Genomic DNA, 115,343 nt, shown 5'->3' on the forward strand with positions numbered 1-115,343 from the left:
AGGTGTTGAGAAAACATTGGCCGAAGACATTCATTATTGGCAGGAGTGTGAAGCCATCATTGAACAACTTTATGCTGAACTTGAGCGACGTCTGAAAAAGGTGAAACCAGATTTATTGATTGCTCGTCAGGGAGTCAAACTCAAGTTTAATGATTTTCAGCAAACCACTCAGGAACATGTCTGGCCCCAGTTGAATAAAGCCGATTTAATCGCTATCGCGAAGCAAACTTGGGAAGAGCGCAGGGGAGAGCGAGGCGTAAGGCTAGTGGGGCTGCATGTCACGTTACTGGACCCGCAGTTGGAGCGCCAACTGGTTCTGGGAATATAAAAAAACCCTCTCAATGAAAGGGTTTTGATCTACACGTATTTGGCTTACTTAGCTGGAATTGCTTTTAGCAACTCAGTCAGCAGGATCCAGTACTGGCCTACGCTTGCGATATGAACTTGTTCATCCGGGGAGTGTGGACCCGTAATGGTCGGCCCAATAGAAACCATATCCATCTCAGGATAAGGTTTTTTGAACAGCCCACATTCCAGACCGGCATGGATAACCATGATGTTTGGCGTTTTGTTGAACAGCTTCTGGTAAGTTTCACGTACCAGCCCCATCACCGGGGAGTCAGCGTCGGGCTGCCAGCCTGGGTAGCTGCCTTTAGCAACACTTTGTGCACCAGCCAACTGACCCAATGCCTCGAGCATGCCGACCACATAGTCTTTGCCGCTATCAATCAGGGAGCGAATCAGGCAAATAATTTCTGCGCTTTCATCAGTCATTGAAACCACACCCACGTTCAGTGAGGTTTCCACTACACCTTTAACCGCGTCTGAATTACGGATAACACCGTTTGGCATGGCATTGAGCAAGTTAATGAAAGCATCACGGCTTTTTGCTGTTAGCGCAGCTTTGTCGGTGGTGGTTGCTTCAACCAGGACAGTGGTGTTTTTCTCAACTGCACCCAATTCATTTTGCAGAATTGACAGGAACTTAGCTGCGAGATCTTTGAACTGTGCTGCTTTGTCGGCAGGGACTGCGACAATTGCAGAGCCTTCACGCGGAATAGCGTTACGCAGCGTTCCACCGTTCAAATCAATCAAACGAGCGTCCAGTTCAGCCGCATGTGCAAACAGGAAACGCGCCAGCAATTTGTTGGCATTGCCCAGACCCAGGTGAATTTCAGCACCTGAGTGACCGCCTTTCAGGCCTTTGATGGTCAGCTTGTAGGTTTCGTAACCCGCAGGAACTGCTTCGCGTTGCAGCGGCAGCGTGGAGATAAAATCAATCCCGCCCGCGCAACCCATATAGATCTCACCTTCTTCTTCAGAATCGGTGTTGATCAGAATATCAGCTTGCAACCAGCCCGCTTGCAGGCCAAATGCGCCATCCATACCGGCTTCTTCGGTCATGGTCAGCAGAACTTCTAATGGGCCATGAGCGACAGTCTCATCAGCCAGCACCGCGAGTGCAGATGCCATACCGATGCCGTTATCGGCACCTAATGTCGTACCGCGTGCTTTAACCCATTCACCATCAATATAGGGCTGAATCGGGTCTTTGGTGAAATCATGGACAGTGTCGTTGTTTTTCTGCGGCACCATATCAAGGTGAGCTTGCAGGACGACCGCTTTACGGTTTTCCATACCCGCTGTTGCAGGTTTACGGATCAGGATATTGCCAACCTGGTCGCGCTCAACATGCAGGCCTTTTTCTTTTGCCCAGGACAGAATATGTTCCGCGAGTTGCTCTTCATGATAAGAAGGGTGCGGAATAGAACAGATTTTGGCAAAAATATCCCACAGTGGTTGCGGAGATAATTGAGACAATTCAGACACGATAAGTCTCCTTGACATCGACTCTGCTGACATTTTTTATTCGTGCAGAGCGGGATTGAACTTAATGAAATACAACACAAGTAAGCATTGTGCGCTGGCTTGAGAATACCACTATAACTGAGGTTGTGACGACCTAAAGCACGTAAAAACCAGAAGGACAGGCCTGCAGCACTGGTTTTTAGTGCGCCAGATCTCTATAATCTCGCGCAACCAAAACCCCTTTGAACATTTTTAAGCCGTTAATAACTGGCTGGGATAATTTCACATGAGCGAAAAATACATCGTCACCTGGGACATGTTGCAGATTCACGCACGTAAGCTTGCAAGCCGTCTGCTTCCTGCTGAACAGTGGAAAGGCATTATTGCTGTTAGCCGTGGCGGCCTGGTTCCTGGCGCATTGCTGGCACGTGAACTGGGGATTCGTCATGTTGATACCGTTTGTATCTCCAGCTATGACCACGACAACCAGCGTGAGCTGACCGTCCTGAAACGTGCTGAAGGTGATGGTGAAGGCTTCATCGTGATTGATGACCTGGTAGACACCGGCGGCACCGCGGTGGCTATCCGTGAAATGTATCCAAAAGCGCATTTCGTGACTATCTTCGCCAAGCCTGCTGGCCAGCCTTTGGTTGACGATTATGTTATCGATATCCCGCAGGATACCTGGATTGAACAGCCGTGGGATATGGGCGTGGCATTTATCCCGCCTTTAGCCGGCCGTTAATAGCCTGAGAATTTGCACTGATTTACGCCCGGCATTGCCGGGCGTTTGTGTTATTTAGCCACCGACAGAGTACAATAGCCCCATTCCTGACGTTTGTATGGAGGCAGAAACGATGTCGCAGGCCAATCTTAGCGAAACGCTATTTAAACCCCGATTTAAGCATCCCGAGACGTCGACTTTAGTTCGTCGCGCTCATCATCAAACTGCCCCTGTTATCCAGTCTGCGCTGGACGGCGCAACAGTGCCTCACTGGTATCGCATGATTAACCGCCTACTTTGGGTCTGGCGTGGCGTCGATGCGCGTGAAATTCTTGAAGTGCAGGCCAGAATTGCAGCCAACTCGGGTGAGCGAACCAATGATGATTTGTATGATACGGTGATCGGCTATCGCGGCGGCAACTGGATCTATGAATGGTCGAAGCAGGCCATGATGTGGCAACAGCGTGCCAATCAGGAAACGGATAAAGTAAAAAGCGGCAAATACTGGTTACAGGCTGCCAATCTTTATAGCATCGCGGCGTACCCACATCTGAAAGGCGATATGCTCGCGGAACAGGCTCAAGTTCTGGCAAATCGCGCATACGAAGAAGCGGCTCCGCGGCTTTCTGGTGGTTTACGTGAGCTGGAGTTTACCATTCCTGGTGGTGGGGCGATTACTGGCTTCCTCCATGTTCCAAAAGAAGGGCAAGGGCCATTCCCGACGGTACTCATTTGTGGTGGCCTGGACGCATTACAAAGCGACTATTACACCTTGTTTGAGAAATATTTTGCGCCTCAGGGTATAGCGATGCTGACCATCGATATGCCATCGGTCGGGTTTTCATCAAAATGGAAATTGACTCAGGACTCTAGCCTTTTACACCAGCATGTTCTCAAAGCGTTGCCGAACATTCCCTGGGTTGATCACACTCGTGTCGCGGCGTTTGGTTTCCGCTTTGGCGCGAATGTTGCGGTGCGATTAGGTTATATCGAAGCGCCTCGCCTGAAGGCGGTTGCGTGTTTAGGTCCCGTTGTTCATAGCTTATTGAGCGATGCATCACGCCAGGCACAGGTACCAGAGATGTATATTGATGTGCTGGCAAGCCGATTGGGAATGAATGATGCGTCTGACAGCGCATTGCGCGTGGAATTGAACCGCTATTCGCTTAAAACTCAGGGGCTATTAGGGCGTCATTGCCCAACGCCAATGTTATCCGGTTACTGGGAAAACGATCCGTTCAGTCCAGAGATTGATTCGCGATTAATCACTTCGTCATCATCGGATGGTAAGTTATTGGCGATCCCGTTTAATCCGGTGTATCGCAACTTTGACAAAGCGTTGAAAGAAATTACCAGTTGGATCAAGCAGAGATTACGTTAATGATTTGCTAAATTTCATTGGTTTGGTAAAACAGTTGCTTCACAACAGGAGATCGCAATGACGTTACCGAGTGGACACCCGAAAAGTAGATTGATTAAAAAATTCGCCTCGCTTGGCCCATATATCAGGGAAGAGCAATGTGAAGATAACCGTTTCTTCTTCGATTGCCTGGCTGTGTGCGTCAATGTGAAGCCTGCACCAGAGAAACGTGAGTTCTGGGGCTGGTGGATGGAATTAGAAGCGCAGGAAAAGCAATTTACCTACACCTACCACTTTGGTCTTTTCGATAAAGAAGGTAAGTGGACCCAGACGGCAGCAAAAGACAAAGAAGTGGATGAAAGACTTGAGCAAACACTGCGTGGTTTCCACGAACGTTTACGAGAGTTACTCAGCACGCTAGGTCTTAATTTGGTGCCAGCGGAAAATTTTGCAGAAAAGCCGGTTAAGCTTTCTGCATAAACAAAAAAAAGCCCTTCTCTAATGAGAAGGGCTTTTTATTTGCAGACTAGAACTGATAAACCATGCCTAATGCGACGATATCATCGCTGCTAATACCCAGCGGGTTATTATCATCCAGTTGGTTGATTTTATAATCAACGAAAGCAGACATGTTTTTATTGAAGTAGTAGGTTGCGCCTACATCAATGTATTTAACTAAATCAGCATCGCCAATTCCTTCGATTTCTTTGCCTTTCTGCTGCACGTAACCCAATGATGGGCGCAGACCAAAATCAAATTGATATTGAATCACAGCTTCAAAACTTTGCGTTTTATTTGCAAAACCGCCTGAAATTGGCGTCATATTACGTGTTTCAGAATACATTGATGCGACGTAAATATTATTCGCATCATATTTTACACCAGTGGCCCAGGAATCAGCTTTATTGCCTTGACCACGTGCCATAGCCTGTTGTGCGTCAGTACGGTCTGACGTGGTATATGCGCCGCCTAGTTGGAAATCACTGCCGCCAAAATCATAAGTCAGAGCGGTGCCGAAACCATCACCGTTCTGTTTAGAAACGTCACGGTTTTCGTTTTTGCCCTGATATTGCAGAGTCATGTTCAGGCCATCTACCGCACCAAAGAAATCAGTGCTGCGGAACGTTGCCAGGCCTGATGCCCGCTTAGTCATAAAGTTATCTGTTCTGGCTGAAGAGTCTCCGCCAAATTCAGGGAACATATCAGTCCAGGCTTCCACGTCGTACAACGCACCAAGGCTACGACCATAATCAAATGAACCGAAATTAGCATATTTCACACCGGCAAAAGCATAACGAGTTTTCGTGGTGGAACTACCTTCGTCTTTATTTCCTGAAAATTCAGCTTCCCATTGACCATAACCAGTTAATTGGTCATTAATCTGAGTTTCACCTTTAAAGCCGAAGCGAACATAGGTCTGGTCGCCATCCTTAGTGTTGTCATCGCTTAAATAATGCATCGCTTTGACTTTTCCATAGACATTAAGTTTGTTGCCATCTTTATTATATATTTCCGCAGCCTGAGAAGATGCTGATGCAACAATGCCTAATACCATTAATGCCAGAGTGGTCTTTTTCATTTTTCATCCCAATAGTGTTTACGCGCTAAATTTAATCGGGAAATATCCCGTTAAAAAACGCAGAGAGTTTTATCGTTTTGAGATGAAAGATTTATGACAGAGTAAGATAAAGTTTAAATAAAAGTAATAAATTTTAATTGTCATAAATATGTCAAATTTTGCCGCTACGTTACTCAGACCTTTACGCAAACTTCGCTGTTTTCCTTGCCGGGACTGTTGGCAAGCCGCATGAGTCCTGTTACAACGTCATCTGACATTTTACTCGTCATGCTTCAAGCTACAGGGTCGTTGGCTGCATTCTTTCACCCCAGTCACTTACTTTAGTAAGCTCCAGGGGATTCAATCTCTTGCCGCCTACCTGTAACTCGAAGTATTTAGAGTATAATTTTTCCAATTTCGTTTAAACGGCAGAGAATCATGAGTGACAGCCAGACGCTGGTGGTTAAACTAGGCACTAGCGTATTAACCGGTGGCTCACGCCGCCTGAATCGGGCTCATATCGTTGAGCTGGTGCGTCAGTGCGCACAACTCCATGCCTCAGGGCATCGTATTGTTATTGTCACCTCCGGGGCGATTGCCGCGGGGCGCGAGCATTTGGGATACCCCGAACTCCCCGCAACCATCGCCTCTAAGCAACTGCTTGCGGCGGTAGGACAAAGCAGGCTGATTCAACTTTGGGAACAGCTGTTTTCTATCTACGGCATTCATGTTGGGCAAATGCTCCTGACACGTGCTGATATGGAAGATCGCGAACGCTTCCTGAACGCTCGTGACACCCTTCGTGCGCTGCTAGATAACAATATTGTGCCGATAATCAACGAAAACGACGCTGTCGCAACAGCAGAAATAAAAGTCGGTGATAACGATAACCTTTCCGCGCTGGCCGCGATCCTGGCGGGCGCTGATAAACTATTGTTGTTGACGGATCAACAAGGTCTGTTTACTGCTGACCCGCGCAATAATCCATCTGCTGAATTAATCAAAGAAGTCCACGGTATTGATGACGCATTGCGTGCCATCGCTGGCGACAGTGTTTCCGGCCTCGGAACTGGTGGAATGGGTACGAAACTGCAAGCGGCGGATGTTGCTTGCCGTGCGGGTATCGATGTTGTGATTGCAGCAGGCAGTAAACCCGGTGTTATTGGTGATGTGATGGCTGGGATTTCTGTCGGAACCCGTTTCCATGCGCAGCAATCACCGCTTGAGAACCGTAAGCGTTGGATTTTTGGTGCGCCTCCTGCGGGTGAAATTACCGTTGATGACGGAGCTCTGGCCGCGATTCTTGAGCGAGGTAGTTCTTTACTGCCAAAAGGCATCAAGAGTGTAAAAGGCAACTTCTCACGTGGGGAAGTTATCCGTATTCGCAGCCTGGAAGGGCGCGATATTGCCCACGGTGTATGCCGCTATAATAGCGATGCTTTGCGTCGTATTGCGGGTCACCACTCTCAACAAATCGATGAAATCCTGGGTTATGAATATGGCCCGGTTGCCGTTCATCGTGATGACATGATTGTTAACTAAGGAGCTGGCAATGCTGGAACAAATGGGCAAAGCAGCCAAAGCCGCCTCTTATCAGATGGCACTGCTCTCGAGCCGCGAAAAAAACCGTGCGCTGGAAAAAATCGCAGATTATTTGGAAGAACAAGCACAAAGCATTTTAACTGCCAATGAGCAGGATTTGGTGGAAGCAAAAGCGAGCGGCTTAAGCGAAGCAATGCTTGATCGCCTGCAACTGACACCGGCGCGTTTAAAAAGCATTGCTGATGATGTTCGCCAGGTATGCAATTTAGCTGACCCTGTAGGCCAGGTTATTGATGGCGGTCTACTGGATAGCGGCTTGCGCCTCGAGCGTCGTCGCGTGCCTTTAGGCGTGGTTGGCGTGATTTATGAAGCTCGCCCTAATGTGACTGTTGATGTTGCCTCTTTGTGCCTGAAAACAGGTAATGCGGCGATCCTACGTGGTGGGAAGGAAACGTGGCGCACAAATGCCGCGACGGTAAAAGTGATTCAGCAAGCGCTGACGGAATGTGGATTACCCGCAGCTGCGGTGCAGGCAATTGAAAGCCCGGATCGTGCTTTGGTGAACGAATTGCTGCGTATGGATAAGTACATCGATATGCTGATTCCACGCGGTGGGGCGGGTCTGCATAAACTCTGCCGCGAGCAATCCACTATTCCTGTTATCACCGGTGGAATAGGCGTTTGCCATATTTTTGTTGATGAAAGCGCTGAATTTACACCAGCACTCAATATCATCGTTAATGCGAAAACACAACGCCCGAGCACCTGTAATACGGTTGAAACGTTGTTGGTACATCAGGGCATTGCCGGGGCGTTCTTGCCGGTATTAAGTCAGCAAATGGCAAAATCCGGTGTCACACTACATGTGGATGAAAAATCTTTGCCTGTTTTGCAAAATGGCCCGGCAGAAGTGGTTCCGGTGAAAGCAGAAAATTATGACGACGAATGGTTGTCGTTGCAGCTGAATGTGAAAGTCGTTGCAGATATAGATGGCGCGATTGAACATATTCGCGAGCATGGCACACAGCATTCCGATGCGATCCTGACGCGTACGTTAAGCCATGCAAATCGTTTTGTGAATGAAGTTGATTCTTCAGCAGTGTATGTGAACGCTTCAACTCGTTTCACCGATGGTGGCCAGTTTGGACTGGGTGCGGAAGTGGCAGTGAGTACACAGAAACTTCATGCTCGTGGCCCGATGGGACTTGAGGCTTTGACGACATACAAATGGATCGGCTTCGGCGACGATACTATCCGCGTTTAATCTATATAAAGGTAATACATCTAAATCTGGAAATTATAAGATGATGTATTACCTCTTTTGATTTCAGTCATCACTTCTACTCACTATTCCTCTTGAAGTTATGGTGTTTTTTTAAAACATGCCCCTCTATTAACATTCTATTTTTTCCAGTTAATTAAATTGCTATATCAAATAATTGGTTGTTTATATTTTCGAGATTGTGGAAAAAGATGTTTTGTTATTCGCGGGGGTTATGTTTTTATTTTGGCTGGTTGTGTTTGGTTATTAGTCTGTTTCCGTACTTAATTAAGAAAATAATTGAACGAATTGCTTTAGGAACATAATAATCCTCCTGGCTAATACAATTACACGTATTAGTGTTAACTGCTTACTGCATTGACTATTGATGGACCAACATAAGATTAAGTCCCTTGGGAGGGATGACAAATGCATTCTTGGAAAAAGAAACTCGTTGTATCTCAACTAGCAGTGGCCTGCACTTTGGCAATTGCCTCTCAGGCAAGTGCTGCAAGTAATGATGTCTCCGGTACGACATACAATACTTTCGTTCACTACAATGATTCTACTTATACCGATGGTGTTTACTTTCGGGGATATGCCGGCTGGAATAACTATGATACTGATAGCTTCTATAATGGTGATATTTATCCGGTAATCACTAACTCTACCGTAAATGGTGTTATTTCCACGTACTACCTGGATGATGGTATTTCTACCAACACCAATGATAATAGCCTGACAATCAAAAACAGTACCATTCACGGCATGATAACTTCTGAATGTATGACCACGGACTGTGCCGATGGTCGTACAGCGGATTATAACTATGACCGACTAGCATTGACCGTTGATAATTCAACAATTGATGACAATTACGAATATTACACCTACAACGGCACGTATAATGACGCAGCAGATACTCATGTTGTAGATGTATACGATATGGGTACGGCGATCACTCTGAATCAGGAAGTTGATCTTGCTATTCAGAATAACTCACATGTCGCGGGTATTACGCTGACTCAGGGTTATGAGTGGGAAGATATTGACAACAATACTGTTAGCACTGGCGTAAACAGTGGTGAGGTGTTCAATAACACAATTACTGTCGCTGATTCTACCGTGACTTCCGGTTCCTGGACGGATGAAGGTTCATCTGGGTGGTTTGGAAACACTGGCAATGCAAGTGATTATAGTAACACTCCTACTGCTGATGATGTTGCGATCGCAGCTATTGCGAGCCCGTATGCTGACAATGCCATGCAGACAACCGTAAACCTCAGCAATTCTACGCTGATGGGTGACGTGGTTTTCTCAAGCAACTTTGACGAAAACTTTTTCCCGAATGGCGCAGACTCATATCGTGATACCGATAACGATGTTGATACTAATGGTTGGGATGGCACCGACCGTATGGATGTGACCCTGAATAACGGTAGCAAATGGGTTGGCGCAGCCATATCTGTACATCAGGTTGATACTGATGGCGATGGTGTAATCGACTCATATGCCGCTGGCACTGATGCAACTGCAACACTAATCGATATCGCAGCTAATAGCCTATGGCCATCATCAACTTACGGTATCGATAACGCTGATACTGCATATGATGAAGGTCACGTTGCTGGTAACGAAGTTTATCAGAGCGGCCTGTTCAACGTAACGCTGAACGGCGGTTCAGAATGGGATACTACCAAAGCATCTCTGATTGATACGCTGAATATTAACAGCGGTTCTCTGGTAAATGTGGCTGATTCCTCTTTGGTTTCTGACTCGATTACTCTGACCGGCGATTCTGCTCTGAAAATCGGGGAAGATGGCCATGTTGCAACTGACTCTTTGACTATCGACAACAGTACCGTATCTCTGGCTAATGATGTTTCTGCTGGCTGGAATGTGAGTGATGCTGCTTTGTATGCAAACACCATCACTGTAACCAACGATGGTCTGTTTGATGTGAATACCGATCAGTCAAGCTCAAGCTCATTCCGTACTGATGTACTGAACGTGACCAGCACTACTGATGCTTCCGGTAATATCCACGCGGGTACTTTCGACATTCACAGCAACCGTTATGTGCTGGATGCTGACTTGAGCAATGACCGTACTAATGACACTTCTCAGTCTAACTACGGCTACGGTGTTATTGCCATGAATTCTGATGGTCACTTGACCATTAACGGCAATGGCGACGCTTATGATGTTGATCAGTCAGAAGCAGGTCAGAACGAAGTCGATAATGTTGGTGACAACGTTGCTGCCGCAACCGGTAACTATAAAGTCCGTGTTGACAACGCAACTGGTAAGGGCTCAGTCGGTGACTATAACGGTAACGAGCTGATCTATGTGAACGACAAGAACAGCACTGCGACCTTCTCTGCGGCCAACAAAGCAGACCTGGGTGCTTACACCTATCAAGCTGAGCAGAACGGTAACAGCGTTGTTCTGAAGCAGGATCGATTGACTGACTACGCCAACATGGCGTTAAGTATCCCTTCTGCAAATACTAACATCTGGAACCTGGAGCAAGATGCTCTGGCAACACGCCTGGCAAATGGTCGCCATACGTCAACAGCTGATGCTGGCGGTGCATGGGTCACTTACATCGGTGGTAGTTTCTCCGGCGATACTAACGTCTTGAACTATGACCAGGATGTTAATGGCATCATGGTTGGCCTGGATACTGTGGTTGAAGGTAACAGTGCTAAGTGGACTGTTGGTGCTGCGGCCGGCTTTGCTAAAGGTGATATCAGTGATAACAGCGGCCAGGTTGATCAGGACAGCCAGTCTGCCCGTATCTATTCCTCTGCTCGCTTCCAGAACAACATCTTCCTTGATTCAACATTGAGCTATAGCCATTACAGCAATGATTTATCGGCTACCATGAGCAACGGTGCTGCGGTTAGCGGAGATGCTTCTTCTGATGCCTGGGGCTTTGGTATGAAGCTGGGCTACGATCTGCAACTTGATCAGCACGGCTATGTGACTCCATATGCTTCTATCTCTGGCCTATTCCAGGATGGAGACAACTACCAACTTAGCAATGATATGAAAGTAGGTAGCCAGTCTTACGATAGCATGCGTTATGAGTTAGGTATGGATGCTGGTTATACCTTCGACTATGGTGATCAGGCTCTGACTCCGTACTTCAAACTGGCTTATGTCTATGACGATTCAAACAGCAATAGTGCTGATGTGAATGGTGATAGCATAGACAATGGAGTTGAAGGTTCTGCCGTTCGTGTAGGATTGGGTACTCAGTTTAGCTTCACCAAAAACTTCGCTGCTTATGCTGACACTAACTACCTGGGTGGTGGTGATGTTGATCAAGACTGGTCTGCGAATGTGGGTGTGAAGTACACCTGGTAATAATATAGAAATAGCTTAGTTCAGAGATATAATTTCTTGCGCCTCATTAATATTATATCTAATCCGAGTTAAATGTTTATAATAAATGCCTGTCTCTAATAGTGACAGGCATTTTATTAACGCCCCCAAGATAAAGGAATATCTATTATGTATACAAAACCATTGACCCAGCTCGAAAGTATTCGCAGCAGGTTGGTGGGGGTTGGCAAGAAGTTTACCGTGCCAGCGGACAGTGAATTTAGTATGCTCAATGAAAAAGGCGAGGCATTAATATTGTTTTTTAGTGAAGGGAGTATTCTATTACACAGAGAAAAAAATGATGTTTTGATGGAGCTTGTTTCTTCACCAACATTAATCGGCCTGGCGAATGTATTTCATAAGTCTCATATTGAATATCGCATAACAACTCAAACCGATTGTCAGGGCTTTTCTCTTCCAGTAAGTCAGGCTTTTGAGGTCATAGAAAAAAATAAATTATGGCAACAGGCATGTCACTGGACAACATATCTTTTACGCAGTTTTGAGCAGCGTGATGCTAACTTCGTTGGAGCCACTACTTATTCACAAATTCGGGCCACTTTACTTTTGATGGACTCATGGAGTCCCGATCTTCGAGCCCGTACAGGCGTGATTAATTTTATACAAAAAAGAACAAAAATATCACGCTCAGTCATTGCTGAAATATTATCCGCGCTACGTAAAGGAAACTATATTGAGATGGAAAAAGGCAAACTGAAATCAGTGAGTCATTTGCCAAGTAGTTATTAAAAAAGCAGGTCGACTTATCGACCTGCTTTTTTATTAAGATGCTGGACTTACTTGTGGTATGAAACCGCTTAATTCTGAAACTAAATCATTCACACCGTCACTCATATTCACAAAACGAGTTAATGGTGAGCGAGTGACAACGACAAAAACACCCACATTACTTTCTGGAACCATCGCCATATAGGTGATAAAACCGCCTCCGCCGCCAGTTTTCTGCACAATACCTGGGCGACCCTTTTTAGGTGCCATATACACCCAACCCAGCCCTAAAGCATCTGCTTTTCCAGGTACATCCATACCAATAACTTTAGTCAATTGCGCACGTTGATAAATAAGAGTCTGCATTCTGTCGGCTTGGGTATTGCGACGGTGGAAGTCAGAAGTCAGGAATTGTTGCATCCAACGCATCATATCGTCTGGTGTGGAATAAACTCCGCCGCTACCAATGGCTGCGAGAGTGTTATCACAAGGGCTGGCTCCTTTTTCCGCCACCATCAAGCGTTTGCACTGATCGGGCGAGGGCGTGAATGTGGTGTCCTTCATGCCGAGGGGACGGGTGATCTGTTCTTCGAATAAAGCGGGATAAGGCTTTCCAGCTGCACGTGCCAACGCATCCGCAAGCAAATCAAAAGCTAAATTTGAATAAGAGGCTATAGTCCCTGGAGCACTTTTTAAACTCGCAGTGGCAAGCCAATTCCAACGTTGATCACGCGTGGGCCAGGTAAACACAGTGCGATGAGCGGCACCGCCGGGCTGTTCGCGAGGTAAAGCACTGGTATGCGTTGCCAAATTCACCAGAGTGATAGGTTTACCGTTGTATGTGGGCACTATGGCGCCTGCGGGAGCGTATTTGCTTAACGGATCATTCAGTTGAACTTTGCCCTGATCTAACATCTTGACCAACATTTCGCTGGTCATTAGCTTGCTCAGGGAAGCAATGCGGATAACCGAGTCCAGTTGCGGGCGAACGTTATTGCCAGGCCTGGTTTCACCGAAGCTTCTGAAAACGCGCTGATTACCATCAATCACCACCATCGCCATGCCAGTCGCACCGGTGCCGTAATAAATATGATTGGCATAACGGTCTGTAATATCTGAAGCAAAAACAGGATCGGGTGAAGTTTGCGCAAAGCTCAAAATTGGCAGCGCGGCAATAACGAGCGCAGCTAAGCGCGGGAGACGAATTTTCAACGCAGGTAACCCATTAGACGAAGTGGAGCGATATTGATTGATCGTATTTATACTACTCTACAGCGCTGCGCAAACGTGGAAAATGAGGAATGTGATGAGAAAAAACGTAACGTGGCATTTCAGCGAGTTTTTTGTGCGTTAATTCGCCAGCGCTGCCAACAAAGTAAAAGATAAAATCAGACATTTTTAGGTTCTTTTATGAGCGACAAACAGCTTATAACTCGTATAACTGACGGAATAGGACGAAATTCGCAAAAAAACTGACAACATCTATACATGGCTTGATTAGAAAATGCGTATCATCAGAGCCACTATAATGACCGTGCTGCAACTATTACCGCCGGGTGGCGTCTTAGTCATGGCAATCGCTGTACCGCTAATGATTCAGTTCCTTATGCGATACACACTAATCACGCATACAGAAGTTGATAATGTCTAGCAAACAGTTTTTCCGAAAAGATCTCCTTCACCCCCGCTATTGGCTGACCTGGTTTGGTCTGGCTATTTTGTGGCTTTGGGTACAACTACCCTATCCCGTATTACTGAAAATGGGTGACGTAATTGGCCGGGCGTCAATGCGTTTCCTTAAACGCCGGGTTTCCATTGCCCGCCAGAACCTCAAACTTTGCTTCCCACACTACAGCGACGAGCAAATTGATAAACTCGTAAAGCAAAATTTCTCGTCACTTGGGATGGGGTTGATTGAAACGGGTATGGCCTGGTTCTGGTCTGATGCGCGGGTTCGCAAATGGTTTGATGTCAGCGGGCTTGAGCATATCACCGCCGCTTGCGACAAAGGGAAAGGCGTGCTGGCTATCGGCGTGCATTTTATGTCGCTGGAACTAGGGGGCCGTGTGATGGGTCTTTGCCGTCCAATGATGGCGATGTATCGCCCGCATAACAATAAAGCGATGGAATATGTTCAAACCCGTGGGCGTTCGCGTTCCAATAAAGCCATGATCGACAGACGCAACTTAAAAGGCATGGTGAAGGCGCTGAAATCCGGTGAAGCGGTGTGGTTTGCACCCGATCAGGATTACGGCCCGAAAGGCAGTTCATTTGCACCCTTCTTCGCCGTACCGCAGGCTGCAACGACCAACGGGACTTACACCATTGCCCGTCTGGCAAAGCCCGCACTTCTCACGATTGTGCTATACCGCAAATCTGATGGCTCAGGCTATCAGCTGGTTATTGGGGCGGAAATGGACGATTACCCGCTTGATGATGAACAAGCTGCCGCTGAGTACATGAACCGCAAAATTGAACACGAAATCATGCGTGCACCTGAACAGTACCTGTGGTTGCATCGTCGTTTCAAAACCCGACCACCTGGTGCACCTAAACTTTATACCGTTTAATGCTCAAATCGGGTTGTGCTACGCTCTTTCCTTCTGAGACGAAGAGAGCGAAATCATGGCAGCCCTACGTGTACTAATGGTTATTGATATGCAGAATGGGGTGTTTGATGCCCCTCGTCATAATCGGGAAATGTGTACGAAACGCATTAACCAGCTGATCGACGCCGCCGATAAAGTCATTTTTATCCAGCATACTGAACAAGGGCTGGAGCAAGGGACTGCGGCATTTGCTTTGTTGCCCGAACTTCATCAACCTGTTGATGCGCTTTATGTCACTAAAACTGCATGTGATGCGTTTTATCGCACAGACCTTGAAGATGTTCTCACCCGTCATCAAATAAACGAATTTGTGGTGTGTGGTTGTGCAACGGATTATTGCGTTGACGCTACTATTAAAAACGGAGCCAGCCGTGGTTATGCTATGACTGTCGCTCTTGATGCCCATACCACAGCAAATCGTCCGGCGGCTCTTGCCGAGGTGTTGATCGAGCATTACAACGATGTCTGGCGCAACTTTACGATTCCGGGAAACACTCTGCGAGTAAAAACCACCGCGGATATCCTCACCGATTGGTAACGCCTCCCTTTGCCTGACATCTCTTGATACAACATTAAGCGAGCCATATTGCGTCCGGGTGGTCATAACAATAAGAGTTTGTTTTCAGGAGTGTTGTAGATGTTTAAATCGTTTTTCCCTCGTCCGGCAGCCTTTTTTCTGTCGGCTTTTATTTGGGCGATGATCGCCGTTGTTTTCTGGCAAGCTGGCGGAGGCAATTGGCTTCAACGTTTGGCTGGCGCCTCAAATGAGGATCCGATTAGTGCTGCGCGTTTTTGGTCATTAAAATCGCTGGTTTTCTACGGTTTCTATGCTGTTAGCGTGGGCTTGTTTTATCTATTTTGGTCTGTTTATTCCCCGCACCGTTGGCAGCGCTGGTCGATACTTGGTTCAGCACTCATTGTATTCGTCACCTGGTTTTTAGTGGAAGTGAGCGTTGCCATTAACGCCTGGTATGCGCCATTTTACGATCTGATTCAGCAGGCGCTCAGCGCTCCTCATAAAGTCACCATCAGCCAGTTTTACAGTGAGCTAGGTATTTTTCTCGGCATTGCGTTAATTTCAGTGACCGTTGCCGTGTTAAATAACTTCTTTATTAGCCACTATATTTTCCGCTGGCGTACGGCAATGAACGAATATTATATGGAGCATTGGCAACGCCTTCGACATATTGAAGGTGCTGCGCAGCGTGTGCAGGAAGACACCATGCGCTTTGCTTCTACGCTCGAAGATATGGGTGTCAGCTTATTGCAGTCGATCATGACCTTGATAGCCTTTCTTCCTGTGCTTGTCGCCCTTTCTCCGCACGTGCCAGAACTGCCGCTTGTAGGGCATTTACCGTATGGGCTGGTGATTGCGGCGATTGTCTGGTCTGTGATGGGAACCGGCTTGTTGGCGGTTGTGGGGATTAAATTACCGGGATTGCAGTTTAATAATCAGCGTGTTGAAGCTGCTTATCGTAAAGAGCTGGTTTATGGCGAAGACGATCCATCGCGCGCAGCGCCTCCGACGATTAAAGCTCTCTTTAATGCGGTGAGACAGAATTATTTCCGCCTTTATTTCCATTACACCTACTTTAATATTGCCCGTATTCTCTATCTGCAAGTCGATAATATTTTCGGGCTCATTTTGCTGTTCCCGTCTATTGTGGCCGGAACGATTACCCTCGGTCTAATGACGCAAATAACCAATGTGTTCGACCGCGTGCGCAGTGCATTCCAGTATCTAATTAACTCGTGGACTACGCTGGTGGAACTGATGTCCATCTACAAGCGTCTGCGCAGTTTCGAGCGCACTTTGCAGGATATACCTGTCGAAGAAGCGGGTGAGATAGTCTAAAAGAAAACGGGCGGATAAATTCCGCCCGTTTGATTTAATGCCCTGCAGATGGTGCGCTCGGTGCGCCCGAACGAACAAACGGCGGCCGGGCAAACCAAATCACGATAATCAGCGCCATAAACCCCCAACCTAAAATCCAGAAGTAGTCGATGGTCGACATCATGTAGGCCTGCTGCTCAATGGTTTTATCGATAAACGCCATGTGTTGCTGCGTTGCACCACCCATTTTATCCAGATAATCCACCGCTGCCGGATTGTAGTTGGAGACGCTCTCAGTAAGGTTCGCATGGTGGAAGACTTCACGGCGCGACCAAATCCAGGTCGTCAATGACGAAGCGAAAGAACCACCCAGCACGCGGAAGAACGTTGCAAGGCCTGAACCTTCCGCGACTTCTGCACCGTTCAGATTCGACAGCACAATGGTGGTAATCGGCATAAAGAAGAACGCCACGCCAATCCCCATAAACAGCTGCACTTCGGCGATGGTGCGGAAATCCACGTCGGTATTAAACTGCGCACGAATCAGGCACGAAGCCCCCATGGTCAGGAATGACAGCGAGGCCAGAATACGCAGATCAAACTTGGTTGCGTAACGCCCGATGATCGGCGTCATGATAAGCGGCAGTACGCCCATTGGCGCGGCAGCAAGACCAGCCCAAATCGCTGTGTAACCCATCTGCGTTTGTAACCACTGCGGCAAAATAATGTTGATGGCGAAGAACGCCGCATAGCCCAATGTCAGTGAAAGCGTACCGATAGCAAAGTTCCGATCTTTGAACAGGCGCAGGTTCACAATCGGGTGGCGCTCGCCCAGCTCCCACATAACAAACGACACCAGCGAAATTGCCGAAATCACCGACATAATGATGATGTGCGTCGAGGCGAACCAGTCCAGATCGTTGCCTTTATCCAGCACCACCTGCAACAGCCCCACGCCAAGAACCAATAGCGCGATACCGATATAGTCGATTGGCGCGTGAGTCGTGGTTTCTTCGCGAGCACGCATCTGCGTCCAGACCACAATCGAAGCAAATATCCCAATCGGTACGTTGATATAGAAAATCCATGGCCACGAGTAGTTATCGGTAATCCAGCCACCGGTAATCGGGCCGACAATAGGCGCAACGACCGTCACCATCGACAGCAACGCCAGCGCCATACTGCGTTTGCTGGAAGGGAAGATCACCAGCAATAACGTCTGGCACATTGGAAACATCGGCCCGGCGAAGAAACCTTGCAGAGCACGAAAGAAAATCAGCTCGGTCATACTGTGGGCAAAGCCACACAGGAACGAGGTGAGGGTGAACATCACCACCGAGCCGATAAACAGCTTCAGTTGCCCGAAGCGACGGGTAAACCAGCCGGTGAGCGGCAGAGCGATGGCGTTACATACCGCAAACGAGGTGATGACCCATGTGCCTTGATCCGCACTCACGCCGAGATTACCGGCGATAGTGGGCAGCGCCACGTTTGCGATGGTGGAGTCCAGCACCTGCATAAATGTTGCCAGCGATAGCGCGAGCACCGCCAGCCACATATTGGGAGGCGTAAATGCAGCCTTATCTTGCATAACGTCTCTCTTAATGGGCGCTTGACGCTACCGCATTACTGTTGTCATGAAGGATTTTCGTCACCAGTTTGTCAGCCGCTTCCAGCGAATCTTGATAGACATCTGTGGTGAAGCGAGGCGTGCTAACCGTTTGCTGTGGCAGCAAATGACCCTCTTCATTATTGCGAATATCTACGCGGACATTCATCGACAAACCCACACGCAGCGGGTGCTTCTGCATATCATGTGGATCTAGCGTGATACGCACCGGTAAACGCTGAACAATCTTGATCCAGTTGCCGCTGGCATTCTGAGCTGGCAGCAGGGAAAACGCGCTGCCGGTACCAATGCCCAGGCTCTCAATGGTGCCGTGATATTCCACGTCATCGCCGTACAAATCGGCATTGAGCGTGACTTTTTGCCCCAGACGCATCGTGTTCATCTGACTTTCTTTGAAGTTGGCGTCCACCCAAACTTCATTAAGCGGCACGATGGCCAGCAGCGTTGTGCCTGAAGTGACGCGCATACCCAGTTGCACCGCGCGTTTAGCGACGTAACCGCTAACAGGAGCCACAATCGTGGTACGTGCATTATCAAGGTAACGCTGGCGAAGCGTTGCAACGGCGGTTTTGATTTCGGGGTGGGTATCAATCACGGTATCGTCGACCATCGCAAGGTTGGTCCGCAATGCCTGTTGCGCGGCAGCTAAATCACTTTGTGCGCTGGTAACTGCATCGCGGTAATGCGAAAGATCTTCTGCAGCAATTGCGCCCGTTGAGAAAATTTTCTGACGACGCGCATAGTCATTTTGAGCTGTTTGCAGGGCCACCTGTTTCGCGGCAACTTGCGCCCGGTAGTTATCCGCGGTGCTGTATAAACCACGAACCTGCCGTACAGTATTTGCCAGACTGGCTTCCGCTTGTTGCAGCGCTATTTTGGTATCGCTGGGATCAAGCAAAACGAGCGGTTGGCCTTTCTCAACGTAATCCCCTTCGTCAGCTGTCACTTGCGTCACCGTGCCGTTAATTTGCGGGGTGAGCATGACCTGATTTCCGTTTACATAGGCATCGTCTGTCGACTCGTAGTAACGCGCATATAACAGATACCAGGCCAGACAACCCGCGGCTGCCAGCACTAAAATCAGGATAAAAATAATAAAATTACGTTTGCGCTTACTGGAACGCTCAACGTGCACTTCTGGATTGGTTTCCATCTTTTGGCCTTTATACGGTGTTATCGATGTGGCGCAGTAATGTCATCCGGCAGCATTTTTGTAATCAATGCGACCAGTTGCTGGGATTCATCCTGCGTCAGGCGTGCGGTGAGGTCACTGATGATTGAGGCAAGCGCTTCATTTTGAAAACGGTCGCAGATCAGCTGGCCTTTATCGGTTAGAGCCAGAATCACCTGGCGCTTATCCTGTGGATTTGGGTGACGGACAATCAGTTCGCGCTTGACCATACGCTCAATCATGCGGCTCATTGCGCCCGCATCCATCACCAGGTTTTTGCTGATAATAACGGGGCTGGTTACGCCTTTATAGATACTAATCAGCACCTTAAATTGTGCCGCAGTAATATCCATGCCCGAGAAATACTGGCTGATAAGCTGATCTTTAAATTGATTTGCGAGATGAATGAGTAACCCGAGGTGGAATTTGTTGTCGATTTTATCGTCGCTTAAATTCAGATTATTGCTCATGAATTAGTTGCCTGGTCAGTAATTACATTTGAAATTACTGACCAGGCAACTAATTGTCAAGTTTGTGTCAAGATAAGCGCACATTTTGTCAGTGCCAGGAGGTTCATTAACTATAAGCCAAACTCTGATAAACGCCTGGCCGCATAACTGTTATTGTTTCGTCTGACTCGATAAAAACAATCAAAATGGAACGATATGAGTATGTTAAACAGGCAACATGGTCTTTTTGCTTTAAGCTTTGGCGCGCTTTTTGTGCTGGCGGGTTGTACCACTAAAACGGCGCCTTCCGTTTCGGAAACCACTAAACCGGTTGATGTCGAAACGGTGGTAAAGCAAAAAATCCCTGCCAGCGTAAAAGACAGAAATAGCTGGGCTAAAGATTTGGCAACCACGTTTAAGAGCCAGGATATCGCCCCAAGCGAAGAGAATATCTGCTCTGTGCTGGCGGTGGCGCAGCAGGAGTCTAATCTCGTGGCTGACCCGGCAGTCCCCAATTTGAGTAAAATTGCCTGGAAGGAAATTGATCGCCGTGCTGAAAAAATGCTTATCCCGGCGTTTCTGGTTCACACCGCGTTACTCATCAAATCACCCAACGGCAAGAGCTACAGCGAACGACTGGATAACGTTAAAACCGAGGGGCAACTGAGCGCGATTTTTGATGATTTCATCGATATGGTGCCGATGGGGCAAAAACTGTTTGGTAATCTCAATCCGGTTCATACCGGTGGTCCTATGCAAGTCAGCATCGCTTTTGCTGAACAGCACACCAGCGGCTACCCGTGGAAAATGGAAGGAACCGTGCGCCAGGATGTGTTTACTCGTCGCGGCGGGTTGTGGTTCGGCACTTACCATCTGCTGAACTACCCGGCGAATTACACCCAAACGCTATACCGCTTTGCAGATTTCAATGCAGGATGGTACGCCAGTCGCAATGCGGCGTTCCAGAATGCGGTCAGCAAGGCAACCGGTGTAAAACTGGCGTTAGATGGCGATTTAATTTTGTATAACACCGACAAAGCGGGCAGCACTGAGCTGGCGGTCAGGAAGCTGGCAAGCAAGCTTGATATGAGCGAAAGCCAAATTCACCGGGCTTTGCAAAAAGGCGACAGCATAGACTTTGAAAAAACGGATTTATATCAGCAGGTTTATGCGATAGCAGAAAAGAAAGCTGGTAAGAAATTGCCGCGAGAAATGTTGCCGGGGATTACGCTGGAAAGTCCGAAAATCACCCGTAATCTGACGACGGCATGGTTTGCAAAGCGGGTCGATGAACGACGGGCAGCGTGTATGAAACGTTGATATTTGACTGCGCAGGGCAGATAGCCCTGCGTATATTCATTGATTTAACTATGGATTGATTTAAAAGTGAAAACGATGGTGGAACTTCAATGCCAGGCTCACCACACCCAGTAGTGCACAACCGGCGAGAAACGGCACCACACCAAATACAGTGCTGACGATGAACCCCATTTCAATGCGTGGGCGGGTAGTCTCATTACCCTGGGCAAGGTGCTCAAGCACGCCCGGGGCGTGAGCCATCAGACTCAGAATCTGCATTCCAACCCAAAAGCACAGCAAAATGAACGCAGCGTATGCCAGATTACTCCGGGTAGATCTCTCTGTTTTGGTTGTTGAAATCGTGGTTATTACAGGAACAACCTGTTTCGACAAACTCATATCAGCCATCACGACCTCCCATGCAACAGTAAAACGATTCAGGCTGCGGCCTGATACTTCAATTGCGTTGAGTTTGGCAGGTCATATGGTTTGTCAATATCAGATTGTTGGTAATTTAACGTGCGGAATGCTCCTGGTTTGTGAATGTATGTCTGAGATCACATATCTGTAACTTATGTGAAATTGACGTAACAAAATCCTGTTTAGCCCGCATTTACGTGCGGTTTCTCGCCGTGGGCTATGCCACAATAAGCCCTCTCTTTATCCTGACGGGTTGCATCATGTCTGCTAAAACATTGTCTTCAAAAATGCGCCGTGACTGGCACTACTATGCCGTGGCGATTGGTCTCATCTTTATTTTGAACGGTGTGATTGGCTTGTTGGGGTTTAAAACCGAAGGCTGGCAGAATTATGCAGTCGGGTTGGTAACCTGGGTGATTTGCTTCTGGTTGGCGGGATTTATTATTCGCCGCCGCCCGGAACCTGAAGAATCGACGACGGCGAAAGAGTAAGCCTTAGGCGGTAATTGAACTTTTCAACGCGCAATCTTGCAGGTTTCGCTCAAGAGCCAGTTCAATCAAACGTGTAATCAGCGTTTGATAATCTAAGCCGCTTGCCTGCCAGAGTTTTGGATACATACTGATATTCGTAAACCCTGGCAGCGTATTGATCTCATTGATAATAACTTCATTATCGTCAGTCAGGAATACGTCAACCCGCGCCATTCCACTGCATTCCAGCGTCTGGTAAGCGCGCACCGCAATGTCACGAATTTTATCGTTGATGTCGGTTGAAATCGCCGCCGGCACAACAACTTGTGCGCCTTTATCATCAATATATTTAGTGTCATACGAATAAAAATCGCTGCTTACCACTACTTCGCCGCAGGTACTTGCTTGCGGTTCGTCATTGCCTAATACCGCGCATTCAATTTCACGGCCTTTAATCCCGGTTTCAACCACAACTTTATGGTCGAACTCGAAAGCTAACGCGACAGCGGTTTCATATTGCGCCGCATTATTCACTTTGCTGACGCCGACGGATGAACCCTGGTTGGCAGGTTTGATAAACAGTGGCAGGCCCAGTTTCGCTTCAATTTCTGCGAAGCTAATTTTGTTGCGGTTGGCGCGGGTTAGCGTGATAAACGGAGCGATATTAAGCCCGGCATCGCGTAGCAGACGCTTGGTCACGTCTTTATCCATGCTAACGGCGGAACCTAACACGCCAGAACCGACAAACGGAAGGTTCGCCATGCGTAGCATCCCTTGCAGGGAGCCATCTTCGCCCAGCGTGCCGTGAACTATCGGGAAAATAACGTCTACAGGCGCTAAAAACTGTGCGGAGGAGGACTCAATCAGCTGATTCTCTGTCTGGCCTGGCACCACGGCAACATTGGTTCCTGAGCGATTCAGGGCAATCAATGCTGGGTTTTCTGCATTTAACAGATAGTTGGACGCATCATTGACATGCCACTGGCCTTTTTTATCAATGCCCAGTAACACCACCTCAAACTTTGATTTATCAATGGCGTCGACAATATTCTTCGCCGACTGTAGCGATACTTCGTGTTCAGCTGACTTGCCCCCAAACACAATCCCAACCCGCAGTTTTGCCATGCCCAAACCCATCCTTAAACAGTACAAAGGCGGACAACATACCACGCTCATTACGAGGATTCATGTGCTTCCTGACGCTTAAAACGGCTCAACTTCTATAATGATTATTCCGTAAACAATATCAGGTGATGGGATGGTGAAAGGAGTGACAATTGTCATTGGCATGGTTATCGTGGCCGCGACAGGCTTTTGGCTCTATGAGCGTTTGCCCGCGCAGTACAATCCCTTTGCTCCGCTTTCTATTGACGACCCGCCGACGCTTGTCACACGCTACAAACTCCGGGCTTTGGCTAACCATCCGCAGGCTTGTCTCGCCCTGTTACAACAGGCGAAACAACGCGGGCAACTCAATTTCCGTAGCGTGTCCGATACCACAGGAAATTGCCCGCTGACCGATACCGTACGCGTGCAAAATTTTGGCAGTGTTGCGCTCAGTAGTAGTTTTCTGGCCAGTTGCCCATTAGCACTGAGCAGCACGATGTTTGTTCATCAACGCGCCGTGCTGTTAGCGCAGAGTGAATTTGGCAGCCGACTCACTCATATCAATCATTTAGGGAGTTTCGCCTGCCGCAATATCTACAATCGGGAAGGCGCGCGTTTGAGCGAGCATGCCACGGCGGATGCACTGGATATCAGCGGATTTGGCTTTGCAAACCAGCAACAAATCAGCATTCTGAAAGGCTGGCAAGCGGGTGGAAAAGGGCAGGAATATCTTCACATCGTGTTTGAAAACGGTTGCCCATTTTTTGGAAACGCGTTGGGGCCAGATTATAACGCAGCACATGCTGACCATTTCCACCTGGGTATGCGGGGTTATGGCCTTTGTAGATAACAACTATTTGTATGATAAACTTCACAGTATTCAGCCTGGCTTTTTTTACCCCACTAATTAAGCGTGCCCCGTATGGAATCCTGGAAGGTCAATATTATCTCGGTGTGGTTCGGTTGTTTTTTTACCGGCCTCGCCATTAGCCAAATTCTTCCTTTTTTACCGCTCTATGTTGAGCAGCTCGGCGTGACTTCTCACGAAGCGTTATCCATGTGGTCCGGGCTTACATTCAGCGTAACCTTTCTTGTCTCGGCGATAGTGTCGCCGATGTGGGGCAGCCTTGCCGATCGTAAAGGTCGAAAACTGATGTTACTGCGAGCCTCGCTGGGTATGGCGGTGGCTATTTTATTGCAGGCGTTTGCGACCAACGTCTGGCAATTGTTTATTTTACGCGCCGTGATGGGGCTGACTTCCGGCTATATTCCCAATGCCATGGCATTAGTGGCTTCTCAGGTTCCGCGTGAGCGAAGCGGCTGGGCTTTGAGCACGCTTTCTACGGCGCAAATCAGTGGGGTGATTGTCGGCCCACTTTTGGGAGGCTATATGGCCGACATCCTTGGTTTGCGGATGGTGTTTTACGTCACCGCGGCATTGTTGATGGTCAGCTTTTTAGTGACATTATTTCTGATCAAAGAAGGGGGGCGTCCTAATATCAGCAAAGCAAACCGTTTATCCGGCAAAGCAGTATTCGCTTCCTTACCCTATCCCAAATTAATGATTAGCCTGTTTGTCACCACCATGGTCATACAACTTTGTAATGGCTCTATTGGCCCGATACTCGCGCTTTTTATCAAACATCTGTCTCCGGAAAGTAACAACATCGCGTTTATTAGTGGATTTATTGCCGCAGTGCCGGGTATATCCGCGCTTATTTCTGCCCCCCGACTCGGAAAATTAGGCGACAGAATCGGTACAGCCCGAGTATTAATGGCGACGCTAATTTTTGCAGTGATATTATTTTTTGCTATGTCATGGGTGACATCCCCAATGCAGCTAGCCGTATTACGCTTTTTACTCGGCTTTGCTGATGGGGCGATGTTACCGGCTGTGCAAACCTTGTTGGTGAAATATTCAAGCGATCAGGTGACAGGTCGGATATTTGGTTATAATCAATCGTTTATGTATCTTGGTAATGTTGTAGGGCCATTAATTGGGGCCGGCGTTTCTGCGATGGCCGGTTTTCGTTGGGTATTTATTGCAACGGCAGTGGTGGTATTGCTCAACGTTTGGCAATTAGCCGTAATGTTGCAGCGTAAAAAGCAACAAGACGAAAAAAGAAATGAGATCGCGCCATGATTTCAGAGTTATTTTTAGATGCTAAATAACGGGTAATACTATTTTTTTTGCTCTCTGACACATATTCGCAGAGCCGTATAAAAATAGTCTCGCCCCCCTCTATGCAACATGAAATCAGAATGTTAACGTCATGCTTCGTATCCCTTTGGGCAATAAATATGAAGAATCTCATCTCTGAGTTACTGTCTAAACTCGCCGAAAAAGAAGAAGAGTCAAAAGAGTTTGTCGCACAAATTGAAGCCCTGGAAATAGTTGTTACTGCCATGCTTTGCCGAATGGATAAGAATGATCGGCAGGCCATGGTCGCCCATATTCAAAGCGCGTTAAATGAAGTCCGACCTACCGAAGCGGTAACGGAGCGTGATACTGACCTTCTAAAGCAATATTTAGATAAGCTGTTAACCCAACCGCGTAATTGATTGCCTGCGTCACTATCTCTGAATTTTTTTATTATTAAGGGAAGTTAAAGTAAAACGACAGTTCATGGTTTTATTCTTTAACTAAACCCGTTTAATTTCCCTTATAGCGTTGGGATATTCGCCTTTTCGGAAACCTCGACCCAAAATTAAAGCACCACAATAAAAAGGATGGTGCTATGAAAACAGTATTAATGATGGTGTTACTGGCAGGTGTTGTTGGGGCCGCAACCGCAGCAGATAAAGCAATGACTCCGCAACAGCAACGCATGACTTCATGTAACCAGCAAGCCACATCACAAACCCTAAAAGGTGATGAACGCAAAACTTACATGAGCAACTGCCTGAAGAACAGCCAGTCAGAGCCAGCAGATAAGAGTCTGACTCCGCAGCAGCAGAAAATGAAAGATTGTAATGCTCAGGCGGGCAAACAGACATTATCAGGCGATGCGCGAAAAACATTCATGAGTAATTGCCTGAAAAAACAAATCAAATAACCTAAATGGGTGAGTCGGTTCGCTGACTCACCCGAAAAATCATACTTCCCCCCTGGCCTGAGTTTCTATAATTACGGCAAATGTTTCAGAATATTCCTAAATATCATGAATGATGAATTCAGCTCTGGTAGATGGCTTCCTGGGGGAATTATGGAAAGCTCAACGTACCTTGACGAAGACAGGCACCGCTCGGGTCGACGGTTCGCCCGCCGCCTGTACATCCCAAGAATCATTGGCTTAGCGACAGGTTTTTTCTGTGTCTCTTCGGTATTAGTTCTGCAGCCAGTGTCCGGTTGGTGGTGGTTGTTATTGGTCGCTTATGGCTTTATCTGGCCGCATTTTGCCTGGCAAACCGCCGATCGCTCAAGCGACCCGGCCCGGGCAGAAATCCGCAACTTAATGGTTGATTCATTAATGGGTGGCGTGTGGATTGCCGTCATGGGGCTGAATGCGCTGCCTTCGGCATTGATTTTCACCATGTTGTGCATGAACAACGTGGGCTGTGGCGGGGTAAAATTGTTTGGGATGGGGCTTGGGGTGATCTTGCTGAGTTGTCTGTTAACGCTAGGGTTGGCACACATTCCTCTTAATCTGGAAACCATGCCATCACAGGTATGGATTTGCCTGCCGTTTCTGCTTGTTTATCCCGTTTACTTTGGCCTCGTCAGTTACCGCACCGCGCTCAAACTTTCGGAACATAAACGCAGGTTGATGCAAATGAGCACTCGCGATGGCATGACAGGCGTATATAACCGCCGTCACTGGGAGCATTTGCTGCACGGCGAGTATGACAACTGCCAACGTTATCAACGTAGTGCGACGCTATTGCTGATTGATATCGACCACTTCAAATCGATTAACGACTCATTTGGACATGATGTGGGTGATGAAGCCATTCTCGCCATTACCGAACATTTGCAGCTTAGCCTGCGTATTACCGATGTGATAGGGCGGTTCGGTGGCGATGAGTTTGGGGTCATTATGTCAGGGACGCCGCAAGAAAGTGCAATCCAGGCGATGGCTCGCGTTCGTGACTATCTCGACGAGTTTCGTTTACCGCGAGCACCTCATGTACCGCTGCGCATAAGCGTGGGCGTTGCGGAGTTCAATAAGCACATGGTGAACTATCGAGAGTGGTTAAAAGCGGCAGATGTGGCGTTGTATAAAGCTAAAAATCTTGGACGGAGCCGTACTGAAGTGGCTGATATAGCAGCATAAAGCCCTCACCTGAAAGCAGGAGAGGGCATCAGGATTACGATTTACCTAAATGCTCAGACTTCGCCATACACTTCACCACGGCTTCCATCACAGCAGCTCTGAACCCTTTTTCTTCCAGAATTTTTACCGCTTCAATCGTTGTTCCGCCGGGTGAGCAGACCATATCCTTCAACTCGCCCGGATGCTGGCCGGTTTCCAGAACCATTTTCGCCGAACCCATAACCGCTTGTGCCGCGAACTGATACGCCTGCTTACGCGGCATTCCGCCCAGTACCGCAGCATCAGCCATCGCTTCAATAAACATAAACACATATGCCGGGGCGGAACCGCTCACGCCCACAACCGGGTGAATCATGGTTTCCGACACCACCTCAGCAAGACCAAAGCTGCGGAAAATATTCACCGCATCGGCAATATCTTCAGAGGTGACTAACGCGTTTGGCGTGATTGAGGTCATCCCGGCATTCACCAGGGCTGGCGTATTGGGCATGGCACGGATAATTTTACGGTCGTGTCCCAGGGCTTTTGCCAGCGAATCCAGCGTGATGCCTGCGGCAATGGAAATCACCACCGTATCTTTATTCAGGCTGGAATTGACTTCACCCAGCACTTTTAGCATCACATTGGGCTTCACCGCACCGAAAACGATATCGGCAATTTGAGCAACTTCCTGTGCGCTTTGCGCGGCATTAATACCGTATTGCTCGCGCAAGGCATCGACTTTATCGGGCGATGGCGTATAGACCCAGATGTTGCCTGGAAGCACTTGCCCACTGGCTATCAGACCACCAAGAATGGCTTTTCCCATATTGCCGCAACCGATAAATCCAATTTTCTTATCCAAAGTCTCACTCCATCGTTTTGAGTTGTGTGATGAGCATAGCTTAACGTGATTTCACTGGCTTCGGCTAACCGCAGGCAAAGATAAAGTTTGCGATTCTGAAAAAGCACGGCAAGATCCCCTCCATTAGCGTCGGCAATCAGGAGTCGTGATGCAAATTTGGGTGGATGCAGATGCGTGTCCAAAAGTGATAAAAGAAGTGTTGTTTCGTGCCGCAGAGCGTACGCAAACCATGGTAACTCTGGTGGCAAACCAGGGAATGAAAACACCGCCTTCGCGTTTTATTCGTAGCCTGCAAGTGGCATCGGGTTTTGATGTGGCCGATAACGAAATTGTCCGGCGCTGTGAAAAAGACGATTTAGTGGTGACGGCGGATATTCCTTTGGCTGCCGATGTGCTGGAAAAGGGCGCGATTGCGCTCAATCCTCGCGGTGAGCTTTACACTCCAGCCACCATTCGAGAACGCCTTACGATGCGTGATTTTATGGATACATTAAGAGCCAGTGGTGTGCAGACCGGCGGGCCTGACAGCCTTAATCAGCGTGATCGTCAGTTATTTGCGAACGAACTCGAAAAGTGGCTGCTTGTTGCCAGTCGCTCTAAAAGCGCTTAATACCGATGTAATTCTACACCGCGTACTAGCTTGCTGGTATGATGACACTCTTTGGCGGACTTCTAAGGATTAGCCACCGATGACTCAACCCATTTATTTAGTCGGCGCACGAGGTTGTGGCAAAACAACCGTGGGTGTTGCATTAGCGCAGGCATTGGGCTGTAACTTTGTTGATACCGACCATTACCTTTTAACGACCACCAAAATGAGCGTTGCCGATATCGTCGCACAAGAAGGGTGGGACGGTTTTCGTCGCCGTGAGTCCGGTGCGCTGCAAAGCGTTACGGCGCCAGGTACGGTTATTGCGACCGGGGGCGGCATGGTGCTGGCCGAAAGCAATCGTCAGTTTATGCGCGATCACGGCGTGGTTATCTACCTGCGTGCACCGGCGCAAATCCTGGCCTCACGCTTAGAAGCCTTTCCGGAAGAAGGCCAGCGTCCTACACTTACCGGTAGGCCGATTACCGATGAAATCGTCGAAGTTCTTGCGGCCCGTGAAGCGCTCTATAACCAGGCCGCACACCATGTTGTTGATGCCACTAGTTCCCCTGAAGAAATCGTCGCAGCGGTGCTGGCGGCATTGCATACGGCTCATGCCAGCTAATCATTGTCTATACTTAACGCTCATCCACAACCTAAGGAAGAGCGATGGCGAGCAATCCTCCATATCCACGAGAAGCGCGAATTGTTGCCGTTGAAAAAGGCGCAACGGACCAAACAGTGACCTGGTATCAACTTCGTGCGGACCATCCCCATCCTGACACGCTAATTAGCGAGCATGAAACAGAACAAGAAGCGCGGGATGCTAAGCGGCGTTACGAAGATCCGCAAAAAACCTAGTGTCACTGGCAAGGATGCCGCATCTTCTCCCTCTTTTGAATTCACTCACTGACCTGCGATAAATCACATCTTTCAGTTAATCCATTTGTTAAAAAATAATTATCGTGATGTTGTACTAATGTCGTTGGCGTTTCGTTGAATATTCCGGCAGATGCTCTGCAATTATGCTGCTACGCTTTGTGGTTAATTATTGAACGACCTTCAGCAGAGTATCATTCACAGGAAAGATACCAGTGCAGCAGTGAGGGGCTGATATGGGACAAGGGCGGAACGAAACATGAAACAAACATTGGCAATTATCACCATCGGCGTTGTTCCGGTCAGTGAAATCCTGCCGCTACTCACGGATCACATTTCTGCTGATCAAATCAAACTATTCAGCCTGCTTGGTAATCTTTCGCATGACGAAGTGATGGCGGAATATGCTCCGGCAGCAGGTGAGGAACCTTTACTCACTCTTTTATCCGGTAATCTTCTGATTTCTTTGGGGAAGCAGAAAGTAGAGCGTGCGTTGCAAGATGCGATTGAAGTGCTGGATAACCAGGGTTTCGATGTCATTTTACTCATGAGTTCACACCGTTTTGCCAATCTAACGGTACGCAAAGGTATTTTGCTGGAGCCAGAGCGCATCATCCCGCCGCTGGTAGCCTCGATTGTCGTCGGGCATCAGGTCGGGATTATTATCCCGGTGCCTGAAATGCTTAAATTCCAGAGCCAAAAATGGCAACTTTTAGAGAGTGAACCGCTGTATGAATTGGCGAATCCGATTCATGGAACGGAACAGGATCTAATCGATGCAGGAAAGAAACTGGTAGCAGATGGTGCGGATGTACTGCTTCTGGATTGCCTGGGTTTTCATCAAAAACATCGTGATTTGCTGCAAAAATCATTGGATGTTCCGGTATTGTTATCGAACGTGCTGATTGCTCGACTTGCGTCGGAATTGCTCGCTTAACGGCAGGCAATAATTTGCGTGACAGGCTCTTAAGTTCCCCTCTATATTGTTTTTTCAACTATTTTTAAAAGGGCCTGGTCATGCTTCAAAGTAATGAGTACTTTTCCGGTAAAGTGAAATCTATTGGGTTTACCAGCAGCAGCACTGGCCGCGCAAGTGTTGGGGTCATGGCTGAAGGTGAATATACTTTTGGTACAGCTCAACCAGAAGAAATGACAGTGGTGAGTGGGGCATTGCATGTTTTACTGCCGGGCGAAACCGAATGGAAAACGTATGCTGCGGGCACTGTGTTCCATGTTCCCGGACACAGTGAATTCCATTTACAAGTCGCTGAACCGACTTCCTATCTTTGCCGTTATCTGGCCGACAAATAATGTATTTATTTCCCTCTTCCCATAGGGAAGAGGGAACGGATTTTAGCGCTGTGCTTCGCCGCCTAACGCTTCAACCAGGCTCTTGATCAACGCAGCTAATTCACCTGTCATCAGAATAAAATCAGCATCAAAACGTTGGCCAAAATCTTCGCGGTCGATGTCATCGTTCTGTTCACGGATGGTGTCTGCAAATTTCAAACGCTTAATTGAACCGTCGTCAGCAATCAAAAACTGAATACGTTCTTGCCAGTCAAGAGCCAATTTAGTGACTACTTTATCGGCTTCGATATGGGCGGCAATTTCATCGCAAACCAGGTCCTGCTGCTTGCAACGAATCACACCGCCACCTTCAAGAATGGCTTTCAGCTCGGCTTCATCCATCAGCGCAAAGCCTGGAGGTACATCGCCTGAGCGAACCCATTCGGTCAGTGTCAGCTCAATTGGGTTTTCGAGCGCAAGCGGCACCACTGGCAACGAACCAAGACTTTTACGCAGCAACGCCAGCGTATCTTCCGCTTTCTTGGCACTGGCACAATCCACCATGATTAAACCGTTTACGGTATCAATCCACATCATGGTTTGATTGAAACGACTAAAAGCGCGTGGCAGCAAAGAGTGCAGCACTTCATCTTTCAGGGAATCTTTCTCGGTTTTTTTCAGCTTACGAGCCTGTTCGGCTTCAAGGCGGCTGATCTTCGCTTCCAGTTCTTGTTTAATCACCGGAGCCGGGAGAATTTTTTCTTCTTTACGGGCGCAAATCACAATCTGCCCGTTGGCAACATGGGTTAATGCATCACTGTGCGAACCCATCGGCGACACCCAGCCGGTCTTGGCCATATCCTGGCTACCGCAAGGGGTGAAAGTAAACGCGGCCAACTGTTTTTCCATGTCATCCGCTGAAAGCGTGATGTCACGGCTTAAACGGTAAACCATTAAATTTTTGAACCACACCATGATTATTTCCCGGACTGTCAGTTAAACGCAGCGGGCATGATAACGAATCGGGCGCTGTGTTTCATTGCCTTTACGGGGCAGCACTTCTATTCTATTGATAACAATAATTAAATGAGGGCATTGCCGTGCGTATTGGTATCGACTTAGGTGGAACAAAAACAGAAGTTATCGCTCTGGCCAACGACGGGAAACAACTTTTCCGCCATCGCTTGCCAACGCCGAAAAACGATTACCAGCAGACTATCGGCACGATTGTTGAACTGGTGCGCCTGGCAGAAGAGGCCACGGGTGAGACTGGAACCGTAGGTATCGGTATACCCGGTTCGATCTCGCCTTATACCCGCGTGGTCAAAAATGCCAACTCAACCTGGCTTAACGGCCAACCTTTCGATAAAGATCTGTGTGATGCTCTGCAGCGTGAAGTTCGTCTGGCTAATGATGCGAACTGTCTGGCGGTTTCTGAAGCAACCGACGGGGCAGCAGCCGGTGCGGCAATGGTTTTCGCGGTGATCATCGGTACAGGCTGTGGATCGGGCATCGCCATTAACGGGCGTAGCCTGATTGGCGGCAACGGTACGGCGGGTGAGTGGGGCCATAACCCTTTACCGTGGATGGATGAAGACGAATTGCGTTTTCGCGAGGAAGTGCCTTGCTACTGCGGCAAACAAGGCTGTATCGAAACCTTTATTTCCGGAACGGGCTTCGGCACAGATTACCGTCGTTTGAGTGGCCATGCCCTTAAGGGTAATGAGATCATGCATTTAGTCGAGCAACAGGATCCGGTTGCAGAACTGGCGATCGCTCGCTACGAAATGCGCCTGGCAAAATCACTGGCCCACATTGTCAATATTATTGATCCCGATGTGATCGTGCTCGGCGGCGGTATGAGCAACAACGAACGTTTGTACAAAACAGTGCCGCAGCTAGTGAAGCCGTGGGTCTTTGGCGGTGAATGCGAAACCCCGATTCGCAAAGCGGTTCATGGCGACTCCAGCGGCGTACGCGGTGCGGCGTGGTTGTGGCCGCTGGAGAAGTAAAAGCTGGTGGATGACGTTGCGTTAATCCGTCCTATGAGATCTCATACGTAGGTCGGATTAGCGTTAGCGACATCCGGCAAAAAATAATCTATTGAACGCCTGAACCATTTGTAGGTTTCCCTATTTTCTTTTATGTGACACCTGTCACAGTCATCTCGCTCTTCCAATCTTATCTTTCACGTCCATTATGCTTTTGATTTTATTATATTTATCAGAGTAATGATTCAGTTTCGACTATGTGCTCTGGTCAATAACTCCACGGACAGGAAAGGACTTCCCTCATGGCCTCAGACGGCACCCGCTTTACCTTCACCGCGGGGCGCACTCCGGCGGACACCTTTGCGGTGGTGGGCTTTAAATTAATGCAGTCTCTCTCTTCGCTATTCACTCTGGATATCACCGTGGCCTGTAATGACCCGGCGATTGGCTTTAAAGCCATTCTCGATGAATTCGCGCTGCTCTCCATCTGGCAGGGCGAAGAGATTAAGCGCCGGGTGCGCGGTATCGTCACCTTCTGCGAGCAGGGCGACAGCGGCAAACATCAGACGTTGTACCGCATGACGGTGCGCCCGGAGTTCTGGCGCAGTTCACAACGGCAGAATTGCCGCAGTTTTCAGAACTACGACATCCAGTACATCTTCGCAAAGCTGCTGAAAGAAATGCGTATCCGCACGCATGACGCCCTGTTCCGTCGCCCGCATCCGGCGCGTGAATTCTGCGTCCAGTTTATGGAATCGGATTACGATTTCATCGCCCGTCTTGCCGCCGAAGAAGGCATTTTCTTCTTCGAGGATGAATATCTCGACGACAGAGACCAGAAGCTGACTTTCACCGATGACCGCTGCAACCTGCGCGGACTCGGGACGTTCCCGTACAACCCGAATGCCGCCTCTGAATCATCCACCGAATGCATCAACACCTTCCGCCGCAGCGCACAAATCCGCCCGGCGAAAGTCACCACCCAGGATTACACCTTCACCGCCCCGAACTGGCAGGCGCAGTACCAGGAAGAAGGGGCGGACCTGTCATATCAGCGCCCGGACTATGAAATCTTTGACTATCCGGGGCGTTTTAAAGACGAACAGCACGGTGCCGATTTTGCGAAATATCAGATGGAAGGCTGGCGCAATAACGTCGATTTTGCCAGCGGCACCAGTAATTGCCCGCAGTTACAGCCGGGGCGCTGGTTCACCCTCACCGACCATCCGCGTGAGGATTTAAACAGCCCGTGGCAGGTGGTGTCGTGCGAGATGAGCGGCAGCCAGCCACAGGCGCATATCGGCAGCGCCGGTCAGGGCACCACGCTCACCAACCGCTTTCATGTTATCCCGGCTACGCAGACCTGGCGACCGGCGCCGCTACCGAAACCGCTGGTGGACGGCCCGCAAATCGGCATTGTCACCGGCCCTGCCGGGGAAGAAATCTACTGCGACGAGCACGGGCGGGTGACGGTGAAATTTGCCTGGGACCGCTACAACAAAAGCAACGAGGAAAGCTCGTGCTGGGTGCGCGTCTCGCAGGCGTGGGCGGGCACGGGATTCGGCAACATCGCCATCCCGCGCGTCGGCCAGGAAGTGATTGTCGATTTCCTGAACGGCGACCCGGACCAGCCGATTATCACCGGGCGCACCTATCACGCCGCCAACCGTGCACCGGGCGACCTGCCGGGGACTAAAACCCAGATGGCGATACGCTCGCAGACGTATAAGGGTGTCGGGTACAACGAATTAATGCTTGAGGACCAGACCGGCCAGGAGCTGCTGTCGATGCATGCCCAGAAGGACATGAAGACGGTGGTGCTGAATAACCGCGATACGAATGTGAAAGTCGACCACAGTGAAACCATTGGCCATAACCAGGAGGTCACGGTCGGCCTGGGGCAGACGGTGAAAATCGGCAAGGAAAATGCTGCCGGACATGACCAGAAAATCACCGTGGCGCACGACCGCAGCATCACCGTGCGCAATGACCAGACGCTGAAAGTGACCCGCGACCGGACGGTAAACAGCGGCCGCGATGACAACCTGTATGTGGAGCGCGACCGCAAAGTCACGGTGAAAGGCAGCCAGGAATACAACACCGCCAAAGACCATATCAGCCTGGTGAAGGGTAATCACAGCTTGGAGGTGAAAGGCGACCTGGCCCAGAAAGTGAAGGGTGCGCTGGGTGTGGATGCGCAGGGCGATATCGTGTTGCAGAGCAACAGCAAAATCACGCTGAAAATGGGCAGCTCATTCATTGTCATTCATCCCGGCGGCGTGGACATCACCGGGCTGAAAATCAATCTCAACGGCGGGGGAAGTCCGGAAGCGCCTGTGAAGACCCTACAGGCGGCGGTACTGAGCCGTCTGGGCGATGAAGATGATTCGGAAGATGAGTCGCCGGAGGATAGTGACGAAGGTGGTGGTGGAGATTCCGGTGGCGATGGCTCAGGTGAGCAGGATGAGCCAAAAGATGAGGATGAACCTGATGAATATAATATCCAGTTCACTTTTAAAGACGATGACGGTATTCCCTATCGCCAGACTCGCTATATCGCAAAGTTTGCAGATGGATCTCAGGTGGAGGGAGTGACAGATAATGAAGGAAATACTGAAAGTTTTAATACTGATGAAGAAGCACAGGACATTGATGTCAGATTGCTAAGTCAGAACATTGATATGATTCTGGGAGGGGTAAATGAGTAGTGAAAGAAAAAGTACAAAAGGAACAAGTGAAAAGAAGAAGCAGTGTGTTAAGGAAACCAAGGTTACTAATCAATTCAAGAAAATGATGGATGAAGCACTTGAGGCGACCCAAAAAGTATTAGAGCAGAGACAAAAAGATCTGAGTGAAAAAGGTTGGGATGCTGATAAGCAGAAAGAGTTTTTTAAAATATTTGGTGTGGAAGGGCATTCTATTATTACCATCGATAGTGAAGAGGAAAAGAAAAAGGCGATGGATGCCGATCCCAGTAGTCCCTTTGATCCTTATATTGAAAAGAGAAACATCACAGCGCATGAATTTATGCAAGAAGGCGTTGATAGATTACTTTTTATATTTAAAAAGATATCGACCACTATTGACGAGGGAAATAAGGATCCGATTCTTATTGGGAATTTCTTTAATAAAACTGACTCCGACAAAGGCTCTGCAAGTGTAACTGCTGATCAGACATCCTTTTTGGAACCCGATAGATATGCAGAGATCTTAAGAATAAATATCTTCCAGAATTTTGTATGTAAACCATTAATGGGGGTTAATTCTCAAGCATCTACACTTTGCCACGAGCTATCTCATTTTTATCGCAGTGGGGAAAATGGTAGGGATGGGGGGATGGGAACGGAGGATATGCCAACAAAAGGAGGTTACAGTAAACTAAAAAATTATCCTACATTTGCGACTGAACTTAAAGAAAGCAAAAGCCAGTATGTTTTTAAGAATTCTTATAATATTGAGAGATATTTTGAGATTCTATTGTAAGTAATAAAAATAAATGATTTTTCACTTACTATTTCCATGTGAAAATATGCGGTTTTGTTGAGAGGGGATATGAAATATTTTTTTTGTAGGATTAAGATTGTTGCAATAAAATTTCTTAACTTAAAAATAACAATGATGTTGTTTTTTTTTGTGTCTCCTTTGGCATATGTAACAGCGAGTGAGGATGTGGTTCTTCAAAAACATATCTATGGACTTCGCCAGTTTAGCCAAGTGAAAGGAGAGAAATATCTCCCTCCGGTTATTGAACCATTGCCGTACACAGATTTAAAAGTAAATGGAGACGATATTAAAGTATATCCCTATTACGACATAGGTGAATATGAAAGTGAAATGGAACAAAATAAACGCCAAGTTGATATCCATCTGACTGTACAACAAAAAAATAGCTCCACATTTGCCACCGTAAACTTTTATAATAGAAGCCTGCAAACATATTTTGTGCATAGAAGCAGACTTGCTCGCGAAGAAGAACAACCTTTATGTAGTGATACTTTTTCAATAGCAACCGAAGGTATCAGACTGGTTTATCTGGGATGGCGATGCCAATTTGAAGATGAGGATAATGATAAAAAACCGGATTGGCAGGAAATCCTTGCGGGAAAAACATTTTCTTATACGGTAAAACTTAATGACGCTTATTTATTTCCGCCGGGGAAGCGCCGTTACAATATCGGAACGTTAGAGTTTTTCATGGCAAATGATACCTTTTTCCATGAAAAGAGAATCTATAATACTGTTTTTTCAATACTTAACTGGAAGTTTGGCAGTTGTGAAACGGATAAATACAGTTATTTTTTACAAAATATTAATGAGTTATGTAAGGTGATTGACCCCTGGAAAGAGGATACTGCTGAAGGCCTCTTAAGAAAATTTGACTACGATGGATTTAGCCCAGCTAATTTCTTTGAAGCCAGATCTAATCAAGTCATTATTAATATCGACGGTGACATGCTCACATCGCCTTATGATATGAATAAAACCAAATTTACAAATTAGATTAATAGAAACTCAGACATCCATAAATATTACTTTATTCAAGGATAGATAATCATGCCCTTCGCCGCAAAACTCAATGACAAAGGCTCCCAACATGATGGCTACTGCGAAACTGTCATAACAGCGGGTTCACCAACAGTATCCATTGACGGGTTACCGGCAGCCCGAGTGGGGGATCCGTTGACACCCCATGACAAACCTAAACATCCGCCTCACCCGCGTAAAATAGCGAGTGGTTCAGGCACCGTATTTATTGATGGTCTTCCTGCAGCGAGAGCCGGTGATGCTATTGATTGCGGTGGCGTTGTTATTGGTGGTAGTACGGTTAATATTGGCTGAGCATCAGGCGGTGCTATCTGAATACGGCTTCTTAGATGGAAGCCGTCCATTCCAGAGAGTCAGAGGGATCACCCGACCGCAAACTCTTTCGCCAGCCGACTCACACCTAATCCGTTAATCTTCTTCACCTTAATCTGCACCGGAATACGCTCTTTCATCGCTTCGACGTGGCTAATCACACCGATGGTTTTACCGCTGGCGTTAAGCGTGTCGAGCGCATCCAGCGCGGTATCCAGCGTTTCGGCATCCAGTGTGCCAAAACCTTCATCAAGGAATAGCGAGTCGATTCGTGTTTTATGGCTGACCAGGTCTGAAAGTGCCAGTGCGAGCGCAAGGCTGACCAGGAAACTCTCTCCGCCAGAAAGCGTGCGCGTGTCTCGTACCGCATCGGCCTGCCAGGTATCGACCACCTGCAACTCCAGCGCTTCGCTATCTTTGCGTTGCAGCAAATAGCGCCCGTGTAAACGGTTGAGCTGGTTGTTTGCCAGCCACACTAAATTATCGAGCGTCAGTCCCTGGGCGAATTTACGGAATTTGTCGCCTTCCTTCGAGCCAATCAGCGCATTGAGATAGCCCCAGTCTTCCACTTGCTGCTGGCACTCAACAATAGCCTGCATCAAACCTTGTTGGCGCTGGCGGTTTTCTGCGTCATGGCGAAGCTGTTGCTGAATTTGCCCCTGCTGTGTCGTGTTGTCGCGCAGCTGTTGATTGCATTGCGTCAGTTGGTCTTGCAGGGCATTAAGCTCGACATCGGCCACCAGCGTTTCCGGGCGTGCAGATTTGTGTTCTGCCAATGCTTTTTCAACCTGCTGGAAGAGCACGGTCTGCTGCTGAAGTTGTTGCTCAAGCTGTTGTTTTCTAAGTTCGAGTTTTTGGCATTCGGCTTCATTCAGTAACGCCGCCTGGAATGTTTGCACATCGGCAAATGGGCTGACGGCGAGTGCGGCGAGAAATTGCTCGCTTGCCTGAGCAACGCGCGTTTCTTCTTGCTTGTGTTGCTGTTGCAGCGTCCGCCACTGGCTTTCCAGCGCAATACAATTACTGTGCAGGCTATGCCAGTTCTGTAATGCCTCATTTTGTTCGTTTTCCGATAGCGGAGCAGGCGAAGTGCCATCGTCTATAAATGTACTGAGCACATTTTCCAGCAAAGCCAGTTGCTGTTGCACGCGGGGAAGCTGTTCATTGCGCTGTTGCCACTGTTGTAATTCCTGCTGACGTTCCGCCAGCCAGTTATTCTCTTCGCCAGGAGTCGGGTATTGCAGCCCTGCGTTATTAAGCGCGGTAGTGATTGCTTCGCGCTGTGTAGCAATTTCAGCGACGAGTTTAGCGTGTTGAGCACGTGTCTGAGCAAGCTGCTCTTCCAGCACAATGCGCTGGCTTAACTGATGTAACTGTTGTTCGCGTTGTTCTTCGCTTTCCAGCCACTGCTGGAGGTCGTCTTCCGGCGCGAGAGTCAGTTGCAGATTTGCGCACAGTTGTTGCCAGCGTAAGCGCAATCCGTTTTCTTCTTCATTCAGCGCAGTGATAGCCGCCAGCAGGTTTTCGCGCTGTTTACGCTGCGTATCAAGCTGGCCTTTCATCGCAAAGCCTGCTTCCGCAAGAATGGCAACTTCACGTTTAAGTTCGGCTAGCCGCTGCTGATTTTCTCCGGGCTGAATCGCCTGATAATCAGCGACCGCCGGATGTTGCGTCGAGCCGCACAGAGGGCAAGGTTGATGAGGCTGTAAACGAGCGCGCTCGGCTTCAAGGCTGACAATACGCAGTTCAAGCTCACACACTTTCTCGAGGTCACTCTCATGCTGGCGGCGTTCTTTATATTGCTGGCGCTTTAAAACCAGCTCCACATCACCCTCGGCAATTTGTTTTTCGAGCGCGGTAATCTCTTGTTGTTGCTGCGATTTGCGTTTGAGAAGCGATGAAAATTGAGGCTGTAATGTGGCAAGCAGCTGGCGCTGCGGACGTGCAGCCATCGTTGCTTGTAAGTGGGTACTTACTTCATCAGCACTGATAGACATTTCAGCTACTGGCAGAAGTTCGAGTTTCTTCTGGCTTGAATCGATATTGCGCTGCAAATCTTGTAGTTTTTCAGCCTCACGCTGCTGCTGACCAAACCCCATGCGCCAGCCCGCCAGCTCAGTCCCCCATTGGCGGTATCGGTCGTGAGTTTTCAGCCACTCCTGGAGTTGCGTGCTTTCCTGCGTGAGTTTTGCAGCCATGCTTGCGGCAGCCTGCCGTGTCTGCTGGCGTCGTACTGTCGCCTGATGTAAGCGAGCATTCACTTCTTCACACTGAGCATGTGTGTTTTGCAAAGTTGCCTGCAATTCCTGCAAACGTTGCCAGTCAGGGCGCAGTTTTTCTGCCGGTTGTGCGCGAGTCAGTTTATCTAACTCTGGCGCGGCGGCTTCTATTGCGTTATTCGCCGCTTTTAAAGAGTGTTCTGCCTGCCCATGTTTTTGCGTGAGCTGCGCCAGTTGGCCTAACCATTGCTGATGCTGCTGGAGTTTCATTTGTTCTGCGAGCAGCGCTTTTTCTTCTACGCTCAGGGTCTGAAAACTCTCAGAAAGCTGCTGGTGCTGCTCTTCACTTAACAATGCTACGCCAGCGGCCTGCGCTTGTAGGTTTTCAAGCTGGCTGCGCACATTTTTATGATTCTCGAACACCGCCGCAGAAACGGTGCCATATATTTCAGTTCCGGTCAGCTCTTCGAGCAAAGAGGCGCGGTCATTGGCATTGGCATTTAAGAACGCAGCAAACTGGCCCTGGGATAACATCATTGAGCGGGTGAATCGGTCGTAATCCAGACCGGTGAGTTTGGACGTAACCTCAAGTTTGTCTTTGACTTTATCGGCAATAATCTTGCCACTTGCCACTTCTGCAAGCTCGATACGCGGGGCTTGTAGATTGCCGTTGGCCGCATTGCGCGCACGGTTCTGGCTCCAGAATGCACGATAGGCAACCCCTTTTACTTCAAATTCCACTTCCGCCAGGCATTCGGCGGTGTCGCGCGTCATGAGATCATTTTGCGATTGCGTGACGGTATTGAGGCGCGGTGTCTGGTGGTAAAGCGCGAGACAAATCGCATCGAGCAGCGTGGTTTTCCCGGCTCCTGTTGGCCCGGTTATGGCAAACAAACCGTTGCTGGCGAACGGTTCGCGGGTGAAATCGACTTTCCATTCCCCTTTCAGGGAATTGAGGTTTTTTAAGCGCAGGCTAAGGATTTTCATGCTTCTTCCTCCACGTCATGCAGGCTCGCCACCGTTTGGGCAAATAGCGTTCGCAAACGCTGTGCTCGTTCTTCGGAGGTGTCTTCCTGAACCAGGCGGCGCTCAAAAACCTCTTCAACCGTCAGCTCACTCAGCGTTTCTTTATGTTGCTGGGCGATAACGCGATCGCGCTGTTCACGGCTGCGACGCAGCAACACCACTTCGACGGGTAGCGTTTCGGTTAATTGTTGAATATGACGCTGCATATCATGCAGATATTCTTCGGTAGCGATTTCAATATCCAGCCAAACTTTGGGTTCTGCTGGTGCATCGCGCCACTGCGCGAGTTGCTGTTCGATTTCACTCAGAGAACCTTTGATGACTGCTAAAGGCTGGCTGACAGGCACCGTCAGCGGAGTCACTTCATGAAGCACGCCTTCGGCAAACTCAACCAGATAAACACTTTTGTTCTTGCCTGTTTCGTCAAAACTTAACGGGATGGGCGAGCCGCTATAGCGAATATGTTCAGTGCCACCAATGAGTTGGGCACGATGGATATGGCCGAGTGCGATGTAGTCGGCTGCGGGGAAATGCTGCGCCGGGAAAGCATCCAGTGTGCCGATGTAAATATCGCGCACCGCATCGCTTTTGGTTACGCCCACGGTGGTTAAATGGCCGGTCGCGATAATCGGCAGCTTCGCATCAGCGCGTAATTCGCAGGCGGTGGTGTAACACTGCTGGTAATGCTCGCTGATGGCTTCCATCAACGAACGCTGCTTTTCGTGGCCGGAAAGCCCCGCCTGGCTATTTTGAATATCCCGTGGGCGCAGGAATGGAATCGGACAGAGAATGGCACCCGGTTCACCCGATTTAGCGTTGAGCACGATAGCCTGCTGGCTGGCATCATGCCGCGCACTGGCAATGACATAAGTATTCAGGCATGCCATTAATTCACGAGATTCATTCAGCGTGGCTACGGAATCATGATTTCCCGCCAGCACCACGAGAGAACAGCCTGTTTGCTGAAGTTGCACCACAAAACGGTTATACAATTCGCGTGCGTAACTTGGCGGCGAGCCGGTATCAAAAATATCGCCTGCGACAATTATCGCATCCACATCATGCTCGACTGCGGCTTGAAGCAACCATTCAAGAAACGCCTGGTGCTCTGGCCCACGGCTTTTGGTATAAAAATTTTGACCAAGATGCCAGTCTGAAGTGTGAATAATGCGCATTGGTTGTCCCTTGGCATAAAAAAGCGTGGCGGGATTATAAAGCGGATGAGCAAGAACGACACAATTGAGTGTCATAATTCATTGTGATGAATCACCAGGCATTTATGTTTTTCATAAATCTGTCATAAATCTGACGCATAATGGCACCGCATTGAAACAACAATAATTATTCCTTGAGCAGGGCGAATCATGGCGAAGCGTATTTTAGTCGTAGAAGATGAAGCTCCAATCCGTGAAATGGTGAGCTTTGTGCTTGAGCAAAACGGTTTTCATCCTGTAGAAGCGGAAGATTATGACAGTGCAGTGAATCTGCTTATCGAACCCTTTCCGGATTTAATTTTACTCGACTGGATGCTGCCGGGTGGTTCGGGTATTCAATTCATCAAGCATTTGAAACGCGAAGCATTAACTCGTGAAATCCCGGTGATGATGCTGACGGCGCGTGGTGAAGAAGAAGACCGCGTGCGAGGGCTTGAAGTCGGAGCCGATGACTATATTACCAAACCGTTTTCCCCGAAGGAGCTTGTGGCACGCATTAAAGCGGTGATGCGCCGCATCTCTCCGATGGCGGTGGAAGAGGTGATTGAGATGCACGGGCTGAGCCTTGATCCGTCATCGCACCGCGTCATGACCGGTGAGAACCCATTGGATATGGGGCCAACAGAATTTAAATTATTACACTTCTTTATGACGCACCCGGAACGGGTGTATAGCCGTGAGCAACTGCTTAATCATGTATGGGGTACCAATGTTTATGTCGAAGACCGAACGGTGGACGTACATATTCGGCGGTTACGCAAAGCGCTTGAACATAGTGGACATGACAGAATGGTACAAACAGTACGCGGTACGGGTTATCGGTTCTCAACCCGCTTTTAATTCCTTGTCAGGAGAATGACGCGTGCTGGAAAGGTTGTCATGGAAAAGGCTGGTGATGGAGCTGGTGCTCTGTTGCATACCCGCCGCCATCTTAGGTCTTATTTTCGGCCATTTACCGTGGTTTTTATTACTGGCAGTCACCGGACTGCTGGCTTGGCATTTCTGGAATTTACTGCGTTTATCGTGGTGGCTGTGGGTGGATCGCAGTATGACGCCGCCGCCAGGCCGCGGGAGTTGGGATCCCCTGTTGTACGGTCTTCATCAGATGCAGCTGCGCAACAAAAAGCGCCGCAAAGAGTTAGGCAATCTGATTAAGCGTTTTCGTAGCGGAGCCGAATCGCTGCCCGATGCGGTGGTTTTGACCACGGAAGAAGGGACGATTTTTTGGTGCAACGGTCTGGCGCAACAATTGCTGGGGTTACGCTGGCCGGACGATAACGGGCAGAACATCCTTAACTTGCTGCGCTACCCTGAATTTACTCGCTATTTGTCGCAAAAAGAGTTTTCGCGTCCGTTAACTTTGGTACTCAATACGGGCCGCCATCTGGAGTTCCGTGTGATGCCCTACAGCGATGAGCAGTGGCTGCTGGTGGCACGCGATGTGACTCAGATGCACCAGCTCGAAGGGGCGCGACGTAATTTCTTTGCTAACGTCAGTCACGAACTGCGAACGCCGCTCACGGTGCTGCAAGGTTATCTGGAGATGATGCAGGACCAGACGCTTGAAGGGCCGCTGCGTGAGAAAGCATTAGGCACAATGCGCGAGCAAACTTCGCGCATGGAAGGGTTGGTTAAGCAGCTTCTGACGCTTTCAAAAATAGAAGCCGCTCCGGCCATGGTGCTCAATGAAAAGATTGATGTGCCGCTGATGCTGCGTGTTGTAGAACGTGAGGCGCAAACTCTCAGCCATGAACGGCAGACGATACAATTTGATATCGATCCCACGCTGAAAGTCTTTGGCAATGACGAGCAACTGAGGAGTGCGATTTCTAACCTCGTTTATAACGCAGTCAACCATACGCCAGAAGGCACGCATATTACGGTGAGCTGGAAACGTGTGGCGGGTGGGGCAAGTTTTAGCGTGACTGATAATGGTCCGGGGATTTCAGCAGAACACCTTCCGCGCCTGACTGAGCGTTTTTACCGCGTCGACAAAGCGCGTTCGCGTCAGACGGGCGGCAGCGGGCTTGGGCTGGCGATAGTCAAACATGCTTTAAGCCACCATGACGCACGCCTGAATATTGAAAGCCAGCCGGGCAAAGGTTCAACGTTTTCCTTTGTTTTGCCCGAGCGGTTAATCGTTAGCGAGAAATAGACTGATAATCAGTTTTCGTCGGTCGTACAGATGCGTCATCCGACACTGGCGCAATAAGTGTCAAAATAACTTTCCACAGGCCGCTTTTCTGGCCTGTGTTTTTTTTGCCCACATGTAAATCAAAAACACTCAATCGGTTATAATTTAACCACACAAAAGACCATGATCTTTTCCTCTGATTAATCGAATCCACTAGTGATGCTGTTAATTTAAGGATATCAATCTGGTTTTTAGATCCGTTCTTGCCTTCAAACGCTATAAGCGTTTTAATTGCGGCCCTGTGATTGGTAGACCGACTGGATATGAGTGGTAATTCAAACAACTATTCTTCTCCACCGATCCCGGAAAGGATTTTCCGCTGTCGAGTCTACTGATTGCCGCTTTTATGCCGAGTTAACAGGTATAAAAATTTGAATACTTTCAACACCACACATCCACAGGCTGCAAATATTTTATGACCCATCATTTGAAATCTCGAGACATCCTCGCACTGGGCTTTATGACCTTTGCGCTGTTTGTCGGCGCAGGCAATATCATTTTCCCTCCAATGGTGGGGCTACAAGCGGGTGAACACGTTTGGATTGCATCATTAGGCTTCCTGGTAACGGCTGTAGGCCTGCCGGTGCTGACTATTGTCGCCATCGCTCGTGTCGGCGGGGGCATTGATAGCCTCAGTTCGCCAATTGGCCGCCGTGCCGGTGTGTTGTTAGCCACCATTTGTTATCTGGCTGTTGGGCCGCTGTTCGCCACACCGCGTACTGCTACCGTTTCTTTTGAAGTGGGAATAGCGCCGCTGGTCGGCACCGGTGAGTTACCGCTGTTTATCTACAGCCTGGTTTACTTTGCGATTGTGATTGGCGTTTCGCTGTATCCGGGCAAACTTTTAGACACCGTTGGCCATGTGCTCGCCCCGGTAAAAATTGTCGCGCTGCTGGCGCTGGCTGCGGGCGCAATGTTGTGGCCTGCGGGTGGTATCAGCACGGCGACTGAAGCGTATCAGAATGCTGCGTTCTCAAACGGCTTCGTGAATGGTTATCTCACCATGGATACCCTGGCATCGTTAGTGTTCGGCATAGTGATTGTCAACGCCGCGCGTTCGCGTGGGGTGACTGAATCCCGTCTGCTGACGCGCTATACCATTTGGGCTGGCTTGATTGCCGGTGTTGGCTTAACGCTGATTTATCTGGCTCTGTTCCGCCTGGGTTCTGACAGCGCAACGTTAGTTGCCGATCAAAACGCGAACGGTGCCGCAATTCTGCATGCGTATGTGGCTCATACTTTCGGTGGTGCGGGTAGCTTCTTCCTGGCAGCCTTGATTTTCCTGGCTTGTATGGTCACGGCAATTGGCCTGACTTGTGCGTGTGCTGAATTCTTCAGCCAGTATTTGCCACTGTCTTATCGTTCGCTGGTGTTTATCCTGGGCCTGTTCTCAATGGTGGTTTCCAACCTGGGTTTAAGCCATCTGATTCAGGTTTCAATTCCAGTGCTGACGGCAATTTACCCGCCGTGTATCGCGTTGGTGGTGTTGAGCTTTACCCGTCCGTGGTGGCATAACTCAACCCGCGTGATTGCTCCAGCGATGCTCATCAGCACCTTGTTTGGTATTCTCGATGGGATTAAATCATCGGCAATCAGTGATATTTTACCCGCGTGGGCCGCGCGTTTGCCGCTGGCCGATCAGGGGCTGGCATGGTTAGCGCCAACGGTGATTATGGTGGTTCTCGCCATCATTTGGGACCGCGCCGCAGGGCGACAGGTGGCTTCAACCGCCCACTAAAATTTTTGATTTTCTTTAACCACGGGGCTTTGCTCCGTGGTTTTTTTATTGTTAAGCAGGGTGTGGAATCAATGGAAAACGCTAATAAGCTCAAGCGCGGCTTGAGTACCCGGCACATACGCTTTATGGCGTTGGGTTCGGCAATTGGCACCGGGCTGTTTTATGGCTCGGCGGACGCTATCAAAATGGCTGGTCCAAGTGTGTTGCTGGCTTATATCATCGGTGGTGTGGCGGCATATATTATTATGCGCGCGCTGGGTGAGATGTCGGTTCATAACCCTTCAGCCAGTTCTTTCTCACGCTACGCGCAAGATAACCTCGGCCCGCTGGCAGGCTATATCACCGGCTGGACCTACTGTTTCGAAATCCTGATTGTGGCAATTGCGGATGTCACCGCGTTTGGCATCTACATGGGGCTGTGGTTCCCGGCGGTGCCGCATTGGGTCTGGGTGTTGAGCGTGGTGTTAATCATTTGCGCCATCAACCTGATGAGCGTGAAGGTGTTCGGCGAACTTGAATTCTGGTTCTCGTTCTTCAAAGTTGCCACCATCATCATCATGATTGCTGCTGGTATTGGCATCATCGTGTGGGGGATTGGCAACGGCGGCCAGGCAACGGGGATCCACAATCTGTGGACCAACGGCGGCTTCTTCAGCAATGGCTGGATAGGCATGATTATGTCGTTGCAGATGGTGATGTTTGCCTATGGCGGCATTGAAATCATCGGTATTACGGCTGGCGAAGCGAAAGATCCGCAAAAATCTATCCCGCGCGCTATCAACTCCGTACCACTGCGTATCCTGGTGTTCTACGTGGGTACGCTGTTTGTCATCATGTCCATTTACCCGTGGAACCTGGTGGGAACAGAAGGTAGCCCGTTTGTGCTGACTTTCCAGCATATGGGGATTAACGCTGCGGCAGGCATTCTGAACTTCGTGGTGATTACCGCGTCCCTTTCAGCGATTAACAGCGACGTGTTTGGTGTGGGGCGTATGTTGCACGGCATGGCGGAGCAGGGCAGCGCACCGAAAGTGTTCGCTAAAACTTCACGTCATGGCATCCCTTGGGTGACGGTATTAGTGATGTGCTTTGCGCTGTTACTGGCGGTGGTGCTGAACTACCTGATTCCAGAAAACGTCTTCCTGGTGATTGCATCGCTGGCAACTTTTGCCACGGTATGGGTATGGATAATGATTTTGCTGTCGCAAATCGCTTTCCGTCGCAAGCTTTCACCAGAAGAAACCAAAGCGCTGAAATTCCCGGTTCCGGGTGGGATTGCCACCACCATCGTTGGCCTGATATTCCTGGTGTTTATCATCGGGTTAATTGGCTGGCATCCAGACACTCGCATCTCACTGTATGTGGGCTGCGTATGGATTGTGATGCTGCTGGTGGGCTGGATGTTTAAACGCCGCCAGATATTGGCCGCGAGCGAAAGCAACAGCTGAGTTTAAGCACCGATAAACGGTGGATGGCGTAAACGTCATCCGCCGTATCACTACATCTCCGGGCACTCGACCTTACTTATCGCATCCCAGTAGTTTTTCTCGTTATTGCGTTCCAGAGCAATCCTCGCATCCCGGATATACCGCTTGTTATCTTCGTTGGAGAGGATTTTATTCCCCCACGCTTCATCAGACATTTTCTTTTGCGGATGGCAGGTCTTTTTTAAATCGACCGTAATCTGTTGTTTATACTTGCCAAATTCCAGACCCTCGTACGGCGAGCTGGCGAGTGTATTGGCCGAGTAAATGACGAAAAGAAACAGGGTGAGGTTGCGGGCGATAGACATTTCAATTTCCTCAGGCAGTGAGAATGTTCTCACTATAGGTAGCGCTAACTTATTAAGCAAACGGCTTAATTTCTCCACCCCCGCATTCCTCCCCCAATAAAAATAGCAATGATGAGTGATCCCCAGCTACGCTGTGGCAAGGTGGCGCAAATTAATTATCTGGGGACACGATTATGTTGAATGCCTGGCACCTCCCGGTGCCCCCTTTCATACAAACACGTAAAGATAAGCTGCACATCACGTTATGGGTTTCTGGCACTGACTTACCGCAGCGCGTCGTTTTGCGCTATGAAAAAGATAACGAAGAAACCTCGCTTCAGATGACTCGTCAGAAAGCGGCTCCTGAAAGTGGGGTGGTCGCCTGGCGTGGTGTAATTGATTTATCCGAAGGCCTGCCGCGCCGCCGCTATAGCTTCAAGCTGTTGTGGCTGGATAAACAGCGCTGGTTTACGCCGCAGGGTTTGAGTTCTATTCCTCCAGCGCGCCTCGAGCAATTTGCGGTCGATCTTCCGGATGATGGCCCGCAATGGGTGCAGGATCAGGTTTTCTATCAGATTTTCCCCGATCGTTTCGCCCGCAGCGAGCAACGCACGCCGGAGCAGGATCAGGTTTATTATCACCACGCGGCCAAACGCGACATTATCTTGCGTGACTGGGATGAACCGCTGATCGCGGACGCGGGTGGATCAACATTCTATGGCGGCGATCTGGACGGTATTAGCGAAAACCTGCCGTATCTCAAGATGCTGGGCGTGACCGCGCTGTATCTCAATCCGATCTTTACCGCGCCGAGCGTCCATAAATACGATACGCAGGATTACCGCCACGTTGATGTCCAGTTTGGCGGCGATCACGCGTACCTGCGGCTGCGCAAAAATACGCAGCGTTACGGTATGCGTCTGATGCTCGACGGTGTATTCAACCATAGCGGCGACACTCATCAATGGTTTGATCGCCAGCAAACGCATAGCACTGGGGCCAGCCACAATCCACAATCACCCTGGCGGGATTTTTACAGTTATAACCAGGACGGGCGTGCCCTCGACTGGCTCGGCTATTCCAGTTTGCCCAAGCTCGATTACCAGTCAGCTTCGCTGGTTGACGAGATTTACCAGGGCGAAGACAGTATCGTGCGCCACTGGTTGCGGGAACCATGGGGCATCGACGGTTGGCGGCTTGATGTGGTGCACATGCTCGGCGAAGCGGGTGGTGCGAAGAATAATCTGCTGCATGTCAGCGGTATCACCAAAGCGGCAAAAGAAACCAATCCAGAAGCGTATATTTTGGGCGAGCATTTTGGCGATGCGCGTCAGTGGTTGCAGACCGATGCTGAAGATGCGGCGATGAACTATCGCGGTTTCACATTCCCTATCTGGGGATTCCTGGCGAACACGGATATTTCCTACGATCCGCAACATATCGACGCCGAAACCTGCATGACGTGGATGGATGAGTATCGCGCCGGGCTTTCTCATCAGCAGCAACTGCGCATGTTTAACCAGCTCGATAGCCATGATACGGCGCGTTTCAAGTCGATCCTTGGCAAAGATGCTGCGCGCTTGCCGTTGGCCGTGGTGTGGCTGTATTGCTGGCCGGGCGTGCCGTGCGTTTATTATGGCGATGAAGTGGGCCTGGATGGCAACAACGATCCCTTCTGCCGCAAGCCTTTCCCGTGGAACCCGGATCATCAGGATCTGGATTTGCTCGCACTGTACCAACGTCTCGGAAAGCTACGCCACAAAAGTCGTGCTTTGCGCCACGGTGGTTGCCAGGTCATTTATGCTCAGGGTGATGTGGTGGTATTTGTTCGTGTCTATCAGGGCGAGCGGATACTGGTGGCAATCAACCGGGGTGAAGAAACGGCGGTTAACTTGCCGTGGGAGCCATTGCTAAACAACAAAGCCTGGACTCAGCTTGAAGGCGAAGCGAGTTTTGAAAATCACCAGCTTTCGTTGCCTGAAGTTTCTGTTGCGGTGTGGCGTTGCCAGTGATTCTGTAACCGGTTTCCCTTTTGCCAGGCGGAGGGAGAAACCGGTGCTATTCTTATTCTTCGTCCCCCTGCTTAAGACCCGATTAAGTTAGACATTTCCAGATCTCATGCCAATTGGGAGGCAGCGCTGCGTGCTTTCTCCTTAATTATTCTGATGAAGTTTAAGGAAACATGATGTCTATACGTGAACTTCTCGACCCAACTAACTCCACACTGATCTTTATCGATCACCAACCGCAAATGTCGTTTGGTGTGACCAATATCGATCGCCAGACCTTGAAAAACAACACGGTAGCCCTCGCCAAAGCCGGCAAGATTTTCAACGTTCCCACTATTTTTACCTCGGTTGAAACCAAAAGCTTTAGCGGCTACATCTGGCCTGAACTGCTGGCGGTACATCCTGAAATTACGCCTATCGAACGTACTTCCATGAACTCATGGGAGGATGCTGCTTTTGTCGCGGCGGTGAAAGCGACCGGGCGCAAAAAACTGGTGATTTCTGCACTATGGACAGAAGTGTGCCTCACTTTCCCGGCATTAATGGCGCTGGAGGAAGGATTTGAGGTTTACGTCGTTACGGATACTTCGGGCGGGACTTCTGTTGATGCGCACGAGCGCTCGATTGACCGTATGGTGCAGGCCGGCGCTGTGCCCGTCACCTGGCAGCAAGTGCTGCTCGAATATCAACGTGATTGGGCACGCCGCGATACCTACGATGCAGTGATGGACCTGGTGCGTGAGCACAGCGGCGCATATGGCATGGGGGTCGATTACGCCTACACCATGGTTCATGGCGCACCGGAACGGAAAGCCTGACAGATGGCTGACAACAACACGGTTACGCTGGTAATTACTCACGCCCTGTTACCGGGGCAGTCTACGCGCTACGAAGAGTGGCTCGCGAAAATCATGCCTGCGGCAGCGCGCTATCCTGGGCATCTTGGCGTACATGTTATTCGCCCAACCACTGGAAATGATATTTACAACATCGTTATCCGCTTCGACACCCTGGAAAATCTCACCGCCTGGACGAAATCGGCGGAGCGGGAAGCGCTCGTCGATGAGATCAAACCGATCCTGAGTCAGGACGATCATCTGGAAGTACGCACCGAAAACGTTTTTTGGTTCACTCCGGAAACGCCGACCGTAAAACGTCCGGCAAAGTGGAAGCAATTCCTGATAACGCTGGCGGTGATCTTCCCTAGCACCAATGTTGTCCCGCGAATCACCGCTGTGATTTTTCCGTCCTGGCATGGTTCACTTTTGTTGCACCTCATTAACGATGCGTTGGTCGTCGCGCTGGTGGTCTGGCTTTGGATGCCTGGTATGACGCGGCTGTTTGCGGGCTGGTTGAAAAAATAACGTTTCACTGCGGAGAACAGATCATGTCGCAATCTGCTTCATTAATTCTCACGAACGGACAATTTCACACACTTGATAGCGAAGCGCCGTTGGCGCAAGCGGTGGCGATAAAAGACGGCAAAATTATCGCGGTGGGTAACGAATCATGGGTAATGAGTTTTGCTGACGATCAAACACAACGGATCGATCTCAAAGGTCATACCGTCATTCCAGGCCTCAATGACTCGCATCTGCATCTGATTCGCGGTGGGCTGAACTATAACCTCGAATTACGTTGGGAAGGCGTGCCTTCCCTTGCTGATGCACTTCGTATGCTGAAAGAGCAGGCTTTACGTACGCCATTCCCACAATGGGTGCGCGTGGTCGGCGGCTGGACGGAATTTCAGTTTGCCGAGCGCCGGATGCCAACGCTTGAAGAACTCAATGAGGCTGCACCGGATACGCCCGTTTTTGTGTTGCATCTCTACGACCGCGCACTGTTAAACCAGGCCGCGTTAAAAGCAGTGGGATACACCAAAGAGACGCCAAATCCACCGGGTGGCGAAATCATGCGCGACCGTAATGGCAACCCAACCGGAATGTTGATAGCCAAACCGAATGCCATGATTCTGTACTCAACGCTGGCAAAAGGGCCTAAATTACCGCTGGAGATGCAGGTAAATTCGACGCGCCAGTTTATGCGCGAACTCAACCGGCTGGGCATCACCAGCGCGATTGATGCCGGGGGCGGGTTCCAGAATTACCCGGAGGATTACCAGATAATCGACCAGCTTCACGCGCAAAAACAGATGACGGTACGCATCGCCTATAACCTGTTTACCCAGCGTCCGCAGCATGAGCTGGAGGATTTTGAAAAATGGACGGATATGCTCAAACCGGGGCAGGGGACGGATTTCTATCGCGCCAATGGCGCCGGAGAAATGCTGGTCTTTTCCGCCGCCGACTTTGAGGATTTTTTGCAGCCGCGCCCGGATTTGCCCGACGGCATGGAACAAGAGCTGGAACGTGTGGTGCGCCATCTGGTTGAGCATCGCTGGCCGTTCCGCCTACATGCGACTTATAACGAGTCCATCAGCCGCATGTTGGATGTGTTTGAGAAGGTGAATCGCGATATTCCTTTTAACGGTTTGCACTGGCTTTTTGACCACGCAGAAACCATCACTGAAAAGAACATCGAGCGCGTTAAGGCGTTAGGCGGCGGGATTGCCGTTCAGCATCGCATGGCGTTTCAGGGGGAATATTACGCCGCACGGTACGGAGCAGATGCGGTGAAACAGACACCGCCGATAGCCAAAATGCTGGCTGCGGAATTACCTGTCGGCCTTGGCACTGATGCCACGCGTGTGGCGAGCTATAACCCATGGACGGCGCTGTACTGGCTGGTTTCCGGGCGTACCGTGGGTGGAATGCAAATGTATGACGACAATAACCGTCTGTCGCGTGATGTGGCGCTTGAACTATGGACGGCGGGCAGTGCGTGGTTTTCCAGCGAACAAGGCAAAAAAGGGCGTATTAAAGCCGGGCAACTGGCCGATTTAGTCGTCCTTTCAAAAGATTATTTCAAAGTGACAGAAGAGGAAATTAAAGGCATCGAGTCGGTGTTGACGCTGGTGGATGGCAAAGTGGTTTATGCCGCAGGCATGTTTACCTCCCTGACTCCTCCTCCGATTCCCGTGTTACCCGAATGGTCGCCTGTCGTAAATGTGCCAGGGCACTATCGAGCTGAACCGCCCGCAGCGGCAAAAGTGGGCATGAACGCGCAAGTTCATCAATGTTGTGGGAGCTGTAATGTGCATGGTCATCAACATGACGCAGCGCGTAAATCGGCTATACCGGTTTCTGACGAAGGGGCATTCTGGGGCGTGATGGGCTGTTCTTGTTTTGCGTTTTGAGCAAAAAAAAACCATTAAAAAAGGCCGCTTGCGCGGCCTTTTTGGCAAATACGTTTAGCGATTACAGGCTAGAAACGTTTTCGCTCAGGTATTTAGCAACGCCGTCTGGAGACGCGTTCATGCCTTCTTTACCTTTTTCCCACTGAGCTGGGCACACTTCGCCGTGCTCTTCGTGGAATTGCAGCGCGTCAACCATACGCAGCATTTCATCAACATTACGGCCCAGCGGCAGGTCGTTAACAACCTGGTGACGCACGATACCGTTTTTGTCGATCAGGAAAGAACCACGCAGAGCAACGCCTGCGTCTGGATGTTCGATGCCATAAGCTTTCTGAATTTCACGCTTAATGTCAGCAACCATCGCGTATTTCACTTCGCCGATGCCGCCGTTCTCAACAGGGGTTTTACGCCATGCGTTGTGAACGAACTCGGAGTCAAAAGATACACCAACGACTTCTACGCCACGTTTCTGGAATTCTTCGTAACGCTTGTCGAACGCAATCAGTTCAGACGGGCACACGAAAGTGAAGTCCATTGGCCAGAAGAACACAACGGTGGTTTTACCATTGGTGTGTGCTTTGAAGTTGAAGTTTTCAACGATTTCGCCACTGCCGAGAACGGCTGCAGCGGTAAAGTCAGGGGCTGGACGAGTAACCAGGACCATATGTACTCCTGTTAATTTTGTTAAAGTGAGTGTTAACGCAACGGGGGGGAGTATAGGGGTGGCAATCCCTCTAACTCAAGCATACTGCGCCAATTAATCAGATAGGATTTACCTATCAAAAAATGAATATTCACACAGCGGCGATCCAAAATAGCCCTTTTTAGTAAAAGGGCAAGTATTTAATCGTGGTGCTGCGACAGGCTACAAATTCTTTCGTTCGGCCAGTTCCATCATGCGTGGGTAAAACTGCCAGAACAGCTCCTCAAGCTCGTTATAATGGGTATCGAGGTCCTGCCAGGAGGCTCGCAAAGCATCGAGTTTTGGTCTACGCGACGCCATCCCATTGAGAACATTCGCAATAAACGCCATGTCGCTGTAACGCTCGAGCCAGCGCTCGTCCCACAAGTACTGATTAAGATTGATAAAGCGGGGTGGGGTATCTGACAGGAAGGGTTCGATCCTGGCGCGTGCATAAGCGACAAATTCCGGCAGAGGGATCGCTGGGTTCAGGGTTTGCCAGTGGCGTGACACAAAATGATCCCACATCACATCAAGCGTTATTGGTGCTACGCGTCGGGTTTCTGGGCGGAACCATTGCCGCGCAATCGCCACTTCCGGTAAACCATCGGTCAGAACATCCACACGGCGGTGCATTCGGATGCCAGCCACTACATCGCCAGGGAAACTTTCATCCGGGTTTCCACGCACAAAATCAGCCAGCAGATTTCCGAGAAGGGAACTGTCAGCAAGACTTGCGAGATGTAAATGGGCGAGAAAATTCATAGTAACCTTATTCGTAAATGGCGTATGGGGAGGCTTATTCCTTGCAGGGAAAGCCCCCTGGCACTAGACTGTAGCGCCACTTTTTAAGTCTTGAGTTCTAAACCATGCGTGTTGCCGATTTTTCCTTTGAATTACCTGAATCCTTGATTGCCCATTATCCACAAGCACAGCGTAGTGGGTGTCGTTTGCTGTCGCTGGAAGGGCCGACGGGTAATTTAACGCATGGCACTTTCACCGATCTGCTCGACAAGCTCAACCCTGGAGATTTGCTGGTCTTTAACAATACCCGCGTCATCCCGGCACGCCTTTTTGGCCGTAAAGCGAGCGGCGGTAAGATTGAAGTGCTGGTAGAGCGTATGCTGGATGACAAGCGCATTCTCGCGCATATCCGCGCCTCTAAAGCACCGAAACCGGGCGCTGAATTGTTGCTGGGCGATGATGAAAGCGTACATGCCACCATGGTTGCGCGCCACGATGCGCTGTTTGAAGTGCAGTTTGAAGATGAGCGCAGCGTGCTTGATATCTTAAACAGCATCGGCCATATGCCGCTGCCGCCGTATATCGACCGCCCGGATGAAGAGTCTGACCGCGAACTTTATCAAACCGTGTACAGCCAGAAACCGGGGGCTGTAGCCGCACCGACCGCTGGCCTGCATTTTGATGAACCGCTTCTGGAAGCGCTGCGCAATAAAGGTATTGAGCAGGCATTTGTCACGCTGCACGTAGGTGCCGGGACATTCCAGCCGGTGCGCGTTGATAGCATTGAAGACCACATCATGCATTCCGAATATGCGGAAGTGCCGCAGGACGTTGTGGACGCTGTTTTAGCTTGTAAAGCACGTGGTAATCGCGTTATCGCGGTTGGCACCACATCCGTTCGTTCGTTAGAAAGCGCGGCTCAGGCAGCAAAAAATGACCTGATCGAACCTTTCTTTGGCGACACACAAATTTTCATCTACCCAGGTTATCAATACAAAGTGATTGATGCGCTGGTGACCAATTTCCACCTACCGGAATCGACGTTGATCATGCTTGTTTCCGCGTTTGCTGGTTATAAAAACACCATGAACGCCTATAAAGAAGCCGTAAGTTCCGAATATCGCTTTTTTAGTTACGGGGATGCCATGTTCATCACGTACAATCCGCAGGCGATTAATGAGCGCCCTGGCGCTTAATCATTGAATTTTGCGCCGCTGGCTATCGCCAACGGCGTTTTGGCTTAATCATCAGACTGTTTATCTGATGCAGGAGAAAATGTGAAATTTGAATTAGATACCACCGATGGACGCGCCCGCCGTGGCCGCCTGGTGTTTGACCGTGGCGTAGTAGAAACGCCAGCTTTTATGCCAGTTGGCACTTACGGCACCGTAAAAGGGATGACGCCGGAAGAAGTTGAAGCCACTGGTGCGCAAATTATTCTGGGCAACACTTTCCATCTGTGGCTGCGTCCTGGCCAGGAAATCATGAAGTTGCACGGTGACTTACATGATTTCATGCAGTGGAAAGGCCCAATCCTCACTGACTCTGGCGGTTTCCAGGTGTTCAGCCTGGGCGATATCCGTAAGATTACCGAAGCTGGTGTGCACTTCCGCAACCCAATCAACGGCGATGCGATTTTCCTCGATCCTGAAAAATCTATGGAAATTCAATACGATCTCGGTTCTGACATCGTCATGATCTTCGATGAATGTACGCCGTACCCGGCTGACTGGGATTACGCTAAGCGTTCAATGGAGATGTCTCTGCGTTGGGCACAGCGTAGTCGCGATCGCTTTGATTCTCTTGAGAATAAAAATGCGTTGTTTGGCATTATTCAGGGCAGCGTTTACGAAGATTTACGAGATATCTCGGTAAAAGGTCTGGTAGAGATTGGCTTTGATGGCTACGCTGTCGGCGGCCTGGCAGTAGGTGAGCCGAAGGAAGACATGCACCGTATTCTGGAACATGTTTGCCCACAAATCCCTGCGGACAAGCCTCGTTACCTTATGGGCGTAGGTAAACCGGAAGATTTGGTTGAAGGTGTTCGTCGCGGTATTGATATGTTCGACTGCGTGATGCCAACCCGTAATGCACGTAATGGCCATCTATTCGTCACCGACGGCGTGGTGAAAATCCGTAATGCGAAGCATAAAGATGACACTTCGACGCTGGATTCTGAGTGTGATTGCTATACGTGTCGCAATTATTCACGTGCCTACTTGTATCATCTTGACCGTTGTAACGAAATACTCGGCGCGCGGCTCAACACGATTCATAACTTGCGCTACTACCAGCGTTTAATGGCTGGTTTACGCAAGGCCATTGAAGAGGGTAAATTAGAGCACTTCGTGAGTGATTTTTACGAGCGAATCGGTAAACCAGTTCCACCTTTGAATGTTGATTAATTTAATAATGAGGGATTTTTAATGAGCTTTTTTATTTCTGATGCGGTAGCCGCAGGTGCTTCACCTGCGCAAGGTAGCCCGTACTCTTTGATTCTTATGCTGGTGGTATTTGGTCTGATCTTCTATTTCATGATCCTGCGCCCACAGCAAAAACGTACTAAAGAGCATAAAAAGCTGATGGACTCCATCTCTAAAGGGGATGAAGTGCTGACTACCGGTGGTCTGGTTGGTCGCGTAGTGAAAGTAGCTGAAACTGGCTATATCTCTATCGCGCTGAACGACACTACTGAAGTCGTTATCAAGCGTGATTTCGTAGCTGCCGTTCTGCCGAAAGGCACTATGAAGGCGCTGTAATATTCGTTTTTCCCTAAGGGAACTACCGTGCTAAACCGCTATCCTTTGTGGAAGTACATCATGCTGATCGTCGTGTTTATCGTCGGTCTGCTATACGCACTTCCCAACCTATATGGTGAGGATCCGGCAGTTCAGATCACTGGCGCGCGCGGCGTCGCCGCCAGTGAGCAAACGCTGATCCAGGTCCAGAACACCTTAAACGCAGAAAAAATACCCGCTAAGTCTGTGGCGCTGGAAGAAGGTGCGATTCTTGCACGCTTTGATACCACTGACACCCAGCTGCGCGCTCGTGAAGCGCTGATGAGCGTTCTTGGCGATAAATACGTTGTCGCTCTTAACCTTGCTCCAGCTACTCCTCGCTGGTTATCTGCCATTTCCGCAGAACCGATGAAACTCGGTCTTGATCTGCGTGGTGGCGTGCACTTCCTGATGGAAGTTGATATGGATACCGCCCTGAGTAAACTCCAGGAGCAGACCATTGATAACTTGCGCACCGATTTGCGCGACAAGAGCATCGCTTACACCAACGTGCGTAAAGCCGATAACTATGGTGTTAATGTTGTCTTCCGTGACAGCAAAACGCGCGATGACGCTATCTCTTATTTAACTCCACGCCATCGTGATCTGGTGATTTCTGCTCAGGGCAGCAACGCAATGCGTGCTGTAATGACAGATGCTCGCCTGAGCGAAGCGCGTGAATATGCCGTTCAGCAGAACATTAATATTCTGCGTAACCGTGTAAACCAACTGGGTGTGGCTGAACCTCTGGTACAACGTCAGGGTGCGGACCGCATCGTCGTTGAACTGCCAGGTATTCAGGACACAGCACGTGCGAAAGAGATTCTTGGCGCAACTGCAACGCTTGAATTCCGTCTGGTTAACACTAACGTAGATGCTTCCGCTGCTGCTTCTGGCCGTGTGCCGGGCGACTCCGAAGTGAAACAGACCCGTGAAGGTCAACCGGTTGTCCTGTACAAGCGTGTGATTCTGACCGGTGACCACATCACTGACTCGACTTCCAGCACTGATGAATACAACCAGGCTCAGGTGAACATTTCACTCGATAGCGCTGGCGGTAACATCATGTCTAACTTCACCAAAGACAACATCGGCAAACCGATGGCGACTTTGTTCGTGGAGTACAAAGACAGCGGTAAGAAAGATGCAACCGGCCGTGCGATTCTGGCGAAACAAGAAGAAGTTATTAACGTGGCGAACATTCAGTCACGTCTGGGTAACAGCTTCCGTATCACCGGCATCAGCAACCCGAACGAAGCGCGTCAGCTTTCTCTGCTGCTGCGTGCTGGTGCGTTGATTGCGCCTATTCAGATTGTTGAAGAGCGTACCATCGGCCCAACTTTGGGTATGGAAAACATCAAGCAAGGTCTGGAAGCGTGTCTGGCAGGTCTGGCCGTTTCAATCATCTTTATGCTGTTCTTCTATAAGAAGTTTGGCCTGATTGCGACCTCAGCGCTGTTGGTTAACCTGGTGATGATTGTTGGGATTATGTCCCTGTTACCAGGGGCGACGCTCACTATGCCAGGTATTGCGGGTATCGTGTTAACCCTTGCGGTGGCGGTGGATGCCAACGTACTGATAAACGAACGTATTAAGGAAGAACTTAGTAACGGGCGTTCGGTACAACAGGCTATCCACGAAGGCTACCAGGGCGCGTTCAGCTCTATCTTCGATGCCAACATTACGACGCTTATCAAGGTCATCATCCTGTATGCCGTAGGCACCGGGGCAATTAAAGGCTTTGCAATCACAACCGGTATTGGTGTGGCGACGTCCATGTTTACCGCCATCGTCGGTACCCGTGCCATCGTAAACCTGTTGTACGGCGGCAAACGCATCAACAAGCTGTCTATCTGAGGAGTGCGTTGTGGCACAGGAATATACTGTTGAACAATTAAACTACGGCCGTAGAGTCCATGACTTTATGCGCTGGGACTTCTGGGCTTTCGGTATCTCCGGGTTCCTGTTAATCCTTTCTATCGCCATTATCGGTGTGAAAGGTTTTAACTGGGGTCTGGATTTCACTGGCGGTACGGTTATCGAAATCTCGCTGGAAAAACCAGCGGATTTAGACCAGATGCGCGAAGCACTGCAAAAAGCGGGCTTTGCGGAGCCGCTGGTTCAGAACTTCGGTAGCAGCCGTGACATCATGGTGCGCATGCCACCTGCTCAAGGGGAAACCGGCGGGCAAGTGCTGGGCAGCAAGGTTGTTCAGGTTATTAACGAAGCGACTAACCAGAATGCTGGCGTAAAACGTATCGAATTTGTCGGCCCAAGTGTGGGTGCGGATCTGGCTCAGAATGGTGCACTGGCGTTGTTAGCCGCGCTTATCTCAATTCTGGTTTATGTCGGCTTCCGCTTTGAGTGGCGTCTGGCTGCGGGTGTGGTAATTGCGTTGATGCACGACGTGGTGATTACTCTGGGCGTGCTGTCGCTATTCCACATTGAGATTGACCTGACAATCGTCGCATCGTTGATGTCGGTTATCGGTTACTCACTGAACGACAGTATCGTAGTATCGGACCGTATTCGTGAGAACTTCCGTAAGATTCGTCGCGGTACACCGTATGAAATCTTCAACGTTTCTTTGACGCAAACGCTGCATCGTACGTTGATTACTTCTGGTACTACCTTAGTCGTGATTCTGATGCTGTATCTCTTCGGTGGAGCAATGCTGAAAGGCTTCTCACTGACGATGCTCATCGGTGTTTCTATCGGTACGGTTTCTTCTATCTACGTCGCGTCTGCACTGGCGTTGAAACTGGGCATGAAGCGTGAGCACATGCTACAGCAGAAAGTAGAGAAAGAAGGTGCGGATCAGCCGTCGATTCTGCCTTAATCATCAGGTCGTTCACTGATAGTAAAACCGCAGCCCTGGTGCTGCGGTTTTTTTTCACCTGAGCAAAAGTCTCCTGACAGTATGCTGTCAGGAGGGGCTGGGTAGACTCAATGTTGAACATCACCATTGAGGAGTTAAAAATGAACACTATCATCAATTGGTTTGAAATCCCTGTGCAGGATCTTGAACGGGCTACAGCATTTTATGAGGCTGTTTTTACAGCTAAATTTCATCGCGAATCGATGCCCGGAATGGAGATGGCCATATTCCCACACGATAAACCCAATCCTGGCGGCGCATTACTGAAGGCGGATGCGTTTAAGCCTTCCGCGCAAGGGTCTGTGGTTTACCTGCATGCGTCTGATTTAACGGCCATGCTTGAACGAGTCGCAAAAGCTGGCGGGGAATGTGTTTTTGGTCCGCAAGTTTTGCCTGATGATATTGGTACTTTTGCGTTGATTTTAGATAGTGAAGGGAATCGAGTTGGGTTACATCAACCCGCGTAAGGACAGATATACTCAACGAGCAATGCCTGCTGATTAATCGGCAGGCATAACCATCACCAGGGAGGCCTATGAGCCGAAGAGCTGACCGCCTTTTTCAGATAGTCCAGATTCTGCGTGGGCGGCGTTTGTCTACGGCAGCCATGCTTGCGGAGCGGCTCGAAGTTTCTGAGCGCACCATTTATCGTGATATTCGCGATCTTTCCCTTTCAGGCGTTCCTGTTGAAGGGGAGGCGGGTTGTGGCTACCGGTTATTGCCCGGTTACGATTTACCCCCGCTGATGTTTACTCCCGGCGAAGTGGAAGCCTTAGTGGCGGCTATTCGTTTAGTTCAAACGTGGAGCGGTGAAACTCTGGCGCAAAATGCCGGAACAGCGGAAGAAAAGCTGCTGGGGATACTGACGCCACAACGACGCGCAGTGGCGGAGCGGTGCCGGATTATCTCGCCGGATTTTAATAAGTATCCGCAGGTAAAAATTTGGTTTGACGTTTTTCATTCCGCTATCGGCAAACTGCAGGTGGTGAATCTGAGTTACCGGGATGAAAAGGGAAATGCGTCGAGCAGAAAAGTACATCCTCTCGGACTGACTTTCTGGGGTGAAGTTTGGTTACTGGTGGCCTGGTGTGAAACGCGTGAAGATTACCGCAGTTTCCGGCTGGACAGGTGCCTTTCGGTAACGCTCACTGGTGAGTACTTTGCTGAGCGGCCCGATCGTTCTCTGGCTGACTTCATTAATTTGCAGCGGAGCGAAGGCTGTTTACCAGACACAAAAAAGCCGATCGGCAAATAGCGGATCGGCTTTTCACTGATTCAGACGGTTATCAGAAGTTGTAACCTACAACCAGGTAACCACCCCAACCGGTAGAACGCACGTTGAAATCACCATCACCGAAGTTCAGGCTGGCGTTATCTGCCCACTGACCACCGTTGTGCCAGTAACGAGCAACCACAGAGTAATGCCAGTGATCGTAATTCAGCGCAAGGATATGGCTGGAAGCGATGGAGTTGCTGGTACGGGCGTGTTTGCCCTTATTGTCGATGAAGTTGTCATCGCCCAGATCTGAACCCCAGTCGAAGTTGGTGAAGCCGATGTAGCTCAGGTTACCGCCCCACAGGGAAGTAATCGGCACAAAGTATTTCACTTTGAAGCGGTAGCCATCCCACTCGTTTTCGTTGGACGCGCCATAGTTTTGCCACTGGTATTTTGCGTACACGTTCAGAGACAGGCTCATCGGCAGACCGGTGTCGATGTCGGTACCCAGACCCATATACCAGGTGTTTTGTTTGCTGGCATCGTCGCCGTGAGCACCCATATCGTAGATATAGTTATTGGCGATGTACCATTCTTTAAATGGACCAAATGCCAGGCTGGTGCCAGTCAACTTGTCGATAGAGAAGCGGGGTTCGATCTCCATAAACATACGAGAACCGTCATCCCAGATGCCCTTATCGTTGCCGTTGCCCCACTCGAAGGTTTTTGGAATATCGATGTAGCCATAAAAATCTAACCAATCTTTTTTGGCAAACGCTTCATATTCCAGGTAGACGTCGTTAGTGATTTTTGGTCCGAAACGAGTGTGGTAGCTGCCTACCACGTTGACACTTTGGTGCCACCAATCAGAGAGGTATTCAGTATTTTTTGCATCGTCGGCCTGAGCCGTGAAAGAACTTGAAAGCGCCAGGACGGTACTAGCCGCCAAAATAATTTTTTTCATAATATTTTATGCCACTGTTTTTACATGAATCCCGTGAGGGCAGGAGGTGAGTGATCACCAAGGTCATCAACCATTCAGCTGGTTTCTTATTGACGCGCCTATTATAGAAATCCCTGCTCACAAAAATATGTTTCATTTCACATTATCGCCACATGCGTAATCGATTGCGTTCACGTTTGCGCACATTAAAAACGGGCGAGATTCTACCTGCTTCGTAAATTTAAGCAAATGCATGAGGCAAAGTTACAAATATATGTGATTCAGATCACTGGGTTTATTGGCGGTATGGTAGGCCGTTTGTCATACTTTCTTCGGCAAGATGTAACAAAAAACGCAGATGTTACCGAGGCTTACCCTCACGGGCGTGAGGGTTGCGGAGTTTATTGCGCGGGCAATGCCTGTGAAGGGTCTACAGGCTGAATGTCATGAATACGCACGAAACCGGGTTGATCTGGTGAAAGCCCTGAAAGTAGCAATGGAATGCTGACATCGCTCGGCGCTAAGACGCTGGCAGGCGCGCTGAATTGTTGCGACTGAACGTTCACTTCCTGGTAGTTATCGGTCGTGCCCTGAATCTGCCCCCATTCTACTTTGCCAGTGAAAGCAGGCAGCGGATCGTTCGACTCGCCCTTAATAATGAGCATCACCCGGCTGCCGTTGGCTTCAGGCGTGATGCTGCTCAGAGACATTTGCAAATTGCCCAATTGGCTGTTCAGGCGAGCGGGCGTTTTGGAACCTGGTAGCAAATAAACACCAGTTGTTGATTTGGCATTGAGCGAATTTTGTTGCGTCAGCTTGACGGTCTGGTCGGTGAGTTGGGTCATTTCTTTATTTAACGAACCCACTTCGCTCTTCATCTGGCGGACTTCAGTTTGTTGGGCGCAGGCGCTGAGGCTTACCAGGCTGCTAACCAGGAGAATTCTTAGGTAACTCTTTGTCATCGCTAATTTTTCCTTAAAGTTTCGTCCTGTTTTAAGCGTAGCCTGCCCGGAATGAAAAGTCATATTTCTTAGCATTACGTGGCGTTGCCTTTGTACTACCGCTACTTCGCGGTAAACTATTCTTCATTTGAAAAATCATTCAGGACGCGCCATGCATTGCCCATTCTGTTTCGCAGTAGACACCAAAGTGATTGATTCCCGGCTTGTCGGCGAAGGGTCTTCCGTGCGTCGTCGCCGTCAGTGCCTGGTTTGTAATGAACGCTTCACGACGTTTGAAGTGGCAGAACTTGTTATGCCGCGCGTGGTGAAAAGTAATGATGTTCGTGAGCCGTTTAATGAAGACAAACTGCGCAGCGGTTTTTTAAAAGCGCTGGAAAAGCGCCCTGTCAGTTCCGATGACGTAGAAATGGCGATAAACCATATCAAATCCCAATTACGTGGCACCGGCGAGCGTGAAGTGCCGAGCAAAATGATCGGTAATCTGGTGATGGAGCAGCTCAAAAAACTCGATAAAGTGGCCTATATCCGCTTTGCTTCGGTTTATCGCAGCTTTGAAGATATCCGTGAATTTGGCGAAGAAATTGCCCGCTTACAGGATTAATGCTGATGTCGTTTGATGAAAAATTTATGGCGCGTGCTCTGCAACTGGCAAAGCGCGGACGTTTCACCACCATGCCAAACCCGAATGTTGGCTGTGTGATTGCTAAAGATGGCGAAATCGTTGGCGAAGGTTTCCATTATCGTGCGGGCGAACCTCATGCAGAAGTTCACGCGTTGCGTATGGCGGGCGACAAAGCACAAGGTGCGACGGCGTATGTCACTCTGGAACCTTGTAGCCACCATGGGCGCACACCGCCTTGCTGCGATGCTTTAATTGCAGCGGGAGTGAAGCGAGTGGTTGCCGCGATGCAGGATCCGAATCCGCAAGTTGCCGGGCGCGGTTTGTACCGTCTGCAACAGGCTGGCATTGATGTGAGCCATGGTTTGATGATGAATGAAGCCGAGGCCATTAACCGTGGTTTCCTGAAGCGTATGCGTACTGGCTTCCCTTATATTCAACTTAAACTTGGTGCATCGCTGGACGGACGTACCGCCATGTCGAGCGGTGAAAGTCAGTGGATTACCTCGCCTGAATCACGCCGCGATGTGCAGCGTTTGCGCGCGCAAAGTGCCGCGATTCTCAGCAGCAGTGCCACGGTTCTGGCGGATAACCCTTCATTAACCGTACGCTGGAATGAATTAGATAGCGCCACACAGGCGGTTTATCACGAAGAAAACCTGCGTCAGCCGACACGCATTATTCTGGACCGTGAAAATCGAGTGACGCGAGAGCATAAAATTATCACGCAAGCAGGGGAGACCTGGCTTGCCCGATGCAATGCAGACCAGCAAACGTGGCCCGAAGGGGTTGAGCAGTTTATCGTGCCGGAGCATAACGGCCACCTGGATCTGGTGGTGATGATGATGCTGCTGGGCAAGCGCCAGATAAACTCTATTTGGGTAGAGGCGGGGGCCACCCTCGGCGGCGCGCTGCTGCAGGCAGGCCTTGTTGATGAACTGGTTGTCTACGTTGCACCAAAGTTATTAGGCAATGATGCGCGTGGCCTGTGTAACCTGCCAGGGCTTGAAAAACTCGCTGATGCGCCCGAATTTAGCTTTAGCGAAGTTCGTCAGGTCGGCCCAGATTTGTGCCTGCATTTGACACCGCGATACGCGCGTTAGTAAAACGTAAGCAGCCGCGAAAAGATTATGATAAAATCCGCCCCCCTAACGGGGCTAAACAGAACCGGAAAGGAAGAATATGAACATCATTGAAGCAGCCGTTGCTACTCCAGACGCTCGCGTCGCCATCACCATCGCGCGTTTTAATAACTTCATCAATGACAGCCTGCTTGACGGTGCGATTGACGCCCTGAAACGTATTGGCCAGGTTAAAGATGAAAATATCACCGTGGTCTGGGTTCCGGGTGCTTATGAGTTGCCACTGGCGGCAGACGCACTGGCGAAAACCAAGCGTTATGACGCAGTGATTGCGCTGGGTACGGTTATCCGTGGCGGCACAGCTCACTTTGAATATGTTGCTGGTGGTGCCAGCAACGGCCTGGCGCATGTTGCTCAGGAAACGGGTATTCCAGTCGCCTTTGGCGTGCTGACCACTGAAAGTATTGAACAAGCCATCGAACGCGCTGGCACAAAAGCCGGTAACAAAGGTGCAGAAGCTGCACTGACCGCGCTTGAAATGATTAATGTATTGAAAGCCATCAAGGCCTGATTTTTTGTAAGGGGAAATCTGTGAAACCTGCTGCTCGTCGCCGTGCCCGTGAGTGTGCCGTTCAGGCGCTTTACTCCTGGCAGTTATCTCGAAATGACATCGCTGATGTCGAATACCAGTTCCTGGCGGAACAGGACGTCAAAGACGTTGACGTTAACTACTTCCGCGAACTGTTGGTCGGGGTGGCTACTAACAGCGCGTATCTGGATGGGCTAATGAAGCCTTATCTGTCCCGTCAGCTCGAAGAGTTGGGTCAGGTAGAAAAAGCGGTTCTGCGTATCGCACTGTTTGAACTGGCTAAGCGTGATGACGTGCCATACAAAGTGGCGATTAACGAAGCCATCGATCTTGCGAAAACCTTCGGCGCCGAAGACAGCCACAAGTTCGTGAATGGTGTACTTGATAAAGCTGCTCCGCAAATTCGTCCCCGCAAGAAATAATCTCCAGGCCGGTTAATCCCGGCCTGTTTTTCATTCCTTTATTAAACTCAGAGGCATTACGCATGGCATGCGGTGAGTTTTCTCTGATTGCCCGTTATTTTGATCGCGTAAGCAGTTCCCGTCGCGATGTGGAAACCGGAATCGGCGATGATTGTGCATTGCTGACGATAGCCGAGAAGCAAGTCCTCGCGATCAGCACCGATACGCTAGTCTCAGGCATCCACTTCCTGCCGGATATTGACCCTCGTGATTTAGGCTACAAAGCGCTGGCGGTTAATTTGAGCGATTTGGCTGCTATGGGCGCCGATCCGGCCTGGCTGACGTTGGCTATTACCCTTCCTGAAGTCGATGAAAGCTGGCTTGAAGCCTTCAGCGACAGCCTGTTTGAACAACTCGATTACTACGATATGCAGCTGATTGGCGGCGACACCACGCGTGGCCCACTCGCGATGACGCTCGGCATTCATGGCCTCGTTCCTGCGGGTCGTGCTTTAAAACGCAGCGGCGCACGTCCTGGCGACTGGATTTACGTGACGGGTACACCGGGCGATAGCGCCGCAGGTCTGGCTATTTTGCAGGACCGTTTAGCGGTTAAAGATACTACACAATCTGCTTATCTGAAAAAGCGCCATTTGCGACCGACGCCGCGAATCCTGCATGGTCAGGCATTACGTGATTTAGCGAGCAGCGCCATTGACCTGTCTGACGGACTAATTTCCGATTTAGGTCATATCCTTAAAGCCAGCGAGTGCGGGGCGCGTATCGATCTCGACGCTCTGCCATATTCGACTGCCTTAACAGAAAACGTCAGCGCAGAACTTGCGTTGCAGTGGGCGCTTTCGGGTGGCGAAGATTACGAGTTATGCTTTACGGTCCCGGAAATGAACCGTGGCGCACTGGATGTTGCGATAGGCAATCTGGGTATTCCATTTACCTGTATCGGTCAGGTTGGGCCTGAGTCTGAAGGGCTACAGTTTTTGCAAAATGGCAAACCGGTTACGCTGGACTTAAAAGGATACGATCACTTTGCTCCGCTCTAAAGATGTGGCTAAAAGCCGTCTCAAGCTCAGTAATCCGTGGCATTTACTTGCTACCGGTTTTGGCAGTGGATTAAGCCCGATTATGCCTGGTACAGTGGGGTCGCTTGCGGCGATCCCGTTCTGGTATTTGATGACTTTCCTGCCGTGGCAGGTCTATTCCATGGTCATCATGCTGGGTATTTGTATCGGTGTTTATCTTTGCCACCAGACCGCACGCGACATGGGCGTTCATGACCACGGCAGCATCGTGTGGGATGAGTTTATTGGCATGTGGATTACCCTGATGGCACTGCCTGTTAACGACTGGCGCTGGGTGGCCGCAGGATTTTTAGCTTTCCGTATTCTTGATATCTGGAAGCCATGGCCTATCCGTTGGTTCGATCGCAACGTTCACGGCGGCATGGGGATTATGGTGGATGATATTGTCGCAGGCGTGGTTGCTGCGGGGATTATTTACCTGATTGGTCACCATTGGCCGATTGGTTTGTTATGATTTAGAACAACCCTCTCCTAGGGAGAGGGTTAGGGCGAGGGGGTTACTTAAATCCAACCCTCTCATGCGGTTGATAAACCGTTTCCAACTCGGCAATTTCTTCTGGCTTCAGCGTTAAATCCACCGCCCCAAGCAAATCATCCAACTGATGTTCGCGAGAAACGCCAATAATCGGTGCGGCAATACCTCGTTTACTCAGCAGCCATGCCAGTGCAACCTGCGCACGTGACACACCTTTATCATCGGCGACATTCGCCAGGCGTTCGGCAACCATGGCATCGTTATCTTTACTGGCGTCATAGAGATTTTTACCAACCTCATCGGACACTGAACGCGCCGTGGTATCGCCCCACGGACGAGTCAATTTACCGCGAGCCAGTGGACTCCACGGGATCACCGCGATCCCTTGTTCGTAGCACAGCGGCAGCATATTGAGTTCTTCTTCACGATAGATCAGATTGTAGTGATCCTGCATGGTGGCGAAACGCGCCCATCCATGTTGATCCTGCAAGGCCAGCGCCTGCGCGAGTTGTGAACTGTGCATTGAGGACGCACCGATGTAACGCGCTTTACCCGCTTTCACCACGTCGTTGAGCGCTTCAAGCGTCTCTTCAATGGGCGTGTTGTAATCCCAGCGGTGGATTTGCAGCAGATCGACATAATCGGTGCCGAGGCGGCGTAGACTGTCGTCTATCGAACGCATAATTTGTGGACGCGAAAGGCCTTCCGCTAAATCACCGACCGGGAAGTACACTTTGGTGGCGAGAACAGCATCTTCACGACGCATGAAATCTTTAAGGGCGCGCCCGACAATCTCTTCGCTGCTACCGTCGGAATAACTATTGGCGGTATCAAAGAAATTAATGCCGTTATTAATGGCGTGCTTGATGATGAGGCGGCTGCTCTCTTCGGGAAGAGTCCAGGCGTGATTGCCACGGTCTGGCTCACCAAAGGTCATGCAACCCAGGCAAAGACGGGAAACCTTGAGATCTGTTTTTCCTAACGTGTTGTATTGCATGGTTCCACTCCGGCTATTCAGGTTCTTTAAGCATAGCAGGAGTGGAGCAGGGGATTATTTGAGCCAGTCGCGGATTTTGGTTTCCATGCCGATAGCATCGAGTCCGATGGCGGCACGGGCTTCTTCCTGCGTGCCTTGCGGGATGAAGTAATCCGGCAGGCCGATATTGAGAACCGGAACCACTTTACGATTAGCCATCAGCACTTCATTCACGCCACTGCCAGCACCACCGATAATGGCATTCTCTTCAATGGTCACTAACGATTCGTGGCAGCCAGCCAGTTCAAGAATCAGCGCTTCATCGAGCGGCTTCACAAAGCGCATGTCGACCAGCGTTGCGTTAAGTGACTGCGCAACGGCCTCGGCTTCTGGCAACAGAGTGCCGAAGTTCAGCAGCGCGACTTTTTCACCTGCGCGTTTCTTCACGCCTTTGCCGATTGGCAGTGATTCCAGCGCTTGCAACTCAGCGCCCGTCCCGGTTCCACGCGGATAACGCACGGCAGATGGGCCGTCGTTGTAGTGGTAACCCGTATGTAGCATCAGGCGGCATTCGTTTTCATCGCTTGGCGTCATGATGACCATTTCCGGAATGCAGCGCAGGAAGGATATATCAAACGCGCCCTGGTGGGTTTGCCCGTCAGCACCGACAATTCCGGCGCGGTCGATGGCAAACAACACCGGCAGTTTCTGGATAGCGACGTCGTGAATCACCTGATCGTAAGCACGTTGCAGGAAGGTCGAATAAATGGCGACAACCGGCTTGTAACCGCCAATCGCCAAACCTGCAGCGAATGTCACGGCGTGCTGTTCGGCGATGGCGACATCAAAATATTGCGACGGGTACTGGCGTGAAAATTCAACCATGCCCGAGCCTTCGCGCATTGCTGGCGTCACGGCCATGAGCTTGTCGTCATGGGCGGCGGTTTCACACAGCCAGTTACCAAAGATTTTCGAATAGCTCGGCAGGCCACCAGATGCTTTTGGCAGCGTGCCGCTTTGCGGGTCAAACTTAGGCACCGCATGGAAGCTGATAGGGTCTTTTTCCGCTGGCGCGTAACCACGACCTTTTTTGGTCATGATGTGCAGGAATTGCGGGCCGTTCAGGTCGCGCATGTTTTTGAGCGTGTTAACCAGCCCGACCACATCGTGTCCGTCAACCGGGCCAATATAGTTAAAGCCTAACTCTTCAAACAACGTACCCGGCACCACCATGCCTTTCAGATGTTCTTCGGTGCGTTTGAGCAGTTCTTTAATTGGCGGTACGCCAGAGAAGACTTTCTTGCCGCCTTCGCGCAGCGATGAATAGAGTTTGCCTGAAAGCAGTTGCGCGAGGTGGTTGTTCAACGCCCCGACGTTCTCGGAAATCGACATTTCGTTGTCGTTGAGGATCACCAGCATGTTCGGGCGAATATCTCCGGCGTGGTTCATCGCTTCAAAAGCCATGCCTGCCGTAATCGCGCCATCACCAATCACACACACGGTGCGGCGGTCTTTGCCTTCTTTCTGAGCGGCAACAGCGATACCGATTCCGGCGCTGATGGAGGTGGATGAGTGACCCACGCTCAGAACGTCATATTCACTTTCGGCACGCCATGGGAACGGATGCAGGCCGCCTTTCTGGCGGATGGTGCCAATTTTGTCACGACGTCCAGTAATGATTTTGTGCGGATATGCCTGATGACCGACATCCCAGATTAGCTGGTCGAACGGTGTGTTATACACATAGTGAAGCGCCACGGTCAGTTCTACCGTGCCAAGGCCAGAGGCAAAGTGCCCACTGGAGCGGCTTACGCTATCGAGCAGGTAACGACGCAGCTCGTCACAAAGTTTCGGCAAGCTTTCTTTTGGCAACAGGCGTAGCTCAGGGGCTGATTCCACCAGTGCGAGGGTCGGGTATTTGGCAATATCAAAACTCATTAGAAACTCATCGTGGTTTTTACCCTTCATCCTTCAAGCCTGCGCCTGAATGCCAAAGGGTAAGTTAATAATTATTTATCACGTTGGATGATGTAGCTCGCTAACGCTTCCAGTGCGGTAGTGTCTAACGACTGGCGAGCCAAGCCTTCCAGCGCCCTCAGAGAATCCTGGTAAAGATCCCACGCTTTAGTTTTGGCATTTTCTAGCCCCAGCAAGGCCGGATAAGTGCTTTTACCCAGTTGCTGGTCGGCGCCCTGGCGCTTACCCAATGTTGCAGTATCACCGATAACGTCGAGAATATCGTCCTGGACCTGGAATGCCAGGCCGATGCTTTCTGCATAACGGTCCAGCAATGGCAGTGCGTTGCGGCCAGCGTCACCGGCACTCAACGCGCCCAGGCGAACAGCGGCACGAATTAACGCGCCGGTTTTATGACGATGAATACGCTCGAGGCTTTGCAAATCGACATGCTTGCCTTCGGCTTCAAGATCCAACGCCTGGCCGCCACACATTCCCGCCACACCGCTAGCCACAGCCAACTCTTTCACCATCGCTAATCGATCAGCAATAGCAACACCAGGCATAGGGGCATCACTGAGTATAGAAAACGCCAGCGTTTGCAGAGCGTCTCCGGCTAATATCGCGCTGGCTTCACCGAATTTAATGTGACAGGTGGGCTGCCCACGACGCAGATCGTCATCATCCATGGCGGGTAAATCGTCATGAATCAAAGAATATGCATGGATGCACTCAACTGCCGCAGCAGGCGCATCCAGTGTTTCTTGCGCTATGCCGAACATTTCTCCGGTCGCGTAGACCAGAAAAGGGCGGAGTCTCTTCCCACCAAATAATGCGCCATAGTGCATTGCCTCAACCAGAGGAGTGTTCTGAAACGGTAGCGGTGCCAGAAAACGCAGCAGCGCATCGTTGGCCCGTTCTGCGTGGGCCTGCAACTGATGGTTAAAATCCATTTACTCGTTATCCGGGGTAAAAGGCTTGAGTGGGGCGTCTTCGCTATCGTTTAGCAGGATTTGCACGCGTTGTTCTGCCTGTTGCAGTTTCACCTGACCCTGACGCGCAAGTTGCACACCACGTTCAAATTCATTTAACGCCTCTTCGAGCGCTAAATCTCCGCTCTCCAGACGAGTAACAATCTGCTCAAGCTCCACAAGCGCAGTTTCAAAACTGGCCGGGACTTCGGTTTTTTTCGGCATAGTGAATGTCTGACTCTAATAATTTTTGCGACTCTGCAATGGTAGCGGAAACTGACAAGCAAGTAACCATGAGCATGTTGGTTAGCAGAGGTTAGTGATATACTTGCGCGCCTCGGATGCAGCGGCAACTCGCCGTTGCAGTTCTTTAAGTCTTCCAGCCCGCATGATTAGTCATGCCTGGCTCATCAACGAATCTAAGCCGCCATGAAGTTTATCATTAAATTGTTCCCGGAAATCACCATCAAGAGTCAATCTGTGCGCATACGCTTTATTAAGATGCTCACCGGGAACATTCGCAACGTTTTAAAGCACTACGATGAAGACCTGGCGGTTGTTCGCCATTGGGACAACATTGAAGTTCGCGCTAAAGATGAAAATCAGCGCATCGCCATTCGTGAAGCGCTGACCCGCATTCCTGGTATCCACCACATTCTTGAAGTTGAAGATGTGCCGTTTACCGATTTGCATAATATCTTCGAACAGGCGCTGGAGCTTTATCGTGAGCAACTGGAAGGAAAAACCTTCTGCGTGCGAGTGAAACGTCGTGGTAAGCATGAGTTTAGTTCGATTGAAGTTGAACGTTACGTCGGCGGTGGCCTGAATCAGCACATTGAATCGGCGCGTGTAAAACTGACTAAGCCTGATGTGACCGTTAATCTGGAAATTGAAAACGATCGCCTGCTGCTGGTGAAAGGCCGTTATGAAGGTATCGGCGGCTTCCCGATTGGCACGCAAGAAGATGTGTTATCGCTGATTTCCGGTGGTTTCGATTCGGGTGTTTCCAGCTACATGCTGATGCGTCGCGGTTGCCGCGTGCATTACTGCTTCTTTAACCTCGGTGGTGCAGCGCACGAAATCGGCGTTAAACAAGTCGCGCATTACCTGTGGAACCGTTTCGGCAGCTCCCACCGCGTACGTTTCGTGGCGATCAACTTTGAACCTGTGGTGGGTGAAATCCTCGAGAAAGTCGAAGACGGCCAGATGGGCGTGGTGCTTAAACGTATGTTCGTGCGCGCGGCTTCCCGTGTTGCAGAGCGCTACGGCGTGCAGGCACTGGTTACTGGCGAAGCGCTGGGCCAGGTTTCCAGCCAGACGCTGACCAACCTGCGTTTAATTGACAACGTTTCCGATACGCTGATTCTGCGCCCGCTTATTTCTCACGATAAAGAGCACATCATCGATCTGGCGCGTGAAATCGGTACCGCTGATTTCGCTCGTACCATGCCGGAATATTGCGGTGTTATCTCGAAAAGCCCAACCGTCAAAGCGGTGAAGGCGAAGATTGAAGCGGAAGAAGCCAACTTCGATTTCTCGATTCTCGATCGTGTCGTTGAAGAAGCGACTAACATCGACATCCGTGAAATTGCCAATCAGAGCAAAGAAGTGGTAACGGAAGTTGAAACCGTTGATGCATTTGGCCCGAATGACGTGCTGCTGGATATTCGTTCTATCGACGAACAAGACGATAAGCCATTTAAGCCAGAAGGTGTGGAAGTGGCGTCGCTGCCATTCTATAAACTGAGCACCGCATTTGGCGATTTGGATCAGAGCAAAACATATTTGCTGTGGTGCGACCGTGGCGTGATGAGCCGTTTGCAGGCGCTGTATCTGCGTGAGCAAGGTTTTGAGAACGTGAAGGTTTATCGCGCTTAAATTCTACGCCCTCATCCCGGCCTTCTCCCCCAGGAGAAGGAGAAGTGCAATTCCCTCTCCCTCAGGGAGAGGGCCAGGGTGAGGGGGGTTTTAGTAATCTCTGTAACTGTAAATTCCCGCCGCCAATACCAATTGCTGTGAAACCTCATGAGCTTTTTCACGGCTCACCAGTAAATCAATAATCTTCAGCGCGAAATCTATTGCCGTACCCGGCCCCTGGCTGGTCAGCAGATTGACGCGTGGGTCCCAGACGATACGTTTATCCTGCCACTGTGCTTCCGGAATCGTCTCTTTCAGACCTGGATAACCTGTCATATTCGCTATTGGGAATAATTCATGCGTAACCAAAACCGTCCCTGCTGCGGCACAAATCGCGGCCACGATACGCCCGGAAAGATGGAACTGGCGCACGGTTTCCACTAATAGCGGACTGTCACGGAAACATTCGGCACCTTTCAAACCACCGGGCAAGACAATGACATCAAACTCGCCGTCTGCCACTTCAACCAGCGGGGCATCTGCCAGCAGTTTTACCCCTCGTGAACAGACAATCGTGAGATTTCCGTCACTGGCAACGCTGGCGGTCGTCACGCTGATTCCGGCTCGCACCAGAAGGTCGATGGTGGTAACGGCTTCCGTTTCTTCAGTTCCAGGAGCCAGGCAAACCAGTGCTCGTGCGCTCATACTCATTCTCCTTACGCTTAATCAGCTCATACAAGCGGCTGTTCACCGGCACTGAAAGGCCATGGGCGCGCGCGCGTTGCAGTAAATAACCGGTAATGTAATCAATCTCGGTGTGACGTTGCACCCGAACATCCTGAAGCATCGAAGAGATGTTCGCAGCGGTGCTTTCGATAACTTCTTCGACATAAAAAAGCAGCGCTTCGGCTGATGTATGGTGGCCTTCGCGCTCCATCACCATCGCGACTTCATTGCAAATTTGGCTCACTTCGTCAGGGTAGTGACGTAATTCCCCATTAGGGCAATTGTAGAGCGCGGTGAGCGGGTTAACCACGCAGTTCACCGCCAGCTTCTTCCAGTTAGCCGCCATAATATTGTTGTGCCAGGCTATTTCCGGTAAAGCGTGGTGCAGCATATCGGCCAGAAAACTAAAATCGTTGCCTGCTGCATTGCCGGGACCCATATGCGTGATGCCGTTAGCAACGTGAATAATCATATTGCCATCATGACGTGCTGCGTGCGTAGTGACTCCAGTCAATAACGGTTGAGAGAGTGTGGCGAGTTCCTCAAGCGTACCCATTCCATTGTGCAAAAGCAGAATTGGGCAGGTGACGGGAAGCCGCGCTGCGAGCGTTTTCACCGCAGTGGAAACCTGCCAGGCTTTAAGTGTGACCAGCAATAATTCGCTGCTGGCGAGAAAATCAGGATCGTTGGCCGTCAGCGTTTGGTTAAACACCCTACCGTCGGTTTCGAGTACATTGACATGGCAAAAAGGCTGCGGCACACGCAACCATCCCTGAACCTCATGTCCTTGCTTATAAAGTGATGCTAGCCAAAGTTGGCCAAGTGCACCGCAACCCAGCACGGTGATTTTCATTTTGCCTCCCAAAGCCGCAGATGTTTGGCTTAATCTATATTATACAGAGCTCTCTACTGCTTTAACGGGTTGTTTTGCGTGGCCCAGCAGGTATTATGCAACGCAACAAAAAGAGAGGGAGAAGAAAGCATGCCATCTTTTGACATTGTGTCTGAAATTGATATCCAGGAAGTGCGTAACGCGATTGAAAACGCTGAGCGTGAGGTTGCTACTCGTTTTGACTTCCGCAATGTACCGGCGACATTTGAACTGAATGAGAAAAATCAGTCCATTAAAGTAGCCAGTGAGTCTGACTTCCAGGTGAACCAACTGTTGGATATTCTTCGTGCCAAGCTGCTGAAGCGCGGTATCGAAGGGGCTTCCATTGATGTGCCGGAAGAGTTCGTGCACAGCGGTAAAACCTGGAGCGTTGAAGCGAAACTCAAGCAGGGCATTGAAGCTGCGATTGCCAAGAAAATTGTGAAGCTGATTAAAGACAGCAAAACCAAGGTTCAGGTGCAGATTCAGGGCGAGGAACTGCGTGTAACGGGCAAATCTCGCGACGATTTACAGGCCGCAATGGCGCTGGTTCGTGGCGGTGATTTGGGACAGCCGTTCCAGTTTAAAAACTTCCGCGACTGATATTTAAGGGGCGTTTACGCCCCTTTCACCAACTGCTCAATCTCAAACCGATTCGTCAGTTTGCTGTCTATCTTCACGTAAGCACTGCGTTCCTGCGTAATAATATTCACATCACTCACGCCATTTTGCGCAAGAATTCGTTGCTTCAGCGTTTCGTCATCGGCCACATCTTCTGGTAATTCAATACGCAAGCTTGCGACATACGGTGGCTCAGTCATCGTGCTGCTTACCAGCAACCAAATCATTGCCAGCAATGCGCCCGCGAGGAAAACGGTTTGTGAATCAAATAATCCGTCAATCCAGCCGCCAAATGAACCGCCAATCGCCACACCCAGGAACTGGCTGGTGGAGTAAATTCCCATTGCTGTACCTTTATAACCGGCTGGCGATTCTTTGCTGATAAGTGACGGTAAGATGGCTTCCATCAGGTTAAAGGCGAGGAAGAACAACTGCACGCCTAACACCAGTTCCCAGAAATGCGGGCCGGAACCCCACAGCACAATTTCAGCAATCAGCAGTAGCGCAACGCAGCCAACAAACACGCGTTTCATGCGGCGTTTTACTTCCGCATAAATGATAAAGGGTACGACCGATGCGAAAGCAATGAGCATCGTGCACAGATAGATTTTCCAGTGCTCGGAGGCCGGGAAACCGGCTTGTTCGAGTTGACCGGGTAGGGCGACAAACGTCGACATCAACATGATGTGCAGGCACATGATACCGAAGTTCAGCTTGAGTAATTTCGGTTCTGCCAGCACTTTGCTAAAGCAGCCTTTCACCATGCCGGACTCACGGTTTAGCACGTGGCTTTTAGAATTCGGCACCACCCAAAGGGTGATTAAAATGCCGCAGGTCGCCAGAATCGCAATCATCCAGAACAGCGCATTTAAACCCAGGTTATGAGTGATTATCGGGCCGAGCACCATGGCAATGGCGAAAGTGACGCCAAAGCTGACGCCGATAAACGCCATAGCTTTAGTGCGATTCTGTTCGCGGGTTAAGTCAGAAAGCAGTGCCATAACCGCAGCGGCAATCGCGCCTGAACCCTGTAATGCGCGACCAAGGATCACGCCCCAGATGGAATCAGAAAGTGCGGCAATCACGCTGCCCAGCACGAAAATTAAGAGTCCGCCGATAATCAACGGCTTGCGCCCAATGCGGTCGGAAAGTAGACCAAAAGGAATCTGGAAGATAGCCTGTGCGAGGCCATAAATACCGATGGCGATACCAATCAGCGCTTCGCTCGCGCCCTGGAGTGCCATGCCATAAGTGGTAAGAACCGGGAGCACCATAAACATGCCGAGCATGCGTAGTGAAAATACCGTGCCTAAACCCCACGTCGCACGTAACTCGACGGGCGTCATTTTATAATCGTTCATTACCACCTCTGATAAAAAGCCGGCCTTAGTGTAGTGCGTGGGAAAAGGAGGGTAAATGGATAGATTGTTAACACAAATAAAAAAGGGCGCAAATGCGCCCTTTTAAGAGGTTCACGACTTACCAGACGTAAGTCATTAGATTTTGTGAATCTGGCACCATAAAGTCGACTGACATCATTACGCTGAGTGAAGTGATGGCAACGATTGAAAAGACGAACAGTTTGCGCGCCCAGACTTTATCGTCTTCGACTTTATACCCACGCAATGCCATGCCTAACCACCAGACGCTTACCGCGGCGGCTACAACCAGATATTTCCATCCGGCATAACCGCCAAGTGACAGCATCAACGTTGCGACGGCAAAGGCGATGATATAAACCGTAATGTGGTTTTTTGCGACCGAAATCCCTTTAACCACTGGCAACACCGGAATGTTTGCGGCCTGGTAATCTTTAAAGCGGAAGATGGCAATCGCATAGGAATGCGGCATCTGCCACAGGCTAAAGATAGCCAGCAGGATCAAAGCACCGGCATCAAATTCATTGGTGACAGCGCAGTAACCAATAACCGGCGGTGCGGCACCCGACAGGCTACCGATCAGCGTGCCGTAGACGGAGTGGCGCTTCATGTACAGGCTATAAACGCCGACATAAACCACAAAGCCCATCACGCCTAACCACATGGCCAGCGGGTTAGCACCAAACCACAGCAGCATGAAGCCAGCAATACCCAACAAGGTGGCGTATACCAGCGAGGTTTTCGGCGCAATCAGGCCTTTGACCAGAACCCTATTCTTGGTTCTCTCCATTTTGCGGTCGATGTCGCGGTCAATGAAGTTGTTATAAACACAACCCGATGCCACGACCAACGACACCCCAACCAGGGTGGAGATAAACAGGGTGTAATCAATACTGCCCTTTGAGGCCAGTAAAAATCCGCCAATGACAGAAATTAAATTGCCGAAAATAATTCCTGGTTTAGTGACTTGTAGGTACCGCTTCATCATATAGGCTGCTCTTAGTGAACCATCATGTTCTGGTTGAGGTTCCACATAATCCAGATAGAGCCGACCACCAGAATGGCAATTATTAGCGCAGTAAAGGCAAAGGCTACCAGGTTCCAACGTTCCTCAGAAGAGGTGTTCATGTGCAGGAAGCACACCAGGTGAACCAAAATCTGTACTACCGCACTGCCCAGCACCACGCCAAGAATCACGGCGTGGGAGGCAGTACCTGTCATGACCATCCAGAACGGAATTGCCGTCAGGATGATCGACAGGATAAAACCTGTCATGTAGGTTTTAACGCTACCGTGGTGGGCGCCAGCGTGTTCATTTGAATGGCTCATTACATCGCCCCCATCAGATAAACAACCGAGAATACGCAGATCCATACTACGTCCAGGAAGTGCCAGAACAGGCTCAGGCACATCAGGCGAGTGCGGTTAGCACTGGTCAAGCCGCGGCGATAGACATGGAACATCATCAACGCCATCCAGACCAGGCCAGAAGTTACGTGCAGACCGTGCGTACCGACCAGGGCAAAGAAGCCTGACAGGAAGCCGCTACGATCCGGCCCGAAACCTTCCACAATCAGATGATGGAATTCATAGATTTCCATCGCGACGAAGCCCGCACCGAACAGGAAGGTCATCGCAAGCCAGGAAATAACCTGGCTCTTGTTGCCTTTGTTCATGGCGATAATCGCCATGCCGTAGGTGATGGAGCTGAATAACAGCAGGGCAGTTTCAACCAGCACAAATGGCAGTTCGAAAATGTCTTTCCCTGTCGGACCGCCGGCAGTGCCGTTCACCAGAACGGCATAGGTAGCAAACAAGCAACAGAACAGAATGCAGTCGCTCATCAGGTAGATCCAGAAACCAAAGACTTTGTTGGTTCCTGCATCGTGATGCCCATGCTCCGCAGCGTGGGCGTTAGCGTGAGTGAGAGTTTCAGTTGACATTTTTCAGCCCTGCTTTGGTAATTTCATCGAAGTGCTGGTTTTCCAGTTTTTCGACTTCCGCAACCGGAACGTAGTAATCCACATCTTCGTCGAAGCTTTTCGCAATCCAGGTGATGATGATGCCTGCGAACGCTGCAATCGCCATCCACCAGATGTGCCAGATCATCGCGAAACCAAACACGGTAGCGAACGCGGCAATCACGATGCCCGCACCGCTGTTACGTGGCATATGAATTTCTTCATAGTGCGTTGGCTGTTTGTACGCTTCGCCTTTCTCTTTCATTTCCCAGAATGCATCACGTTCATGAACGTGCGGCAAGTGAGCAAAGTTGTAGAACGGAGGAGGGGAAGAAGTTGACCACTCCAGCGTACGGCCACCCCACGGGTCACCTGTCAGGTCACGGTTCTGCTCACGCTCACGAATAGAGACGTAGAACTGAATCAGCTGAGACAGAATACCCAGAGCAATCAGGCCCGCACCACAAGCTGCAACAACCAGCAGAGTGTGGAACTGTGGATCAATCTGTTGGCTCAGGCGACGGGTCATACCCATGAAGCCCAACACGTACAGCGGCATAAATGCGACGAAGAAGCCGATGATCCAGAACCAGAAGGCACGTTTACCCCAGGTTTCGTTCAGGGTGAAGCCGAAGGCTTTTGGCCACCAGTAAGTCAGGCCAGCGAAGCAACCGAATACCACACCACCGATAATCACGTTATGGAAGTGAGCAATCAGGAACAGGCTGTTGTGCAGTACGAAGTCAGCACCCGGAACCGCTAACAGAACACCGGTCATGCCACCAATAGAGAAGGTGACGATGAAGCCAATGGTCCACAGCATCGCGGAGTTGAACTCGATACGACCCTGATACATGGTGAACAGCCAGTTGAAGATCTTCACCCCTGTTGGGATGGCGATGATCATTGTGGCGATACCGAAGAAGGCGTTGACGTTCGCGCCGCTGCCCATGGTGAAGAAGTGGTGCAGCCAAACGATGAACGACAGTACCGTAATTGCGATGGTCGCCCACACCAGAGAGGTGTAACCGAACAGGCGTTTTTTCGAGAATGTCGCAACCACTTCGGAGAACACACCAAACACAGGCAGTACCAGGATATAAACTTCCGGGTGGCCCCATGCCCAGATGAGGTTGATATACATCATCATGTTGCCACCCATATCATTGGTAAAGAAATGGGTGCCAAGGTAGCGGTCAAGGGTTAACAGTGCGACGGTCACGGTAAAGATTGGGAATGCCGCGATAATCAGTACGTTGGTACACAGCGAAGCCCAGGTAAACACCGGCATTTTGAACATAGTCATGCCAGGCGTACGCATATTCAGGATAGTAACGAAGAAGTTAATACCCGTTAATGTCGTACCGATACCCGAGAGCTGGAGTGCCCATATCCAGTAGTCGACGCCGACCCCCGGACTGTACTCTATGCCCGATAGCGGCGGATAAGCCACCCAACCGGTCTGTGCGAATTCACCCACCCCAAGAGACAGGTTAACCAACACCACACCTACAACAGTGAACCAGAAGCTCAGGTTGTTCAGGAATGGGAAGGCAACGTCACGCGCACCAATCTGCAGTGGCACGACGATGTTCATCAGGCCGATAACAAATGGCATCGCCACGAAGAAGATCATGATTACGCCGTGGGCAGTAAAGATCTGGTCGTAGTGATGAGGTGGCAGGAAGCCTGCTTCTCCGGCGGAAGCCAAAACCTGCTGGCTACGCATCATGATGGCGTCAGCAAAGCCACGCAGAAGCATGACGATTGCGACAATCACGTACATTATGCCGAGGCGTTTGTGGTCAACCGAGGTGAACCACTCTTTCCATAAATATTCCCACTTACCGAAGTAAGTGATAGCTGCAACTAGCGCCAGTCCCCCGACGATAATTGCTGCCACCGTAACCATGACAATGGGTTCATGGTATGGGATTGCATCCAGTGTAAGTTTTCCGAACATCGTATTATTCCTCGGCCCCTTAGTGAGAGGTTTCCGCGTGACTCATGTCCATGCCTTCCATCCCTTCGTGCGCTGTATGCTCGCCTTCAGGTTGGGTCATGTCCATGCTCTTCCCGTGCCCCATGAATTTGTTAATAACGTCTTTAAACAAATCTGGCTTAACAGCGGAGAAGTATTCGACTTTGTTGTATTCGCTAGGCTGTGCCAGTTTCTCGTAAGTTGCCATATCGTTCATGACTTCCGGAGACTGTTTGGCTTTAGCTACCCACTGGTTAAAGGTGTCCATATCTGGGGTGGCGATTGCCTTGAACTTCATCCCAGAGAAACCTTTACCGCTGTAGTTAGACGAAATACCGTCGTAGGTGCCTGCTTCGTCTGCAATCAGGTGCAACTTAGTTTGCATACCTGCCATTGCGTAGATTTGGCTGCCCAGGCGCGGAATAAAGAAGGAGTTCATCACCGAGTTAGAGGTGATTTTGAATTCCACCGGGGTGTTGGCCGGGAAGGCAATTTCATTAACCGTAGCAATACCTTGCTCTGGGTAGATGAAGAACCATTTCCAGTCCATAGCGATAACTTCGATGGTCACCGGCTTGGCATCGTGAACAAGCGGTTTGCTTGGCTCAAGAGCGTGCGTGGTTTTCCAGGTTAGTACCGCGAGGAAGATGACGATAAGGATAGGAATCGTCCAGACCACAGCTTCAACTTTGTTCGAGTGCGACCAGTTGGGGCTGTATTTGGCGTTTTTGTTTGATGCACGATATTTCCAGGCAAAACCGATAGCCATTGCGATAGCGGGTATAACGACTATCAACATCAGCCCGATCGCTGTCAGTATCAATGAACGTTGTTCCAGTCCAATTTGTCCTTTGGGGTCCAGAAGTGCAGAATCACAGCCACTCAGTAAAAAAGTGCCTGTAATTAATGCCAACCATCCCAAACTTTTATTGTATTTCCTGAGTCTCATTTAACGACCTCAATTCCGGGGAGCTCTAATTGTCGTTTAAAGTGTGGAGGCATTTTACGGGAAGGTTACATTACTGTAAACATGAATGGCATAGTGTCAGTGTGGTGTTACTGGGTTCTGCCAACAATGTCACATAGAATGCAACAAACTGTAAAATCTCGAGATAGGCCGCGGCCCGGCAAGGTTATAACGAAAACCTATGTTGCCATAAATAGTACAGGTTAATTGGTATAACCAATCATTTTGTTAAACATAAATTTAACAAATTAGCATCAATTGATAAACGAATTGATCTACAAATTTAATTAACCAAAAGCTGAATCGGTTAAAGGCAGGGTGAAAATAATTTCTCTGCTAATAATGTAAAAAAAGAGTCTTGCTTTCGGGAAATAATTCACTCAACTTATTGTCTGCGTATTAATTGAACAATATAATCACGCATCGAAACTTATTATTAATATTTATCTGGCGGTTTTAGACCAACGCCGTTTTTCGCAAAGCCAGATAATCAAGCAACCCACCAAACAAAATCCCCCCAATTGCAAATAATGCCCCCCATTCGAGGAACTGAATGTTGAAGGCCCAGTTTGTGAGGCCGATGGCATTGGTAATCAATACAACCAACCATACGGCGAGAAGTGCGCAGCCCAGCATGAATGCGCGAAGCGCAATGCGATAGGCCGATGAAAATTCACTGCGTGGAATGAAGCTATCGTTATTTTGCGTATATTCCAGCGTCGTTTTGCAAACTAAAAGCAGCAAGATGCCGGGTACCGCGGCGACCACGGAAAATAAGTAAAACGTAGGCCAACCCTGGGCTTCAACAAACCAACCGGCTATTGGCCCGACATAAACACGACCTACAGCCGAAAGAGCCGATAACAAAGCGAATTGGGTCGCGGAAAAAGATTTATTACACAGCGTCATCAGAAGGGCCACAAATGCAGCCGTACCCATCCCGCCGCAAAGATTTTCAAAGAATACGGCGCTCGCCATGCTGATCATGTTTTTGTCGGTGACCGAGAGAATCCAGTAACCCGCGTTGGACACCGCCTGCAAAATGCCAAAGATTAGCAACGCGCGGAACAACGACAGGCGTTGCATCAAAATGCCGCCGTACAATGCGCCAATAATGGTTGCAATCAGCCCCAGTGTTTTATTCACGACGCCGACTTCACCTGCATCAAAACCCACACCGCGAATCAAAAACGTGGTCGTTAAACTCATGGCAAACGCATCGCCGAGTTTGTACAACACAATCAGCAGCAGGATAAGCCAGGCATTATTGCGCCCAAAGAAATCACGCAAAGGGGCGACAACGGCTTGTTCAAGGCTTTTTGGAACGGGGATCGCATCAGTCGGTTCAGGCGCAAACAAAGTGGCTATGATACAAGGCAGCATTAATGCGGCCATCAGCCAATACATGCCTTGCCAGCCGAGGTATCTATCCGCAAGCCAGAGTGCCAAACCACCAGAAACCAGCATCGCCAGGCGATAACCCAACACACTGATTGCTGCGCCCGTGCCGCGTTCTTCTGCCGGAAGAATATCGGTTTTCCAGGCGTCAAAGACAATATCTTGTGAAGCCGAGCAGAAAGCAATGATGACCGCTAGCGCCGCCATCCAACGCAACTGCGAGCCGGGTTCAAGGAAGCCCATGCCCGCAATAGCAATCAATAACAAGACTTGGGTAATCAGCAGCCAACCACGACGACGCCCCAGCAGCGGCGGCGTATATCTGTCCATAATCGGCGACCACAGAAACTTAAACACATAGGCTTGCCCGACGAGCGAGAAGAAACCAATGGTTTTAAGATCGATGTTTTCCACCGTCATCCATGCTTGTAGCGTGCCGGAGGTGAGGGCGAGAGGGAGGCCGGACGCAAAGCCTAAAATCAGAAGAATGGCTGATTTAGGTTGCTGGAAGAGACGCAGATAATGGTTGGGCATACTTTGCTCTACAGCCAGCCCGCATGACACGGGCTGGTGGGGTATTGATTAACGAGCGTTCTGCTTAATAAAGTCGTGAACGCTGGTGTCCTGAGCCATATCAGCAATGGTATCAGTCAATACGGAGTTCACCGCGTTGGCGATATTCTTGTTGGTAGCCTGGAACGCCCCTTCTACGTTATAGCTAGAACGGTAGTTTTTGGTCATCTTGTTGCCATTTTTTGCTGTCGCAATGATTACGATGTCAGCTTTAGTGGCGATGTTGTAGCGCACGCTGCCCTGAGACACGTCAGCAAACAACTGGTTTACGATGATTTGCAGATCAACCGGGCTGTTTGGCCCAACCATGTAACCACGCGCAGTCATCTGTTTTTCCAGCACTTCTTGAAGCAAGAAGCGTAGGTCACGAGATGGAGTCAGCGTAACCAGTTGGTTATCACGGGTGACTTTCGCCAGCGCCTGGTCTTTACGTTGATCTGCACCGTTGATGCTTACAGTTACGCCCATCAGGCTTGGGTCTTGCTGTGGCAAGCTGATCGTCGGAGAAACATCAATGGTCGTTGGTGGTGTTGCGCAGCTGGCCAGCATAAATACGGCGACCAACGGGAATAATAATTTTTTTAACATGTTCGCTATCTCAATGTACTCAAGGGGCAGGCAGATAAAAAATCACGCCATCATAACACTGCGGTTGCCCAGTGGAAGTAGCTAACGCACGTAATTTCATCGCGTTGCGCTTTTTCTGAGCTGTTGCAAAGCTATCTGACCACTTTGCCCCCAATTAGTGCCGTAATCACATTAAGCTACAGGGGCTTGGCTCAGAAAATAGGACGAAAGCTAAATAATTGTTGGAATTCCGTTAATAAAACGGCTAAAAGCGGCTAACATTTAAAGGGATGAGTGGCATCTCTACGTAGTCGAGGAGAAAGTTCATGATGATGCGCGAGCAAATAGAATCAAAATTAAGGGCAGCGTTTGAACCCGTGATCCTGGAAGTCGCGGATGAAAGCTATCGTCACAATGTCCCGGCGGGTTCAGAGAGTCATTTTAAAGTGGTTCTGGTCAGCGATCGTTTTGTGGGTGAGCGTTTTTTAAATCGTCATCGTATGATTTATGGCACTTTAAGTGCGGAACTCTCGTCCACAGTGCATGCGCTGGCCCTGCACACCTATACCATTAAGGAATGGGAAGGGTTGCATGACACTATTCTCGCCTCCCCACCTTGTCGTGGAGCAGGTTCAATCGCCTGAAGTTAACCTTCAGGCTTGCAACTAAGGGAACTTTTCCTTTATGTTGCGGTATATGAATCGTGTTTTACAAAACGGCCTGCGGGCCGTTTTGTTTTGTCTGAAATAACCCTTGTTTTTCCAGGGGCAGGACAATAAATCCAAAAGAACTGTGAAAAGGGCCGCAGCAACACTGTGTTGCCGTTCTCGACTCACCTTGGTGATGCCGCTATAATGCTGCGTCTTATTTTTCGGAATGTCTTCGGGACGATTCTGACGACAGGGAATGTGATTCTGATTCAGAAGGCATCCCGGTTCTGTGGAGCGCAAATGAGCACTTCCAGAGTTGACCGAGCACTGTGATTTTTTGAGGTAACAAGATGCAAGTTTCAGTTGAAACCACTCAGGGCCTTGGCCGCCGTCTCACGATTACTATCGCTGCAGACAGCATCGAAACCGCTGTAAAAAGCGAGCTGGTCAACGTGGCAAAGAAAGCCCGTATCGACGGTTTCCGTAAAGGAAAAGTGCCGATGACTGTTATCGCACAACGCTATGGCGCTTCTGTTCGCCAGGACGTGTTGGGCGAGCTGATGAGCCGCAACTTCGTTGACGCGATCATCAAAGAAAAAATTAATCCAGCTGGCGCACCAAACTACGTTCCAGGCGAATACAAACTGGGCGAAGACTTCACCTACGCGGTTGAGTTTGAAGTGTACCCAGAAGTTGAGCTGCAAGGTCTGGAAGCAATCGAAGTTGAAAAACCGGTTGTTGAAGTGACTGACGAAGACGTTGATGCAATGCTGGACACCCTGCGTAAGCAGCAGGCGACCTGGAAAGATTCTGACGCTGCTGTAACTGCAGAAGACCGCGTTACCATCGACTTCACCGGTTCTGTAGACGGCGAAGTATTCGAAGGCGGCAAAGCGTCTGACTTCGTACTGGCAATGGGCCAGGGTCGTATGATCCCAGGTTTCGAAGAAGGCCTGGTTGGTCACAAAGCTGGCGAAGAGTTCACTATCGAAGTGACCTTCCCGGAAGACTACCACGCTGAAAACCTGAAAGGTAAAGCGGCTAAGTTCGAGATCGTTCTGAAGAAAGTTGAAGAGCGTGAACTGCCAGAATTTACTGAAGAATTCATCAAACGTTTTGGCGTTGAAGATGGTTCAGTTGCGGGTCTGCGTACCGAAGTTCGTAAAAACATGGATCGTGAGCTGAAAGGCGCTGTGCGTAACCGCATCAAGTCTCAAGCAATCGACGGTCTGGTTAATGCGAACAACATCGACGTTCCAGCTGCACTGATCGACAGCGAAATCGACGTTCTGCGTCGCCAGGCTGCTCAGCGTTTTGGTGGCAACGAGAAACAAGCGCTGGAACTGCCACGTGAACTGTTCGAAGAACAAGCTAAACGTCGCGTAGTTGTTGGCCTGCTGTTGGGCGAAGTGATTCGTACCCACGAGCTGAAAGCTGACGAAGAACGCGTTAAAGGTCTGATCGAAGAAATGGCTTCTGCCTACGAAGATCCGACTGAAGTTATCGAGTTCTACGGCAAAAACAAAGAACTGATGGACAACATGCGTAATGTTGCTCTGGAAGAACAAGCTGTTGAAGCAGTACTGTCTAAAGCGAAAGTGTCTGAAAAAGCCACTACCTTTAGCGAACTGATGAATCAACAAGCGTAAGCATAATTTTTGGCATCATCGCCAAAATATTGCTGCATCAAGCCCGTCACCCAATGGTGGCGGGCTTTTTTTATCAGTGACTCCCTGAAAACACATCAATAAAACGCAGTTTCAGGGTTAGCGTAACAAGAAAAGGTTGTTATGCTTGAAACAGGGTAAGCTCATCCCCATAAATACGGGTATGGCTAGAAAACAGAACCCCTGACTGATAATCCGTCCATTTAAGGTTGGAGACGCAAGGAGCTTAGTCTTCTTTTAAGGAGCGTAGTCTTCTTTTATCGTCTCAAGTAGAATCAGTGCAGCAGGTATCGAAGGCTCAATTATTCCAGGAGACGGAAATGTCATACAGTGGCGAAAGAGATCAATTTGCACCCCATATGGCCCTGGTGCCGATGGTTGTTGAACAGACATCGCGTGGCGAGCGTTCATACGATATCTATTCCCGCTTGCTCAAGGAACGTGTCATCTTTATGACAGGCCAGGTCGAAGACCATATGGCTAACCTTATCGTGGCGCAGATGCTGTTCCTGGAAGCAGAAAACCCAGAAAAAGACATCTATCTCTATATCAACTCACCAGGTGGCGTCATTACCGCTGGGATGTCTATCTACGATACGATGCAATTTATTAAGCCGGATGTCAGCACTATCTGTATGGGACAGGCCTGTTCTATGGGGGCTTTCCTGCTGACCGCTGGTGCTAAAGGTAAGCGTTTCTGCTTGCCGAACTCACGAGTCATGATTCACCAGCCGCTGGGTGGCTATCAGGGGCAGGCAACGGATATCGAAATCCATGCGCGTGAAATCCTGAAAGTTAAAGCGCGTATGAACGAACTTATGGCGCAACACACGGGCAAATCTCTTGAAGAAATAGAGAGAGACACAGAGCGTGACCGTTTCCTCGCAGCAAGTGAGGCGGTAGAGTACGGCTTAGTTGACTCAATCCTGACTCACCGTAGCTAATGCCCGATAACAGTGAGCCGTATACTATAGTTACTGTAGTGGCTCATAGTGCGCTTACGATTGGCTGCGCCGTAGAATGGCACTTGCACCGTCTCGTACGGTGCAAAGAAACAGAAAAGAGGTTTTACCGATGACAGATAAGCGCAAAGACGGTTCAGGCAAACTGCTTTACTGCTCTTTTTGCGGCAAAAGCCAGCATGAAGTGCGTAAACTGATTGCCGGGCCGTCAGTGTATATCTGCGATGAGTGTGTCGACTTATGTAACGACATTATTCGCGAAGAGATTAAAGAGGTCGCACCGCACCGCGAGCGTAGTGCGCTGCCGACTCCGCATGAAATCCGTCACCATCTCGATGATTACGTCATCGGTCAGGAACAGGCTAAAAAAGTCCTGGCGGTTGCGGTTTATAACCATTACAAACGTCTGCGTAACGGCGACAGCACCAACGGTATCGAACTGGGCAAAAGTAATATTCTGCTCATCGGGCCGACGGGTAGCGGGAAAACCCTGCTGGCTGAAACCCTGGCGCGTTTGCTGGATGTTCCATTCACCATGGCAGATGCCACAACGTTAACCGAAGCGGGTTACGTGGGTGAAGACGTTGAAAACATCATCCAGAAACTGCTGCAAAAATGTGATTACGATGTGCAAAAAGCACAGCGCGGTATCGTGTATATCGATGAGATCGACAAAATCTCCCGCAAATCTGATAACCCGTCCATCACTCGTGATGTGTCTGGTGAAGGTGTGCAGCAGGCGTTGCTGAAACTTATCGAAGGTACCGTTGCAGCGGTTCCACCGCAGGGTGGACGTAAACATCCACAGCAAGAATTCTTGCAGGTTGATACCTCCAAGATTCTGTTTATCTGTGGTGGTGCATTCGCAGGCCTCGACAAAGTTATCGCTAACCGTGTCGAAACCGGTTCTGGTATCGGCTTTGGTGCGACCGTAAAAGGTAAGTCTCAGAAGGCGACCGAAGGGCAGTTACTGGGCCAGGTTGAGCCGGAGGATTTGATCAAATTTGGTCTGATCCCTGAGTTTATCGGCCGTCTGCCAGTTGTTGCTACGCTGACTGAACTGAGCGAAGAAGCACTGATCCAAATCCTGAAAGAACCGAAAAACGCCCTGACTAAGCAATATCAGGCGTTGTTCAATCTGGAAGGTGTGGATCTGGAATTCCGCGACGAAGCGCTGGATGCGATTGCCAAGAAAGCAATGGCACGTAAAACCGGTGCTCGTGGTCTGCGTTCCATCGTTGAAGGTGCACTGCTCGATACCATGTACGACCTTCCTTCCATGGAAGACGTCGAGAAAGTGGTGATTGACGAGTCCGTCATCGACGGTCAAAGCAAACCATTATTAATTTATGGTAAGCCAGAAGCGCAACAAGCATCCGGTGAATAATTCGCCAAAATAACCAGTCAGTTAGTATAAAAAGGGGGATTTATATCCCCCTTTTGCTTTTCCTTCATTCCTGCCATTGAATGTGCGGGAAACATCCCAATATACTGACTTACTTGTTGGTGATGCCATAAAAGCGGAGGCATTGCCCCATCACCAGGCGGACCTTAACTAAGAGAGAGCTCTATGAATCCTGAGCGTTCTGAACGCATTGAAATCCCCGTATTGCCATTGCGCGATGTGGTGGTTTATCCGCACATGGTAATTCCACTGTTTGTCGGGCGAGAAAAATCCATTCGTTGCCTGGAAGCGGCCATGGATCATGATAAAAAAATCATGCTGGTGGCGCAGAAAGAAGCCTCGACAGATGAGCCAGGTGTTAATGACCTGTTCTCAGTGGGAACCGTCGCATCCATTTTGCAAATGCTGAAACTGCCAGACGGCACGGTAAAAGTGCTGGTTGAAGGTTTACAGCGTGCGCGTATCACCACGCTTTCTGACAACGGTGACCATTTCTCAGCGCAGGCTGAGTACCTGAATTCGCCAGCTATCGAAGAGCGCGAACAGGAAGTGCTGGTGCGCACCGCAATTGGTCAGTTTGAAGGCTACATCAAGCTGAACAAAAAAATCCCGCCAGAAGTGCTGACATCGCTGAATAGCATTGATGATCCTGCTCGTCTGGCTGACACCATTGCGGCCCATATGCCATTGAAACTGACTGATAAACAGTCCGTTCTTGAGATGTCCGATATTAACGAACGTCTTGAATATCTGATGGCCATGATGGAGTCGGAAATCGATCTGCTGCAGGTTGAGAAGCGCATTCGCAACCGCGTTAAAAAGCAGATGGAAAAGAGCCAGCGTGAGTACTATCTGAACGAGCAAATGAAAGCCATTCAGAAAGAACTCGGCGAAATGGACGACACGCCAGATGAAAACGAAGCGCTAAAACGCAAAATCGACGCGGCTAAAATGCCGAAAGAAGCGCGTGAAAAAACCGAAGCGGAATTGCAAAAACTGAAAATGATGTCGCCAATGTCTGCGGAAGCTACCGTGGTTCGTGGTTACATTGATTGGATGGTGCAGGTTCCATGGAATGCGCGCAGTAAAGTGAAAAAAGATCTGCGTCAGGCGCAGGAAGTCCTCGATACCGATCACTACGGCCTTGAGCGCGTGAAAGATCGTATCCTGGAATACCTCGCAGTCCAGAGCCGCGTTAACAAGCTCAAAGGGCCAATCTTGTGCCTGGTAGGGCCTCCAGGCGTAGGTAAAACCTCACTGGGTCAGTCCATCGCACGTGCGACAGGACGTAAATATGTGCGCATGGCTTTGGGTGGCGTACGTGACGAAGCTGAAATTCGTGGGCACCGTCGTACTTATATCGGTTCCATGCCGGGCAAACTGATTCAGAAAATGGCGAAAGTGGGCGTTAAAAACCCATTATTCCTGTTGGATGAAATCGACAAAATGTCTTCTGACATGCGTGGCGATCCGGCATCTGCTCTGCTCGAAGTGCTTGATCCTGAACAGAACGTGGCGTTCAACGACCATTATCTGGAAGTGGATTACGATCTCAGCGATGTGATGTTTGTAGCAACGTCCAACTCCATGAATATTCCGGCACCATTGCTGGATCGTATGGAAGTGATTCGTCTGTCCGGTTACACCGAAGATGAAAAACTGAATATTGCTAAACAACACCTGCTGACCAAGCAAATTGAACGCAACGCGCTGAAAAAAGGCGAAATTACCGTTCACGATAGCGCTATTACCGGCATCATTCGTTACTACACGCGTGAAGCGGGCGTGCGTAGTCTGGAACGTGAAATTTCCAAACTGTGTCGTAAAGCGGTTAAACAGTTACTGCTGGATAAAACGCTCAAGCACATCGAAATCGACGGCGATAACCTGAAAGATTTCCTTGGTGTGCAGCGTTTTGACTATGGTCGCGCAGACAGCGAAAACCGCGTAGGTCAGGTAACAGGCCTTGCGTGGACCGAAGTTGGCGGTGATTTGCTGACTATCGAAACCGCCTGTGTGCCGGGCAAAGGCAAGCTGACTTACACCGGTTCTTTGGGTGAAGTTATGCAGGAGTCTATCCAGGCTGCACTGACCGTGGTGCGCGCGCGTGCAGAGAAATTAGGCATCAATGCTGATTTCTATGAAAAACGCGACATCCACGTTCACGTACCGGAAGGTGCGACACCGAAAGATGGCCCAAGCGCGGGTATTGCGATGTGTACTGCGCTGGTATCTTGCCTGACAGGTAATCCTGTTCGTGCAGATGTGGCGATGACCGGCGAAATCACACTGCGTGGTCAGGTTCTGCCAATTGGCGGTTTGAAAGAAAAACTGTTGGCGGCACACCGTGGCGGCATTAAAACTGTTCTGATTCCGGATGAAAATAAACGTGATCTGGAAGAGATTCCTGACAACGTTCTCGCCGACCTGGATATCCATCCGGTGAAGCGAATCGAGGAAGTTTTGGCTCTTGCTTTGCAGAATGAGCCTTACGGAATGCAGGTCGTCACCGCAAAATAGTGACCTGACGCATATTCAGTGCATAAAATCAGAGCTGGCTGGTGAATTGTCACTTGCCAGCTTTTTTTTGTATCGCTACTTTAGACTGCTGGTGATGCGTGCCATTAACAACGGGTGTTGTAAGGGCATGACAGGCCTGATATAACTGCTGCGCGGTCGCACTTTGAAGGATACTGGTGCGATATAAATTATAAAGAGAGGAAGAGAAGAGTGAATAAATCTCAACTGATAGACAAAATTGCCGCAGGTGCTGATATTTCTAAAGCCGCGGCTGGACGTGCATTAGACGCTGTGATTGCTTCTGTTACCGAATCTCTGCAATCTGGGGAAGACGTGGCATTGGTTGGCTTTGGTACCTTTGCTGTTAAAGAGCGTGCTGCCCGTACAGGCCGTAACCCTCAGACCGGTAAAGAAATCACTATCGCTGCTGCAAAAGTCCCAGGGTTCCGTGCTGGTAAAGCGCTGAAAGAAGCGGTTAACTGATTTATCGTCCGCTTCAGGGCAAGGTTAATCTAGTAAAGTTAGGTCAGGGCGCATCGTCAGATGTGCCTTTTTTTATGCATGGCTGTTAATTTTGCGCATGTTTGATGATTTGAACCTGTTTTCTTGTCACAATACCCGCTTGCACGCAGCGGCACAGCAGTACGCGTATTCAGGGATGCCCATTTAGCGACTGCGCTGGGTTTACCATTCACACTACAGTGGAGTGTTGTTACACCATGATGGACAATTTACGTACGGCGGCCAACAGCCTCGTAATCAAGATAATTTTCGGGATCATTATCGTGTCATTCATTTTGACTGGCGTGAGTGGATACCTGATTGGCGGAAGTGCCAACTACGCCGCAAAAGTGAATGGCCAGGAAATCAGCCGTGGTCAGTTTGAAAATGCCGTTGCCAGCGAACGTAATCGCCAACAGCAGCAACTTGGCGAACAATTCTCTGTACTGGCTGGCAACGAAGGCTACATCAAGCAGATGCGCCAGCAAGTGCTGTCACGCCTGATTGATGAAGCGTTAATGGATCAATACGCCAAACATCTTGGTCTTGGCATTAGCGACGAACAAATCAAACTCGCTATCTTCAAAGAGCCCGCTTTCCAGAATAACGGTAAATTTGATAACGCCCGTTATACCGCAATCATCAATAACATGGGGATGACTGCTGACCAATACGCACAAGCGCTGCGTAACCAGCTAACGACGCAGCAGTTGATCAACGCCGTTGTCGGTACTGATTTCATGCTGGCAGGTGAAACTGACGAGCTGGCAGCCCTGGTATCACAGCAACGTGTTGTTCGTGAAGCGACCATTGATGTGAATGCTCTGGCAGCGAAGCAAGAAGTGACCGAGCAGGAAATCAACAGCAGCTACGAGCAAAACAAAAACCAATACATCGCCCCTGAGCAGTTCAAAGTCAGCTACATCATGCTTGATGCCGCTTCTCAGAAAGTTGAAGTGGCGGATACAGATATTCAGTCCTACTACGACCAGCATCAGGACGAGTTCACTCAACCTCAACGTAACCGTTACAGCGTGATTCAGACCAAAACTGAAGCCGAAGCTAAAGCGATTCTGGATGAGCTGAACAAAGGCGGTGATTTCGCGGCCCTGGCAAAAGAAAAATCTGCTGACATCATCTCTGCCCGTAACGGCGGTGACATGGGGTGGCTGGAGTCAGGTACCACTCCTGATGAGCTGAAAAATGCCGGTCTGAAAGACAAAGGCCAGTTGTCCGGTGTTATCAAATCTTCAGTAGGTTTCCTGGTTGTGCGTCTTGATGACATCCAGCCTGCGCAAACCAAACCGCTGTCTGAAGTTAAAGATGCGATTGCGGCGAAAGTGAAGCAAGATAAAGCAGTTGATGCTTATTACGCGCTGCAACAAAAAGTGAGCGACGCGGCAAGCAACGATAACGAATCTCTGGCAAGTGCTGAAAAAGTGGCTGGCGTTAAAGCGGTTGAGACTGGCTGGTTCGGTCACGATAACTTACCAGCAGAGCTGAACTTCAAGCCTGTTTCCGATGCCATTTTCAATGGTGGTCTGGTGGGTGCGAACGGAACTCCGGGTATGAACTCTGACATCATCACTGTTGATGGTGATCGCGCGTTCGTTATCCGTATCGCTGAACACAAAGCCGAAGCCATTAAACCGTTAGCGGAAGTTCGTGACCAGGTTATCGCGAAGGTTAAATTCCAGAAAGCGGAACAACAAGCGAAGCTGGATGCTGACAAAACGCTGAATGCTCTGAAAATGGGCAAAGGCGATGAAGCGATGAAAGCTGCGGGCTTGAGCTTCGGTACGGCGAAAACTGTCGTGCGTACAGGCCAGGATCCTATCAGCCAGGCGGCCTTCTCACTGCCGTTACCTGCCAAGGACAAACCTTCTTATGGCGTGGCTAACGACATGCAGGGCAATGTCGTTCTGCTGGCTGTGGATGAAGTGAAAGCCGGTGATATGCCAGCTGAGCAGAAAAAAGCCATGGTTCAGGGGATTACCCAGAACAATGCCCAAATCTCTTTCGAAGCGCTGATGACCAGTCTGCGCAAAGAAGCGAAAATTAAGATGGGCGACAGTATCGAACAGCAGTAATTCTCTTCGAGGTTACTCGCAGTAAACTGCAACGCTCTGCAACAATCAAAGGCCGCTTTCGCGGCCTTTTCCACATTTGAAGATTGCCAATTGTTCCTGTTTTTTTCCCCGAGTAAGGTGGCCTCGCTGTAAACACACAAGGAGAAACAGCATGAAAACAGGATTCAAAACCGGACTTAAAGCAATGTGTATTGCCGTGGCACTTATTGGCGCAAGCACATGTACCCCGGCTGCAGCTGCACCGGCTGTCGTTAAAAATGACACAGCACAACAGCACACTGATAAAACCCCAGCCACTCCCGTAACGGTTGCTAAACCCGGCGATGCTGACGATGGCGTAGTGAGTATTAACACCGCCAGTGCGGAAGCGCTGGCGCAGGCAATGAACGGCATCGGCTTGAAAAAGGCGCAGTCGATTGTGAGCTACCGCGAAGAATATGGTCCATTCAAAGCGCTCGAACAGCTTCAGGAGGTGCCAGGGATTGGCAGTGCATTGGTAGAACGCAATCTGTCTCACATTAAGCTTTAACGCTTAGTGCTGAACGCTCGCGTAGCGTAGAAATTTTGCTATGCTAAAAACAGGTCATACCAGTTGCGTATGGCCTGTTTACCTCACCTGACTATTAAAATTAGAGATAGGGTTTTAGCGCTATGCAGACACATATCAAAGTCCGTGGTTATCACATGGATGTTTACCAGCACGTAAACAACGCCCGCTACCTTGAGTTCCTTGAAGAGGCTCGTTGGGAAGGGTTGGAAAATGCGGCTGGATTCCAGTGGATGACGGAACACAACATCGCGTTCATCGTGGTCAATATCAATATTAACTATCGCCGCCCTGCGGTATTGGGTGATTTGCTACGCATCGAAAGTAGCTTGCAGCAACTCAACGGCAAAAGCGGCGTATTGAGTCAGGTTGTGAAGCTGGAACCAGAAGGTGAGATAGTGGCAGATGCGCTGCTGACTTTCGTCTGCATTGATTTGAAAACGCAGAAGTCGGTTCCGCTGGAAGGGGAATTGCGCGAGAAACTCGTGCAAATGATGGAATAGCGGGATCAGTAAAGGCGTGGTAAACACCACGCCCATTGAATTATTTGAGGCCGGTTTTCTTTTTCATCGACGCCATTACTGCGGGTTTATCCGCCAGATAGTGGTTCAGGCCGTTAGCCCGCAAGTGACAGGCCGCACATTCACCACATCCGTCGCCCTGAATCCCGTTGTAGCAGGTCAGCGTATCGGTACGCACCAGTTCCAGTTGCTGCCAGTAATCTGCCAGCGCCCAGGTTTCTGCTTTATCAAGCCACATCAGTGGAGTTTCAAAACGGATATCACGAGCCATACCGAGGCTGACAGCATGGTTCAGCGCTTTCACAAACTCATCGCGACAATCCGGGTAGCCAGAGAAATCTGTTTCGCAAACGCCCGTAATAACCGCTTCGGCTTCAACCTGATACGCATAAATTGCGGTCAACGTCAGGAACAAAATATTGCGCCCTGGAACGAAGGTGCTGGGAATGCCGCTTTCTTGCGGGTCGTAATCAGGCACAGGAATGTTATCGCGCGTCAGGCTGCTGACAGCCAGTTCGTTCAGCAATGTGACATCCAGAACTTTGTGGGCACGAGCGCCTAATTTCAGCGCTAATTCGCGGGCAACGTCAATCTCAGCGCGGTGGCGTTGGCCATAATCAAACGTCACACAATGGACTTCATCATATTGCTGTAAGGCCTGAATCAGGCAGGTTGTGGAATCCTGGCCACCACTAAAGACGACAACTGCACGTTTCATGAGTAATCCTGTTAATCACTTAAAAATATATGGTAACGCGTGGACGTATTGGCTGCCCAGCTTCTTCACACCATTGTCGGCGGTGGCAACCATGCTTGCGTAAAATCGAACCAGCCCCAGGCATTCAACTCAATGCCGTTAACGCCTGGCGGCGCGCTGATTTGGTAGCGGTAATTAAACAGCGGCGACACTATCGCATCGCGCATTAACGCGCTGAACACTTCCTGCAAACCGACACTACGGGCGCTCTCTTCTGGATGAACTTGAACGGCATCAAGCGTGGCTTGCAGATGGCTGTACTGAGTTTCCGTGAGAACAGCAGGCCAGATAACATCGCTGCGTAACCACTGCTCCAGCGTGTAAACCGGAGCTTCGCCAATCAAGCGGTCACCCATCATTAAATCGGCCTGCGCCAGGGCTTCGCAACCCGTCCAGTTTTTGGCATCGTGAAAGACCAGATTCAGTTCGCAGCCTAAATCAGCCAGATGGGTTTTCAGCTGTTGCGCCATAACGTGTAACTCAACCGGCAAATGATACAGCAGTGTCAATCGCGGTGGCAGGGGGACGGTTTTACATGAGTCCCATGCGGGGATCTTCCAGCCGGGGATCATCTCAACGCTTGGTGTGATCAGCGATTCATCTACCGGCAGGCTGGCGATCAACTGCTGTTGGTGAATTATCTGCATCAGAAAACGTGCCTGCTCCGGAGACAAATTGCTGTTTTGTTTGACCGCCAGATAGCAAAACCCAAGGCTGATACTGTTGCTGACGGGCCTGAGATGTACCAGTTCATCTTGCTGCCCGATGGCGATTTGCACCGGATGGCGGCAACTGGTGCCCAGTTCAGTATCGAAAAGCTGTGGGGTAATCCAGTATTCCACGGCTTTAAGCAGCGGATGGCAGAGATGGTAGGACTCGAAACTTTCAATGCGCACCAGATTTTCTTTAAAGCTGCTGAGTCGAAATGGCCCGCATCCCATTTGGTTATCTTCAGGATGTGCCAGACGGCTGCAATAACTTGCTAGTCGGTGAGCCAGCCAGTAATCAGGTGTATGCAGAATAAAACGGATGCACTGTGTATGGGTCATTTCGATGCTTTTTACGCTGACAAACAGGCGACGCATTGCCGGAAGTGTCAAAAGCATCATCAATCGTTGCTGTAATTGCGTCGTTTCAACCGGCTCGCCATTGTGCCAGTGCAATGTGGAACGAATGAAGAAATACCAATTCAAACCATCTTCCGAGACTTGCCAGTGATGGGCGAGATCGGGCTGCGGAGCCGGGCTATTTGAGGTGAAGCGGGTCAGCCCGGCAAAGATTTGCCCGGCTAAATGTTGTTCGGCGCGGCCAGGCAGAAACCCCGGCTGCAAGGGTTCCAGTGGCCGGTAATACGGAATACGCAGCGTTGGAGTATCGTTTTGCCACTGCCCGCCGAGAAACGGTTGCAGCAACTGGCGTAACTGTTCAGGCGCAATTTGTGCCAGCTCCAGCGCATTCTGATGTTGTCCCTTGTGCAGAACCTGTTCCATCATGCCTGAACGCACGCTTTCAGGCGTGACCAGGAAACTCAGCGTACCGCGTTTTCCTCTCCCTGACTGTGCATGCCACGTTAGCCAGCCCGCGTCCTGCAACTGGTTAAGCAAAGTCCGTACATGACGCTCGCTGCAAAAACAGCGCGCCGCCAGTTCAGCCACCGTAACTTGTTGAAGTTCTCCCGCCGAGGGTTGCCACAAACGTTGAAACTGATTGAGTCGATTTAACAAGCGCATGAGATAAACCCGGAACAATTTTTAAAAAGTATTCACTATTAGTTCCGTATATGCCAGGTGATACTGCCAGCAGTGTTTTAGATGTCACAAATCGGAGTAAACATGGCTCGTCTGGCTGCATTTGATATGGATGGTACGTTGTTAATGCCCAATCATCATTTGGGTGATGAAACGCTACGCACCCTGAACCGTCTGCGGGAAGAACGCCAAATGACTCTCGCGTTTGCTACCGGTCGCCATGTGCTGGAAATGCGCCATATTCTGGGCTCGTTATCACTCGAGGCATTTTTAATTACCGGAAACGGGACGCGCATTCATTCGACGGAAGGAGAGTTGCTGCACAGGCAAGATCTCGCCCCGGAAGCGGCAGAAATAGTCCTGCACAGCCACTGGGATACTCAGGCAAGCATGCATGTGTTTAACGATACCGGGTGGATGACGCAAAACGAGATCCCTGAATTACTGCACGCGCATGTCTACAGCGGTTTCAAATACCGCCTGACGGATCTTAAGCGTTTACCTTCACATCAGGTGACGAAGATCTGTTTCTGTGGCGATCACGACGATCTGCGCCGTTTGAAAATCCAGTTGAATGAAGCACTAGGCGATAAAGCGTTTCTTTGTTTCTCGGCAGTAGATTGCCTGGAAGTGTTACCGACAGGCTGCAATAAAGGCTCGGCGCTGAATGTATTAAGTCAGCATCTTGGCCTGACGATGAAAGATTGTATGGCGTTTGGCGATGCGATGAACGACCGCGAAATGCTCTCAAGCGTGGGTCATGGTTTGATCATGGGCAACGCGATGGCGCAACTGAAAGCAGATTTACCGCATTTACCTGTTATTGGTCACTGTAACAAGCAGGCAGTTTCTCATTATTTGACGCATTGGCTGGATACACCAAATCTCACTTATTCCCCCGAATGAAGAGACCTTGCAGCAGGCCGGGCATTTAGCCCGGCCAATTTTTTACTTAATCAAATCCAGAATTTCAGCACGCCACGGCGCGACATCCCCGATATTCGCCTTCACCCATTCCGCGTTGTAATAGGTTTCCAGATAGCGTTCGCCGCTATCACAAAGCAACGTCACAATCGAACCGGTACGTCCTTCGTCACGCATACGTGCAGCCAGTTGCAGTACGCCCCACATATTCGTCCCGGTGGACGCGCCAACTTTACGACCCAGAATAGTTTCCAGCCATTGCATGGTGGCAATACTGGCGGCATCTGGCACGCGCATCATGTCGTCAATCACATCCGGAATAAACGAAGGCTCGCAGCGCGGGCGACCAATCCCTTCGATTTTGCTACCCACGGCACTGCGTAAGCTGCAATCCCGGTTCTGCCAGTAATCCATAAACACTGAATTTTGTGGGTCCACAACGGTCAGTTTTGTTGGATAACCCTGATAACGTAAATAGCGACCGATAGTGGCCGATGTGCCGCCTGTTCCCGCGCTCATCACCACGTATTCCGGGACCGGATGCGGTTCATGTTCCATCTGGCGGAAAATACTGTCGGCAATATTATTATTGCCGCGCCAGTCGGTGGCGCGTTCAGCGTAAGTAAACTGGTCCATATAATGGCCGTTCAGTTCACGCTCCAGCATTTCGGATGCGGCGTAGATTTCACACGCGCTCTTCACGAAATGGCAACGACCACCATAAAACTCGATTTGTTCCACTTTGCGTTTCGCGGTGCAGGCTGGCATGACCGCGATAAACGGCAGACCTAACAGGCGGGCAAAATAGGCTTCGGATACAGCAGTTGAACCGGAAGACGCTTCAATAATCGTGGTGCCTTCTTTAATCCAGCCGTTACACAGACCGTACAAAAACAGTGAGCGCGCCAGGCGATGTTTCAGGCTGCCGGTTGGGTGTGTGCTTTCATCTTTCAGGTACAGCTGAATACCGGGGAAACCAGGCAGCGCAAGGCGAATCAAATGTGTATCGGCGGAGCGTTGGTAATCGGCGTTAATTTCGCTAATAGCGTGGTTTACCCAGTTGCTGGTCATGGTCGTATCCGTTTGTCTATTTGTGCTTAGAGTAATGCAAAAACAGGATAAAAAAGTTGCCTTTTAGCCTTCCCAGGGAATTAAATGGAGAAAAAATTTCTCCCTGAGGTCGCCATGTTAGATAAAATTGACCGTAAGCTGCTATCCTTGTTGCAAATCGACTGCACCCTCTCTTTGCAGGCTCTCGCTGATGCCGTTAATCTGACCACCACCCCTTGCTGGAAACGCCTGAAACGGCTTGAAGACGACGGCGTTATCCGGGCAAAAGTCGCATTACTCGATCCAGAAAAACTGGGCCTTGGGTTGACGGCTTTTGTGCTCATTAAAACCCAGCATCACAGCAGCGAGTGGTACTGCAAATTTGTATCAGTGGTTGCCGAAATGCCCGAAGTACTGGGTTTCTGGCGGATGGCAGGGGAGTATGACTACCTGATGCGTGTACAGGTAGAAGACATGAAACGATACGATGATTTTTACAAACGGCTGGTGAACGGTATTCCTGGTTTAAGCGATGTCACTTCGAGTTTTGCCATGGAACAGATAAAATACACCACGGCTTTGCCATTAGAGCGTTGAAACCCGCGCTCCCGGCCTTCAATAGCATTTCACTAGTATTTCTCAGGAATCTGACTGCGTGCGATTATTTGCTCAACTAAGCTGGTACTTCACCCGCGAATGGCGACGCTATCTCGGGGCAGTTGCCTTGCTGATTATCATTGCCATCCTGCAACTTGTGCCGCCTAAACTTGTGGGCGTGATTGTTGATGGCGTCACCCAACACACACTTTCAGGCTCTGACGTGCTGATGTGGATTGGCGTCATGCTGGTCATCGCGGTCGTTGTCTACATGTTGCGTTACGTCTGGCGCGTGCTGTTATTTGGCGCGTCATACCAACTCGCGGTGGAACTTCGCGAAGATTATTACCGCCAGTTAAGCCGCCAGCATCCCGAGTTCTATCTGCGCCACCGCACTGGGGATTTAATGGCGCGAGCCACCAACGATGTCGATCGCGTGGTGTTTGCCGCAGGCGAGGGCGTATTAACGCTGGTGGATTCGTTGGTGATGGGCTGCGCGGTGTTGATTGTTATGTCGACGCAAATCAGCTGGGAATTGACGCTGCTGGCGCTGCTGCCGATGCCCATTATGGCGCTGGTGATTAAGCGTTATGGCGACCAGTTACATCATCGTTTCAAACTCGCGCAGGCCGCATTCTCAACGCTCAACGACCGCACGCAAGAAAGTTTATCCAGTATCCGTATGATCAAAGCCTTTGGTCTGGAAGACCGCCAGTCCGCGCTGTTTGCTGCCGAAGCCAAAGATGCCGGAGCGAAAAACATGAAAGTCGCACGCGTGGATGCGCGTTTCGATCCGACGATTTACATCACTATCGGCACGGCAAACCTGCTGGCGATTGGCGGCGGGAGTTGGATGGTTATTCAGGGCACGCTGACACTCGGCCAATTGACCAGTTTCGTGATGTATCTTGGGCTGATGATCTGGCCAATGCTGGCGCTGGCGTGGATGTTCAATATCGTTGAGCGCGGCAGCGCGGCGTACAGCCGTATCCGCAGCATGTTAGCCGAAGCGCCGTCAGTGGTTGATGGGGAGCATGAAGCTCCAGCGGGGCGCGGCACGGTAGAAGCGAATATTCAGGCGTTCCATTACCCACAAACCACGCGCCCGACGCTTGAGAACGTCTCTTTCACCTTGAAACCGGGTGAAATGCTTGGCCTTTGCGGGCCAACGGGCGCCGGGAAAAGTACTATTCTCTCGCTCCTTCAGCGTCACTTTGATATCGACCAGGGCGAAATTTGCTTCCACGGCATTGCATTGCCACAGATGAAGCTCGATTCCTGGCGCAGCCGTCTGGCCGTTGTGAACCAAACGCCGTTCCTGTTCTCCGATACCGTTGCCAGCAATATTGCGCTTGGCAAACCGGGCGCGACGCAGGAAGAAATTGAACACGTCGCCAGGCTTGCCAGCGTGCATGACGATATTCTGCGTCTACCGCAAGGTTACGAAACGGAAGTTGGTGAGCGTGGTGTGATGCTCTCTGGCGGCCAGAAACAGCGTATCTCTATCGCGCGGGCGTTATTACTCGATGCGGAAATTTTGATTCTTGACGATGCTCTTTCGGCAGTCGATGGGCGCACCGAACACCAGATCCTGCATAATTTGCGCCAGTGGGGTGAAAACCGCACGGTGATCATCAGCGCACATCGTTTGTCGGCGCTGACAGAAGCCTCGGAAATTCTGGTGATGCAGCACGGGCATATCGTGCAGCGCGGGAATCACGATGTGCTGGTGGGAATGCCGGGTTGGTATCGCGACATGTATCGTTATCAACAGCTGGAAGCGGCGCTGGATGACGCGCCAGAAAATACGGCCGACGAGGAACCCGCCAATGCGTAAGGCAATCAAGCAGTGGCCAACCATAAAACGCCTGCTGGCTTATGGCTCTCCGTGGCGTAAACCGCTTGCGGGGGCGGTGGTGATGTTGTGGATTGCCGCAGCAGCCGAAGTGACAGGCCCCATTCTGGTGAGTTACTTCATCGACAACATGGTGTCTGAACATCGCCTGCCGATTGCGGCAGTGGCCGGGCTGGCCACGGCGTATTTATTTTTATCTATTTCAGCCGCAGGTCTGCATTACTGGCAGGCACTGTTATTTAACCAGGCCGCTGTAGGCGTGGTGCAAAAGCTGCGTACCGACGTAATGGATGCCGCCCTGCGCCAGCCACTCAGCACCTTTGATACTCAGCCGGTTGGGCAGTTGATCTCTCGCGTTACCAACGATACTGAAGTGATTCGCGATTTGTACGTCACCGTCGTGGCGACGGTTTTGCGCAGTGCAGCGCTGATTGGCGCGATGCTGGTGGCGATGTTCACCCTCGACTGGCGCATGGCGACGGTGGCTATCACCATCTTCCCGGCAGTGATTATCGTGATGTTTATTTACCAGCGCTACAGCACGCCTATTGTGCGCCGTGTGCGTAGCTATCTGGCGGATATCAACGATGGCTTTAACGAAGTCATCTCCGGCATGAGCGTTATCCAGCAGTTCCGCCAGCAGGCGCGTTTTGGCGAGCGCATGAATGCCGCCAGCCGCTCACATTATCTGGCGCGGATGCAAACCCTGCGCCTCGATGGTTTTTTACTGCGCCCGTTGCTGAGTCTTTTCTCCGCGATGGTTCTTTGCGGCCTGCTGATGCTGTTCGGTTTTACCTCGGTAGGCACCATTGAAGTTGGCGTGCTGTATGCCTTTATCAACTATCTGGGGCGTCTTAACGAACCGTTAATCGAACTCACCACCCAACAATCCATGCTGCAACAGGCGGTGGTTGCTGGTGAGCGTGTGTTTGAGTTAATGGACGGCAAGCGTCAGGATTACGGCAACGACAATCGCCCGCTGGAAAGTGGCCGCATTGAAGTGGATAACGTGTCGTTCTCATACCGTGGCGATCGCCTGGTATTGCAGGACATTAATCTGGATGTTCCAGCGCGCAGTTTTGTGGCGCTCGTCGGGCACACCGGAAGCGGGAAAAGTACTCTCGCCAACTTATTGATGGGCTATTACCCGCTGACAAAAGGCGAAGTCCGTCTTGATGGCCGCCCGCTCGATACCTTAAGCCACAGCGTATTGCGCCAGGGGGTTGCGATGGTGCAACAAGATCCGGTGGTGCTGGCGGACTCATTCTTTGCAAACGTCACGCTTGGGCGCGACATCAGCGAAGCGGCAGTCTGGCAGGCGCTGGAAACCGTGCAGCTTGCGGAACTGGCGCGCACCATGAGCGAAGGCATTCACACGCGCCTCGGCGAGCAGGGCAATAATTTGTCCGTCGGCCAAAAGCAGTTACTGGCGCTGGCGCGAGTGCTGGTGGATGCACCGCAGATCCTTATCCTCGATGAAGCCACGGCTAATATTGACTCAGGCACCGAGCAGGCTATTCAGCAGGCGCTGGCGGTTGTCCGCGAGCACACCACACTTGTGGTTATTGCGCACCGTTTATCGACGATAACCGATGCCGATACCATTATGGTGCTGCATCGTGGGCAGGCTGTTGAGCGCGGTACACACCGTGAATTACTGGCTGCGCAAGGGCGATACTGGCAAATGTATCAGCTGCAACTGGCTGGCGAAGAATTAGCCGCCGCCACGCGCGAAGAACCCGCCACCGCGTGATGCACCAAAATCACGCATAAAACCAATGGTTATCGCCGTTGGTGCAGAAGTGAAACGCACCATGCACTTAAATGGTGCGTTTTTATTTCCTAAGAACTTTCTTAATCCCAGTCATCGTTATTTCTCTCCTTAAAATCCCCATTTGGTGCAGCTCAACGCACTGGAAAAACTGTTTTTCAATTTTGGCATGACCTTTGCTTTATCTAAATCGTGTCGTTTGCCAATTCTCACTGGAGAGGATCTATGAAGCTAGTTACCGTGGTGATTAAACCGTTCAAACTCGAAGATGTGCGTGAAGCGCTGTCTTCAATCGGTATTCAAGGGCTGACTGTCACCGAAGTGAAAGGCTTTGGTCGCCAGAAAGGTCACGCTGAGTTGTACCGCGGTGCTGAATACAGCGTCAATTTCCTGCCAAAAGTGAAAATTGATGTAGCAATTGCCGACGATCAACTCGACGAAGTAATTGATGTTATTAGCAAAGCTGCCTACACCGGCAAAATTGGCGATGGGAAAATTTTCGTTGCCGAACTGCAACGCGTCATCCGCATTCGTACCGGCGAAGCCGACGAAGCCGCACTGTAATCGTCTTAGCCACTCGTGAAAGGGATGGAAAAATGAAGAAATTAGCCTCTATCTTAGGCGTTGTAGCCCTGGCACTTGCGCCATCAATTGCTCTGGCGGCACCGGCTGTGGCCGATAAAGCAGACAACGCCTTTATGATGATTAGCACCGCACTGGTGCTGTTTATGACAATTCCTGGGTTGGCGCTGTTTTACGGCGGCCTGATTCGCTCCAAAAACGTGCTGTCGATGCTGACGCAAATTACGGTCACGTTTGCACTGGTTTGTGTGCTGTGGGTGGTTTATGGCTACTCACTGACCTTCGGCACCGGCGGAAGTTTCTTCGGTAACTTCGACTGGTTGATGCTCAAAAACATCCAACTCACCGCGCTGACCGGTTCTTTCTACCAGTATATTCACGTTGCGTTCCAGGGCTCTTTCGCCTGTATCACCGTTGGCTTGATTGTCGGCGCGCTGGCTGAACGTATTCGTTTCTCTGCGGTGCTTATCTTTGTGGTGATTTGGCTGACGCTGTCTTACCTGCCAATCGCACACATGGTTTGGGGCGGCGGTTTACTGGCAACGCACGGCGCGATGGACTTCGCAGGCGGTACAGTGGTTCACATCAACGCCGCGGTTGCAGGCCTGGTGGGCGCTTACCTGATTGGTAAACGTGTGGGTTACGGTAAAGAAGCCTTCAAACCACACAACTTGCCGATGGTGTTTACCGGTACGGCAATCCTGTACTTCGGTTGGTTCGGTTTCAACGCCGGTTCAGCCAGTGCTGCAAACGAAATCGCAGCCCTGGCCTTTGTGAACACGGTTGTTGCAACAGCGGCTGCGGTGCTGGGTTGGGTCTTCGGCGAGTGGGCATTGCGCGGCAAACCTTCTCTGTTGGGCGCGTGTTCCGGTGCCATTGCAGGCCTGGTCGGTATCACCCCAGCGTGTGGTTATGTTGGCGTCGGCGGCGCACTGATTATCGGTATCGTTGCGGGTCTGGCGGGCTTGTGGGGCGTGACGCTGCTGAAGAAATGGCTGCGTGTTGATGACCCTTGTGATGTGTTCGGTGTCCACGGCGTGTGCGGTATTGTTGGCTGCATCATGACCGGTATCTTCGCTTCACCTTCTCTGGGCGGCGTGGGCTACGCAGAAGGCGTGACCATGGGCCATCAAGTTTTGGTGCAGTTGGAAAGTATCGGTGTGACGATTCTGTGGTCTGCGGTAGTCGCCTTCATCGGCTTCAAAGTTGCTGACCTGACTGTCGGCCTGCGCGTGCCGGAAGAGCATGAGCGCGAAGGTCTGGACGTTAACAGCCATGGCGAGAATGCTTACAACGCATAAGTAACACGTTAATAAAAAAGCGGAGCGCAGGCTCCGCTTTTTTTATGCTTTCAGGATTAACCCCGCTTGCGCATCACGCCTTCCTGCACCGTCGATGCCACTAACACCCCATCACGAGAATAAAACTCCCCGCGCACAAAGCCACGAGCACTCGAGGCGGAGGTACTTTCCACGCTATACAGCAGCCAATCGTTCATATCGAACGGGCGATGGAACCACATTGAGTGATCGATGGTGGCGACCTGCATTCCCGGTTCGAGGAAACCGACGCCATGCGGCTGAAGGGCGACAGGCAGGAAGTTAAAGTCCGACGCATATCCGAGCAAATACTGATGTACATGCAAATCGGCAGGCATTTTACCGTTAGCTTTCATCCACACCTGGCGTACCGGTTCATCAACATGGCCCTGCATTGGGTTATGGAAAACCACCGGGCGAATCTCCAGCGGTTTCTCACACAGAAACTTTTCTTTCAGCGTTTGAGGCAGAAGTTTCTCAAATGCCATCGCAATTTCAGTTTCTGATTTCAGATTTTCAGGGGCCGGGGCAGCAGGCATGGTTTTTTGATGTTCAAAGCCCGGCTCTGGCGCCTGGAAAGACGCGGTCATGTAGAAAATCGGTTTGCCATTTTGAATCGCAGCCACGCGGCGGGCGCTGAAACTATTCCCGTCGCGCAGGGTTTCAACGTCATAAACGATAGGTTTCTGGCTATCGCCGGGGCGCAAAAAATAGCTGTGAAATGAATGCACCAGACGGTCAACCGGCACGGTTTCTTTGGCGGCATACAACGCCTGGCCAACTACCTGCCCACCGAACACCTGACGTAAACCTAAGTCTTCGCTCTGGCCACGAAAAATACCTTCTTCAATCTTTTCCAGATTGAGTAATGCCAATAAATTGCTGAGCGCCTGACTCATAAAAGGTCCTCAATAAAATAAATAAAATCGTGCAATTGGCCTGATTATAACAGGTTTCCTGCAATCTCCACGTAGTGGCCCGACCTGACGATCGGTTTCGCTTTTGGGCAAAAACCAGTTATATGTGCCACACTTAGCGTGATAAGTAAGTTTAACCACTCATTACTCGTGGGCCTACGGCCTGCTGGTGCATTGATAATAAGGAGAACAAATCAATGAAACTTGTGCACACGTTAAGTGGTTTAGCCATTGCCGTAGCGATGGCGGGATGCGCGCAGAAAAGCGCTGATATCCCAACGCCTGCACCTGCCGCTACAACAACTTCGGCAGCAGCAACTGCGCAGTCTGATATTGCACAGCCTAATGTTTCCGGTACGGTATGGATTCGTCAGAAAGTCGCTTTACCACCGGATGCGGTACTCACTGTCACGCTGTCTGATGCCTCTATGGCTGATGCGCCGTCACGAGTATTGTCACAGAAAGCCGTTCGCACGGAAGGGAAGCAGTCACCGTTCAGCTTTGTGCTGCCGTTTAACCCAGCAGATATTCAGCCGAATGCGCGAATTATCCTGAGTGCGGCGATTACCGTGAACGATAAACTGATGTTTATCACCGATACTATTCAGCCGGTGATTAACCAGGGCGGGAAAAAAGTCGATCTGACACTGGTGCCGGTCCAACAAACGGCGGTTCCTGTTCAGGCCAGTGGCGGTGCGATGACAACGGTTCCATCAACTTCACCGACTCAGGTGAATCCTTCAGCAGCGGTTCCTGCGCCAACGCAGTTCTGATCTTCACCATAATGCGAAGCGCCTCACCCGAGGCGCTTTTCAATAATTCCAGCGATAGCGTTCCATATCAATTTTCCCATCGCCAGAAACCATAATGCCTTCTGAAAGCAGGGCTTGCCGTTGGCGTTGTAAATCCGGGCCGGTCAGGGAAATATGCCCGTGGCGATTCACCACCCGGTGCCACGGCAGTTTGCTGCCTTCGGGCAAACGTTTGAGAACGCCGCCGACTTGTCTTGCTGCACGCGGAGATCCCGCCAGACGTGCGACATCGCCATAAGTGGTGACGCAACCTTCTGGAATAGCAGCAATAATTTGGAAAACCCGCATCGGGAATGAATCATTGTTATCCATAGCAAACCTCGTAAACGCCTGCTGTACAGGATAATCGCCGGCCATCAAACAAGGAAGCAAAACGCAGGCTGCGCAAGAAACCAACACCTGACCGCTCGTTGCTTGCAATTGCATAGGGCAACATGGATAATGCGCCAGCGCGTTAGGTAACTAGCGCTCTCAATGGGGGCTCTGTTGGTTCTCCCGCAATGCTAATTTGTGAATTCGGTCAGGTCCGGAAGGAAGCAGCCGCAGCAGATGACGCGTGTGCCGGGATGTAGCTGGCAGGGCCCCCACCCAATTATGCTAATGCTATGATTTTTATAGCTAAAAATCTTATTTCTTTGCATTGATCCGCTGGTGTTACAACTTTTGTGTATCACTTAGAAGGCCAATCAATGTCACATCTGATGCTATCCCGTCACGGAATCTGGTACTACCGTCGAGTATATTTAACACCTCGGAGACGGCGCGAGATTCACATTTCTCTGCGTACACGTTCAAAGCGTGAAGCTATGAAACGTGCAGAGCAATACATCACCTCACAGTCTTTCGCCTGTGTTCCACTGGCCATCCCTACACACTCATCTTCTTCTGCGGCTGCTTCTGACTTGGTGAAAAAGAAAAGGCAATTATTTCCGGATCTCAGTCGAGAACTTGAGAAGTACACCAACACCAAAAAAGAAGCGGTGGGCGAGCGTGAGATTTTGACGATCAATAGATGCGTGAAGTCGTACCTTACAGGAAGCCACAACGAGCTGCTGCTTAAATTCGGGAGGATAATTAGGGCAGCCTTTACGCCTGCCGGAAGTTACATTTTTCTGCATATCCGACACTTTGGTTCCCACCACTTTGTCGGATACATCAGATTATGACCAGACGGTTCTCGCTGTACACTTACGACCCGTCAACTGTACCACATACTTAACGGACAATAACCGGGTGAGCGATTCTACCCAGGTCGCCAGCGAGGACGTGTAAAGTTGCCGTTCAGACAGCCATGAGATGCGTTCAGTGACAATCCCGCAGCGGGAACAGCGCAGACGGCGAACAGAAACATCATGGACAGCACAGTCTCTGCGACCACATCGACGACAGGATGGTGCAAAACCGGGGTCAGGCCGGAGTGTAATAAGCAGAGCATCAGGCGCAGGATGAGTGAAGGAATCAACAGTGAAACCTTCCCAGAAGAGGGAAGAAAGATTAGCATTCATGGCAGATGGCGGTTGAGTGGCGGGTTAGTGTTCTGGCGAATACAAAACTAACCCTTTTTACCGCCGTTTTCCATTGGTTCACGCTTAACCGCGATGAACCTTTTTTTAGCCGATATCCGATTTGGATGAATCAAACCGAAATGCAAAACAATTGCTGAGAAGGAATTAACTTAGCTCCGCAGGCAGTTTTCATATCTTGTACAGCGACACTAACCCCGCAATAAGTCATTTGTGGTGTGCCAGCCACGATAGGGAATTTGCCTTCACATAAAGGACACGTGACCATATGTCCTACACCTGCAACAGGAAGTCCCTGCCAGGTAATTCCATCAAATCCTTCTATTACGGTTCCACCGTGACTAGTTTTATCACCTTTCATAATTATGGGGATTCCGGACATAGTATTGCTCCTCTCTAATTTTCAGCGACATGCTGTTATTAAATTGTTATTGTGTAATGCTATAATTGATGTCTTTGCTTCTTGTTCATTTGCTACTGTAGTAATTGTGTAGGTTTTGCTAAATTGAATCCCCGGACATTGGGTGCCAGACGTTGAGCCTTCAATTATAAAAGTCTCAGTGCCTGTATTAATCGGTAATCCAGATATTTCTATTAAGCCATTAGTATTTGGGGTGTTTGAATTTATAGTTAAACCGTTTTTTAGATGAGTAACTTCATAATAATGTTTTTCACCCAACACTCCGAGACTGGCGATATGAGCACCTGAATGAGTAATTCTAATATTATATGGTTTTCCAATTACTGCATTAGGAAGTTGATCAGGCGTAAAGACTAAATTGTTTTTGGAAACTAATGAGCAACATCCACTTAGTATTAATAGGGGTATTAATAATGGTATTTTAAAGGTTATGGTTTTTTTTATATTTTCAAGAATGATCATGATTCAATCCTTAATGGTAATTATGAGTCATATATTTTACTAATTTTGTGTTTTTAGGGTATTTTACTGAATACCACTGCTCCATAAATGAAAGAGCAAAAATCTTTAAATCCTCTATTCCTATTGATATCGAAAGAATTCATACTTTTCATTTCACCCCATGAAAATAAATCAAGGCATACTAATTCACTATCGGATGTGTTGATGTTTATTGGATTATTGGTGAGGGCGTTTTTTAACTTGCTTTCCCATACCACCCAGTGAGTAGGGTATCCGGTTCTACCACCAAGAAGTAACTCATGATCAATTAATATCGCAACATGGTTTGAAGAGTCAACATATTGACTTAGCTGTACAATAGTATCTCTAGAAAAATGAGTGATTTTCATTTCATGGTAAATGATATTTGAACCAACTGCACTTGCCCAATTTACAATACTATCAGGCATAGTAATTCCAGATATTTCATCATCAGGAGAGCTATATGACATAATAGTGTTTTCGCAATCTCTAAGGCTTGCAAGCGCAATCCAATCTATAGCAGGAACTCGTGTCCTTCCTGTTGGCTTTGTATAATTAATAGGCGTCGTCGTCCCTTTGCTTGGAGATATGGTTATGTTAACCAATTCAGAAGACCCTGTATTCCATAATTCTTTAATAAAATTGGCATATAAATCAGGTCGATCTTTCAATAGAGAGTAAATAAATGCAGCGGGTCCACACAAGCTGCTATCTTGCTGGTCTGGATATTTGTTCTTCATATAATCATTTGGGGATGGCTGAAACTTCAACCGTGCCGCCAATTGTCGTTCTATCTTACTTTTCTCAAATGGGTCATCCGGATGACCCACTGGAAACTGCGAATCAATAAAGATGCGATGACTGGAAATATTACAGATTTTATCGTAGTTTTTGCTCTGAGTCGTTTCACCTTTGCTGAATTTTTTATTCAGTACCGTCCAGTCGTGACTACTTTCCCCGTCGGAGAAAGATTTAATATAAATTTTATCCGTACAAACACCTGCACAATAGATATCGCAATAGGTAACAGGAAGTTCGGATGAGGAGCCTGTATAGTTCATACAGTGCAGCGAGGATTCACCTGATTGAGAAAATTTTGTTTCAGGTTCGGAGGAAATGACGTTATCGCGATCTGATGTATGACAAAGTTTAATAATATAGCTGTATCGACTGAAATCGATAGCGGAGCAGTCATCAATACCGACAGCTTTTACGGAGAATTTAGCATATATATTCATAGACTATAAAATGTCCTTTTGGTTGTTATCAAGTACCACATCAATATGTATATTTTCTACTTCCTCAGCCTGAAATGTTTCAGTGTATCCCCGGCTGTCTGTGGTACCCCTGGTGGTACTTCCGTCCTTAAGAAATGCGATGTAATTTTTGGTGATGAATGGTTTATGCTCATCATCAGTAAGCTGGAAGCGTAACTGATAAGGTTCATTTTCATCTTTGTCGTCAGCGTTATCCTGGGGCGGAGGAATGTCAGAGTTAGGGTTGTTATTTTCTGGTGGCTGGGATTCTGGCTCTTCGGTGCTCTCTGAAAATGCAGACTGATTTATCTCCGAATCTGTAAAACTTTGTCCAGCGTTGTTCATTTTAGCCAGAACATTCACTGTTGGTGGTGTGATTTTGACTATGCCACGCAGATTAATAATGGGAGCGTCAAGAGTTATCCCTTTATCATCTATAGTGATCCTCCCCATCGGCCCCTGAATATCAATTTTTTCATTTCCTTTCAGAATTATTTTTTTGGCCTGAGTAGTATTTTCCTTCCCGGTTAAAATAGTTTCTTTACCTTCAGTTAACCGTGAAAAGTCGCCTGAAATTTCATTATGAAAGTTGGCATGGGAATACTCCTCGCGATGTGTCTTTACATCCAGATGCCAACCACCTTTTATCGTAATGTGTCGGTCCCTTTCTACAACAATGGTGTCATCTCGTCCGACAGACAGACGCTGATCGTTACCAATGCACTTTTCTCTGTCATGCTGAACGTTATAAAACTGATCATTCAGCACCACCGTCTTCATGTCCTTCTGGGCATGCATCGACAGCAGTTCCTGGCCGGTCTGGTCGTCAAACATCAGTTCGTTGTATCCATTACCCTTATACGTCTGCGAGCGTATCGCCATCTGGGTTTTCGTCCCCGGCAGGTCGCCCGGTGCGCGGTTGGCGGCGTGATAGGTTCGCCCAGTAATGATGGGCTGGTCCGGGTCGCCGTTGAGGAAATCGACAATCACTTCCTGGCCGACGCGCGGAATGGCGATGTTGCCGAATCCCGTGCCCGCCCACGCCTGCGAGACGCGCACCCAGCACGAGCTTTCTTCGTTGCTTTTGTTGTAGCGGTCCCAGGCAAATTTCACCGTCACGCGCCCGTGCTCGTCGCAGTAGATTTCTTCCCCGGCAGGACCGGTAACAATCCCGATTTGCGGGCCGTCCATCAGCGGTTTCGGCAACGGCGCCGGGCGCCAGGTTTGTGTGGCCGGGATAACATGAAAACTGTTGGTGAGCGTGGTGCCCTGGCCGGCGCTGCCGATATGCGCCTGCGACTGGCTGCCGGTCATCTCGCTCGACACCACCTGCCACGGGCTGTTTAAATCTTCACGCGGATGGTCGGTGAGCGTAAACCAGCGCCCCGGCTGCAATTGCGGGCAGTTACTGGTGCCGCTGGCAAAATCGACGTTATTGCGCCAGCCTTCCATCTGATATTTCGCAAAAGCGGCCCCGTGCTGTTCATCCTTAAAACGCCCCGGATAGTCAAAGATTTCGTAGTCCGGACGCTGATATGACAGGTCCGCGCCTTCTTCCTGATACTGCGCCTGCCAGCCGGGGGCGGTGAAGGTGTAGTCCTTTGTAGTGACTTTTGCCGGGCGGATTTGTGCGCTGCGGCAGAAAGTGTTGATGCAGTATGTGGACGATTCAGAGGCGGCATTCGGGTTATAGGGGAACGTCCCGAGGCCGCGCAGGTTGCTGCGGTCATCGGTGAAAGTCAGTTTCTGGTCTCTGTCGTCGAGATATTCATCCTCGAAGAAAAAAATGCCCTCTTCGGCGGCGAGACGGGCGATGAAATCGTAATCGGATTCCATAAACTGGACGCAAAATTCGCGTGCCGGATGCGGGCGACGGAACAGCGCGTCATGCGTGCGGATACGCATCTCTTTCAGCAGTTTGGCAAAAATATACTGGATGTCGTAGTTCTGAAAGCTGCGGCAGTTCTGCCGTTGTGAACTGCGCCAGAACTCCGGGCGCACCGTCATGCGGTACAACGTCTGGTGTTTACCGCTGTCGCCCTGCTCGCAGAAGGTGACGATGCCACGCACCCGGCGCTTAATCACCTCGCCCTGCCAGATGGTGAGCAGCGCGTATTCGTCGAGAATGGCTTTAAAGCCAATCGCCGGGTCATTGCAGGCGACGGTGATCTCCAGGCTGAACAGGGAGGAGAGGGACTGCTTTAGCGTAAAGTTCACCACCGCAAAGGTGTCCGCAGGTGTACGCCCGGCGGTGAAGGTAAAGCGGGTGCCGTCTGAGGCCATGACGTTATTCCCTCAATAAATTATTGAACCATTGAGCAGAGCATTTAATCCCCCCTCAACTCATAATTAAAACAAATGTAATAAAATCATAATGATGTGTATTTTATGAATTGATAAAAGTAGAGCTGAAGGTAAATAGTAACTGTGATGACGATCACGAAGATGGATTTGATTAGATAGGAAAACGTACAAGATAAGGAATCGAGCCTGTTTATCATTCTGTGTAAATGCCTTTTCTCAGTAGTGAACTTCAAGTCGCTCACTGAACTCGATAATAAAGCGGCTCATGGCCGGGCCACAGTACCCGTTGTGTATCTGCATCCACCGCAACAGTTGCATAGCGATGACCTTTAAACAGCACGAGCTCATCCATTATCAGGCGGCGCAACGTGTGCCGTTCAGGCAGCCATGAGATGCGTTCAGTGACAATCCAGCAGCGGGAACAGCGCAGACGGCGAACAGAAACATCATGGACAGCACAGTCACTGCGACCACATCGACGACAGGATGGTGCAAAACCGGGGTCAGGCCGGAGTGTAATAAGCAGAGCATCAGGCGCAGGATGAGTGAAGGAATCAACAGTGAAACCTTCTCAGAAGAGGGAAGAAAGATTAGCATTCATGGCAGACGGCGGTTGAGTGGCTGTTTGTGTTCTGGCGAATACAAACCTAAACGTTCTTACTGCCGTTTTCTATTGGTTCACGTTTAACCGCGATGATCCTTAAAAATGCCCCGCAACTGACGTCACAGGGCATTCAAGTTATAGAGTGCTTATTTGGTGGGACGGTTAAGGCGTTACAATATTGAACCAGAAATCAAACTTGTCCATATAACCCAGTACTTCATCCAGTTTTCCTGCATCCCCAGTGATTTTTACATCACCTTTGTCTTTCGCCTGTTGCAATGTTTCTTCTTTCAACACAATGCGATTGAGCGTATCGCGTGAAACATTAATTGTGGCGTCAGCATTACTGGCTGCTGAATTTGGCGTGTGGTTAAGCACACCGTTTTCCAGTTCCAGTTTGTACTTCCCGCCCTGGTCGCCGAAGTTAAAGTTCAGCACCGCGTGGGCATTAGCCGCTTTCTCACCGTTGATATGCACAGCCATATAATCGAAGAACATTTCTGGCGTCATGGCGCGAACGGTATCCGGGCTTGCGGTATTTGGCGTTGCAGCTTTGACAACACCATTACGCAGTTCCTGTGCCCCAGACAAATAGAAGTTACGCCATGGGCCGGATTCTGCCTGATACCCCATTTGCTCCAGCGCATCCGCTTCCAGTTCACGCGCAGCCTTGTTATCGGGATCGGCAAATACGACTTTGCTCACGACCTGAGCCACCCAGCGGTAATTACCCTGGCGGTAATCAGACTTCGCGTTTTGCAGAATGCTGTCT

At 49.8% G+C, this 115,343-nt stretch carries 109 protein-coding genes and 1 other RNA gene (2 of these 110 cut by a window edge); 69 read left to right on the forward strand and 41 right to left on the reverse strand.

From position 1 onward, the window contains the following. A protein-coding gene (gene dinB / locus M2371_RS16165; protein ID WP_259268169.1) for a DNA polymerase IV crosses the window boundary here: on the forward strand, positions 1 to 328 show its final stretch. The gene continues 728 nt to the left of window position 1, outside the view; the window shows 328 of its 1,056 coding nt (coding positions 729-1,056); its start codon lies beyond the left edge, outside the window; it ends in the stop codon at positions 326 to 328. Between the two features lie 44 nt (positions 329 to 372). Here the strand turns inward: dinB and pepD are convergent, their stop codons facing one another. Beyond that, positions 373 to 1,830 (reverse strand): beta-Ala-His dipeptidase, encoded by a 1,458-nt coding sequence (gene pepD, locus M2371_RS16170; RefSeq protein WP_259268170.1) that lies wholly within the window; start codon positions 1,828 to 1,830, stop codon positions 373 to 375. A 265-nt stretch (positions 1,831 to 2,095) separates the two neighbouring features. On the opposite strand from pepD, the gene gpt reads away from it, so the two are divergent. The 3 genes from gpt (at position 2,096) to crl (ending at position 4,373) form a co-directional block, all read left to right on the forward strand. Then, positions 2,096 to 2,554: a xanthine phosphoribosyltransferase gene (gene gpt / locus M2371_RS16175; protein ID WP_034493602.1), complete on the forward strand. Its 459-nt coding sequence runs from the start codon at positions 2,096 to 2,098 to the stop codon at positions 2,552 to 2,554. 112 nt (positions 2,555 to 2,666) lie between these two features. After that, complete coding sequence (gene frsA / locus M2371_RS16180; protein ID WP_034493604.1) at positions 2,667 to 3,914, forward strand: esterase FrsA; 1,248 nt, start codon at positions 2,667 to 2,669, stop codon at positions 3,912 to 3,914. 57 nt (positions 3,915 to 3,971) lie between these two features. Further along, positions 3,972 to 4,373, forward strand: a complete 402-nt coding sequence (gene crl / locus M2371_RS16185) for a sigma factor-binding protein Crl (protein WP_034493607.1) — start codon at positions 3,972 to 3,974, stop codon at positions 4,371 to 4,373. 46 nt (positions 4,374 to 4,419) lie between these two features. Here the strand turns inward: crl and phoE are convergent, their stop codons facing one another. Then, positions 4,420 to 5,472: a phosphoporin PhoE gene (gene phoE / locus M2371_RS16190; protein WP_034493609.1), complete on the reverse strand. Its 1,053-nt coding sequence runs from the start codon at positions 5,470 to 5,472 to the stop codon at positions 4,420 to 4,422. A gap of 417 nt (positions 5,473 to 5,889) precedes the next feature. Here phoE and proB point away from each other — a divergent pair, with 417 nt between their 5' ends. The 4 genes from proB to M2371_RS16210 all read left to right on the forward strand — a co-directional run bounded on the left by proB (position 5,890) and on the right by M2371_RS16210 (position 12,394). Further along, entirely contained in the window at positions 5,890 to 6,993 is a 1,104-nt protein-coding gene (gene proB / locus M2371_RS16195; protein ID WP_259268171.1) for a glutamate 5-kinase, read from the forward strand. A 10-nt stretch (positions 6,994 to 7,003) separates the two neighbouring features. Next, positions 7,004 to 8,257 carry a glutamate-5-semialdehyde dehydrogenase gene (gene proA / locus M2371_RS16200; RefSeq protein ID WP_259268172.1) on the forward strand — a complete coding sequence of 418 codons (1,254 nt, stop codon included), beginning with the start codon at positions 7,004 to 7,006 and terminating at the stop codon, positions 8,255 to 8,257. A 426-nt stretch (positions 8,258 to 8,683) separates the two neighbouring features. Then, on the forward strand, positions 8,684 to 11,626 hold the full coding sequence (gene ehaB, locus M2371_RS16205) for an autotransporter adhesin EhaB (protein WP_259268173.1): 2,943 nt from the start codon (positions 8,684 to 8,686) through the stop codon (positions 11,624 to 11,626). A gap of 147 nt (positions 11,627 to 11,773) precedes the next feature. Beyond that, the gene (locus M2371_RS16210; RefSeq protein ID WP_172895433.1) at positions 11,774 to 12,394 is read left to right on the forward strand and encodes a helix-turn-helix domain-containing protein; all 621 of its coding nucleotides are present in this window, start codon (positions 11,774 to 11,776) and stop codon (positions 12,392 to 12,394) included. Positions 12,395 to 12,427: 33 nt separating this feature from the next. Here the strand turns inward: M2371_RS16210 and ampH are convergent, their stop codons facing one another. Beyond that, positions 12,428 to 13,585, reverse strand: a complete 1,158-nt coding sequence (gene ampH / locus M2371_RS16215) for a D-alanyl-D-alanine-carboxypeptidase/endopeptidase AmpH (RefSeq protein ID WP_259268174.1) — start codon at positions 13,583 to 13,585, stop codon at positions 12,428 to 12,430. A gap of 431 nt (positions 13,586 to 14,016) precedes the next feature. Between ampH and lpxP the strand changes: the two genes are divergently transcribed. The 3 genes from lpxP to sbmA all read left to right on the forward strand — a co-directional run bounded on the left by lpxP (position 14,017) and on the right by sbmA (position 16,837). Next, a complete protein-coding gene (lpxP, locus tag M2371_RS16220; protein WP_259268175.1) occupies positions 14,017 to 14,943 on the forward strand; it encodes a kdo(2)-lipid IV(A) palmitoleoyltransferase in 927 nt (308 codons plus the stop codon). Positions 14,944 to 14,998: 55 nt separating this feature from the next. Continuing rightward, on the forward strand, positions 14,999 to 15,520 hold the full coding sequence (locus M2371_RS16225; protein WP_172895430.1) for an isochorismatase family protein: 522 nt from the start codon (positions 14,999 to 15,001) through the stop codon (positions 15,518 to 15,520). A 99-nt stretch (positions 15,521 to 15,619) separates the two neighbouring features. Then, positions 15,620 to 16,837, forward strand: coding sequence for a peptide antibiotic transporter SbmA (gene sbmA / locus M2371_RS16230; protein ID WP_172895429.1), 1,218 nt, complete (start codon positions 15,620 to 15,622; stop codon positions 16,835 to 16,837). A 34-nt stretch (positions 16,838 to 16,871) separates the two neighbouring features. On the opposite strand, the gene M2371_RS16235 is transcribed toward sbmA, so the two are convergent. From M2371_RS16235 to M2371_RS16245, 3 genes are read right to left on the reverse strand one after another with little or no spacing between them, the layout of a single operon-like run. After that, positions 16,872 to 18,407 (reverse strand): DHA2 family efflux MFS transporter permease subunit, encoded by a 1,536-nt coding sequence (locus tag M2371_RS16235; protein ID WP_115630615.1) that lies wholly within the window; start codon positions 18,405 to 18,407, stop codon positions 16,872 to 16,874. A gap of 10 nt (positions 18,408 to 18,417) precedes the next feature. Then, positions 18,418 to 19,599 (reverse strand): efflux RND transporter periplasmic adaptor subunit, encoded by a 1,182-nt coding sequence (locus tag M2371_RS16240; protein WP_172895428.1) that lies wholly within the window; start codon positions 19,597 to 19,599, stop codon positions 18,418 to 18,420. Positions 19,600 to 19,619: 20 nt separating this feature from the next. Then, on the reverse strand, positions 19,620 to 20,087 hold the full coding sequence (locus M2371_RS16245; RefSeq protein ID WP_034493645.1) for a MarR family transcriptional regulator: 468 nt from the start codon (positions 20,085 to 20,087) through the stop codon (positions 19,620 to 19,622). A 201-nt stretch (positions 20,088 to 20,288) separates the two neighbouring features. Here M2371_RS16245 and M2371_RS16250 point away from each other — a divergent pair, with 201 nt between their 5' ends. Continuing rightward, complete coding sequence (locus M2371_RS16250; RefSeq protein WP_404979406.1) at positions 20,289 to 21,386, forward strand: DUF1615 domain-containing protein; 1,098 nt, start codon at positions 20,289 to 20,291, stop codon at positions 21,384 to 21,386. Positions 21,387 to 21,446: 60 nt separating this feature from the next. On the opposite strand, the gene M2371_RS16255 is transcribed toward M2371_RS16250, so the two are convergent. Beyond that, positions 21,447 to 21,773 carry a DUF2755 family protein gene (locus M2371_RS16255; RefSeq protein ID WP_404979401.1) on the reverse strand — a complete coding sequence of 109 codons (327 nt, stop codon included), beginning with the start codon at positions 21,771 to 21,773 and terminating at the stop codon, positions 21,447 to 21,449. A 272-nt stretch (positions 21,774 to 22,045) separates the two neighbouring features. Between M2371_RS16255 and M2371_RS16260 the strand changes: the two genes are divergently transcribed. Next, positions 22,046 to 22,276 carry a DUF2754 domain-containing protein gene (locus M2371_RS16260; protein WP_259268176.1) on the forward strand — a complete coding sequence of 77 codons (231 nt, stop codon included), beginning with the start codon at positions 22,046 to 22,048 and terminating at the stop codon, positions 22,274 to 22,276. Positions 22,277 to 22,279: 3 nt separating this feature from the next. On the opposite strand, the gene ddlA is transcribed toward M2371_RS16260, so the two are convergent. Beyond that, positions 22,280 to 23,380 carry a D-alanine--D-alanine ligase gene (gene ddlA / locus M2371_RS16265; RefSeq protein ID WP_172895426.1) on the reverse strand — a complete coding sequence of 367 codons (1,101 nt, stop codon included), beginning with the start codon at positions 23,378 to 23,380 and terminating at the stop codon, positions 22,280 to 22,282. A 133-nt stretch (positions 23,381 to 23,513) separates the two neighbouring features. Between ddlA and M2371_RS16270 the strand changes: the two genes are divergently transcribed. The 5 genes from M2371_RS16270 to adrA all read left to right on the forward strand — a co-directional run bounded on the left by M2371_RS16270 (position 23,514) and on the right by adrA (position 27,636). After that, entirely contained in the window at positions 23,514 to 24,212 is a 699-nt protein-coding gene (locus M2371_RS16270) for an extensin family protein (RefSeq protein ID WP_259268177.1), read from the forward strand. Positions 24,213 to 24,284: 72 nt separating this feature from the next. Further along, entirely contained in the window at positions 24,285 to 25,505 is a 1,221-nt protein-coding gene (locus M2371_RS16275) for a multidrug efflux MFS transporter (protein WP_259268178.1), read from the forward strand. A gap of 158 nt (positions 25,506 to 25,663) precedes the next feature. After that, the gene (gene iraP / locus M2371_RS16280; protein WP_172895423.1) at positions 25,664 to 25,924 is read left to right on the forward strand and encodes an anti-adapter protein IraP; all 261 of its coding nucleotides are present in this window, start codon (positions 25,664 to 25,666) and stop codon (positions 25,922 to 25,924) included. A 176-nt stretch (positions 25,925 to 26,100) separates the two neighbouring features. Beyond that, positions 26,101 to 26,418 (forward strand): PsiF family protein, encoded by a 318-nt coding sequence (locus M2371_RS16285; RefSeq protein WP_034493656.1) that lies wholly within the window; start codon positions 26,101 to 26,103, stop codon positions 26,416 to 26,418. 90 nt (positions 26,419 to 26,508) lie between these two features. Continuing rightward, a complete protein-coding gene (gene adrA, locus M2371_RS16290) occupies positions 26,509 to 27,636 on the forward strand; it encodes a diguanylate cyclase AdrA (protein WP_404979407.1) in 1,128 nt (375 codons plus the stop codon). A 34-nt stretch (positions 27,637 to 27,670) separates the two neighbouring features. Here the strand turns inward: adrA and proC are convergent, their stop codons facing one another. Continuing rightward, positions 27,671 to 28,480: a pyrroline-5-carboxylate reductase gene (gene proC / locus M2371_RS16295; RefSeq protein ID WP_172895421.1), complete on the reverse strand. Its 810-nt coding sequence runs from the start codon at positions 28,478 to 28,480 to the stop codon at positions 27,671 to 27,673. 148 nt (positions 28,481 to 28,628) lie between these two features. Between proC and M2371_RS16300 the strand changes: the two genes are divergently transcribed. The 5 genes from M2371_RS16300 to ppnP all read left to right on the forward strand — a co-directional run bounded on the left by M2371_RS16300 (position 28,629) and on the right by ppnP (position 31,259). Continuing rightward, entirely contained in the window at positions 28,629 to 29,090 is a 462-nt protein-coding gene (locus M2371_RS16300; RefSeq protein ID WP_259268180.1) for a YaiI/YqxD family protein, read from the forward strand. Between the two features lie 79 nt (positions 29,091 to 29,169). After that, a complete protein-coding gene (gene aroL, locus M2371_RS16305) occupies positions 29,170 to 29,694 on the forward strand; it encodes a shikimate kinase AroL (RefSeq protein ID WP_259268181.1) in 525 nt (174 codons plus the stop codon). A 44-nt stretch (positions 29,695 to 29,738) separates the two neighbouring features. After that, a complete protein-coding gene (locus M2371_RS16310; RefSeq protein ID WP_034493665.1) occupies positions 29,739 to 29,930 on the forward strand; it encodes a YaiA family protein in 192 nt (63 codons plus the stop codon). A 277-nt stretch (positions 29,931 to 30,207) separates the two neighbouring features. Then, entirely contained in the window at positions 30,208 to 30,885 is a 678-nt protein-coding gene (locus M2371_RS16315; protein ID WP_115630589.1) for an AroM family protein, read from the forward strand. Between the two features lie 80 nt (positions 30,886 to 30,965). Continuing rightward, positions 30,966 to 31,259 (forward strand): pyrimidine/purine nucleoside phosphorylase, encoded by a 294-nt coding sequence (ppnP, locus tag M2371_RS16320; protein WP_034493667.1) that lies wholly within the window; start codon positions 30,966 to 30,968, stop codon positions 31,257 to 31,259. Between the two features lie 42 nt (positions 31,260 to 31,301). On the opposite strand, the gene rdgC is transcribed toward ppnP, so the two are convergent. Then, positions 31,302 to 32,213, reverse strand: a complete 912-nt coding sequence (gene rdgC / locus M2371_RS16325; protein WP_034493668.1) for a recombination-associated protein RdgC — start codon at positions 32,211 to 32,213, stop codon at positions 31,302 to 31,304. Positions 32,214 to 32,338: 125 nt separating this feature from the next. On the opposite strand from rdgC, the gene mak reads away from it, so the two are divergent. From mak to M2371_RS16350, 5 genes are all read left to right on the forward strand, one after another. Then, positions 32,339 to 33,250, forward strand: coding sequence for a fructokinase (mak, locus tag M2371_RS16330; protein WP_172895418.1), 912 nt, complete (start codon positions 32,339 to 32,341; stop codon positions 33,248 to 33,250). A 281-nt stretch (positions 33,251 to 33,531) separates the two neighbouring features. Next, on the forward strand, positions 33,532 to 35,937 hold the full coding sequence (gene tssI / locus M2371_RS16335) for a type VI secretion system tip protein VgrG (protein WP_259268182.1): 2,406 nt from the start codon (positions 33,532 to 33,534) through the stop codon (positions 35,935 to 35,937). Beyond that, the gene (locus M2371_RS16340; protein ID WP_259268183.1) at positions 35,930 to 36,712 is read left to right on the forward strand and encodes a hypothetical protein; all 783 of its coding nucleotides are present in this window, start codon (positions 35,930 to 35,932) and stop codon (positions 36,710 to 36,712) included. Before tssI ends, M2371_RS16340 begins: the two co-directional genes overlap by 8 nt. A gap of 69 nt (positions 36,713 to 36,781) precedes the next feature. Next, entirely contained in the window at positions 36,782 to 37,729 is a 948-nt protein-coding gene (locus M2371_RS16345; RefSeq protein ID WP_259268184.1) for a hypothetical protein, read from the forward strand. Positions 37,730 to 37,783: 54 nt separating this feature from the next. Next, positions 37,784 to 38,068 carry a type VI secretion system PAAR protein gene (locus M2371_RS16350; RefSeq protein ID WP_259268185.1) on the forward strand — a complete coding sequence of 95 codons (285 nt, stop codon included), beginning with the start codon at positions 37,784 to 37,786 and terminating at the stop codon, positions 38,066 to 38,068. Positions 38,069 to 38,136: 68 nt separating this feature from the next. Here M2371_RS16350 and sbcC read toward each other — a convergent pair whose 3' ends face one another. After that, complete coding sequence (gene sbcC, locus M2371_RS16355) at positions 38,137 to 41,292, reverse strand: exonuclease subunit SbcC (protein WP_259268186.1); 3,156 nt, start codon at positions 41,290 to 41,292, stop codon at positions 38,137 to 38,139. Further along, positions 41,289 to 42,506 (reverse strand): exonuclease subunit SbcD, encoded by a 1,218-nt coding sequence (gene sbcD, locus M2371_RS16360; protein WP_259268187.1) that lies wholly within the window; start codon positions 42,504 to 42,506, stop codon positions 41,289 to 41,291. Before sbcD ends, sbcC begins: the two co-directional genes overlap by 4 nt. Positions 42,507 to 42,695: 189 nt before the next feature. Between sbcD and phoB the strand changes: the two genes are divergently transcribed. The 4 genes from phoB to proY all read left to right on the forward strand — a co-directional run bounded on the left by phoB (position 42,696) and on the right by proY (position 47,925). Further along, on the forward strand, positions 42,696 to 43,385 hold the full coding sequence (gene phoB / locus M2371_RS16365; protein WP_034493679.1) for a phosphate response regulator transcription factor PhoB: 690 nt from the start codon (positions 42,696 to 42,698) through the stop codon (positions 43,383 to 43,385). A 22-nt stretch (positions 43,386 to 43,407) separates the two neighbouring features. Next, on the forward strand, positions 43,408 to 44,700 hold the full coding sequence (phoR, locus tag M2371_RS16370; RefSeq protein WP_172895411.1) for a phosphate regulon sensor histidine kinase PhoR: 1,293 nt from the start codon (positions 43,408 to 43,410) through the stop codon (positions 44,698 to 44,700). 454 nt (positions 44,701 to 45,154) lie between these two features. Further along, the gene (gene brnQ, locus M2371_RS16375) at positions 45,155 to 46,477 is read left to right on the forward strand and encodes a branched-chain amino acid transporter carrier protein BrnQ (RefSeq protein ID WP_172895410.1); all 1,323 of its coding nucleotides are present in this window, start codon (positions 45,155 to 45,157) and stop codon (positions 46,475 to 46,477) included. A gap of 71 nt (positions 46,478 to 46,548) precedes the next feature. Continuing rightward, the gene (gene proY / locus M2371_RS16380) at positions 46,549 to 47,925 is read left to right on the forward strand and encodes a proline-specific permease ProY (RefSeq protein WP_034493825.1); all 1,377 of its coding nucleotides are present in this window, start codon (positions 46,549 to 46,551) and stop codon (positions 47,923 to 47,925) included. Positions 47,926 to 47,975: 50 nt separating this feature from the next. On the opposite strand, the gene M2371_RS16385 is transcribed toward proY, so the two are convergent. After that, complete coding sequence (locus M2371_RS16385; RefSeq protein ID WP_034493826.1) at positions 47,976 to 48,269, reverse strand: YicS family protein; 294 nt, start codon at positions 48,267 to 48,269, stop codon at positions 47,976 to 47,978. 173 nt (positions 48,270 to 48,442) lie between these two features. Between M2371_RS16385 and malZ the strand changes: the two genes are divergently transcribed. The 4 genes from malZ (at position 48,443) to M2371_RS16405 (ending at position 53,513) form a co-directional block, all read left to right on the forward strand. Further along, positions 48,443 to 50,260, forward strand: a complete 1,818-nt coding sequence (gene malZ / locus M2371_RS16390) for a maltodextrin glucosidase (RefSeq protein WP_259268188.1) — start codon at positions 48,443 to 48,445, stop codon at positions 50,258 to 50,260. A gap of 173 nt (positions 50,261 to 50,433) precedes the next feature. Continuing rightward, on the forward strand, positions 50,434 to 51,075 hold the full coding sequence (locus M2371_RS16395; protein WP_172896170.1) for a hydrolase: 642 nt from the start codon (positions 50,434 to 50,436) through the stop codon (positions 51,073 to 51,075). Between the two features lie 3 nt (positions 51,076 to 51,078). Continuing rightward, positions 51,079 to 51,621, forward strand: a complete 543-nt coding sequence (locus M2371_RS16400; RefSeq protein ID WP_259268189.1) for an antibiotic biosynthesis monooxygenase — start codon at positions 51,079 to 51,081, stop codon at positions 51,619 to 51,621. 23 nt (positions 51,622 to 51,644) lie between these two features. Beyond that, a complete protein-coding gene (locus M2371_RS16405; RefSeq protein ID WP_259268190.1) occupies positions 51,645 to 53,513 on the forward strand; it encodes an amidohydrolase in 1,869 nt (622 codons plus the stop codon). A 61-nt stretch (positions 53,514 to 53,574) separates the two neighbouring features. Here the strand turns inward: M2371_RS16405 and M2371_RS16410 are convergent, their stop codons facing one another. Together M2371_RS16410 and acpH are read right to left on the reverse strand one after the other, a co-directional pair. Next, positions 53,575 to 54,177: a peroxiredoxin C gene (locus M2371_RS16410; RefSeq protein ID WP_034457921.1), complete on the reverse strand. Its 603-nt coding sequence runs from the start codon at positions 54,175 to 54,177 to the stop codon at positions 53,575 to 53,577. A gap of 201 nt (positions 54,178 to 54,378) precedes the next feature. Then, complete coding sequence (acpH, locus tag M2371_RS16415) at positions 54,379 to 54,960, reverse strand: ACP phosphodiesterase (RefSeq protein WP_034493687.1); 582 nt, start codon at positions 54,958 to 54,960, stop codon at positions 54,379 to 54,381. 104 nt (positions 54,961 to 55,064) lie between these two features. Between acpH and queA the strand changes: the two genes are divergently transcribed. From queA to M2371_RS16450, 7 genes are all read left to right on the forward strand, one after another. Further along, a complete protein-coding gene (queA, locus tag M2371_RS16420) occupies positions 55,065 to 56,135 on the forward strand; it encodes a tRNA preQ1(34) S-adenosylmethionine ribosyltransferase-isomerase QueA (protein WP_034493688.1) in 1,071 nt (356 codons plus the stop codon). 81 nt (positions 56,136 to 56,216) lie between these two features. Beyond that, positions 56,217 to 57,344 carry a tRNA guanosine(34) transglycosylase Tgt gene (gene tgt, locus M2371_RS16425; protein ID WP_034493689.1) on the forward strand — a complete coding sequence of 376 codons (1,128 nt, stop codon included), beginning with the start codon at positions 56,217 to 56,219 and terminating at the stop codon, positions 57,342 to 57,344. A 21-nt stretch (positions 57,345 to 57,365) separates the two neighbouring features. Continuing rightward, complete coding sequence (gene yajC / locus M2371_RS16430; RefSeq protein WP_034493690.1) at positions 57,366 to 57,698, forward strand: preprotein translocase subunit YajC; 333 nt, start codon at positions 57,366 to 57,368, stop codon at positions 57,696 to 57,698. A gap of 27 nt (positions 57,699 to 57,725) precedes the next feature. After that, entirely contained in the window at positions 57,726 to 59,573 is a 1,848-nt protein-coding gene (gene secD / locus M2371_RS16435; protein WP_172895405.1) for a protein translocase subunit SecD, read from the forward strand. Between the two features lie 10 nt (positions 59,574 to 59,583). Beyond that, positions 59,584 to 60,555, forward strand: coding sequence for a protein translocase subunit SecF (gene secF / locus M2371_RS16440; protein ID WP_034493692.1), 972 nt, complete (start codon positions 59,584 to 59,586; stop codon positions 60,553 to 60,555). Positions 60,556 to 60,695: 140 nt separating this feature from the next. Further along, positions 60,696 to 61,061, forward strand: coding sequence for a VOC family protein (locus M2371_RS16445; protein WP_034493827.1), 366 nt, complete (start codon positions 60,696 to 60,698; stop codon positions 61,059 to 61,061). A gap of 68 nt (positions 61,062 to 61,129) precedes the next feature. After that, positions 61,130 to 61,849 carry a YafY family protein gene (locus tag M2371_RS16450; RefSeq protein WP_259268191.1) on the forward strand — a complete coding sequence of 240 codons (720 nt, stop codon included), beginning with the start codon at positions 61,130 to 61,132 and terminating at the stop codon, positions 61,847 to 61,849. A gap of 31 nt (positions 61,850 to 61,880) precedes the next feature. On the opposite strand, the gene M2371_RS16455 is transcribed toward M2371_RS16450, so the two are convergent. Together M2371_RS16455 and M2371_RS16460 are read right to left on the reverse strand one after the other, a co-directional pair. After that, on the reverse strand, positions 61,881 to 62,774 hold the full coding sequence (locus M2371_RS16455) for a nucleoside-specific channel-forming protein Tsx (RefSeq protein WP_259268192.1): 894 nt from the start codon (positions 62,772 to 62,774) through the stop codon (positions 61,881 to 61,883). Between the two features lie 380 nt (positions 62,775 to 63,154). Next, positions 63,155 to 63,715 carry a DUF3251 domain-containing protein gene (locus M2371_RS16460; protein ID WP_172895402.1) on the reverse strand — a complete coding sequence of 187 codons (561 nt, stop codon included), beginning with the start codon at positions 63,713 to 63,715 and terminating at the stop codon, positions 63,155 to 63,157. A 151-nt stretch (positions 63,716 to 63,866) separates the two neighbouring features. Here M2371_RS16460 and nrdR point away from each other — a divergent pair, with 151 nt between their 5' ends. The 6 genes from nrdR (at position 63,867) to pgpA (ending at position 67,960) form a co-directional block, all read left to right on the forward strand. After that, positions 63,867 to 64,316 carry a transcriptional regulator NrdR gene (nrdR, locus tag M2371_RS16465; protein ID WP_034493695.1) on the forward strand — a complete coding sequence of 150 codons (450 nt, stop codon included), beginning with the start codon at positions 63,867 to 63,869 and terminating at the stop codon, positions 64,314 to 64,316. A 5-nt stretch (positions 64,317 to 64,321) separates the two neighbouring features. Then, positions 64,322 to 65,437, forward strand: a complete 1,116-nt coding sequence (gene ribD, locus M2371_RS16470) for a bifunctional diaminohydroxyphosphoribosylaminopyrimidine deaminase/5-amino-6-(5-phosphoribosylamino)uracil reductase RibD (RefSeq protein WP_259268193.1) — start codon at positions 64,322 to 64,324, stop codon at positions 65,435 to 65,437. A gap of 79 nt (positions 65,438 to 65,516) precedes the next feature. Then, entirely contained in the window at positions 65,517 to 65,987 is a 471-nt protein-coding gene (ribE, locus tag M2371_RS16475) for a 6,7-dimethyl-8-ribityllumazine synthase (RefSeq protein WP_034493696.1), read from the forward strand. A gap of 20 nt (positions 65,988 to 66,007) precedes the next feature. Then, on the forward strand, positions 66,008 to 66,427 hold the full coding sequence (gene nusB / locus M2371_RS16480; RefSeq protein WP_034457944.1) for a transcription antitermination factor NusB: 420 nt from the start codon (positions 66,008 to 66,010) through the stop codon (positions 66,425 to 66,427). A 62-nt stretch (positions 66,428 to 66,489) separates the two neighbouring features. Continuing rightward, complete coding sequence (thiL, locus tag M2371_RS16485; RefSeq protein ID WP_259268194.1) at positions 66,490 to 67,467, forward strand: thiamine-phosphate kinase; 978 nt, start codon at positions 66,490 to 66,492, stop codon at positions 67,465 to 67,467. After that, complete coding sequence (pgpA, locus tag M2371_RS16490) at positions 67,448 to 67,960, forward strand: phosphatidylglycerophosphatase A (protein WP_259268291.1); 513 nt, start codon at positions 67,448 to 67,450, stop codon at positions 67,958 to 67,960. The genes thiL and pgpA overlap by 20 nt, the downstream gene beginning before the upstream one ends. A gap of 43 nt (positions 67,961 to 68,003) precedes the next feature. Here the strand turns inward: pgpA and M2371_RS16495 are convergent, their stop codons facing one another. The 4 genes from M2371_RS16495 to xseB all read right to left on the reverse strand — a co-directional run bounded on the left by M2371_RS16495 (position 68,004) and on the right by xseB (position 72,109). After that, the gene (locus M2371_RS16495; protein WP_259268195.1) at positions 68,004 to 68,978 is read right to left on the reverse strand and encodes an aldo/keto reductase; all 975 of its coding nucleotides are present in this window, start codon (positions 68,976 to 68,978) and stop codon (positions 68,004 to 68,006) included. 54 nt (positions 68,979 to 69,032) lie between these two features. Then, the gene (gene dxs / locus M2371_RS16500) at positions 69,033 to 70,895 is read right to left on the reverse strand and encodes a 1-deoxy-D-xylulose-5-phosphate synthase (protein ID WP_172895398.1); all 1,863 of its coding nucleotides are present in this window, start codon (positions 70,893 to 70,895) and stop codon (positions 69,033 to 69,035) included. 71 nt (positions 70,896 to 70,966) lie between these two features. Beyond that, complete coding sequence (gene ispA, locus M2371_RS16505; RefSeq protein ID WP_172895397.1) at positions 70,967 to 71,866, reverse strand: (2E,6E)-farnesyl diphosphate synthase; 900 nt, start codon at positions 71,864 to 71,866, stop codon at positions 70,967 to 70,969. Beyond that, the gene (gene xseB, locus M2371_RS16510) at positions 71,867 to 72,109 is read right to left on the reverse strand and encodes an exodeoxyribonuclease VII small subunit (protein ID WP_034493701.1); all 243 of its coding nucleotides are present in this window, start codon (positions 72,107 to 72,109) and stop codon (positions 71,867 to 71,869) included. It lies immediately after the preceding gene. Positions 72,110 to 72,313: 204 nt separating this feature from the next. Between xseB and thiI the strand changes: the two genes are divergently transcribed. Further along, complete coding sequence (gene thiI, locus M2371_RS16515) at positions 72,314 to 73,762, forward strand: tRNA uracil 4-sulfurtransferase ThiI (RefSeq protein ID WP_259268196.1); 1,449 nt, start codon at positions 72,314 to 72,316, stop codon at positions 73,760 to 73,762. Between the two features lie 90 nt (positions 73,763 to 73,852). On the opposite strand, the gene yajL is transcribed toward thiI, so the two are convergent. Both yajL and panE read right to left on the reverse strand, forming a co-directional pair. Next, positions 73,853 to 74,446: a protein deglycase YajL gene (gene yajL, locus M2371_RS16520; RefSeq protein WP_259268197.1), complete on the reverse strand. Its 594-nt coding sequence runs from the start codon at positions 74,444 to 74,446 to the stop codon at positions 73,853 to 73,855. Continuing rightward, entirely contained in the window at positions 74,406 to 75,320 is a 915-nt protein-coding gene (gene panE, locus M2371_RS16525) for a 2-dehydropantoate 2-reductase (RefSeq protein ID WP_259268198.1), read from the reverse strand. Before panE ends, yajL begins: the two co-directional genes overlap by 41 nt. Positions 75,321 to 75,449: 129 nt before the next feature. On the opposite strand from panE, the gene M2371_RS16530 reads away from it, so the two are divergent. Beyond that, the gene (locus M2371_RS16530; protein ID WP_034493706.1) at positions 75,450 to 75,941 is read left to right on the forward strand and encodes a YajQ family cyclic di-GMP-binding protein; all 492 of its coding nucleotides are present in this window, start codon (positions 75,450 to 75,452) and stop codon (positions 75,939 to 75,941) included. Between the two features lie 14 nt (positions 75,942 to 75,955). On the opposite strand, the gene M2371_RS16535 is transcribed toward M2371_RS16530, so the two are convergent. The 8 genes from M2371_RS16535 to M2371_RS16570 form a co-directional block, all read right to left on the reverse strand. Continuing rightward, entirely contained in the window at positions 75,956 to 77,320 is a 1,365-nt protein-coding gene (locus M2371_RS16535; protein WP_259268199.1) for an MFS transporter, read from the reverse strand. Positions 77,321 to 77,438: 118 nt separating this feature from the next. Then, the gene (cyoE, locus tag M2371_RS16540; protein ID WP_034493708.1) at positions 77,439 to 78,326 is read right to left on the reverse strand and encodes a heme o synthase; all 888 of its coding nucleotides are present in this window, start codon (positions 78,324 to 78,326) and stop codon (positions 77,439 to 77,441) included. Positions 78,327 to 78,337: 11 nt separating this feature from the next. After that, positions 78,338 to 78,667 carry a cytochrome o ubiquinol oxidase subunit IV gene (locus M2371_RS16545; protein ID WP_034493709.1) on the reverse strand — a complete coding sequence of 110 codons (330 nt, stop codon included), beginning with the start codon at positions 78,665 to 78,667 and terminating at the stop codon, positions 78,338 to 78,340. Further along, entirely contained in the window at positions 78,667 to 79,281 is a 615-nt protein-coding gene (locus tag M2371_RS16550; RefSeq protein WP_034493710.1) for a cytochrome o ubiquinol oxidase subunit III, read from the reverse strand. Before M2371_RS16550 ends, M2371_RS16545 begins: the two co-directional genes overlap by 1 nt. Further along, on the reverse strand, positions 79,271 to 81,262 hold the full coding sequence (gene cyoB / locus M2371_RS16555; RefSeq protein ID WP_259268200.1) for a cytochrome o ubiquinol oxidase subunit I: 1,992 nt from the start codon (positions 81,260 to 81,262) through the stop codon (positions 79,271 to 79,273). Before cyoB ends, M2371_RS16550 begins: the two co-directional genes overlap by 11 nt. A 19-nt stretch (positions 81,263 to 81,281) precedes the next feature. Continuing rightward, the gene (cyoA, locus tag M2371_RS16560) at positions 81,282 to 82,229 is read right to left on the reverse strand and encodes a cytochrome o ubiquinol oxidase subunit II (RefSeq protein ID WP_172895391.1); all 948 of its coding nucleotides are present in this window, start codon (positions 82,227 to 82,229) and stop codon (positions 81,282 to 81,284) included. A 474-nt stretch (positions 82,230 to 82,703) separates the two neighbouring features. Continuing rightward, entirely contained in the window at positions 82,704 to 84,179 is a 1,476-nt protein-coding gene (gene ampG, locus M2371_RS16565) for a muropeptide MFS transporter AmpG (RefSeq protein ID WP_259268201.1), read from the reverse strand. 48 nt (positions 84,180 to 84,227) lie between these two features. Further along, entirely contained in the window at positions 84,228 to 84,806 is a 579-nt protein-coding gene (locus M2371_RS16570) for a lipoprotein (protein ID WP_034457986.1), read from the reverse strand. Positions 84,807 to 85,111: 305 nt separating this feature from the next. On the opposite strand from M2371_RS16570, the gene bolA reads away from it, so the two are divergent. The 9 genes from bolA to M2371_RS16615 all read left to right on the forward strand — a co-directional run bounded on the left by bolA (position 85,112) and on the right by M2371_RS16615 (position 95,630). Beyond that, on the forward strand, positions 85,112 to 85,429 hold the full coding sequence (bolA, locus tag M2371_RS16575) for a transcriptional regulator BolA (protein ID WP_034457988.1): 318 nt from the start codon (positions 85,112 to 85,114) through the stop codon (positions 85,427 to 85,429). Positions 85,430 to 85,785: 356 nt separating this feature from the next. Then, positions 85,786 to 87,084: a trigger factor gene (gene tig, locus M2371_RS16580; RefSeq protein ID WP_034493714.1), complete on the forward strand. Its 1,299-nt coding sequence runs from the start codon at positions 85,786 to 85,788 to the stop codon at positions 87,082 to 87,084. A gap of 338 nt (positions 87,085 to 87,422) precedes the next feature. Further along, on the forward strand, positions 87,423 to 88,046 hold the full coding sequence (clpP, locus tag M2371_RS16585) for an ATP-dependent Clp endopeptidase proteolytic subunit ClpP (protein ID WP_034457992.1): 624 nt from the start codon (positions 87,423 to 87,425) through the stop codon (positions 88,044 to 88,046). A gap of 130 nt (positions 88,047 to 88,176) precedes the next feature. Further along, entirely contained in the window at positions 88,177 to 89,451 is a 1,275-nt protein-coding gene (clpX, locus tag M2371_RS16590; RefSeq protein ID WP_034457994.1) for an ATP-dependent protease ATP-binding subunit ClpX, read from the forward strand. 183 nt (positions 89,452 to 89,634) lie between these two features. Beyond that, on the forward strand, positions 89,635 to 91,989 hold the full coding sequence (gene lon / locus M2371_RS16595) for an endopeptidase La (protein WP_034493715.1): 2,355 nt from the start codon (positions 89,635 to 89,637) through the stop codon (positions 91,987 to 91,989). Positions 91,990 to 92,199: 210 nt separating this feature from the next. Further along, positions 92,200 to 92,472 (forward strand): nucleoid-associated protein HU-beta, encoded by a 273-nt coding sequence (hupB, locus tag M2371_RS16600; RefSeq protein WP_034493716.1) that lies wholly within the window; start codon positions 92,200 to 92,202, stop codon positions 92,470 to 92,472. Positions 92,473 to 92,708: 236 nt separating this feature from the next. Next, the gene (ppiD, locus tag M2371_RS16605; RefSeq protein WP_259268202.1) at positions 92,709 to 94,580 is read left to right on the forward strand and encodes a peptidylprolyl isomerase; all 1,872 of its coding nucleotides are present in this window, start codon (positions 92,709 to 92,711) and stop codon (positions 94,578 to 94,580) included. A gap of 151 nt (positions 94,581 to 94,731) precedes the next feature. Beyond that, positions 94,732 to 95,109: a helix-hairpin-helix domain-containing protein gene (locus M2371_RS16610; RefSeq protein WP_259268203.1), complete on the forward strand. Its 378-nt coding sequence runs from the start codon at positions 94,732 to 94,734 to the stop codon at positions 95,107 to 95,109. A gap of 122 nt (positions 95,110 to 95,231) precedes the next feature. Next, positions 95,232 to 95,630: a YbgC/FadM family acyl-CoA thioesterase gene (locus M2371_RS16615; protein ID WP_115630519.1), complete on the forward strand. Its 399-nt coding sequence runs from the start codon at positions 95,232 to 95,234 to the stop codon at positions 95,628 to 95,630. 40 nt (positions 95,631 to 95,670) lie between these two features. Here M2371_RS16615 and queC read toward each other — a convergent pair whose 3' ends face one another. After that, positions 95,671 to 96,366: a 7-cyano-7-deazaguanine synthase QueC gene (gene queC / locus M2371_RS16620; protein ID WP_259268204.1), complete on the reverse strand. Its 696-nt coding sequence runs from the start codon at positions 96,364 to 96,366 to the stop codon at positions 95,671 to 95,673. Positions 96,367 to 96,431: 65 nt separating this feature from the next. Further along, positions 96,432 to 98,135 carry an SgrR family transcriptional regulator gene (locus M2371_RS16625; protein ID WP_259268205.1) on the reverse strand — a complete coding sequence of 568 codons (1,704 nt, stop codon included), beginning with the start codon at positions 98,133 to 98,135 and terminating at the stop codon, positions 96,432 to 96,434. A gap of 102 nt (positions 98,136 to 98,237) precedes the next feature. Between M2371_RS16625 and cof the strand changes: the two genes are divergently transcribed. Beyond that, positions 98,238 to 99,059 carry an HMP-PP phosphatase gene (gene cof / locus M2371_RS16630; RefSeq protein WP_259268292.1) on the forward strand — a complete coding sequence of 274 codons (822 nt, stop codon included), beginning with the start codon at positions 98,238 to 98,240 and terminating at the stop codon, positions 99,057 to 99,059. Between the two features lie 42 nt (positions 99,060 to 99,101). Here cof and M2371_RS16635 read toward each other — a convergent pair whose 3' ends face one another. Beyond that, positions 99,102 to 100,148, reverse strand: coding sequence for a PLP-dependent cysteine synthase family protein (locus M2371_RS16635; RefSeq protein ID WP_259268206.1), 1,047 nt, complete (start codon positions 100,146 to 100,148; stop codon positions 99,102 to 99,104). 114 nt (positions 100,149 to 100,262) lie between these two features. Here M2371_RS16635 and M2371_RS16640 point away from each other — a divergent pair, with 114 nt between their 5' ends. From M2371_RS16640 to amtB, 5 genes are all read left to right on the forward strand, one after another. Further along, positions 100,263 to 100,724 carry an Lrp/AsnC family transcriptional regulator gene (locus M2371_RS16640; RefSeq protein ID WP_034493833.1) on the forward strand — a complete coding sequence of 154 codons (462 nt, stop codon included), beginning with the start codon at positions 100,263 to 100,265 and terminating at the stop codon, positions 100,722 to 100,724. A gap of 58 nt (positions 100,725 to 100,782) precedes the next feature. Next, complete coding sequence (locus tag M2371_RS16645) at positions 100,783 to 102,561, forward strand: SmdA family multidrug ABC transporter permease/ATP-binding protein (protein WP_259268207.1); 1,779 nt, start codon at positions 100,783 to 100,785, stop codon at positions 102,559 to 102,561. Further along, positions 102,554 to 104,332 (forward strand): SmdB family multidrug efflux ABC transporter permease/ATP-binding protein, encoded by a 1,779-nt coding sequence (locus tag M2371_RS16650; RefSeq protein WP_259268208.1) that lies wholly within the window; start codon positions 102,554 to 102,556, stop codon positions 104,330 to 104,332. The genes M2371_RS16645 and M2371_RS16650 overlap by 8 nt, the downstream gene beginning before the upstream one ends. 243 nt (positions 104,333 to 104,575) lie before the next feature. Further along, positions 104,576 to 104,914 (forward strand): P-II family nitrogen regulator, encoded by a 339-nt coding sequence (glnK, locus tag M2371_RS16655; RefSeq protein ID WP_002891893.1) that lies wholly within the window; start codon positions 104,576 to 104,578, stop codon positions 104,912 to 104,914. 32 nt (positions 104,915 to 104,946) lie between these two features. Continuing rightward, a complete protein-coding gene (amtB, locus tag M2371_RS16660) occupies positions 104,947 to 106,233 on the forward strand; it encodes an ammonium transporter AmtB (RefSeq protein ID WP_259268209.1) in 1,287 nt (428 codons plus the stop codon). A 56-nt stretch (positions 106,234 to 106,289) separates the two neighbouring features. Here amtB and tesB read toward each other — a convergent pair whose 3' ends face one another. Beyond that, a complete protein-coding gene (gene tesB, locus M2371_RS16665; RefSeq protein WP_034493726.1) occupies positions 106,290 to 107,150 on the reverse strand; it encodes an acyl-CoA thioesterase II in 861 nt (286 codons plus the stop codon). Between the two features lie 215 nt (positions 107,151 to 107,365). On the opposite strand from tesB, the gene M2371_RS16670 reads away from it, so the two are divergent. Continuing rightward, complete coding sequence (locus tag M2371_RS16670; protein WP_034493727.1) at positions 107,366 to 107,941, forward strand: YbaY family lipoprotein; 576 nt, start codon at positions 107,366 to 107,368, stop codon at positions 107,939 to 107,941. 39 nt (positions 107,942 to 107,980) lie between these two features. Here the strand turns inward: M2371_RS16670 and M2371_RS16675 are convergent, their stop codons facing one another. Beyond that, positions 107,981 to 108,292, reverse strand: a complete 312-nt coding sequence (locus M2371_RS16675) for an MGMT family protein (RefSeq protein ID WP_259268210.1) — start codon at positions 108,290 to 108,292, stop codon at positions 107,981 to 107,983. 172 nt (positions 108,293 to 108,464) lie between these two features. On the opposite strand from M2371_RS16675, the gene ffs reads away from it, so the two are divergent. After that, an RNA gene (gene ffs, locus M2371_RS16680) (signal recognition particle sRNA small type) lies at positions 108,465 to 108,561 on the forward strand. A 225-nt stretch (positions 108,562 to 108,786) separates the two neighbouring features. Beyond that, positions 108,787 to 109,146: a hypothetical protein gene (locus M2371_RS16685; protein ID WP_259268211.1), complete on the forward strand. Its 360-nt coding sequence runs from the start codon at positions 108,787 to 108,789 to the stop codon at positions 109,144 to 109,146. A gap of 469 nt (positions 109,147 to 109,615) precedes the next feature. On the opposite strand, the gene M2371_RS16690 is transcribed toward M2371_RS16685, so the two are convergent. The 5 genes from M2371_RS16690 to M2371_RS16710 form a co-directional block, all read right to left on the reverse strand. Then, positions 109,616 to 109,885, reverse strand: a complete 270-nt coding sequence (locus M2371_RS16690; protein ID WP_259268212.1) for a PAAR domain-containing protein — start codon at positions 109,883 to 109,885, stop codon at positions 109,616 to 109,618. Between the two features lie 21 nt (positions 109,886 to 109,906). Then, complete coding sequence (locus M2371_RS16695) at positions 109,907 to 110,386, reverse strand: hypothetical protein (protein ID WP_259268213.1); 480 nt, start codon at positions 110,384 to 110,386, stop codon at positions 109,907 to 109,909. A 53-nt stretch (positions 110,387 to 110,439) separates the two neighbouring features. Further along, positions 110,440 to 111,645: a hypothetical protein gene (locus M2371_RS16700; RefSeq protein WP_259268214.1), complete on the reverse strand. Its 1,206-nt coding sequence runs from the start codon at positions 111,643 to 111,645 to the stop codon at positions 110,440 to 110,442. Between the two features lie 3 nt (positions 111,646 to 111,648). Beyond that, positions 111,649 to 113,946, reverse strand: a complete 2,298-nt coding sequence (locus M2371_RS16705; RefSeq protein ID WP_259268215.1) for a type VI secretion system tip protein VgrG — start codon at positions 113,944 to 113,946, stop codon at positions 111,649 to 111,651. Between the two features lie 787 nt (positions 113,947 to 114,733). Beyond that, positions 114,734 to 115,343, reverse strand: the 3' end of a protein-coding gene (locus M2371_RS16710) for an alkyl/aryl-sulfatase (protein WP_259268216.1). It continues 1,367 nt past the right edge of the window; only the last 610 of its 1,977 coding nucleotides appear in the window; its start codon lies off the right edge, out of view; its stop codon occupies positions 114,734 to 114,736.

Source organism: Buttiauxella sp. BIGb0471, from assembly GCF_024807715.1.
GTDB lineage: Bacteria > Pseudomonadota > Gammaproteobacteria > Enterobacterales > Enterobacteriaceae > Buttiauxella > Buttiauxella agrestis.

Coding starts and splice junctions, on each gene's coding strand:
- gpt (WP_034493602.1), top strand. CDS start 2,096: ATGAGCGAAAAATACATCGTCACCTGGGACATGTTGCAGATTCACGCA.
- ispA (WP_172895397.1), bottom strand. CDS start 71,866: ATGGATTTTAACCATCAGTTGCAGGCCCACGCAGAACGGGCCAACGAT.
- M2371_RS16535 (WP_259268199.1), bottom strand. CDS start 77,320: ATGAACGATTATAAAATGACGCCCGTCGAGTTACGTGCGACGTGGGGT.
- xseB (WP_034493701.1), bottom strand. CDS start 72,109: ATGCCGAAAAAAACCGAAGTCCCGGCCAGTTTTGAAACTGCGCTTGTG.
- M2371_RS16275 (WP_259268178.1), top strand. CDS start 24,285: ATGGAATCCTGGAAGGTCAATATTATCTCGGTGTGGTTCGGTTGTTTT.
- thiL (WP_259268194.1), top strand. CDS start 66,490: ATGGCATGCGGTGAGTTTTCTCTGATTGCCCGTTATTTTGATCGCGTA.
- M2371_RS16495 (WP_259268195.1), bottom strand. CDS start 68,978: ATGCAATACAACACGTTAGGAAAAACAGATCTCAAGGTTTCCCGTCTT.
- amtB (WP_259268209.1), top strand. CDS start 104,947: ATGAAGAAATTAGCCTCTATCTTAGGCGTTGTAGCCCTGGCACTTGCG.
- M2371_RS16345 (WP_259268184.1), top strand. CDS start 36,782: ATGAAATATTTTTTTTGTAGGATTAAGATTGTTGCAATAAAATTTCTT.
- M2371_RS16350 (WP_259268185.1), top strand. CDS start 37,784: ATGCCCTTCGCCGCAAAACTCAATGACAAAGGCTCCCAACATGATGGC.
- lon (WP_034493715.1), top strand. CDS start 89,635: ATGAATCCTGAGCGTTCTGAACGCATTGAAATCCCCGTATTGCCATTG.
- M2371_RS16240 (WP_172895428.1), bottom strand. CDS start 19,599: ATGGAAACCAATCCAGAAGTGCACGTTGAGCGTTCCAGTAAGCGCAAA.
- M2371_RS16610 (WP_259268203.1), top strand. CDS start 94,732: ATGAAAACAGGATTCAAAACCGGACTTAAAGCAATGTGTATTGCCGTG.
- M2371_RS16250 (WP_404979406.1), top strand. CDS start 20,289: ATGTTAAACAGGCAACATGGTCTTTTTGCTTTAAGCTTTGGCGCGCTT.
- proA (WP_259268172.1), top strand. CDS start 7,004: ATGCTGGAACAAATGGGCAAAGCAGCCAAAGCCGCCTCTTATCAGATG.
- phoB (WP_034493679.1), top strand. CDS start 42,696: ATGGCGAAGCGTATTTTAGTCGTAGAAGATGAAGCTCCAATCCGTGAA.
- M2371_RS16210 (WP_172895433.1), top strand. CDS start 11,774: ATGTATACAAAACCATTGACCCAGCTCGAAAGTATTCGCAGCAGGTTG.
- M2371_RS16310 (WP_034493665.1), top strand. CDS start 29,739: ATGGCGAGCAATCCTCCATATCCACGAGAAGCGCGAATTGTTGCCGTT.
- ehaB (WP_259268173.1), top strand. CDS start 8,684: ATGCATTCTTGGAAAAAGAAACTCGTTGTATCTCAACTAGCAGTGGCC.
- sbmA (WP_172895429.1), top strand. CDS start 15,620: ATGTTTAAATCGTTTTTCCCTCGTCCGGCAGCCTTTTTTCTGTCGGCT.
- M2371_RS16255 (WP_404979401.1), bottom strand. CDS start 21,773: ATGGCTGATATGAGTTTGTCGAAACAGGTTGTTCCTGTAATAACCACG.
- M2371_RS16685 (WP_259268211.1), top strand. CDS start 108,787: ATGAAACGTGCAGAGCAATACATCACCTCACAGTCTTTCGCCTGTGTT.
- yajC (WP_034493690.1), top strand. CDS start 57,366: ATGAGCTTTTTTATTTCTGATGCGGTAGCCGCAGGTGCTTCACCTGCG.
- nrdR (WP_034493695.1), top strand. CDS start 63,867: ATGCATTGCCCATTCTGTTTCGCAGTAGACACCAAAGTGATTGATTCC.
- M2371_RS16445 (WP_034493827.1), top strand. CDS start 60,696: ATGAACACTATCATCAATTGGTTTGAAATCCCTGTGCAGGATCTTGAA.
- M2371_RS16700 (WP_259268214.1), bottom strand. CDS start 111,645: ATGAATATATATGCTAAATTCTCCGTAAAAGCTGTCGGTATTGATGAC.
- thiI (WP_259268196.1), top strand. CDS start 72,314: ATGAAGTTTATCATTAAATTGTTCCCGGAAATCACCATCAAGAGTCAA.
- M2371_RS16385 (WP_034493826.1), bottom strand. CDS start 48,269: ATGTCTATCGCCCGCAACCTCACCCTGTTTCTTTTCGTCATTTACTCG.
- clpX (WP_034457994.1), top strand. CDS start 88,177: ATGACAGATAAGCGCAAAGACGGTTCAGGCAAACTGCTTTACTGCTCT.
- M2371_RS16625 (WP_259268205.1), bottom strand. CDS start 98,135: ATGCGCTTGTTAAATCGACTCAATCAGTTTCAACGTTTGTGGCAACCC.
- tig (WP_034493714.1), top strand. CDS start 85,786: ATGCAAGTTTCAGTTGAAACCACTCAGGGCCTTGGCCGCCGTCTCACG.
- aroL (WP_259268181.1), top strand. CDS start 29,170: ATGACTCAACCCATTTATTTAGTCGGCGCACGAGGTTGTGGCAAAACA.
- queC (WP_259268204.1), bottom strand. CDS start 96,366: ATGAAACGTGCAGTTGTCGTCTTTAGTGGTGGCCAGGATTCCACAACC.
- frsA (WP_034493604.1), top strand. CDS start 2,667: ATGTCGCAGGCCAATCTTAGCGAAACGCTATTTAAACCCCGATTTAAG.
- M2371_RS16460 (WP_172895402.1), bottom strand. CDS start 63,715: ATGACAAAGAGTTACCTAAGAATTCTCCTGGTTAGCAGCCTGGTAAGC.
- M2371_RS16690 (WP_259268212.1), bottom strand. CDS start 109,885: ATGTCCGGAATCCCCATAATTATGAAAGGTGATAAAACTAGTCACGGT.
- queA (WP_034493688.1), top strand. CDS start 55,065: ATGCGTGTTGCCGATTTTTCCTTTGAATTACCTGAATCCTTGATTGCC.
- tssI (WP_259268182.1), top strand. CDS start 33,532: ATGGCCTCAGACGGCACCCGCTTTACCTTCACCGCGGGGCGCACTCCG.
- proY (WP_034493825.1), top strand. CDS start 46,549: ATGGAAAACGCTAATAAGCTCAAGCGCGGCTTGAGTACCCGGCACATA.
- M2371_RS16650 (WP_259268208.1), top strand. CDS start 102,554: ATGCGTAAGGCAATCAAGCAGTGGCCAACCATAAAACGCCTGCTGGCT.
- M2371_RS16635 (WP_259268206.1), bottom strand. CDS start 100,148: ATGACCAGCAACTGGGTAAACCACGCTATTAGCGAAATTAACGCCGAT.
- ribE (WP_034493696.1), top strand. CDS start 65,517: ATGAACATCATTGAAGCAGCCGTTGCTACTCCAGACGCTCGCGTCGCC.
- M2371_RS16640 (WP_034493833.1), top strand. CDS start 100,263: ATGTTAGATAAAATTGACCGTAAGCTGCTATCCTTGTTGCAAATCGAC.
- tesB (WP_034493726.1), bottom strand. CDS start 107,150: ATGAGTCAGGCGCTCAGCAATTTATTGGCATTACTCAATCTGGAAAAG.
- panE (WP_259268198.1), bottom strand. CDS start 75,320: ATGAAAATCACCGTGCTGGGTTGCGGTGCACTTGGCCAACTTTGGCTA.
- glnK (WP_002891893.1), top strand. CDS start 104,576: ATGAAGCTAGTTACCGTGGTGATTAAACCGTTCAAACTCGAAGATGTG.
- ddlA (WP_172895426.1), bottom strand. CDS start 23,380: ATGGCAAAACTGCGGGTTGGGATTGTGTTTGGGGGCAAGTCAGCTGAA.
- M2371_RS16705 (WP_259268215.1), bottom strand. CDS start 113,946: ATGGCCTCAGACGGCACCCGCTTTACCTTCACCGCCGGGCGTACACCT.
- M2371_RS16270 (WP_259268177.1), top strand. CDS start 23,514: ATGGTGAAAGGAGTGACAATTGTCATTGGCATGGTTATCGTGGCCGCG.
- M2371_RS16285 (WP_034493656.1), top strand. CDS start 26,101: ATGAAAACAGTATTAATGATGGTGTTACTGGCAGGTGTTGTTGGGGCC.
- M2371_RS16615 (WP_115630519.1), top strand. CDS start 95,232: ATGCAGACACATATCAAAGTCCGTGGTTATCACATGGATGTTTACCAG.
- M2371_RS16405 (WP_259268190.1), top strand. CDS start 51,645: ATGTCGCAATCTGCTTCATTAATTCTCACGAACGGACAATTTCACACA.
- iraP (WP_172895423.1), top strand. CDS start 25,664: ATGAAGAATCTCATCTCTGAGTTACTGTCTAAACTCGCCGAAAAAGAA.
- M2371_RS16315 (WP_115630589.1), top strand. CDS start 30,208: ATGAAACAAACATTGGCAATTATCACCATCGGCGTTGTTCCGGTCAGT.
- M2371_RS16400 (WP_259268189.1), top strand. CDS start 51,079: ATGGCTGACAACAACACGGTTACGCTGGTAATTACTCACGCCCTGTTA.
- proB (WP_259268171.1), top strand. CDS start 5,890: ATGAGTGACAGCCAGACGCTGGTGGTTAAACTAGGCACTAGCGTATTA.
- M2371_RS16695 (WP_259268213.1), bottom strand. CDS start 110,386: ATGATCATTCTTGAAAATATAAAAAAAACCATAACCTTTAAAATACCA.
- cof (WP_259268292.1), top strand. CDS start 98,238: ATGGCTCGTCTGGCTGCATTTGATATGGATGGTACGTTGTTAATGCCC.
- M2371_RS16455 (WP_259268192.1), bottom strand. CDS start 62,774: ATGAAAAAAATTATTTTGGCGGCTAGTACCGTCCTGGCGCTTTCAAGT.
- bolA (WP_034457988.1), top strand. CDS start 85,112: ATGATGATGCGCGAGCAAATAGAATCAAAATTAAGGGCAGCGTTTGAA.
- M2371_RS16675 (WP_259268210.1), bottom strand. CDS start 108,292: ATGGATAACAATGATTCATTCCCGATGCGGGTTTTCCAAATTATTGCT.
- dxs (WP_172895398.1), bottom strand. CDS start 70,895: ATGAGTTTTGATATTGCCAAATACCCGACCCTCGCACTGGTGGAATCA.
- M2371_RS16450 (WP_259268191.1), top strand. CDS start 61,130: ATGAGCCGAAGAGCTGACCGCCTTTTTCAGATAGTCCAGATTCTGCGT.
- phoE (WP_034493609.1), bottom strand. CDS start 5,472: ATGAAAAAGACCACTCTGGCATTAATGGTATTAGGCATTGTTGCATCA.
- M2371_RS16225 (WP_172895430.1), top strand. CDS start 14,999: ATGGCAGCCCTACGTGTACTAATGGTTATTGATATGCAGAATGGGGTG.
- M2371_RS16530 (WP_034493706.1), top strand. CDS start 75,450: ATGCCATCTTTTGACATTGTGTCTGAAATTGATATCCAGGAAGTGCGT.
- ppiD (WP_259268202.1), top strand. CDS start 92,709: ATGATGGACAATTTACGTACGGCGGCCAACAGCCTCGTAATCAAGATA.
- M2371_RS16300 (WP_259268180.1), top strand. CDS start 28,629: ATGCAAATTTGGGTGGATGCAGATGCGTGTCCAAAAGTGATAAAAGAA.
- cyoE (WP_034493708.1), bottom strand. CDS start 78,326: ATGATGAAGCGGTACCTACAAGTCACTAAACCAGGAATTATTTTCGGC.
- ampG (WP_259268201.1), bottom strand. CDS start 84,179: ATGCCCAACCATTATCTGCGTCTCTTCCAGCAACCTAAATCAGCCATT.
- cyoB (WP_259268200.1), bottom strand. CDS start 81,262: ATGTTCGGAAAACTTACACTGGATGCAATCCCATACCATGAACCCATT.
- ribD (WP_259268193.1), top strand. CDS start 64,322: ATGTCGTTTGATGAAAAATTTATGGCGCGTGCTCTGCAACTGGCAAAG.
- rdgC (WP_034493668.1), bottom strand. CDS start 32,213: ATGGTGTGGTTCAAAAATTTAATGGTTTACCGTTTAAGCCGTGACATC.
- M2371_RS16545 (WP_034493709.1), bottom strand. CDS start 78,667: ATGAGCCATTCAAATGAACACGCTGGCGCCCACCACGGTAGCGTTAAA.
- lpxP (WP_259268175.1), top strand. CDS start 14,017: ATGTCTAGCAAACAGTTTTTCCGAAAAGATCTCCTTCACCCCCGCTAT.
- yajL (WP_259268197.1), bottom strand. CDS start 74,446: ATGAGCGCACGAGCACTGGTTTGCCTGGCTCCTGGAACTGAAGAAACG.
- brnQ (WP_172895410.1), top strand. CDS start 45,155: ATGACCCATCATTTGAAATCTCGAGACATCCTCGCACTGGGCTTTATG.
- malZ (WP_259268188.1), top strand. CDS start 48,443: ATGTTGAATGCCTGGCACCTCCCGGTGCCCCCTTTCATACAAACACGT.
- ppnP (WP_034493667.1), top strand. CDS start 30,966: ATGCTTCAAAGTAATGAGTACTTTTCCGGTAAAGTGAAATCTATTGGG.
- clpP (WP_034457992.1), top strand. CDS start 87,423: ATGTCATACAGTGGCGAAAGAGATCAATTTGCACCCCATATGGCCCTG.
- acpH (WP_034493687.1), bottom strand. CDS start 54,960: ATGAATTTTCTCGCCCATTTACATCTCGCAAGTCTTGCTGACAGTTCC.
- sbcD (WP_259268187.1), bottom strand. CDS start 42,506: ATGCGCATTATTCACACTTCAGACTGGCATCTTGGTCAAAATTTTTAT.
- crl (WP_034493607.1), top strand. CDS start 3,972: ATGACGTTACCGAGTGGACACCCGAAAAGTAGATTGATTAAAAAATTC.
- M2371_RS16235 (WP_115630615.1), bottom strand. CDS start 18,407: ATGCAAGATAAGGCTGCATTTACGCCTCCCAATATGTGGCTGGCGGTG.
- M2371_RS16550 (WP_034493710.1), bottom strand. CDS start 79,281: ATGTCAACTGAAACTCTCACTCACGCTAACGCCCACGCTGCGGAGCAT.
- M2371_RS16245 (WP_034493645.1), bottom strand. CDS start 20,087: ATGAGCAATAATCTGAATTTAAGCGACGATAAAATCGACAACAAATTC.
- M2371_RS16340 (WP_259268183.1), top strand. CDS start 35,930: ATGAGTAGTGAAAGAAAAAGTACAAAAGGAACAAGTGAAAAGAAGAAG.
- cyoA (WP_172895391.1), bottom strand. CDS start 82,229: ATGAGACTCAGGAAATACAATAAAAGTTTGGGATGGTTGGCATTAATT.
- sbcC (WP_259268186.1), bottom strand. CDS start 41,292: ATGAAAATCCTTAGCCTGCGCTTAAAAAACCTCAATTCCCTGAAAGGG.
- M2371_RS16570 (WP_034457986.1), bottom strand. CDS start 84,806: ATGTTAAAAAAATTATTATTCCCGTTGGTCGCCGTATTTATGCTGGCC.
- M2371_RS16670 (WP_034493727.1), top strand. CDS start 107,366: ATGAAACTTGTGCACACGTTAAGTGGTTTAGCCATTGCCGTAGCGATG.
- M2371_RS16260 (WP_259268176.1), top strand. CDS start 22,046: ATGTCTGCTAAAACATTGTCTTCAAAAATGCGCCGTGACTGGCACTAC.
- M2371_RS16395 (WP_172896170.1), top strand. CDS start 50,434: ATGTCTATACGTGAACTTCTCGACCCAACTAACTCCACACTGATCTTT.
- M2371_RS16410 (WP_034457921.1), bottom strand. CDS start 54,177: ATGGTCCTGGTTACTCGTCCAGCCCCTGACTTTACCGCTGCAGCCGTT.